Below are 114,577 nucleotides of genomic sequence, written 5' to 3' on the forward strand. Positions count from 1 at the left end.
TATTCGCGTGGTCGACCTGACCCCGGCGGCCATCGGCCCCTACTGCGTGCCCGTGGTTAATTTGGAGGAACATCTGGCCGAGGGCAACGTCAACATGGTCACCTGCGGTGGCCAGGCCACCATTCCCATGGTCGCAGCGGTCTCCCGAGTCGCCAAGGCTCATTACGCGGAAATCGTGGCATCCATTTCCAGTAAATCCGCCGGCCCCGGCACCCGCGCCAACATCGACGAGTTCACCGAAACCACCTCCAAGGCCATCGAAGTGGTCGGTGGTGCCGGCAAGGGCAAGGCCATCATCATCCTCAACCCGGCCGAACCACCCCTGCTGATGCGGGACACCGTCTACGTGCTGTCCGAGGCCGCTGACGAGGCGGAAATCGAAGCCTCCGTGGAAGAAATGGTCCAGGCCGTCAACAGCTACGTGCCCGGCTATCGCCTCAAGCAGAAAGTGCAGTTTGATGTGATTCCTGAAGACCAGCCCATGAACGTCCCGGGCCTGGGTAAGTTCAGCGGCCTGAAGACCTCCATCTTCCTGGAAGTGGAGGGTGCTGCCCATTACCTGCCGGCCTACGCGGGCAACCTGGACATCATGACCTCCGCGGCTCTTGGTACTGCCGAGCGCATCGCCGAATCGCTGGTCAAGTGAGGAGACTGAACCATGACTTATAACCCCGGCAAGAAACTCTACATCTCCGACGTGACCCTGCGGGACGGCAGCCACGCCATTCGTCACCAGTACTCCATCAAGAACGTGCAGGACATTGCACGGGCCCTGGACAAGGCAAAAGTCGACAGTATTGAAGTAGCCCACGGCGACGGCCTGCAGGGCTCCAGCTTCAACTACGGCTTCGGCGCCCACACGGACCTGGAGTGGATCGAAGCGGTGGCGGACGTAGTCACCCACTCGAAAATTGCCACCCTGCTCCTGCCCGGCATCGGCACCGTCCACGACCTGGACAACGCCTACAGCGCCGGCGCAAGAATCGTCAGAGTGGCCACCCACTGCACCGAAGCGGATGTGTCGAAGCAGCACATCGAGCACGCCCGCAAACTGGGCATGGACACCGTCGGCTTTCTGATGATGAGCCACATGCAGACCCCGCAAGGATTGGCGGAACAGGCCAAGCTGATGGAAGACTACGGGGCTACCTGCCTCTATGTCGTCGACTCCGGCGGTGCCATGAACATGAACGACATCCGCGACCGCTTCCGGGCCCTGAAGGATGTTCTGAAACCCGAAACCCAGACCGGCATCCATGCCCACCACAACCTGGCCCTGGGTGTGGCCAACTCCATCGTGGCGGTCGAGGAAGGCTGTGACCGTGTCGATGCCAGCCTCGCCGGCATGGGCGCAGGCGCGGGTAACGCCCCGCTGGAAGTGTGCATCGCCGCCTTCGACAAGATGGGCTGGGAGCACGGCACCGATGTGTACGCCCTGATGGATGCCGCTGATGACATTGTACGCCCGCTGCAGGACCGTCCCGTCAGAGTTGACCGCGAAACCCTGGCCCTGGGCTACGCCGGAGTCTATTCCAGCTTCCTGCGCCATTCCGAAGTGGCGGCGCAGAAGTACGGACTGAAAACCGTGGACATTCTGGTGGAGCTGGGCAAACGCCGCATGGTGGGTGGCCAGGAAGACATGATCGTGGACGTGGCGCTGGATCTGCTGGCGGCACAAAAGGAGCAGAACACATGAGCAAGACACTGAGCCGTGAACAGGTGCTGGCCCTGGCCGAACACGTGGAAAACGCCGAGTTGCAGGCCCACGACATCACCAAGGTCACCAATGACTACCCGGACATGACCTTCGAGGATGCCTACGACGTGCAGTGGGAAATACGCAGCCGCAAGGAAGAGCGTGGCAACAAGATCGTTGGCATGAAAATGGGCCTCACCTCCTGGGCAAAGATGGCCCAGATGGGTGTGGAGACTCCGATCTATGGCTTCCTGGCAGACTATTTCAGTGTGCCGGACGGCGGCGTGGTCAACACCAAGGAATTGATCCATCCGAAAATCGAAGCCGAGATTGCCTTCGTCACCAAGGCACCCCTGAAAGGCCCCGGCTGCCATATCGGCCAAGTGCTGGCGGCGACGGACTTTGTGATTCCCGCCGTGGAAGTTATTGACTCCCGCTATGAGAACTTCAAGTTCGACCTGGTGAGTGTCGTGGCGGATAACGCCTCATCAACCCGGTTTATCACTGGCGGCCAGATGGCCGATGTGGCGGATGTGGATTTGAAAACCCTGGGCGTGGTGGTCGAGAAGAACGGTGAAGTTGTCGATGTAGGCGCGGGTGCCGCCGTGCTCGGCCATCCGGCCTCCAGCGTGGCGATGCTGGCGAATCTGCTGGCAGAGCGGGGTGAGCACATTCCCGCGGGCACCTTCATCATGACCGGTGGCATAACCGCTGCCATCACCGTGGAGCCTGGGGATAATATCACCGTGCGTTATCAGGGGCTGGGGACCGTAACCGGAAGGTTTATCTAAGCCTCAAAGACACTGCCAACGGAGCAGGGAATTATGAGCGATACCATTGATCTGCGTTTATATTTCAACTTTCGCAGCCCGTACTGCTATCTGGCCAGCGAGTGCATGTTCGAGCTGTTTGACCAGTACCAAGTCAATCTGCTCTGGAGGCCTTTGGGGGGATGGCGCGGTCGCTCGGATCCGGACCGTGCGAAGGTCAAGATGCCTATCGCAAGGCAGGACGTGGCACGCTGGGCACGTCGATTTGGCATGCCTCTGACTCCACCTCCGAAGAGTACGGATCCTACCCGTGCCGGGGCTGGCTCACTGTTGGCGGAGAAGGAAGGACTGCTCAAACCCTACGTGGTGGCAGTGATGCGCGCCGAATGGGCGGACGGCCTGGACATAGGGGATGCAGCGGTCCTTTCCTCAGTTGCCGAAAGCGTTGGACTGAACAGAGAGGCGTTCGCCAGGGCGGTCGATGATCCCGAACTCCATGCCCAACTTGACCGGAACTGGCAGGAAGCACAGGAAAAAGGTGCCCTGGGTGTTCCCACGTTTGTTATCGGCGACCAGATTTTCTGGGGTCAGGACAGGCTGGATTTTGTGGGGGAGCACCTGAGGGATTTGGGAGCGGCACGCCAATGAGCAGGATACGACTGATTGATAAGCCTGAATGTCCGTTTTGCTGGCGAGTCCGAATTGCCGCAGCTATGCAGGGGCGGGTGATGCACAGTATGGACAGGTCAGATCCGGATGTTCTCGCCGAGTGGCAGCGATTATCGCCGAGTCAAACGGTGCCGGTGTTGATTGAGGATGACCTGGTACTGACGGACTCTGGCCCGATGCTTGAGTACCTGGCCGAAACCGGGCCGGCCTTGCTGCCGGATTCTCCACGCCGAAGGGCGGAAGCACGAAGCTGGGTCGTGTACGGGGATAGAATTTTGGGGCAATCCCTGCGGGAAGTGGTCTTTGAGAAACGCGATAAACCGGAGAACGAATGGGATCAAGACAGGATTCGTAAGGGTACACACGGATTTCTGGGCGGGCTAGCCGCACTCGAGATGGCGTTGCAAGACGAAAGCTTCCTTCTCGGGAACCAGCCAACCCTGGCCGAGTGCGCCTTGTTTCCAAGGTTTGCTCTGGCCCTGCTCTACGGCGTGGATATCCCTGCCGATTTTCCCCGAACTCGCCAATGGTTTGGTCGCCTGGCCACCTACCCGGCCTTCTTGTCGTCGAGCCCGGAGCGTGTCAGGAACGTTCTTGTTGATTTTGCGTGAGGAACCGTCATGCCAATAGCCCAACTGTATATCCTTGAAGGTCGCACGGACGAACAGAAAGAGCGACTTATTCGTGAGGTGTCGGAAGCCATGTCACGCTCAATTGATTCGCCGATTGAACGCGTACGGGTAATCATTACCGAAATGCCTAAAAGCCATTTCGGGATAGCAGGGGAGCCGGCCAGTAAAGTCCGTCCTTAAAGTTGTCTTCAAACCAACGTGTCTTGCGGGTGAGTAATGTGACCAAGCTGCCTGTGCTGTATTTGTCCTGTGAAACCGAAGCGCTGATAGGGCCCAAAGGGCAGGCAAGCCTGCGCCGCTTGATACGGCCGGATCTCGTGATTGCCAACGTAGCATTTATTACCTCGGCAAAAGGGGGCGTACAGCCGGAAATTTTTTACCAGTGTGGCGAGGGAGTTCTTGCCAGGCGTCTGCAATCTGAAATGGCGGAACGGGGGTTTGATGCCGCCGTTCGCGGATCTCGGGAACAGGGTTTGAAGGAATTGGCTGAGAGCATGACGCACCTCGCGCCTGATGAGGTGATTGAATTGAAGCTCAACACGGGCATGACCAGTGAACACTACAGGGCCATTGGTCATTGCCTGGAAGCCTTGAGAAACCAGGGCGTGTTGCTGATATGTCTGGACCGGCTGGAAAACGTCGGCAACAATGTGGATCATCCTCAGCCAATTGACAGTTATATCCGTAACCTGATTCGTCAGTGGGAAGATGAACACCGATGGGCAAAAGCCATGTCGAAATCTGACCTTGGTGCCTCTAATTCCAGTCCGGGAGCCAAAGCCCCCGTTGCCGACCCGACGTTATGTGTGCTCAATACCGCCTTCAGTCTGGGTGGAATGCAGGCACCTCAGCGCCTGTTTGGCTTTTCGCTGAACGAGACCAGTCAATCCCTCGCAGGTTATGGATGGATGCAATAATCTGTTGGAAATACAGAGGGTTCCATAAATGCTGAAACTATTGATGGTTGGGGCCGGTGGTATTGGAGGTTACTATGCTGCCAGGCTTCTGGAGTCGGGGCACCGGGTGATACTCACTGCTCGAGGGGACCATCTGCATGCCCTTGCCAGCCATGGCCTGAAAGTTTACTACGAGGGGCGGGAGCTGATTCATCGTCCAGAGGCGCTCAGCCACCAGCAACTGGCGGCCGGATTCCACCCTGACGACTTTGACGTAATCATCATTGCCCTGAAGTCGACAGCCACCGTATTGGTTACGGAAGAGCTCGGAACCTGGCTCAGACAGGGCCGGGTTCCCGTGTTGTCCTTACAGAATGGCGTTGACAATGAGCCGTTGCTGGCCGATGTCATAGGTACGGAGCGAATAATTGGCGGGCTTGCGGTGCGGATCGGTGGGCATATTGCCCGGCCAGGGGTTGTTGAAGCAGAAGGCGTTGCCGAGATCGTCATGGGCGAATGGCCTGCGGTGGGTAAACCCGGAAGCGCGCGCTCGTTGCTGCTGAAGAAACTCGCGGCGGTATTCGATGACTCGGGTATTCCCACCACGCTTTCCGACAACATTCGCTACGAGCTATGGCGTAAGCTGGTGATCAACAATGGTGTAAACCCGCTCTCGGCACTGACAGGACTAGACACCTGCAGCCTTACTCATCATCCTGAGCTCAGCAGGATTGTGTATGGCATGATGGCGGAAACCGTTGAAGCATCAAGGGCCGATGATGTGAATCTCACTCAGAAAGACCTCCACGAAATGTTCGAGCTGATCAGTTCCTTCAATGCGATCAAAACGTCCATGCTGATAGACAGAGAGAAGGGGCGCCCCCTTGAGTTGGACAGTATTGCCGGTGCTGTACTCAAACGTTGCACCAGTCTTGGCATCGATGCCCCATACACCTCGACCATCGCCACTTTGTTGAAGCAACAGGCCTCCTGACCTTCCTGAAGTGAGTTGGCGCACTTGCCGCTCTCGTATACCCCGTTGTATCTCATGTTCGCGTTCTTCTTTGATGACCTGACGTATGCTGTTTAGGTGGTGCCATCATTGGTTGTTGATTGACCATCTAAATTTATATAAAGTGAACTCATTAACAATAAGTAAATGAGGCGAGAGATGTTTGGTCAATCACTTGCGGGCGCTACCGTCCTTCAGGGGGCACATCCGGAAGAGGTGTCTTCGTTCGTTAATCAGCATATCGGGCAGCATCGCCTGGAAATGCTGGGAGAGCAGAAACGGAAGTCCAGTCTCAGCTTCAGGGAATTTGCCGGGTTTGGGATGTCCCAGCTCAGCTACGGTAACCATGTACGGGTAAAAAGCCCCGAACTTGAGTCCATCTACCACTTTCAGGTGGTCACCCGGGGTGAGTGTGTCTGGCATCAGGCGGGCGAGCGTATGAAGGTTCGCAGTGGTCAGGCGGTTATGGTGAACCCCTATGAAAAGATTGATCTGGAGTATTCGGATGATTGCGAAAAGCTGATCATCAAGGTTCCGGAGCATGTGCTCAATAATGCCCGTGAGTTGTCACACGGTCGGTTGCCGGAGGATGGCATTCGCTTTACTCGGGCGCCTGTGGAGCTACGGCTGTGTCCGGCACTGATCAATATTATGGAGGCCGTGCTCTCCGAGCTTGAAGATGCCGAAGACGAGGATATCAACCCGGTTTGCGGCGCCTATCGTGAAATCATCCTCAAGAAGCTGCTGAAGGTGTTTCCCAGCAACTGGTCATCTCAGGAAAAGGGGCCGGCCTGTACGCCTACCCTCGGTAAAATGCTCCGTTACATTGAACAGAACGTGCATCGCAACATTGATATTGAAGAGCTTTCCAGTGTCTCCAACATGAGTGTTCGATCCATCTACAATGCGTTTTCGAAGGCCTTCGCAACAACCCCGAAGTGTTACATCAAGCAGTTTAAACTTCAGAAGTTGCGGGAAGATCTCCTGCAGGGAAAATGCAGGAACGTCACCGAGATCGCGTTGGACTATGGCTTCAGCCACCTGGGCCGGTTTTCATCGGACTATCGAAAATCCTTTGGCGAATTGCCCTCCGAAACCATGCGAATGGCCGGTTAACCCCGGCCATTGCCTTCCCGCTGTTGCCCGCAGATCTGCCGTGTCACCCGGTCACTGCATTCCCGGACCTGTTCGAACAGGAATGAGCCTTCGCTGATGTCGGTGTCCCGATCAAGACCCAACAGGGTGATGACGGTGACGATGCTGCCGTTGATGTCGAAGACCGGACGGCTCAGCACATTGATTTCGGGTAGATAGTCACTGAAAAACGCGCAGTAGTTATCCCGCTTGATAGTTTCCAGATGGGGTTGCAGTTCTTCCCGGGTAATGGGTTTGCCCCGATGTTTCGGGAGTGACTTGGAGCTCTTGTAATACTGGTCCACCAATTCCTTTCGTCGTTTTGCCGGCAGGTGAGCCAGGTAAATCCTTCCTGACGCTGAATTCAGTGGCGACAGTTCGGCGCCCAGTCGGACGTTGACCGAGATCGGCTGGCTTGAATCCAGCCACTTGATGATCAGCGGGCCGTTCCCGTTCCAGACGGTGACCGACACGGTTTTGTCGGTTTCCTCGTTGAGCCGGTCAACGGCTTCATAGCTCAGTTGAATGGGATTGATGCGACGGAGCGCGGAAATACCGAGGGTCAGGCTGGAGTTACCCAGGGTGTATTGGGTCTGGTTTACCTGATTGATGTAGCCCTCTCTCAGCAAACTGACGAGGTATTTGTGGGCACGACTGGGTGAGAGATCCAGGGCCCCCGACAGCTCTTTGAGGGTGGGTGGCCTGGAAGCCGCGGAGATGTAGTTGAGGATATGCAATCCGATTTCCAGCGAACCGATTCCCTGCCGCTTTGGGCTTTCTTCTGCCATGGACGTTACCGTTTGCAATTGACTGGTGCTGCCTTGTACCAGCGGAAAACAGGTGCCCTGGAGACGGCGGGCACCTGTTTTGCGGGTTGTTGGCAAGGATACCAATTCTGAAGGTCCGGATCAGAATTTGTACTTGGCCATGACCTCAACCTGCTGGCCTTCCGGCAACAGTGGGCCGAAGGCGAGATTGTACTTTCGCCACTCTATCCCGGCTTCCAGATCCTGGGTGATGTTGTGGATCAGGTTAACGCGATGGGCTTCGTAGTTGGTGTCGGCGTCGTCATCCACTTCGACGGCTGTATAGGCGACGTTTGCCCGCCACTCATTGTTGATGACGTAGCGAAAGCCAACGTCAAACCCTGCCTGGCTGACAGCGTCGTCGTTTTCGACATCCGGTGACGACAGGCTGTTGTTTACGCCAACACCGGTGAATGCACCAAGTCCTTCACCGTAGTGAGCATTCACGTTCAGGCTGTGAGGCCCGATCATGAACTTCGAGCCGATGGCGCCGCCACCCACGAAGTCGCCATTTTCAACTTCGCGACCTGATGCGGTGAGGATAACACGGTGACCACCGTCGAGACTCAGGTTGTAGTTAACCGCAAGATCAGGCGTGTCGGCGTCGTTGTTGACCGGGTCCTGTGCAGTAAAACGGAAGCCGGCAACCTCGTGACTAATCAGGTTTGTGCGGAAGTTGAACCCGCCCAGGGTGCCTCGCGGCCCGCCCAGGAAATCCAGGTAATCGTGATAGGCAACGGCCCAGAACTGGCCGGTCCAGGTCTGCCCCACGGTGGTCTGATCCACCTTGATGAAGGCGTGGCGAAGCCGTAGGTCGTTATTCTCGCCAGGAAAGGTGCCGCCGTAAAAGTCGCCTTCCACAAAGCCGACAATCGTATGGCCTTCCTTCTGGGTGACTGTTTTAAGGTTAACGCGGGACTGGTTGGAACGGCCGAAGATGCGGGAATCCCCATCATCGACTTTTTCATAGATGGCTTCGGCTTTGAAATAGCCACCGATGCTGAATTTGGTGTCGTTGAACTCGCCGAGTTCGAGAGCGTGAACGGCGGGGGCCGCGCTGAGACCGGATGCAATAGCGAGCGCTAGTAATGAATGTCGATAGTTCATTTGCCTTCTCCTTGTTGTTTGGCATTTGAACTATCGGTTATTCAGGCGTGGGCAAATATCCGGTTAATGAACATCCCTATCCGTTTTTTGTACTTATCTCCGGCACGGTGCAGGGTTCCGTCACCGTTCCAGATGACGACCATGGAATCGCAGATGGTCCTCAATGAAGCTGGCAATGAAGTAGTAGCTGTGGTCGTAGCCCTCGCGCAGATTCAGTTCCAGCGGATAACCGCTGATATGGGCTGACGCCTCAAGGGCTTCGGGGCGAAGCTGTTCGGCCAGGAAATTGTCAGCGTCACCCTGATCCACCAGGGCCGGCACGAATTTCTGTGCCTTGCGCATTAACAAGCTGGCATCGTAGGCAGCCCAGCGCCCGGTATCGTTGCCGAGATAGGCGGCAAAGGCTTTTTTGCCCCACGGGCAGCTGACCGGATTGCTGATCGGGCTGAAGGCAGACACCGACTGGTATGTCTGTGGATTGCGCAATGCCAGCACCAGGGCGCCATGCCCGCCCATGGAATGTCCCGCGACAGAGCGTTGGCCGGTCACTGGGAACACCGACTCCACCAGTGCCGGTAGTTCATTCAGCACGTAATCGTACATGCGGTAATGCGTGTTCCAGGGGCTCTCGGTAGCATTCACATAGAACCCCGCCCCCTGGCCAAGATCGTAACCGTCATCGTTGGCGACGTCGTCGCCTCTGGGGCTTGTGTCCGGGGCCACAATGGCAATGCCCAGTTCGGCGGCTACGCGGTGGGCGCCCGCTTTCTGCATGAAGTTTTCGTCGGTGCAGGTCAGGCCCGATAGCCAGTAAACGACGGGTACCTTTTGCCCACTAGCCACCTGTGGTGGCAGGTAAATCGCGAAACGCATGACACAACCAAGGGTGTCGGACCGATGGCTGTACTGCTTGTGCCAGCCACCGAAACTTTTGTTGCTGCTCAGGTTTTCGATGCTCATCAAGAACTCCGTGGGTGAGTCGCCTGCCATGGGCGGCAGGCGACCGCGCCGGTCACTTATCGAAATGGATCACGCTACGAATGCTCTTTCCTTCGTGCATCAGTTCGAACGCCTCATTAATGTCTTCAAGCCCCATGGTGTGGGTGATGAAATCGTTGAGTTTGAACTCGCCCTGCAGATACCGCTCGACAATTCCAGGGAGCTCGGAGCGGCCTTTGACGCCGCCGAACGCGGAGCCTTTCCAGACTCGACCGGTCACCAGTTGGAATGGGCGGGTGGAAATCTCCTGGCCAGCACCTGCGACACCGATGACGACGGATTCGCCCCAGCCCTTGTGGCAGCATTCCAGGGCAGAACGCATCACGTCGACGTTGCCAATGCACTCAAAGGAGTAGTCCACGCCGCCATCTGTCAGTTCGACAATGACTTCCTGAATGGGTTTGTCATAGTTTTTCGGATTGATGCAGTCGGTCGCGCCCAACTGCTTTGCCAGGTCAAATTTGCTGTCGTTGATATCAATAGCAATGATGCGGCTGGCCTTGGCCATGGTAGCGCCAATAATGGCAGACAGGCCGATGCCGCCCAGGCCGAAGATCGCCACGGTGGCACCTTCTTCCACCTTGGCAGTGTTCATGACGGCGCCCATGCCGGTGGTTACTCCGCAGCCCAGCAGGCACACTTCTTCCAGTGGCGCTTCTTTGTTCACTTTGGCCAGAGAGATTTCCGGCAGCACGGTGTACTCGGAGAAGGTGGAGCAGCCCATGTAGTGATAGATTGGCTGGCCATCCTTGTAGAAACGGCTGGTGCCATCGGGCATCAGGCCCTTGCCCTGGGTTTCCCGGATCTTCCCGCACAGGTTGGTTTTACCGGAGAGGCAGAATTTACATTCTCCACACTCTGGCGTGTACAGGGGAATAACGTGATCTCCAATCTCGACACTCGTGACACCTTCGCCGATGGCCTCAACGATGCCGCCGCCTTCATGGCCCAGAATCGCGGGGAAATTACCTTCTGGATCGTCTCCGGAAAGCGTAAACGCGTCGGTGTGACAGACGCCGGTAGCGATCACCCGCACCAGAACCTCACCGGCTTTCGGCGGCATTACATCCACTTCTTCAATGGAGAGTGGTTGCCCCGGTCCCCAGGCAATGGCTGCTTTTGATTTGATCATCTCGCTCATAATTCTCTCCGTTTGTGATGCATCTGTATTTGGACACTGCCCGAATGATCTGGTCATTATATTTGCTGCACATATGTTGATAATGACCGTGTTCGTGAAATCACTTTTACTCATGTGTAATAATCAGAATTGCTGAAGCAAAAGTAGGGTGGTGACATGCAGCGCTGGGAAGGTGTAAACGAATTCGTGGCGGTGGCTGAAACGGAGAGCTTCACCCGGGCGGCAAAACGCCTGGACGTCTCGACCGCTCACGTCAGCCGACAGATCAGCGCGCTCGAAGACAGGTTATCCACCCGTCTGTTCTATCGAACGACCCGTCGCGTCTCCACTACCGAGGCCGGGCAGATCTACTATCAGCATTGTCGCCAGATACTGGACGCCCTTGAACAGGCGGAGCGCTCTATGACCAATATGCAGCTGGTGCCCCAGGGCCGGCTGCGACTGACGGCGCCGGTAACCTACGGAGAGAAGTCGATCGCACCGCTGGTCAACGATTTTGTACTGCGGTATCCCGAACTCGACGTTGAAATGAAACTGACCAATCAGCAACTGGACCTGGTGGCGGAAGGTTACGACCTTGCGGTACGGCTTGGTAAACTGGACGATTCGAGCCTGATGGCCAGGCGTCTTGCTTCCCGGACTCTGTATGTATGCGCCTCGCCAGCTTATCTCGCTGTCCATGGCACCCCGCACTCTCTGTCTGAGCTGGAACACCATAATTGCCTTCAGGGGAATCTGGGTTACTGGCGATTTCAGGATGCGGGTCATCCCCGCAATGTCCGGATTCGTGGAAATGTGCGTTGTGACAGCGGCAGAGCCTTGTTGGATGCAGCGCTGAAGGGGGTTGGTATTGTCCAGCTGCCGGATTATTACGTTGGGCCGGCACTCGACGCGGGTACACTGATACCTCTTCTGACTCATTACCAGGAAGACGATGACGGTATCTGGGCGGTGTATCCCCATAACCGTCACCTGTCGCCAAAGGTGAGAATGCTGCTGGACTACTTTGTGGATTCACTGGGCGTGCCAAACGCCTGATTGGGGCTAAGCCCAATCAGGGTATTCAGACACTGAGCGCGGTTTCGACCTTTTCCAGATTCTGGTCCAGCTCTTCGGAGCTGCCATCAAAGTGAACCTGTCCTTTCACCACCACCACATGACGGTCACAGAGCTTTTTCAGTGCCTTGATGTTCTTGTCCACGATCAGTGTGGAAATGCCCGACTCACGGATGGTGGCAATCACGTTCCAGATGTCCTGGCGGATCAGCGGCGCCAGACCTTCGGTCGCCTCGTCCAGAATCATCAGTCGGGGATTGGTGACCAACGCGCGGCCGATCGCTAGCATCTGCTGCTCGCCCCCAGACAACTCCGTACCCAGGTTTGACAGGCGTTCCTGAAGGCGCGGAAAGGTATCCATGACCCGATCGAAATTCCAGCCGGTGTTGCCGTTGCTGTCGGGGCGGGCGGCCATTTGCAGGTGTTCCTTCACCGTCAGATTGTGGAACATGCCCCGGCCTTCGGGAACATAGGCTATGTCGCGGCGCATCCGCTTCCAGGTCGGCAGGTTGCTGATGTCCTGTCCGTCGAAATACACATGACCACTGCGGGGCGGCACGATGCCAAGAATGGACTTGAGCGTGGTGGTCTTGCCCATGCCATTACGCCCCATCAGGCTCATGGACTGCCCCTTATCCAGCCGGAACGACAGATCGTGAAGGATGTGGCTTCGGCCATACAGGGTGTTGAGGTTTTTAACTTCCAGAAGACTGTTGCTCATGCCGCTTCCTCCTCGTCTTCCTTGCCCAGGTAGGCTTCTTTCACCCGGGGCTCGTTACGTACTTCATCCACGGTGCCGGTGATCAGATGGGTGCCGTTGTCCAGTACGGTCAACTGGTCGGAGAGCTCGAAGATGGCATCCATATCGTGTTCCACCAGCACAATGCTGTAGGTCTGCTTGAGTTCGTTCAGCAGTTCGATAATGCGCTGGGACTCCTCGTGACCCATCCCCGCCATAGGCTCATCCAGCAGCAGGATGCAGGGGTCGGTTGCCAGCACCATCGCCAACTCAAGCTGGCGTTGCTCACCGTAGGATATTTCCGCTGCGACGGTGTGGATGCGGCTTTCGAGCCCCACCTGGCACAGCGCTTTTTCAGCCGCTTCCCGAACCAGCTTGTTGGAATGACGCGACGCGAACAGATTGAAGCTGCCGGTGAAGCGGCGTTGAGCGGCCACGGCGCAGTTTTCCAGGCAGGTGACATCGGCGTAGATGTTGGTTTTCTGGAAGCTGCGGCCAATGCCCCGGCGCACAAACTTCCAGGGTTTCATGCCCTCAATCTGATCGCCCTTGTGGAAAATGCAGCCGCTGGTCGGTTTCAGTGTGCCGCACAGCATATTCAGCAGCGTACTTTTGCCCGCGCCGTTGGGACCGACCACGCCGTGCAGTTGTCGGTCATGAAACTGCAGGGAAATGTCGTTGAGTGCCTTGATGCCGCCCCAGTGTTTGCTGAGGGATTCGGTTTCCAGAATGATGTCGTTGGCCATGATTATTTCTCCAGCAGCTTTTCAAGGTAACCGGCCAGGCCTTTGCGCAGCAGCAGGACCATCAGGATGATCGCGCCGCCCATGAACAGCATCCAGTCTTCGCTCATGTGCTCGAAGAAATACTGCAGACCTTCATAGGTAATGGTGCCGAGAATGGCGCCGTAGATGGTGCCCATACCACCGAGGATGGACATCACCAGGGCGGTACCGGACATTTCCCAGGTCATGAATTGCGGATTGACGTAGCCATACTGCAGGGCGAACAACAGTCCGGCGTAAGCCGCCAGGGTGCTGCCGATGATGTAGCTGATCAGACGGAACGCGAAAATGTTATAGCCCAGGGCCTCGGTGCGTTCCGGATTCAGGCGGCTGGCTTCCACAATGCGGCCAAAGCGCGAACGCAGGATGATCTTGATGGCCAGCAGGGTGACCAACACCGCCAGCAGCGACAGGTAATAGAAGTGCGTGGGGTTATCCAGGTTCAGGAAGTTCAGGCCAAAGATGCTGGTTTCCGGCTTCATGAAAATGAACAGACCGTCGTTACCCCCGAACTCCAGGGAGTCGAAGAAGAAGTAGTACACCATCTGCGATATCGCCAGGGTGATCATGATGAAATAGATGCCAGAGGTTCGCAGCACCACAACACCGACAACCAGAGCGACCACAGCGCTGATACCCATGATGTACAGGGCGTAGAGCCAGAAATTGACGGCTTCGTATTCCGGCGTAACGATCACGAACAAGTAACCGCCCAAGCCGTAGAAGAGTGCGTGCCCCAAGGTCACCAGGCCAACACGCCCTACCAGAAAATCCAGTGACATCACGAACACCGCCAGGATCAGGATGGTGGTGGCTTTGCCGACGAAGAACGAATTGTCCTCAAGGAACAGAGGAATACAGAGGGCGATCACAAAGAAGATCGCCAGAAAGATGCGCTCGGTGCGTTTCTCGAAAATCATGTTCGGCTCCCGCTTACTTGGCGAACAGGCCCTGGGGCTTCACCAGCAGCACCAGGATCATAAAGATGTAGATAATCATGTTGGACATGGTGGGCATCAGTACCGCAGCAAATGTGCTGATAACCCCCACCAGGAGGGCTCCCACAAAGGCGCCTTTGATCGAACCCATGCCGCCGATGACCACCACCACGAAGCAGGTAATCAGGACGCTTTCGCCCATACCCGGAACAATGGAGCGCATGGGAGCGGCGATAATGCCAGACACCGCGGCCAGCATGACGCCAATCGCAAACACGATGGTGTAGAGGCTTTTGATATTGACGCCCAGGGCTTCCACCATTTCCCGGTTGGATTCTCCGGCACGGATCAGCATGCCCAGGCGGGTCTTGCTCACCACGAAATAAAGCGCGGCGGCGATGGCGATACAGATGAATGCCGCAAAGATGCGGTAAACCGGGTAACTGGAGTTGTCGGTGAAGGGTACGGAACCGCTCAGCGCGTCAGGAACTGCGACGCCATAAGGGTCGTTGCCCCAGAGAATGCTTTGCAGCGAGTTGAACACGAAGATCATGCCGATGGTCAGCAGTACCTGATCCAGGTGGTTGCGGTTGTACAACCGCTGTATCAATACCCGTTCGATCAGTATGCCCAGGCCGAGGGCGATGACAGCCGAGAGAATGGCGGATACCGTAAAGCTGCCGGTTACCGCAACGAAGTACCACACCAGATAGGCACCGACCATGTACATGGAGCCATGGGCCAGGTTAAGGATGCCCATGACACCAAACACCAGGGTCAGGCCGGAGGCGATCAAAAACAGAAGCAACCCATACTGGAGACCATTAATAAGTTGCACGAAGAAAAGTTCGGTAGACATAGTGATACCCAACGGTTTTACGGATAAGTCAGTTCAGGTGTGGGCAAGGGAGCTTCAGATGAGCCCCCGGCTTTTGCCGGGGGATTCAGAACCCGTGCTTAGAGCTTGCAGCCACGGGCAGGGTCTTCCAGCGCTTCGGCGGCGATGCTCTGCACCACGTTCACGCCGTCCTTCACTTTCCTCAGATAGACGTTCTGGATCGGGTTGTGGGCCTTGGAGAAGGTGAATTCTCCACGCGGGCTGTCGATGGTCAGCTTTTCCATGGTGCTGATCACGGCCTGCTTGTCCGAAATGTCACCCTTGAGCTGGTCGATGGTGTTAGCGATAGCCTGCCCCGCGTCATAGCCCTGTACGGCGTAGATGTCCGGGTAGTGGCCGTATTCGGTATTGAAGGCTTCGCGGAATTCCCGGTTCTTGGGAACATCCAGTTGCTCTGCATAGTGCAGACCGGTCATCACGCCTTCGGCAGCGTCGCCCTGCGCCTGCAGAGTGCCTTCGGTGAGGAAGCCGGACCCCAGCAGCGGAATCTTGCCGCGCAGGCCCATGGCATCGTAGTCCTTCACGAACTTGATGGCGCCGCCGCCAGCGAAGAAGGTGAATACAGCATCGGGATTTGTATCCGCGATGGAGCTCACGTGGGACTGGAAGTTGGTAGATGGGAAGGGCAGGAGCACTTTCTCGACAATCTCGCCACCACCGGCAGTGAACGACTCTTCAAAAGCGTCCAGGCTCTCGCGGCCCATGCCGTAGTTCCAGCTGATGGCATAAACCTTCTTGTACCCCTTTTCCAGAGCGACTTTGCCCATGGGGTAGGATGGCTGCCAGGATGAGAAGGACGTCCGGAACATGTTGGGCGAGCACAATGGGCCTGTGGCCGCTGCCGCACCTGCGTTCGGAATGATCATCACGGTGTCCTTGCCACGAAGCATCTTGATCATGCCCATGGCAACACCGGAATGAACCGGGCCAATTATAAAGTCCGCTTCGTGTTGGTTCAGCAGAGACGACGCCAGTTCCGGAGCCCGTGATGGTTTGGCTTCGGTATCCAGCTCAATAAATTCAATGTCCGCGCCGTGCAGGTTGGCGGCGTTTTCCTTCAGCGCCAGCTTCAGGCCGTCGCGCCCGGCTTCACCCAGTTGTGCGTAGATGCCACTGAACGGCAGCATCACGCCAATTTTTACCGGGTCACCGGCGGCTGCATGGGCGCCCAGGCTCATGCCTGCGGTTAGAGTCGTTGCCAGTACTGCGCTGGCAAGGGATTTGGTCCTGTTCATTTCAACACCTCGAAATTTTTGTTTTGCGGTTCTGTCATTAGAGGCGTCACGGCGCTGCAGAAATATCCGTTTTCTGCACAGGGGTGTCCGGTGATTGCACAGGCATTGTTGGAACTTTATATTTCAGACAGTTGGCCGACGAAAAAATGAAGACTCGGTGTACAACGATGCCTGAAAATCAGTCGTTCGGGCTGAGATCGGTATAAAGCTGGTGGGTCAGTTCACGCTGAACCCGTAGACGGTCAGTAATTCCCTGCACCACTTCCATTCGGGCCACGGCCCCGGCCTGAATATCCTTCATTGCCTGTAAGGCTTCACCGGACTGGTCCAGGCACTGGTTGCACGACTCGCGGATTCTCTCCATGCCATTGCCCGCGTCCACCGACGTGGTTGTCAGGCTGTTGGCGATGGCGCGAATGCCTTCGCTGGATTCGTTGGCACGAACCGCAAGATGGCGCACTTCGTCTGCCACCACGGCGAACCCTCTGCCATGTTCCCCCGCCCGGGCGGCTTCAATGGAAGCGTTCAGGGCCAGCAGATTGGTCTGTTTGGCAATATCCTGAATGTTGCCGACGATGGTGCCAATTTCCTCGGACTGTGTACCCAGTTGGGTGAAGACCTCGTCAATGCGTCCCATGAAATCGGCCAGTTCCCGGATGGAGGCTTCGGAGTCGGAAATGCAGCTGGCGCTGTGGGTGACTTTGGCGCCCGATGCCTTGGCGAGTTTGCCGGCCTCGCCCATTTCTTCCAGGATGACCTCGACATTATTGCGCAAATCGTCGAGGTGGCTGATGAGCATGGGGTCGGGGGCTAACGGTTGTTCTTGCAGGTTGGTTTCCGGCACCGGCTCTGCGACAGGTTCCGGTACGGGCACCGGTATTTCCTCACGGACGGTGATAACCTCTGGCTGCCATTTCACGCAGAGGGCGAGAGCGGCGGCAACAAGGCCCAGGGTCAGAGTTGCGGCAACAACCTGAAGGAGGCTGCCTGCCGTGGCAAGCAACAATACGATGCCCACTAACGCCAGGATCAGTGCGCCGTAGATGGGGGTTTTGGAAGTTCCGGAGTGTGTCGGTTCCTGTTCGAACGCGAGGGTGTCGGCCATAGTGGTGTTTCCGCAGGGCAATAGTTCTGATTGTGCTGAAACGCTAAGGCTTTTTTGGCGGCGCCACTATCCGCTGAGTGCAGAGGTGTGTCCGTATAATGAAGTTGGGTGCTGGCGAGAGTAAAAGCCAGGCCGGGAGACGAACGGGCCTGGCTTGTATGTCGATCAGGCCAGGTTGTTGACCAGGATCTGGGTTAGCTTGTCCGGGCACTCAACGGAAGGCACATGGCCAACCTGCTCCAGAATGACCGGCTCCGCCGCGCCGCTGGCGTCGGCCAGCGCCCTCAGGGTGTCTGGCGGTGTGGCCACGTCGTCGGACCCTCCCACTAACCGGAGTGGTACGCGTTGCTCGCTGAGCATTTCGCGGAAGTCGACCCGCCCCAGCATTTCGCACAGCAGGGCATAACTACGGTTATCGCCGCGCCCCATGATCACGCGCCAGCCTTCCACCAGCGCTGGTTGCTGTTCGCAGACGCTGGGGCCGAACCAGCGCGGCACAATATCCACCGCCATGGTGCTCAGGCCCAGTTCCAGAACGCTCGCAGAACGGGTGTTCCAGGCGTCGGGGGTGCCGATGACGGCTCCGGTGTTGGTGAGTGTGGCGGACAGCAATCGGTCTGCATGCTTGCTGACGAGTTGTTGGCCAATCACTCCCCCGATGGACGTGCCCGCGAAGTGGAAACGCTGTGCCTCGGCGGCAGTGGCGAGTACGAGGGCCTCCTGTGCCAGGTCTTCAGGGGCGATCTGGTCACTGGCCTCTGGCCAGGCCGCGCTGGCGCCATGTCCTGGCAGGTCCCAGGTGAGTACCCGGAAGCTGTTCAGCAGTGCGGGGATCATGTCGTCCCACACGGCCTGCGTCATGCCCAGGGGGTGTGCCAGCATCAGCAGCGGTTTTGCGCTATCACCGAGCAGGCGGTAACAGACAGTGCGGCCGTTGTGTTTCAGAAAAGCCATGGTAGCTCCTTGCCTCAGACGCGTTCGATAAGTGTTGCAATACCCTGGCCGACGCCCACACACATGGTGCAAAGCGCGTATCGGCCGCCGGTGTGCTGCAGCTGGTGGGCTGCCGTTTGCAGCAGTCGTGCGCCAGACATGCCCAGTGGATGCCCAAGGGCGATGGCGCCGCCGTTCGGGTTGACCCGGGGATCGTCGTCGGTAACGCCCAGTTCCCGTAGTACGGCCAGTCCCTGCGCGGCAAAGGCTTCGTTCAGTTCGATCACGTCGATGTCGTCAATGCCGATGCCTTGCTTCTCCAGCAGTTTTCGAACGGCGGGGACCGGGCCAATGCCCATAATACGCGGTTCCACGCCGGCCGTGGCCATGCCCAGGATGCGGGCCATGGGTTTCAGGCCGTGGGCTTTTACCGCGTTTTCACTGGCAACCAGCATAGCCGCGGCACCATCGTTGACGCCGGAAGCATTGCCGGCGGTCACGCTTCCGCCTTCCCGGAAAGGGGTTGGCAAGGAGGCGAGTTTCTCCAGGGTGCTTGCACGGGGATGTTCGTCGGTATCGAATACCAGCGGGTCCTGTTTTCGGCGCGGAATGGATACCGGCACGATTTCTTCTGCGAAGCGGCCTTCCTTCTGTGCCCGGGCGGTTTTTTCCTGGGAACGGAAGGCAAACAGGTCCTGATCTTCCCGCGACACCTGGTACTGCTCGGCGACGTTTTCCGCGGTTTCCGGCATGGAGTCGATGCCGTATTGCTTCTTCATCAGCGGGTTCACGAAGCGCCAGCCGATGGTGGTGTCTTCGATCTTCTGACCCCGTGAAAAAGCCGAGTCAGCCTTGCCCATCACATAGGGCGCGCGGGACATGGATTCCACGCCGCCGGCCAGTACCAGCTCCATTTCGCCGGCGCGTATGGCGCGAAAGGCGGTGCCCACTGCGTCCATGCCGGAGCCACACAGGCGGTTGAGGGTCGTGCCGGGCACGGAGGTGGGCAGGCCTGCGAGCAGGGCAGACATCCGGGCAATATTGCGGTTGTCTTCACCGGCCTGGTTGGCAGACCCCATCATCACCTCGTCGATGGCGGCGGGGTCGAGTTCCGGGGCCTGTTCCAGTACAGCCTTGAAGATATGTGCCGCGAGGTCATCGGGGCGAACGCTGGCCAGGGTGCCGCCGAAACGGCCAATGGCCGAACGGCGGGGGTGGCAGAGATAAACGTCAGTCATGATAGTCCTCACTGTTGGCCGGCATGATGCGCGTTGGTGCGCGCTTTCAGGTCACGCAGGATGTCCAGCTCTTTGGCACTGGGTTCCGGCGTTGTTTCCAGCTGTTCCGCAAACCGGATCTCCCAGCCAGTCGCTTCGATCACTTCTTCCCGGGTTACGTTCGGGTGTAAGGATGTGACCACCAGTTCTTTGGTGTCCGGATCGGGCTTGAGAATGCACAGATCGGTAATCACCACCGTGGGGCCGCGACCGATATTAGGGACATTATCCCGTGCGGTGCCGTCACGTCCAAAGCCAACGGTGGTGACGAAGTCCACGTCCTTCACGAAGGTGCGTTTGGAATGCTTCACGGTAATGAACACTTCCTTCGCGTTGGTGGCAATCTCAGGGGCACCGCCACCGCCTGGCAGCCGCACTTTCGGTTCGCGGTAGTCTCCAATCAGGGTGGTGTTGAGGTTGGCGAAACGGTCGATCTGGGCGGTGCCCAGGAAGCCGACACTGATGTGGCCGCCCTGGAGCCAGTAGCGGAACATCTCCGGAACGCCGACGGTGGTCAACGCCGATTCGCACAGTTCGCCATCACCGATGGACAGTGGAAGAACGTCCGGCTTGGTCTGCAGGGTGCCGGATTCGTAAATCAGGGTGACGTCGGGCGCGTGGGTCAGGCGTGCCAGATTGGCGGCTTCACTGGGCAGGCCGATGCCGACGAAACAGGTCATGTCGTTGGTCAGTGCGCGGGCGGCAGTGACGCTCATCATTTCCGAAGAGGTAAATTCAAGGCTCATCACGCAGCTCCTTTTTCAAATACGTTGTCTTTCAGCCAGCTCTGGAAGGTTTCCCGGTCCCGGGCAATGCCGTCCCACTCTTTGTAGAAAGCGTTGTCGCGGTCGTAGTAGCCCAGCGCATAGGACGGGCTGGCGCCTTTCGGGGCCTCGGCAATGGCCGTAACCGCCCAGGACGGCAACACGCAGGCGTTCACCGAAGCGCCCAGATCGTCCACCACTTCTTCAACGGTCACGATGCTGCGCTTGGCGGCCAGAACCACTTCTTTCTGGATACCCACAATGCCTTCTATCAGTACATTGCCTTTGCGGTCGGCCCGCTGGGCATGAATCACAGCAACGTCCGGACGTACCGATGGCACGGCGGCCAGGCGCTCTCCGGTGAACGGGCACTCGATGAATTTGATCTGGTCATTCACCTTTGGCAGATCGCTGCCCACGTAGCCACGGAGCACTGCCAGTGGCAGGCCGGCAGCACCGGCTTCATAGGCGCAGGCCATGGCAGCGTGGCTGTGCTCCAGGATCTCCAGTTTATTCGGCCAGCCTTTCTCGACGGCATCTCGCAGGCGATGCAGTGAGCCCACGCCTGGGTTTCCGCCCCAGGAGAAGATCAGTTTCCGGGCGCAACCCGCACCGATCATCTGGTCGTACACCAGGTCCGGTGTCATGCGGATGAGCGTCAGGTCGCGCTTTTCCTGGCGGATGATTTCGTGGCCCGCAGCGAAGGGGATCAGGTGCGTAAAGCCTTCCATACAGACCGTATCGCCATTGCTGATATAGCGGCTCACGGCTTCCTTGAGAGAGAGAAATTCAGCCATCACGGAATCTCCAGTGCAGTGCATTGTTGAAAAGTTCGATATACGAACATAAGTTTAATATGCGAACATAATGACTCGAAGGTTTTGGCGTCGTCAAGTACAAATTTTCACCAGTTGCCAAAAATGCACGGATGTTCGGATACCGAACGAGCTGTTACCATTTGCGGAGGCTGTGTTCAGGCGAGTAAGGAGCAGGAATGGACGATCAGGTTCTCAGGCCCGGAGACCGGGACTATGTAGGTGCACTGGCGTCAGGGCTGGAGGTGTTGCAGGCGTTTGACGCTGAGCATCCACGGATGACCCTGAGCGAGGTGGCGACACGGACGGATATGGACCGGGCCAAGGCGCGTCGTTTCATGCTTACTCTTCACGCGCTGGGATTCGTGAAGCGCAACGGCCGGCAGTTCGAACTGACGCCCCGGGTTTTACAGCTGGGTTATGCCTACCAGGCCTCGAACCAATACCGGGCGGTCATCCAGCAATACCTGGAGGACATCACGGCGGAACTCGGGGAGTCGTCCTCGCTGGCGGTGCTGGATGGTGACGATGTGGTGTACGTGGTGCGTTCCTCGGCAAGGCACCGGTTGATGGCCATTACCCTGTCCGTGGGCACACGCCTGCCGGCGGCCTATACCTCCATGGGACGGGTGTTGCTGGCGCAATTGCCGGAAGAGCAGCTGGAGGCGTTTCTTGCCCGGGTGAAGCTGGAAGCGTTCACCGCTTTTTCGATCACGGATACCAAAGCTCTAAACAAGGACATCGCGAAGGTACGTAATCAAGGCTATTCGATTGTGGATCAGGAGCTGGATTCTGGGCTTCGGTCAGCGGCTGTGCCCGTGTTTGCTGGCAATGGCGAGCTGCTGGGGGCGATCAATATCAGTACCAATGCCGCGCGGGTGGATATGGAGACACTGGTGGGGGTGTATTTGCCCCGATTGCAGCAAGCGGCCGAGGCGGTACGGCGAACGACCCGCTGAAATCATGGATACCGGCCCGTCAGCCGGTTTTCCACCAGCTCATCCAGAATCGTGTTCGCCAGTCGCATCACCGCATTGGGGTTTTCTCCCCGTCGCCGTGACGCAATGACCGGTACGCTGATGTTGTCATCTTCCAAAGGCATGTAGTCCACACCTTCCCGGTTCAGCCGTCGGACCTGCTCCGGCACCAGGGTAAACCCCATATCCGAAGCCACCAGTGACAGCGCCGTCTGCAGGTCATTGACCTGTTGCATCACGTTGATACGCAACCCGCGACGATGGAACAGGCCCTGGGTCAGATCGGCGAAGTTCGGGCCCGGGCCGGACGGGAAGGTGATCATCGGCCATTCCGACAGCTCCTTCATGGACGGCGGGTGCCGGGTCAGGGGGTTGCCGGCGGGAATGGCCGCGATAATGGGTTCGTCGAACAACAGTTCCTGATCAACATCCGGGTCTTCGATGCGCACCCGGCCAAAACCGATATCAATCTTCCCCGATTTCAGCGCATCTACCTGCTCCCGTGTTTTCAGTTCGTGCAGGATGATTTCCAGGTTCTTGTTGCGCCGCAGACGCCGGACCATCAGTGGCAGTTGCCCGTAGAACACGGAGGGTACGAAGCCGATGGAAAAAACGGTTTTGCGGTGTTGGGCGATCCGGCGGGTGTCGCTGACGGTTGCGGCCATCTTGTCGAGAATCTGCCGTGCCTGCTCAAGAAAGTATTCACCGCCGGTCGTTAATACCAGCCCCCGGGGCTTCCGAATGAACAGCGCAACCCCCACTTCTTCTTCCAGCTGTTTGATGGCACGGGTCAGAGGTGGCTGGGCGATAAACAGCTTTTCCGCAGCACGAGTGAGGTTCAGTTCCTCTGCCACTGCCACGAAGTAGCGCAAGTGTCTCAGCTCCATCCATACCTCCAGGGTATCGCTTCGTACTTAATCAATATTGGTTCCCATACGTGAAACTTCGTACTGTCCGAATGACAGGCATTTTAACTTGCGATTCGGAGAGCACATGTCCGCCACCATTCAGTCCATTGAAGCCATCCTGGTCGATATCCCGACCATCCGGCCGCACAAACTATCCATGACAACCATGGGGGTTCAGACCATGGTGATCGTGCGGATGAAGGATTCCGATGGCCTGGAAGGTTTGGGTGAAGCCACCACGATTGGCGGCCTGGCCTACGGCCCGGAAAGCCCCGAAAGCGTGAAACTCACCATCGACACCTATTTCAAGCCACTGCTGATCGATCAACCAGCGGATGCCATCAATACTCTTAGAGTAAGGCTAAACCGTGCGACCCGCGGAAACAACCTGGCCAAGTCCGCCATTGAAACCGCGCTGCTGGATCTGCAGGGAAAGCGCCTGAATCGTCCGGTTTCCGATCTGCTCGGCGGCGCTCTGCATCAGCACATTCCGGTGCTCTGGACGTTGGCCAGTGGTGATACCGCCAAAGATATCGATGAGGCGCACAGTCTGATCGCGCAACAACGCCATTGCGATTTCAAGCTGAAAATTGGTTCTCGCGCGGTGATGGATGATGTGCGCCATGTGGCGGCTATCAAGGAAGCCGTGGGTGAGCGGGCCAGTGTGCGTGTTGACGTCAATCAGGCCTGGGATGAAGCCACGGCAGCCAAGGGTATGGCTGAGTTGCAGGCCGCCGGCATTGATCTGGTGGAGCAGCCTACCCCGATGAAGGATTTTGGCGCCCTGGTACGCCTGTCTGAAAAATTCCATATCCCGATTCTGGCCGATGAATCCGTAGCCGACGCCAAGGACCTGTTTGCCCTGGCGGCCGGAGGATTTGCCGGTGCGGTGGCGATGAAAATTGCCAAGGCAGGCGGTCCGATCCGAGCGTTGGAACAGGCGACGGTTGCCCAGTCTGCGGGGCTTGGACTGTACGGCGGCACCCTGCTGGAAGGCACCATCGGTACCGCCGCGTCCCTGCACGCCTGGTCCACGCTGGAAACCCTTCACTGGGGAACAGAGATGTTCGGCCCGCTACTGATGAAAGACGACATCGTGGTGCGCCCGCTGAACTTCCACTCCAACGGCGTGGACCTGCCGCAGGGCCCGGGCCTGGGTGTCGAGATTGATGAAGACAAGCTGGCGGTCTATCGCAGAGACGCATAGGGCGCCGGCCGTATGTACGCCGCAAGAATGGATAACGGAGGAAAGCACATGCTGTTCAAAGTCGAGATGAAAGTGAACATCCCCCACGACATGCCCGCCGATGTGGTAGCGGACATCAAGGCCCGGGAAAAAGCTTACGCCCAGGACCTGCAGGAAAAGGGCAAATGGCGCCACCTGTGGCGTGTGGCGGGTAGCTACGCCAACGTCAGTATTTTTGATGTGGAGGACAACGCCGAGCTGCAGGACCTGGTCGGCAACCTTCCGCTGTTCCCGTACATGGATATCACCGTTGCGCCCCTGTGCCGTCACCCGTCATCCATTCGCGAGGATGACCGCTAACGGGCGTAATCAGCCAATACCGGCGCCCAATGTTTTCAGGCGCCACACAGAACTTGTTGCCAATTGATTGGGATGTCTGGAGCAACAACAACAAAAGACCGAGGAGACCAACAATGACCGTTAAGACCATGCAATCCGCAGATGTGAAGGAACTGCTGGAGAAAGTAGCCGGCTTCGACAAGGACGGTGGCAATGAGCGTATGAAGAAGATCGTTCATCGCGTCATGCACGATATTTTCCAGATCGTGGAAGATTTCGATGTCACGCCCGAGGAGTTCTGGAGCGCCGTCTATTACGTGGGCGAACTGGGCGCAAATGGTGAGGCAGCCCTGCTGGCGCCGGGCCTGGGTATGGACCGTTACCTGGACATTCGCCAGGACGCCGAAGACGAGCAGGCCGGCCTGACCGGCGGTACGCCGCGCACCATCGAAGGCCCGCTGTACGTTGCCGGCGCCCCCATGAGCGAAGGCTTTGATCGCATGGACGACGGCTCCGACAAGGACGCCGAAGCCATCCTGATCAAGGGCCGGATCACCGATGAAAACGGTGAGCCGCTGGCGAACGCGGTCGTGGATATCTGGCACGCGGATACCAAGGGTGCCTACTCCTATTTCGACCAATCGCAGAGCGAGTACAACCTGCGCCGTCGTATCAAAACCGACGCCGAAGGCCGGTACGCCGCCCAGAGCATCATGCCGTCCGGTTACGGTTGCCCGCCGGAAGGCTCCACTCAGCAGTTGCTGAATCATCTGGGCCGTCACGGTCAACGCCCCGCGCACATTCATTATTTTGTGTCGAAGCCGGGTTACAAGCACCTGACGACGCAGATCAACATTGCCGGTGACGAGTACACCTACGACGACTTTGCATTTGCCACCCGCGAAGAACTGGTGGTTGCCGCCAATCGTGTTGAGCAGTCGGAAACAGGTGCACAGCATGGCGTGAACGGACCGATTACCGAGGTTGAGTTCAACGTCACTCTGGTTGCGACAGACAAGCCCGAGCTCCAGGAACGCCACGCACGCCGTCGCGCCCTGGAAACCGACGTTGCCTAAGCGCCACCCAAGAACAAGACGGAGTGAACGACATGACTAGCAAACTCGACAAGCTTGCAGACAAAGTACGCGACGCGGTGATCGCGGATCCGGAAACCGGCCGTTATCAGTGTGATCGGGGTATCTTCACCGACCAGGAACTGTTTGACCTGGAGATGAAGTACATCTTTGAAGGCAACTGGGTGTACCTCGCCCATGAAAGCCAGATTCCGGAGCCGGGCGACTACTTCACGGTGACCGTGGGTCGCCAGCCGGTAGTAATCACCCGCACCAAGGATGGCGAGCTCAAAGCCATACTGAACACCTGCTCGCACCGTGGCGCCACCCTCTGCCGCAAGAAGCGTGGCAACAAGACCTCCTTTACCTGCCCGTTCCACGGTTGGACCTTCCGGAACGACGGCCAGTTGCTGAAGGCGAAAGACCAGAAGAAGGGCGGTTACCCGGAGCAGTTCAATACCGACGGCTCCCACGATCTGAAGCAGATGCCGAAGTTCGGCAATTACCGTGGCTTCCTGTTTGGCAGCCTCAATGCCGATGTGCTTCCGCTCGAGGAACATCTGGGTGAAACCACCAAGATCATCGACAACATCGTGGATCAGTCGGAAGACGGCCTGGAAATTCTGCGGGGCAGTTCGACCTACACCTATGAAGGTAACTGGAAGCTGACCGCCGAAAACGGTGCGGACGGCTACCACGTGGGCACCGTGCACTGGAACTATCTCTCCACCATGGGTCAGCGTAATTACGACAAGGGCGGCACCGAAGCGGTGGATGCCAAGAGCTGGTCCGCCGAGGGTGGTTTTTACTCGTTCGAGAACGGCCACATGATGTTGTGGACCCGCTTGCTGAACCCGGAAGTGCGCCCGATCTTCAGCCAGCTGGAACGCCTGGAGAAGACCTACGGCGAGGCCCGTGCCGATTCCATCGTTCGTACCACCAAGAATCTGTGCCTGTACCCGAACGTTTACCTGATGGATCAGTTCTCGACTCAGATCCGTGTGACCCGGCCGATCGATGTCAACAAGACGGAAGTCACCATTTACGCCTTTGGCCCGAAGAATGAGCCGGCAGAGCTGCGCGCCAAGCGCATCCGTCAGTACGAGGACTTCTTCAACGTGACCGGTATGGGCACTCCGGACGATCTGGAGGAATTCCGTGCCTGCCAGAACGGCTACGAAGCCCGTGACATGCGTTGGAACGACATGAGCCGCGGTGCCGCTCACTGGATCGACGGCCCGGATGAGCACGCCAACCAGATCGACATGAAGCCGACCATGAGCGGCGCCCGCCCGGACGACGAAGGCCTGTATGTGAACCACCACAAACACTGGCAGGTAGAAATGACTCGCGCCATCGAGGCCGAGCGTGCCCGTTTCATTCCTTTGGCTTCGAGTTCAACAGATTCAGAGGAGGCTTCCGCATGAGCCTGAGCTATCACGATATCGAACAGTTCATCATCCGTGAGGCCCGTTTTCTGGACGACCGGGAGTGGGACAAGTGGCTGGAGTGCTACCACGAGGACGTCACCTACTGGATGCCGGCCTGGGACGATGACGATGAGCTGACAGAAGATCCGCAAAGCGAGATCTCGCTCATCTACTACCCCAACAAGGAAGGCCTGGAAGACCGGATCTACCGGATCAAAACCGAGCGTTCCGGCGCCAGCTCCATGCCCGAGCCGCGCACGACCCATTTCACCAGCAATCTGGAGATTCTGTCCCAGAACGAGAGTGAAGTGACATTGCGGTTTAACTGGCTGACCAAGTCCTATCGCTACAAGAAAACAGCGGAATTCTTTGGAACGTCTTTCTACACCCTGGATGTCACCGGCGACCAGCCGCTGATCCGGGAGAAGAGGATGGTCCTGAACAACGATTGCATCAATCAGGTGCTGGACGTTTATCACCTGTAATTGATGGGGAGAGCATCATCATGAGTTATAACATCGCGCTTAACTTTGAAGACGGCGTTACCCGTTTTGTGTCCTGCAACGAAGGCGAGACGGTATTGGACGCCGCCTACCGTTCGCAGATCAATCTGCCCATGGACTGCTCCGATGGCGTCTGCGGCACCTGCAAGGGTGCCTGCCGTCAGGGCGAGTTCGACATGGGTGATGAATACATTGACGAAGCGCTGTCTGACGAGGAAGCCGAGCAGGGCATGGTGCTGACCTGCCAGATGGTGCCCTCCAGTGATTGTGTGGTGGAAGTGCCTGTCGCTTCCACCATGTGCAAGACCGGCAATGCGGAAGTGGCGGGGACGGTGGCCGAGGTGAACCTGATCTCGCCCACGTCGATCGAGCTGAAAATCACGGCCGATGAAGACATTGCCTTTCTGCCGGGACAGTACGTGAATATTCAGGTTCCGGGCTCCGAAGAGACCCGGGCCTACTCCTTCAGCTCGCCACCTGGCAGCCGCGATCTCAGTTTCCTGATTCGCAACGTGCCGGGCGGGCTGATGAGTTCGTGGCTCGTGGGCGAGGCCCGCACCGGCGACAAGGTCACCCTGACCGGCCCGATGGGCAGCTTCTACCTGCGTCCCGTTGAACGGTCGATACTGATGCTGGCAGGTGGCACCGGCCTGGCGCCGATGCTGGCAAAGCTGGAGTATCTGAAAGCCAATGGCTGTGATCAGCCTACTCACCTGGTGTATGGCGTCAGCAATGACGATGACCTGGTGTGCCTGGATATTCTGGACCGTTTTGCCGCGGAGCTGGACAACTTCAGCTACGTGACGGTTGTTTCCGGCGAAGAAAGTGACCATCCGCGCAAGGGGTATGTCACCCAGCATATGGACGAAGCGCCGGTGAACGACGGCGATGTGGATGTCTACCTCTGTGGTCCCCCTCCCATGGTGGATTCCGTGCTCGGGTTCTTCCGTGAGAAGGGCATTGAACCGAACTCCTTCCACTACGAGAAGTTCACACCCAGTGCACCGTCGGCCAGGGAGAAGGTCGCATGAAAGACCGCTTCACCGACAAGGTCATGGTGATTACCGGCGCCGCCCAGGGGATTGGCAAGCGCGTGGCCGAACTGGCCGCCGCCGAGGGCGCCAGGCTGCTTCTGGTTGATGTTGCGGATTACGTTCAGGGCGTTGCCGCCGAGTTGCGTGACCAGGGTGCTGATGCCGTGGCTGTCCAGGCCAACCTGGAAACCTGGGACGGTGCTGAAAGCGTTATGGCAGAAGCGCAGAAGCAGTACGGTCGCATCGATATTTTGATCAACAATGTCGGCGGTACGATCTGGGCGCAGCCGTTTGAACACTACACCCCGGAGCAGATCGAGAAGGAGATCCAGCGTTCCCTGTTTACCACGTTGTGGTGCTGCCGGGCGGTTCTGCCTCATATGCTTCAGCAGAAGGGTGGTGTCATCGTGAACGTATCGTCGGTGGCAACGCGCGGGCTGATGCGTGTGCCCTATGGCGCGGCCAAGGGCGGCGTGAATGCGATGACGGTGAACCTGGCCTATGAATACGCGCCGCACAATATTCGGGTAAATGCCGCCGCCCCCGGAGGCACAGAAGCGCCCCCGCGCCTGACGCCGCGCAATGCAAAAGAGCAGAGTGAGCAGGAGAAGGCCTGGTATCAGACGCTGATTGACCAGACCACGGAAAACAGCTTCATGAATCGTTATGGAACCCTGGACGAACAGGCCGAACCTATCCTGTTCCTGGCATCGGATGCGTCTTCCTATATGACCGGTACCGTGCTGCCTGTGGCAGGTGGTGACCTGGGATAACCCATTACACAGCTCCGCACAAGAACAAGAGCGGAAGTGAGAGATCATGAGAAACATCGACGTAAACGACGTTATTGATAACGCCACATTCAACAAATTCCACTGGAAAGTTCTTTTTTGGTGCACTCTGATTATCATCTTCGACGGCTATGATCTGGTGATCTACGGGGTGGTGCTTCCCATCCTGATGGACCAGTGGGGCCTGAACCCCTACGTAGCCGGTTTGCTCGGCAGCAGCGCTCTGTTTGGCATGATGTTCGGGGCCATGGGGTTCGGCATGCTGTCGGACCGGCTCGGGCGCAAGAAAGTCATCATCACCTGTGTGGTGCTGTTCAGTGTGACCACGGTTATTAACGGTTTTGCCACCACGCCCTGGCAGTTCGGTATCCTGCGATTTATTGCCGGCCTCGGTATTGGCGGTGTTATGCCGAATGTGGTGTCCCTGATGAGTGAATACTCACCCAAGAAGAGTCGCAGCACTCTGGTGGCGCTGATGTTCAGTGGTTATGCGGTAGGCGGCATGATGTCTGCCGGCCTGGGCATCTGGATCGTGCCCAACTACGGGTGGGAAATCATGTTCTATCTGGCGGTGGTGCCGATGCTGATGCTGCCGTTCATGCTGAAATTCCTGCCGGAATCGGTGGCCTTCCTGATGGCACAGAAACGCGAGGGTGAAGCCCGCGATATCCTGACCCAGGTAGCTCCGCTCAAGCACATCAACGAACAGGACGTGTTGACGGTGCCGCCAACCACCGACAGCAAGGCCCCGGTGCTCGAGCTGTTTCGCGATGGGCGGGCAATGAGCACGATGATGTTTTGGGTGGCGTTCTTCTGCTGTCTGCTGATGGTGTACGCGCTGGGTTCCTGGTTGCCGAAGCTGATGTCCAATGCCGGTTATGCTCTGAGCTCCAGCCTGATGTTCCTGATGGTATTGAACGTCGGGGCGATCATAGGTGCCGTCGGTGGTGGCTGGTTGGCCGACCGACTGTCGCTGCGCTCGGTGCTGGTGTCTTTCTTTATTCTGGGCTCCGGGTCACTGGTGCTGTTGGGGTACGAAAGCCCGATGTGGTTCCTGTATATCCTGGTGGGCATTGCCGGTGCGACAACCATCGGCTCCCAGATCCTGCTTTACGCCTATGTTGCCCAGTACTACCCGACCAGTATCCGTTCCACCGGGCTGGGCTGGGCATCCGGCATTGGTCGCAATGGTGCTATTGTCGGGCCACTGTTAGGTGGCGCGCTGCTGGCCATGGCGCTGCCGCACCAGATGAACTTCCTCGCATTGGCGGTGCCGGGTGCCATTGCCACGGTGGCCATTGCTCTGGTCGGTAGTCGTGGATTTGGCTTCCGGCGTGAGCCGGTGGCTCCGAGCGACGGTATGGCTGTTAGCGGTAGCTAAAGCGTTGGAGTGTTGATGTGACCCCAGGGTAGACAGTCAGTCTGACCCTCCTTGGCCCCGGCGTGTAAGCGCCTGGGGCCCTTTTTCGTTAAGCAGAATCATAAAACCAACAATGGATTGCGCTTATGTCGAGATTTCTGAAAGACCTTTCGCTGCCGGCCATTGTGGCCGGGTTTCTGGCCGTTCTGGTGTCCTACTCCGGTCCGCTGGCCATTCTCTTCCAGGCCGGAGCAAGTGCTGGTATTTCCGACCAGATGATGACGTCCTGGGTCTGGGCAATCTCCATGGGGGCGGCGATCTCCGGCATCATTCTGTCGATCTGGCTCAAGGCGCCGGTCGTCACTGCCTGGTCGGCGCCCGGCACCGCGTTGTTGGTGGCGCTGTTTCCGGAACTGTCGCTGAACGAGGCCGTAGGCGCCTATATTACGGCGGCGGTCATCATTTTTATCATTGGTGTCTCAGGCACCTTTGACACGTTCGTTCGTGCCATTCCCAAGGGCATTGCGGCGGGCATGATGGCGGGCATCCTGTTCCAGTTCGGCGTGGGGGCGTTTACCGCGATTGAAACAACCCCGGCGCTGGCGATTGGCATGCTGCTTTCCTACGTGGTGTTCCGTCGTCTGTTTCCCAAGTACACCCTGGTTTTGCTGTTGATTGCCGGTGTGATTCTGGCGGTGGTATTGGAAGGGGCATCACTGTCTGGCGTGCGCTGGAGTATCGCAGTCCCACAGTTCATTGAGCCGGAGTGGAACCTGGGATCAACGTTGAGCTTGGCGATTCCGCTGGTACTGGTAAGCCTGACCGGGCAATTCCTCCCAGGCATGGCAATCCTTCAGGGGGCAGGGTACTCCGTCAGGGCCAAACCGATCATCGGGGTGACCAGCCTGGTATCGCTGCCGATGGCGTTCTTTGGCGGTATCACCACGGTGGTGGCGGCAATCACCGCCGCCATCTGCACGGGTAAGGATGCCCACGAAGACCCCTCTCGTCGATACGTTGCCGGTGTGTTTAACGGGGTGTTCTATCTGGTGGGTGGCCTGTTTGCCGGTACCATCGTCAGTCTGTTCACCTCACTGCCTGCGGCCTTTGTTGCGGTACTTGCGGGGCTGGCGTTGCTGGGGGCTATTGCGGGCAACCTGTTTGCCGCGCTGGAAGATGCCAGCCATCGTGAAGCGTCATTGATCACCTTTATTGTGACGGCCTCTGGCATGTCGGTGTTCGGGCTGTCGTCTGCGTTCTGGGGTGTTGTGATCGGCTATGGTTGCTACCTGGTGCTGAATGGCAGTACCGGCAGAAAATGATTTCTGGATGGGGTAGGCTGGGGGCTTCTCGGGTTTTGGGGCTGAGTGACCATGACTGAATCGACCGACCTGCCATTCCGGTTTCGGTTTCGCGTCCGCTACGGTGAATGCGATGCCCAGAGTGTGGTGTTCAATGCACGCTACGCGGATTACGTGGACATTTCCGTTAATGAATATATCCGCGTTCTGTTCGGGGATTACCAGAATCTGCTGGATCAGGATCTGGACATTCAGGTAGTGAGTCTCACCGTGAACTATCGGGCACCTGCGCGATTTGATGATGTGTTGGAAGCCAGGATACGAGCTGGCCGTATCGGTAACACCTCATTCACGGTGCACCTTGAATTCTATCGGTACGGGGATGGATTGCTGGTGGCAGAGGCTGATATCACCTACGTGTTGATCCAGCCGTCGACAATGACGAAGACACCAGTGCCGGATGCGATCCGGAAAACGCTGGAGGAAGGCGCTCCCGGCGTGTTGATCAGTCACGCCGGGGAGCAGGTTCAGGATCGCTGATCAGCCCTGCTGCAAGGCCTGCATCACCGCCTTGGCGGTGCCTTCCGAGGAGGGCGGGTTTTGCCCGGTAATCAGCTTGCCGTCCACCACGATGTGCGGTGTGAAGTCATCCCCGCAGGTGTAGGTGGCGGTTTTCTCCTTCAGCATGTCTTCCAGCAGGAATGGCACAACGTTGGTCAGGCCAACGGTCTCTTCCTCACTGTTGCTGAAGCCGGTCACGTTGCGACCGCCGACCAGGTTCTGCCCTGGTTTGATCTCGACGTCTCTGAAGACCGCCGGGGCATGGCATACGGCGCCAATGACCTTGTCCTGTTCGTAGGCTGCCTTGATCAGAGCGACGGACTTGTCATCGTTGACCAGGTCCCACAATGGGCCATGGCCTCCGGGGTAAAACAGGGCGTCGTAGTCGTTCATATCCACATCCGCCAGTTTCTTCGTGCTGGCGAGCGCTTCCTTGGCATGGGCGTCCTGCTGGAAGCGACGGGTGGTTTCCGTCAGTGCATCCTCAGTTTCACTGTTGGGGTCGATGGGTGGCTGCCCGCCCTTGGGAGAGGCAATGGTGATGTCTGCGCCGGCATTCCTGAAAACGTAATAGGGGGCGGTGAACTCTTCCAGCCAAAAGCCGGTCTTGTGGCCGGTATCTCCCATCTGATCGTGCGAGGTGAGAACCATCAGTACTTTCATGTAACCTGTCCTTTTTGATCAAGGGATGTATTCTGACAACTGCCTTATAACCTTCTTACTTGCGGTGATCCGGCTGGAATTCAACCGTGTGGACGAGCGATCGCACCAGAACACTCATGGCGGAATGATGTTGAAAAAACTGTTTGAACCAACGTTGCGACTGTTCTGTGCGCTGTGTGTCTTGACTGCGGTGCTGACCGTGCCAGTTGCTGTCCAGGCGTCTGAGGACACCGACTGCAAGACTCTGACGGTGAGTGGTAACCCCGAATACCCACCCCTGCTGTGGCGAAGCACAGAGAAGGAGGGGGTTCTGGTTGGTGCCGTATCGGCGCTGTTACGGGAAATCGTCGAGCCCATGGGGCTGGAGGTTGTGGTCCGGGACCTGGGGTCCTGGGCCCGGGTTCAGCATATGGCTCGCAAGGGTGATATCGATATGGTCGCGGGCGCGTTCATTACCTCAGAGCGTATCGGCTACATGGATTACCTGCTCCCCCCGATCACACATCTCCCCACGGCTGTCTGGGTTCCCAAGGGTGGTGAATTCATCTACCGCCACTGGCCGGACTTGCTGGGGAAGCGCGGCAGCACGCTGATCAACAACAGCTTTGGGCAGAACTTTGATCGTTACGCAGACAACAACCTTCAAATCGAAGGGGTGAGAAGCATCGAGCAATCTTTCAAAATGGCACTTGCCGGCAGGGTGGATTATGTTCTCTACGAGGTGCTGCAGGGGCAGGTGAAGCTGGACAGCCTGGGTGTTGCGGACCGGTTTGAGGCGCTGGAGCCTCCTGTCAGCAGGGAGGGCCTATTCTTTACGTTCTCAAAGGCATCACTGTGTAACACGTTTGAGTTGCGGGAAGCCATAGCCGACCGATTGTACAAACTGGTGAGTGCGGGCCGGGCCAGGCAGTTGATTCATGACTACACCCGGCTATATAGAGGAACGGAGTGAAGGGAGCTTTTGGGTAGCGATCGCTCCGAACAGACTGCAGGCAATAATAGAAACCACGATTGCAGGCCCCGCCGGGATATCCTGGCTGGCGGATAGCCAAAGCCCGACGCTGTGTCCTGAAAAACAGTATGCTGCGGCTGCGAAAAGGCCATGTCCACGAAGAAAACAAAGCATCAGCGGCGCGACAATCAGGGTTGCAAACACGACGTAGATTCCCGCCATGTTGACGGTCGTGGTCACGGCGACCGCAAACAAAGGTAGAAAGCTCAACGAGCGTGTGCGTTCCGACGCTGTACTCTGCCACAACAACACGGCACCGGTGATGGTGACCAGCGGTATCAGCGCCGGGCCGGTGACCCACAGTAGATCCCCATTCAATGTCCTGGCCAGTTGCTGCGCCCCATGGGGATCGTTGCTGACCACCAGAGTGGCGAAGCTTGCCCCGGCGACATAGAGAATGCCAATCATGGCCTCGCGATGTTCGGGCACCCATTTGAGGATCAGGTGCACCATCGCGACGGCTACAAGTGCAAATAACAGCCCGCTGACAGGAAGACCTGCAACGGTGTGGTCTGGTAACAGGGACATCCCGGCCAGCGACCCGAGGGCCGCCCACTGGGCAATCGCCAGGTCTGCAAACACTACGCCCCGCGCCAGTACCCGGTAGCCCAGAGGGACCAGGCTCAGGGCCATCAGCATGCTTGCCCCCAGGGGTGTCAGTAGCCACAACCAGTTAGTCATTGCTGGCACTCTCGTTCGGGCGCTGCGAACGATAATGTTCCAGGCGACCAATGATGTGGCTGATCAGCGCCGCAAGGTGATCGGTGTCCGCGTCATTGGTGACGGTGCTGGGGAGCACTTCAACCGGAAGATTGACCTTCTCGGCTAGCCAGTGTGCGGGACGCTCGTCCTGGTAAGTGGCAATCAGGATCAACGCCAGTTCTGGAATCACCGGGTCTGAAAGCACATTGCTCAGGTGGGATGCGCTTGGAGGCAGCCCCGGTTTGGGTTCCAGGTCAACGGCAGTGTCAATGCCAAGCCAACGCAGAAGGTATCCGAAAGTGGAGTGTTGAACCACCACAGACATGCCTTCCAAATGCCGCGCTGCGTCACGCCATTGTGCGGCTTTCAGATGCCAGTGAACGTTCCATTGTTGCTGGCGCAAACGGATACCATTGGTTTGTTTGGGCGCAAGATCAACGATTCTGTCTGCCAGTGCATTCAGGATCACTGGCACACGTTGTGGGTCCAGATGGATGTGTGGATCGCCTTCCGGATGGACGTCGCCCATGCTGCGGTCTACATGTTGGTGAGGCTGATGCAGGTGGACCTGTTCTGCCGCAAAGAACAATCCCGGTTTCCCGGGTTGTACGTCCTGGTTGGATGCCCTGCTGATCAGGGCTGGTAGCCAGCCGGCCTCCAGCGACGCGCCGGTACAGACGGCAAGGTCGGCACGTCGCATGGCTGCAATCAGGCTTGGCCTGGCTTCAATATAGTGGGGATCCTGCATAGCCGTGGTCGCCGTGTGAATGTCCGCATCCGGAACCAGGGCCCGTACAAGGCTTTCCCACTCCGGCTCGCAGGCAAACACGTTGAGAGTTGCCTGGGCTGGCGTTATGACCAGCCCCAGCAGGACGCCCGATAGTAACCGCTTAAAATCCATGGGCACCATGTGCTCCGAAGCTCATTACGTATTGCAGCATGACGGTATTGTCGGCTTGCTCAAATCCTTCTGCCTCCTGGTGCGTGTACTGCAGCCGTACCGTTGAGAAGTGCGAGCGTGACCAGGCCAGCATGACGTCCGTTTCCTTCAGTTCCTGATGATGAAAGTGGTCGCCGTGAGCGTCCTGGAGTTCCACCTGTCCGTAGCGGGCACCCGTGGACCACTGGGGGGCGAACTGGTATACCGCCGACGCATACCACCCTTCATGAACATCGTCCGAGGTGGCATGCTCATTCAGGTTGTCGGCGTACAGGTATTCACCACTCAGGGTCAGTTGCTGCTGGCGGTTGTTGCCTCCGGGGGCCCATTTCCACACCAGATCGGTGATGTAGAGGTTTTCGCCAGTGTAGCCGGCACCATGAGAGTGCCCACTGTGGTCTCCCTCATGATCATGGTCATCGTGCTCCTCGTGGGCTTCGCTGTGAGTCTGACGGTTGTTCAGATACGAGAAGCCCGCCTGCCAACTCTGTGACCGGGAGAGGTCGCCCCCGACTCGTGTATTGACGGTATACACGCCAATGTCTTCGTCACCTTCGGAGAGTCTGCCGCCATCAAAGGCCTCAGCGCCAATCTGCCAATAGAAAGGCGTGGGAAGTAACAGGTTGAGGCGCAGGCCATCGTCGAAATAATGGCTTCCCAGCAGGGCTCGATACACGGCAGGGCGTTCGACGAAGTCGTCCTCGTGGAGGTGGCGACTGTTCAGGTAACCCACCTGAGACAGAAACCGCCCGCCGCGAACACTAAGGTTGTAGGGCATGCCGGTGGTCTGCAGGAAGGCTTCTTCAAGCTCCAGTTCGGTTTCACCTTCGTGATCTTCCAGAACCGCTGTCAGACGGCCCTCGAACAGATCATCGATGGGCGAAGACAGGGACAGTTCGGTATGACCAAGACCAAAACCCTGATCACGGTGTGACAGGGCCGTCTGGTTCTGTTTGTAATAGCCGTCCAGGATCACGCTGACGTCAGGGTTCAGTTCGTTGGCCTGGTTGGCTTGGATGGTGGCGAGCGGGAACAGAGCCAGCGCGAGAGCGCTGGCACCAATGTATCGGTGTGTCATAGAGGTCCTCTGACTGCAGGATTGTGTGCGGATGGAGCGTTCTCTGGTGTCATTCTTCGTGATCGTGATCGTGATCGTGATCGTGGTCTGGCAAGCCAAGCCAGACCAGTCCGGATGCGGCGAAGTCCAGAGTGATCGTGCGAACGATGTCACCGTCGTGTGTGTCTATCTCGATGATGGTCTGATCGTTGGGGTTCAGCACGAACAAGCGGTCTTCCGACGCGGACTGTGCGATGGCTGGAGCCGCATCCGTCTCCGCCAGAGGGGGCGTGATATCAAGGGTTGCGGCCAGGGCCCATTCGTCGGACGGATGGAAAATCCGCAGCTTGCCGTCGTCGCCCATGACATAGAAAACCTCGCCGTGGGCATCAAAGCCCTGGGCGATACGGCCAACGCCGTCTTCAAGCGCGAGTTCGCTGTAGTTATCTGTGGCCGCTTCGGCATCGATCACAAACAGTTGATCACCGGCAATGCCGACCATTTCCTCAACGTTGTGGTGGCTCGCCAGTGTGCCGATCCGGCTGCCGTCTTCCAGGGTGTCAGGGTTGCCAAGCTTGGTCGCCGGATAAGAGACGCCGTGCAGATCAATGACCAGGACGCCATCGCTGCACCCAAAGGCGACAACGTGATCGTTGGCCGCTGCACCGTGGAGCCGGGGGCAGGTTTCGCTGTAGCGTTCCTCGAACGCGAATGCGCCGTTGGCGAAATCGTAGCGCTCGACCTGGCTGGGCAAGGTGGTGTCGGTGACAGAGGCATCGCGGTATGTAACGAACAGTTTGCTATCAGCAAGTTTGGCAACGCCGTGCATGTTGTTGTCCAGATCCAGGGAGGCTTCGGCGGTTCCTCCACCCAGCGACTCGTCGGTGAACACGGTGACTTTGGAGCTGGCGGCGTCTGAGCCATCAAAGAAAACGATGCCCCGATCGTCGCCCAGCGAGTAGTGAGTGGGGCGGTTATCGTTCAACGTCAGGTTGAGCTTGGTTGGCGTTTCCGCGTAATCATGCATGTGGTCGCCGTGGTCCTCGGTATACAGACCACTGTCGAAAAAAGAAACCAGATCGTCGCCACGCTGAATAACGACCCCATAGCGGCTATCGGGGCTGCTGAACAGTCTGGGGGCTTCCCCCGTCAGTTCAAACGTGGCCAGGGTTTGACCGTTGTCGTCGATGTCCAACACCTTTACGGCATTAGCGTCAGTATCGAACAGCGCTAGACGGCCGGCGGTATCGATGTCGGTATGCTCATGGGAATCATCGTCATCCGAACTGCTGCCGCCACACCCTGCGATCAGGATGGCGGAAAAGGCGATGGCCATGGATGAACGGCCTGAAAGAGCCCAATTCCGTTCGGCTTTCGAATTGTCTTGAATTGTCATTCCAAACTCCTTGTTGTGTTAAATGTTATAACATTTCGTTTCAGAGGTAGCTCAAAGCCAGTCCAGCGCCAGAACCAACCGTGGATGGCGGCCAGGTGAAGGCGACCTGTGGACCAGCCCTTTCCCTTCATTACCCATTCAATTGCCGATTTCGACATTAATGTTATGTTATAACATAACGAATTCGAAAGCCAAGCTTTTGCCTTTTGTGCTCAACCCAGAGATAGACCTTGGGGGAAGAAGAAAAGCGAAGTGTGACTGACCTACTGGTGGATCAGGAGCAGTTGTTGGCAGGGAAGGCGTTTTGGCAAACGCTCAACGATCCGTTCCCGGCCTGGGAAGAGCTCTGACGCCGGTCGAGTGACTGGCCTGGGTGGCTGGGCGCTTCGTGTCGTGGCGGGACTGCTGTTTCAGATCCAGCCACGCCTGAAAAATGCTGCTGGCGTTGCCGGCCAGTTGAGTTGCTGCTCGGCTCATCACACCGTCTCCTGTTTGCATCGACTCACTGAAAGACTAGCAGTAATAATCTTTAATGCAAACGATTATCAATAACAATTTGGAGTGTGGTTGATCTTGCCTGATGGCATACGTTTATTGGATACCCACCCTATGGTCGTTCGCTACCTATCTGTATACACTAAAGAGCTTTGGGGCCCCTCAGCTTACAGGGCCCACAACACTAGGAGGTAGCAGTCGATGGCAATCTGGACCCGCAGTATCCCCACCCTCGAACAAATGGCCGAAGCCAGTAAAAACACCGCTGTCGAGACCATGGGTATTGAATACGTGGAGATTGGTGATGACTACGTGATTGGCCGGATTCCGGTCGATGAACGCACGGTTCAGCCGTTTGGCATTCTCCATGGTGGATCGTCAGTGGTGTTGGCGGAGACCCTGGGGAGCATGGCGGCCAATTATTGCTTGCGCAAGGAGAACCAGATTGCTGTGGGGCTGGACATCAACGCCAACCACATCCGCTCCGTTACCAAGGGCTGGGTATACGGAACCGCACGCCCGGTTCATATCGGCGGCACAACGCAGGTCTGGGAAATAAAGCTGGAAAACGAGGAAGGCAAGCTGACCTGTATCTCAAGACTCACCATGGCCGTCATCGACCGAAGCTGACACGTCCGGTGCTTTACGGTTGAGAATGCCCTGTTCGATGAAGTCCTTCATTACGATGCCGAAGCTCTCGTCCGGCACTTCCCGGGCAATCTTGTAGGGTTGTCCGGAGCTGTCCTGCGTTTCTTTTAACAGGTTTGCTTCGCGAAAGATGGCCAGCGGCTGCTTGTTTGCGTCTCGCACAAGCAGCACCCGCGGTTTGAGTTTACTGGTGGGATGGGTGGCCACTACGATGCCTACCTCACCGTTGGTCATTTCCACGATGGAACCGGGCGGGTAAACGCCAACCATGCGGATAAACTCCACCGCCAGCTCCGCATCGAACTGGGCGCCCTTGTTGCGGTGGATAATCTGCAACGCTTCCATGGACGCCCGCCCCTTGTCGTAAACCCGGGAGCTGGTGATGGCGTCGTAGGTGTCGACCAGCCCCACGATTTTCGCGAACAGTGGAATCTGCTGCCCGGACAGGCCTCGTGGATAGCCCTTGCCATCCATTCGTTCGTGATGGGAATAAGCAACATCAACGGCCGCGTGTGCCAGTCGGGGGAGTGCCGCAAGCACATCGCGACCAAAAGTGGTGTGGTTTTTCATCACCGCGAACTCTTCGGGCGTGAGGGCCCCGGGCTTGTTCAGGATCTCGTCATCAATGCGCATCTTGCCGACATCGTGAAGCAGGCCACACAGTGCCACAGTGCGAATCTCGCCTTCCAGCAGCCCCAGGTGCTTGGCAAACGCAGCTGACAGGATTGATACGTTGATGCAGTGTTCGGCCGTGTATTCGTCCTTGTTTTTGATCTTGGTGAGCAGTAGCAGAGCATTGTCGTTGCGCAGTACGCTATCCACGCAATCATCCACCACCTGGTGGATCTGGTTCATTTCCAGGGTCCGCCCGAGCCGCAGGCTGGACATGATGTTTTTAGCCGTGGCTTTGGCATCGGCATAGTTCATCCGTGCCGTTGCCATTTCCCGGCTGGCGTCCACTTTATTGACGTAGGTGACTTTCCGCTTGGGGATGGCCGAAGGCTGTTGAGAAACGTTGGGCTTGCTGGTTTTAGCCGATGTTTTACGTCGGCTCACCGGCGCGTGTCTCTCGGCAGTTGGAGCGACTTGTACACGTCCTTCCACGATGACCGTTTCGCACTGTTGCTGCACGGCAAGCACATCTTCCTCAGTCTGAAGAATGAAGCCCTGCAGCAGGAAATCGGTATCTTCCCACGGCCGGTCCAGACGAATCACATGCATCCCTATTGCCAGTTGGGATACCGGGATTTCAGTCTCTATGATGTCTTCGCGGCCCATTGGCATAGTAGATTTTCTCGAAGCCAGGATTGGCGCGATCGCCCGATCAAACTCCGGGTTTGTGCGCCTCAACCAAAGTATGAGTGAACGCTACGCCCGTGTATCGCTTGAATCCTAAAATAGTGTCAAATGCTGTAACCAAAAGAAAACGTGCCGGTCATTTCAGCCTAGCATGCGCTACCGTCCCTGCAACATGAAGGTTTCGTACTCCAGCTTGTCGAACTTGCGCGACAGCAGCCACAGGCCGGTCAGCGCTGCGAGCAGGGCGGCGGCGGCAAAACCATAGCCGTAGAAAGACGCTCCCAGTTCGATGGTGATGAACGTAAACGCAATATTGCCGAAGAAAAACAGTGCACAAAGAGTGACGTTAATGCCTCGTGCGTCGAGGTAGAACAGCACGTTCTGGATCGCCAGCAACAGTAACTGGATGCCAACGGCGACCAGGTCAATGTGGAATAGCGGCAGGTACAGAGGGGATATTCCGATGGCCGCCAGGATTTCCTCGCTCCAGAGGAAGATTACGATGACCGTCAGCCCCTGCACCTTGAAGATCTCGTAGATTCCGTTGCGGGCCACGATGACCATCTGGTCCCGGAAGCGATTGATCCGTTCCAGGGTGTCGCCCTCCCGTACCGCGTTGTAGAAACGCTCGTAGGCCTCGGCAAAGTCGGTTTCCATGCGAACCAGAAAGACCGCCATACCGGGGATAATCGAGAGGTAAGCCAGGAAGATGGGCAAGTCGTAGATCACCGACGCGCGCAGGCTGGCGATAATAGGCTGTGAGGTGTCCGGGTGAAACCAGAAGATGAATTTGTCGGCCCACACCGCCGCATTGAACAGCAGGCCGGTGAGGATCAGCGCCGGAAAAATCTGCCGCCGCCGGGTAAAATCAAATCGGATGAAGTGGTCACCCGGATACTGCCGGATAATGGTGTAGAAGAAGCTGAAGAAAAGCAGGCTGTGGCCCAGAAGAAGGCCGGCCAGCAACCCCTCAAGGCCAAATTGTGACAGCACCATGGAGCTGACTACGGCGGTGGCGTAACCCAGCGCAAACACCACCACAATGCGACGATAGGACTTCATGCTGGACAGGAAGATTGTCACCGGCCACAGGTTACACAGCACGACAAAGTTGGCCAGCATCAGCAGGCGGTACAGCACCGAAGTGTCGCTGAAGAACAGCACCATGGCCATCAACCCCAGCCCCAATGACAGTACCGTAGTGACCCAGATCAGCCCCATCAAATTGGGCAGGATCAGGTCATTGCGCTTGGCGTACAGCCGGTCTGCCACCCAGCGGGTGAAGACGTGCTGGAACAGGCCCGACAGGGTCAGGGAGACGGCCATCAGGTAGGTCACCGATACCAGGAACTGAACCACCTCGGTATCAGATACCGCCAGTGTGAAACTGATCACCCCGATCATCATGACGCCGAGCACCGACAGCACCCAGGGGCCGGAGCTGATGATACCGGCCAGGCCGTAGGCCTCGAACAGGTTCAGGAAACTGTCGCGCTTGAGGATGCGGCGTATCTCGAAACCGATGCCTGCCATTAGCCGTTCAGCCCCTTGTTGTAAATGGAGCGGTAGGCCCCGAACATGCTTTCCAGGGTATAGAACTTCTGTACCCGCTCCAGCCCCGCTTTCTGAGCCTGTTGCCATTGCTCGGGGTTCGACAGCAGCCGCACCGCTTCCCGCGCGGTCGCTTCAGGATCTGCGATGGGCACCACAGCACCGCTGGCGCCCAGTGCACGGTCTTCGTCGCTGGCGCCTTCCAGTAATTCGCGGCAAGCGCCCACATCGGTAGCCAGGCAGGGCAGGCCCGCAGCGTGGGCCTCCAGGATTACCAGCGGCAACGCTTCGGAAATAGACGTCAGTACCATCAGCCCAAGCTGAGGAAGAATGTCGTTGACGTTCTGGAATCCCAGGAATTTCACTCGTTGGTTGAGGCCCAGGCTATCCACCAGTTCCTTGCACTCGCGTACGTAGGTTTCGTCCTCGTCTTCCGGACCGACGATCCAGCCCTCCACGTCGGGAATGGTTTCGCTGACCGAGCGCATGGCACGGATAAAGGTTTTTATATCCTTGATGGGAACGACCCGCCCGACCAGTCCCAGCACTTTCGGGATGTGGTCGGGGCGGGCCTTCCTTGCGGCGTCGAAGCGGGTGGGCTCAATGCCGTTGGGAATGATACAGGTACGTTCAGGCGGTGCACCGTCCTGAAACTGCCGTTGCTGATTGCCCTGGTATAGCGACACGATCGGGTCCGCCTGCTGGTAGGCCAGTCGTCCAAGGGCCTCGAAAAAACGGATCCAGAGCCGGCGAATGTATCCCAACTGCTCATTCAGCGTACCGCTGACCTGGTCCGTGGGGTCGTGAATCCACTGGGCCTGGGAGAGGTCAATCTTGCGTTCCTTGGTGTAGATGCCATGTTCACTGAGCGCGAAGGGAATGCCCCGCTGCTCGCTGGCGATGGCGCCGAGCAAGCCCGCGTAACCGGTGGAAATGGAATGCAGCATGCGCACGGCCGGCATCTTTCGCGCCACTTCGGCGAGCTGGAACAATGGCGCGTGCATGATACGGATCGACCAGAAATAGTCGACAAAGGACGGCTCCGTACAGTATTTACGGTAGTTCTCGTCAATCATCTCCCAGCTTTCTTCACTGTAGAGGAAGTCGTCACGGCTGATACCCTGCTTCTGGCCCAGGTCGGCAAACACCTTGTGGAGGATGTCTGGCGGTACTGACTTTTCGGACTTGAACTGCTCGTGCAGGCACTTCTGGGCCTCGAAGGCGGCCTTGTTACCCCGACGTGGCCGGGGTTTGCCAGCAGCTTCGGTGTCCATCAGGTAGTGGCATTCCAGGTGAGTGACATTGTCTGGCAGGACATACTGTTGCTCGCCGTAATGTGCGCGGTCGCCGCCCAGAAAGATCAGGGCGAAGGTGTATTCCGGCAAGCCGGTAATGACCTGGTGCACCCAGGAGGACACCCCGCCCCGGATGAACGGATAGGTGCCTTCCAGCAACAGGGCGATGTCAGCTTTGGGGGTTACGCTGGTTTTGGGTAATGTCATAACCATGACTCGATAACCGGTCGGTTGGCGGGGTGGAAACGCTCAAGAGGGCAGGCCGAAAGATGTTGGCGCACCTGAGCAAAGTCCCGGCGCAGGTACGCGACTTCCCCCAGGTAGGGCATGATCAATTCCGGTGACGAGCCGCCGGCAAGCGCCGAACGGAAGGCCTCTTCCGCGTTGTCGATGTTACCCAGGGCGAGTTCCACACGGCCGAGCAGGCGCCAGTCGTTGTGTTGGGAGCGTCGGGCCACCAGTCGTCGTAGCAGTTTCCCCGCACTGTCCAGGTAGTAGTGTCGCAGGCCGCCCTGGGCCAGGCCCAGATAAGCCATTTCCCACCAAACCTGTGCCAGCCTCCGCTGAAGGGAAACACTGGTCAGGTCGTCGGCGTTCTGCAGTGACTGCTGGAGAGTGCCGGCCCGTTGGGCCAGGGTTTTCTCTTTTTGCTCAAGCATGGAATAGGCCAGCAATCGCACATCGTCAGACGGGTCTTTCAGAGCTTCACGCAGAATTTCAATGGCGTCCCGGTCGTTCATCTGGCGAGTGGCCATCAGTGCTTTCAGGCGTTTGTCGGTGCTAATGGCTTCGCGCAGTACCTGGCGAAGGCCGCCCTGGCTGTAAACCACCTGTAGATCCATATCGATCGGCTGGAATGGCAGTTCGGGGATGTCCACTTCCTGCCAGGGTATGTCGCGACTGGACCGCGGTAGATACAGTGCCAGCAACATGCCCAGTACCAGGCCCACGCTGCCAATGAAAGGGATGGCAAACTGCAGGGTGAACAGGAAGACACCTGTGGTAATGGGCTGCCCGCGATAGCGCGACGGCATCAATGGCAGCAGGATCAGGGTGAGCAGCGCACAGGCCATGGCATGGGCGATCAGGTAAGCGGCCAGCTCAAGGTTGCCGGCGGTGGGTGATAGCAGTCCGGTGACGCCGCCGGTTTCCAGCGCCAGGGCGAGCAGTGCAAACCAGCTATTGGCCATGGCTGTTCTTTCCCTGGTTGTGCTCTCCCTGGTTGTCGAACAGGAAGGCCTGCACCCACTCATCGGCCTGGGCCCGATTACGGACTTGCAGGGTTTGCGGTGTCACCAGGTCACTGGCATGCAACCCCAGCTGTTCCCTCAGTCCGTCGTCCAGCCGTTGTAGATAGCCGGCCAGGCCCAGTTCATCGGTGAGCGGCATCAAAACAACGATGTAGCGCTGATTGCCGGCCCGATGCTCGGCAATCACATCAAGGCCCCGGCGGACTTTTTGAATATGGTCGGCAATCAACTGGCCATTGCGGCTGTCGGCCAGCGGCAAGCCCACCATCGCTGCGGGTAGGTTGAAGAATTCCGCGTCGCGGCCTGCACGGGCCAGATGGCGCCGGAAGTAACGCCATTCCGGTGATCCGCCGGCCTGTATTTCCGAGTGTTCATGGGCGATGTCTGCCATGTGCCCGGCCAGGATCGCCAGCAGTCGCAACGAGCGAGCCTCGAAGCTGAAAAAGGGCATGGCCTCGATAACACACAGGCCGATAAAGCGATCTTCGGAGTCAATCAGGGGAATGGCTGCCAGCAGATCGGTGTCGAGGTCGCCCATACGCTGGCGGAACTCAGTCTGCACCGACACCAGTTTCCGTTCCGCCAGTGCGTGCAGCAGCAGTGGATCTTTCAGGTCCACCTTGCGGAAGCGACCGACCGTTGCCAGTGGTTCCGGTTCGGGTACGCCATTATTGACGGCGTAGATGCCGGCAATCTGCAGTTGTCCGTAACGCCCCAGTAGCTGGAGCATCAATGAGGCCGTCTCCTGATTCAGGCCGGCCTGATCGGCTTCGCCAATCTGTGCGTACAGGCGTCTAAGCGCCTCTCTCAGGCTGCTGGAACTGCCGGCCAGTTGTTGCTCGAGTCGGTCATGGGACACCTTGAGCAGATAGTAGTTGCGGGTGAACTCTTCCAGGCGGGAACCGCGGTAGTCGTTGCTCGCTTCCAGTTTTTGCTGCTGGCGGCCCCAGTAGTCCCGAAACTCACCCGCCAACAGGCTGATGCCGAGTACCCCGGTGGTCCACACGTAGGGAAAATCACGGGTGCCGCTGGTGATCTCAAACCGCAAGTGAAAACCCAGGGCGGCGATGATGATCAGGGCTGAAATCAGCGCCATGAAAAAGCCGTACCTCAGGCCTACCAGTAGCGGTCCCAGCACGGGCCAGGGAAAGTTTCCCGTCAGATAGAACGGATCATCCGGCCGGTGCCAAACGCTAAAGGCCAGGAAAAACGCGGTAATCAGCAGGGTTTCCAGCCACTTCAGTGCAATGGGTACCCGTACCTTCTCGCCCGTTATCTGCTCTGCTTCGTCCATAGTGAACCCTGTTGCTCAGGCGGTATTATTGGCTTTCGATCAGTGGCATGGCGTTGGCCAGCTCGTCCAGAACCTTATGGGCCGCCACGCTCAGGCTTTCACGACCCCATCCCGTGCGGGCCGAGGTGCCGGACCACACTACGCGATTGTCGTCTGCGTTGCGTATTTCCAGGGTAATGCCTACGGCGGGCTCGCCATCCAGCCCACTTTTGTAGCGCCATTCTTCCACGGTGCCCGTGAACAGGTAGTCCGCGCCATCGTTGCGGGCCGTGGCGAGAGCTGTTTGCTGTCGTTCACTGCTTTCGTACAGCAGGGGGTTGCGGTCATCGGGCAGGTAGAGGGTCACGTTTTCGCTGCCCTTGGCTCTCAGGATCGCGGACAGCACACTGGCGGCTTGGTCTCCGGCCTGGGGTGTCTGTGACAGGTTGATCAGCGGCAGCACCGCAAACTGTCCATCCTTCGGAATCGGCGAGCCCTCCTGGCTCTGGATAACCGAACAGCCAGCCAGAAGTAACAGGGTGAGCCAGAGGCTATGGCGTAGTGTTTTCATAACAGTCTCCTTCAGCGACCAGGGTAAATCGTGTACGTAAGATTGAATTCGGTTCGGCCGTTGCCGTCCAGCCCTTCCGACGACCAGCGTCCAGACAGGGCCAGTTCATCATCCCCCAGCACCCGCCAACCCAGGCCCACTTCCACACCGATTTCCGCCGTTGAAGTGGATAATACATAACCGGCGTCCAAACCGAGAAATGCGCGGGGTGAGGGTGTCGAGCGATACAGAGCGTGGGGTGAGCCATGGAACCAACGTGTGCCCACACCGATACGTTCATACTCCTCGGTCAGCAGGCTGGCGGTTTCCAGTGGCTGATCCAGTGCCGCAAGGGTGGATGAGGGCAGGGTTTCGGCCAGGGATAGCTGCTGGTTTCGATAACCGGCGCTGATAATCCAGGCCGGGTCATTGCGAAAAATGGTGTAGGTGGCATTCAGGTCCAGCCCGTAGCCGTCCGCCAGTTGATCGTTCTCCAGGCTGTTGACCGTCAGTTGCTCAAGTTGGGCATTCAGGTTAAGCCGGGAGAAAGGGGTGTAGCTGGCGCTGGCGTAGGCGCGGTCGCGGCGGGTCAGCCACCAGGCTTCGGCGCTGTCCGGTGTGCGTTCCTGGAAATGGTAGCCGGCGCCGAAGGCGATGCGGTCAGACCATTGCTGGTCGAAGGCAGCGCTGATGGCCAGGTCATCCTGCTGGTAGCGTGGCAACTGGCTGACCGATAGCGACCAGGCGCTATTGCCTGAGCGCCTGTCCACCTCGAAAGAAGTCTCGCTGCTGCGACCGGGGGTGCTTATCAGTCGCCCGGAATCGCTCGCCTTGAGAGTGCTGGCAGACAATTTCCAGCGAAACTCGTCTTCGCTGAACTGCCCGGTTATCCCGCTGCGCTGAACGGTAAAGTTACCCAGGTTCTGCCAGCGGCTGCCCACTTGAATGGCACGGTTGAACGTCTGGTGTAGATTTACCGTGTCCTGCATCGTCACCCTCTGTTGTTCCGCCGTCATCGGACTGTTGAGTCGATCAAGCTGCCGAACATAGCGGCCTGTCTGTTGTTCGCGGTTTTCCGGCGCAGACCGTAGGGTTTGTCCGATGCGTTGGCGCACCGCTGCGTTTCGGCCGTCCGGTGCCGGTAGCAGGGCCTCCGCGACCAGCGTGTCACCCTGATTGGACGCAAAGTACGCCAGGGTTTCGCGTAATCCCCTCTGGTCAGGGTCGTCGCCTTCGCCGCTGCGAGGAAAGGTCGCCAAGGTTTGCCAGGCCAGTTTGAGCAGCCCTTCCTCACTGTACACCGCAAAGCGGCTGGAGCGGGTGGATGGGTCTTCCTGTAATCTTTTCGCGGCCTTTTGGCGAAGATCGGTTGCGGTGCCGGGTGCACCGGTCTGATCCAGCAGTCTTGCCGTCGCCAGAAGCCACTCAATGTCATCACTGCGGGTATCCATACCCTGACGAAACCAGTTCAGAGCCCGTCTCGGCTGGCCCAGGGCACTGTAACCGTACGCCAGGACCGGATAGGCGGCGGGAGAAGGTGTATCACCGATTCGGGCCAGCAGGGCCGGAAGGGTGTCGGCGAACTGTTCCGTATTGGCAAGTTGCAGCCAGGCCCAACTGATCATCAGGTTCTCATCGTCGGGTGCCAACTCCCACGCGGCGCGGTAGGCATCGTTTGCTGCCAGGACCTCGTCGTTGCGCTGGTGAATCAATGCCCGAAGTGACCAGTAGCGCGGGTTGTTGCGGGCAGTGGGAACGTCCGTTTGCCAGCGTTCGAGGGTTTGCTCCAGTTCCTGCCATTGCCCGAGCGCCAACTGGTATTCAGCGATAGCGGCCAGGAACCGGGGTTCCCCGGTTTCAAGGAAAAGATGTTCGCTCAACGACAGGGCCCTTGGGTAGTCCTCGAAAAGGGCTGCCAGGTTGAGCAGGCGCTCCTTTAAATTCGGCGTAAGCTCAGAGTCGCTTCTGGCCAGGAGACTTTCATAATCCCGCTTCAGGATGTCGGTTCTACCCAGGCTGTTGGCCAGGTCCATCCGCATGATTTGAACTGTCTCGGCCAGTTGCCGGTCTTGCGGCTCGAAATTCAACAGCGCCAGGGCGCGTTCAGGTTGCCGTGTGCGCCAGTAAAGAGAGGCCAGTTGTATGCGGTCGGCGTCGGATAACCGTGGCTCGTTTTCCAGCAGTTCAATGGCGGCGGGGAAATCACGCAGGTTAACCAGCAGCGTCAGTAGTCGTTCCCTAAGCGTGTCGGACCGGGGAAATCGTGATCGGCCTTCCGTTAGCCATTCCCTTGCATCATTGAAACGCCCGGAACCCACCAATGCGTCGGCCAGGGTGATATAGCCTTCCGGTTGCAAACGCTCCTGCCTGGCCCCCTCGGTTAACAGCATTCGCAGTGTGTCCCACTGGAAGAGTCCGCGCGCCAGATCCACCGATCGTTGGAAGGCTTGCGCGGAACCGGTTTGTTGATAGAGGGACACCCATACAGGCAGCGCTTCCTGCGGCAGGCCGTTCCACTCCAGCACTTGAGCAATGGTTTGCCGATCTTCGCGAGTGAGTCTGTCCGGTGTCTTCTGTAGCCTCCGGATAGCATTGAGCGCTGCTTTCAGATTCCCGGCGGCGAGTTGAAAGGCCAGCAATTCTCGCTGGAACTCTGTGTTGTCGGGATGCCGGTCCGCCCGTTGCCGAATCCAGGTGGCTTCGTCCGTAGCCGAACCAGCCAGTCTTGCCAGCCGGATACCTTCGGTCTGTGCTGGTTCCGACATCCGGGTGTCCGGGAGCTTTTGCTTGAAGAGTGCCAGCGCCGCTTTTGGATTGCCGCCGGCAAGCTCCAGGCGAATGATGTTGTCGATGAACTCATCGCGGGCCTCGGGGCGGACGGTGTCAATATAAGGGCGCAAGGTCGCTGCAGCCATTCCAGGCCGACCCTCTGCTTCCTCCAGCCGAGCGATTTCACGGGCCAGTTGAAGCCGTTGGCCGGGGCTGGTCATCCGGTCCTCGACGCCTTGCAGCAGTGTCAGGTAACGGGGCTGGCTCAGCCAGCTGGAGGCTGGCCTTAAGAGCTCCAGAATGCGTTCCGGTTCATAGGATTGGCGGACCAGCGCCTGGGCGTCGGCAAAGAGTTGGTCTTTCCGGGCCTCCCTCCGGGGGCCTTCTGGGATTGCAAACAGGCGTTGAGCCTGCAGTTCCAGGTAAAACTCAAAGGCCTCCTCCGGCACCGTCTGTTGTGCCATCAAGGGGGCCAGTACCTGGTCTGCGCGTTCCAGTTGGCCGGTTGTGCTCAGGGCCCGGGCCAGGCTGAGGCGTAAGGGAACGTTGTCTGAATCCGAACGCAGTAGCACTTCCAGATAGGCGATGGAAAGGGCGTCTGGCGTTTCAAGGTACTCCGGGTTCTCGAACACTGCCTGTCGCGGAAACAGCAGATACAACGCCAGCGCGATAAGCGCTCCCATAAGGACCAGCGCGGGCAAGCTGAAAAAGGACTCCCTGTTCCGACGCATAACGCTATTGGCACTCCAGCATCAGGGATTCTGTTTGCCGGTTGCTGAGAACAATCCGCACCTGTTCACCCGACCGTGACATCCGTGCCGAACCGCCGCTGGTTGTACATCGGCGGGTTCCGGCAAGGGTGAATTCCACGTTCCGATGGCTTTGCAAACCCAGCGTTATCCGCCATTTCCCGGCTACCTGCTCGCGCTGCCATTGGGTAAGTACCCCATTGGCGTGGGCCAGCCAGGGGCCTTTGGGGGCGGTGTCGGTCAGGAACAGGCGGGGCGAATCACCGGTCAGATGCACGTAGCGGTGGCCGGCAACATCGTGGAAACCGGCGACGCCAGTGCTTCTCTCCAGGTCGGGAAACCGGTCCTGCTCAATGGTGACGGTATGGGGTTGGCCAATACCGCGCCAGTGCCAGCCACCGTTGTCGTCCCTGAGCAACGCCGAGTAATAGAGGGTCTGCACGCGCTTGGCGTAGTCGCTGAGATAGAGCGGCGTGACGGGTTGATCAAGGGCGTATTGATAGATCTCGTGTAAGGCGCCCAGGGCCTCGGGTTTGGTGCCCGAGTAGAAGTGGTAGTAAATGCCCATGGGCTTTAGCCGGCCTTTGTCTTCGAGAATGCGGAAAGTGTCCGTCACATTGCGGAACCCATAGTAAGGGCCTGTCCAGTCGTTGGTATAGACGTTTTCGTTCATCACCGGTGCGTACACCTGTAGCTCATCGCCCACTGGGCGAGCGTCAGGCCAGGTTTCTGCCAGCTCGGAAGCGTAGGGCAATGGCTTGGTGTTGCCGCCATTGACGTTGACCAGGCCGGCTTCCCGAACCCGTTTCAGGGCATTGGCGCCGGGCCGGGCGTCGCCTGTCCAGAGGAACACCGATACGGGCTTGTTCGCCGGGGCCAAGCGTTGATTAATGTATCCCACCGAGCCTTCGATTTCGCGTTCAAGGGAAGCCTGGTAATCCGGGATGTTCATGAAATAGCCATACAGCGTGTTTTCAAGCCTCGGGGCGGGGCCACCTTCTATCGACTGCCAGAAGAACGGATGACTGTAGGTATGAGATGCAACTTCCACCGAATTTAATCTGAATATGGCCCTGGCGATGCGTTCCGCCTCTTTACTGGCGCGCGGGTATAGGCCCTCGGGTGAAACTTCCGCTTCGATGACCGAAACGGTATGGGGCACCTCATACCGTGACAGAATCTCATCCTGGATGACCTGGGCGCCCAACGGGCTACCGGGGAATTCCCCCCGCGAGACGAAGCCATCGCCGTCAATGTGGGCGGTGAGTATGCGGCGGCCATTCTCCGTGGTGGTATCAATTACCGGCATGGCAGGTGCACTGAAGGCCTGCTGGATAAACTCGAAGGGATTGAACAGCCAGTAGGCTTCGTCGTCGGGGCCGGTTTCGAACAGGAAGGGCGCTGAGGCCACGCCGCCTTTGTCATGGGTGTAGATGGCCGAAAATTGCTGGCCCTGCGCGTCGGTGATGGTCAGCCAGGGCGTGTGTCCTTCTACTTTCGGCATGGCCTGTGTGGTCAGGGAAGGAAGCCGCCTACCTTCGTAGTTGGCCACCGATGGGTGTACGCGCTCATGACTCAGAGGCGCAGCGGGCACAGTGGTGCTGCTGGCGGCCATCACGCCGCTGCACGCCGGGTTGCCGGGAATCAGTCCCATCAGCACCACGGGTACGCCCTTGTCCTGCTGCCGGGCAAGCCATGAACAAAGGCCGCTGTGGCGATCCCCGGTTTCCCACCACACCAGAATACCCGCATACCGGTCTTCGGTGGGCTCCGTCGGTAGGGGCTCTAGCGCGGAATGGTACTGTGGGATGAATCCGGAACGCTCCAGGATAATGCCACCAAAACGATGGGCAGCGCTTCTGTCCATGTTGAATTCCGGCAAGTCATGAATCACCAGAACGTGGCGTTTCACCTGGACGGGTTTGGACGGGCTGAGGCGATCAAGGGCCGGGTTGGCCACCCAGGGCACGAAACCGTCGCGACGTAGCTGGCCTGCTAGTTCCTCGGCCTGGGAGGCGTCCGCGACGTAATCGATGGCAATCATGGGCATGTCAGGTCGTGCCTCACGCCAGCGCTGTAGCTGTTTGTCCAGCCACTGGCGATCTGTTTCAGAGACTTTGTAATAACGCTTGTCCTTGGCGTTGTAGCCATTACGCCAGGACTCCAGGGCAAGCCCGTCGACTTGGCCGATAACGCTGTCCGGCAGGTGGAAGCCGCGGTTGAGGATGATCTTGCCGTTCGGGTGCCTGGCGCGGATGTCTGAAATCAGTTTTGTCTGGGCTTCTGCGAAGGCTTGCATTTGCGCTTCGCCACTGGCGGCAAGCGTGAAGCTGTCCAGAGTATCGAGAAACACCCCCTGAAAGCCGCGTTCGAAGGCCGGGTCAATGAGGTTGTCCAGCAGAAAGGCGCGGACTTCGGGGTTGCGCAGGTCCAGCACTGTGCTCGACCAGGCCGGGTTCTTGCCGATCAGCCAGCTGTTCTGCAGGCTTGCGAACAGGCGGTGGCTGCGGGCCATCTCTCCGACACTGACGTAGGCAATGGGCGTTGTGCTGGCTTCGGTCAGCAGGTCGATACGTGCGTCGCTGGCCTGATCCTGTTGCAGTACCACCCAGTCGTAGGCCATCAAGCTGCCTATTGGGGCTTCGTTACCGTAATAGAACGCGATGTTAGGCGGCTGACCCACAGCATTGGCAAAACCGAAGGGTAAAAGTAGGGCGACTGCAAGCAGTTGAAGCAGAGGGTGTCGTCTTATCATGTGGAACCGAAATCAGGTAGAGAAGCGACTGAATGATGCGCACAAAGTCATCGCGAATGAGTAATACGTTGCTAATCTATTATAGATGACAGTCTGCAAGCACTCGATTTTCCAACTATTTTGTAATGAGAGAATAACGTTATGACCTCCGTGAGGAATGGCATCCCCCTGTGGTGGCTGGCGCTCGCCGCCACGCTGACGCCGCTGGTCACCATTCACGCAACCTTCGCGGTGTCGGTGCTGGAGGGGCATATTTCCTGGTGTATTCCCTATTGGGACAGTTGCACGAGCATTAGCCGCACCGGCCGATACGGTACCAGCTATTTCATTTTCAAGGGCACCATGTTGCCGGCGGCGATTCTCGGCATTCTGTTCTGGGCCCTCAACGGTCGTTGGCTACAGCAATTGGGTGCCACCAGCCGCGGTCGGCCCTGGATTCCCAGGCTGGGCTTCGTCGCGTGTACGTCGCTGGCTGCATACACACTGGCTTTGGGGCACGAAGGAGACGGTTTCAATCTGATTCGCCGGATAGGTGTCGTGCTGTATTTTTCGCTGACGTTCATTGCACAGTTGCTGATCAGCTCGGCCCTGAAGGGACACCCGCGATGGTATGCCAATGGCCGGCGACTGTTGTGGCTGTGTGAGCTGATACTGGCGGTGGGTATTCTATCGGTTATCCTCACGGCCGTTGTGCCAGGGGTGTACAGCCAGATAGACGACGCCTTCGAGTGGATTTTGGCGTTTTTGATCAATCTTCACGCGATATGGGTCGCGGTATTGTGGAAACAGAGCCATTTCCGGGCGAGACTGTGGGCCGAGTAGTCCCGGGGTCAGAGCGACATCAGCCCGCGAACCAGTGCCGCCACACCCGCAACGGCGGCGATGCCAAGAATGACCGGCCTCAGTCCGTCAAAAGGCATGCGGTTGACCAGCTTGCCGGAAAGCCAGAAGCCGATGAGAACCCCTGGAAAGGTGACCGCAAACAACTGTAGCTCTCGCTGCCCCAGGTAGCCGGAAACCACCAGGGCGGCAATACTGAAAAAACTCGCCACCAGGAAGAAGGCCGACATATTGGCCCGCACCAGCGGCCCCTTTTGATTCTGGTAGATCAGTGCAATCGGTGGGCCGCCAACGGCGGTAATGGTTCCCATGTAGGTCGAGGCAGCGCCGGCCAGGATACTGTTGCGAGCGTTCAGGGCAGGTCGCAAACCCCCTGCGCTCAGTAATACGCCAATCAGGATCAGAACGCCGAACGCCAGCTCGAACCCCGTGGGTGAAATCAGCATCAGCGTGATCCCGGCCAGGATCATGCCGCCAACTCCCCCGCCAATGGCAAAACGCACCTCGCGGACCTGTAACGCGCCCCGGTTCCTCAGTAGCATGAGAATCGTCAGCACCACGGCGTTCAGAACCAGCGGCGCCGGTATCAGTATGGGGCTGATCAGGAACAGCAATGGTGCCGCCAGCGTACCGATGCCATAACCTGCCACGCCTTGCAAACAGGCGCCGGCCAGCAAAGCCAGGTTAGCAAGGAGTATCTGCAGCAGGGAGAGGTCAGTCACAATCGGGCTACTCGATCAGGTCAGTTGATGATTGTTGATAGCACAGCCGCAGGGCAACTAAAACTGTTAAAATGAATCATTTACGTGTCCTGGGTCTGCCGGGTCCGTGAACAGCACTAACCGGCGATAAGGACGACCCGATGGCGCCAGAGATTACCCCGGACGACTGCCCCTGTGGCAGCCGCCAACCGTACAGTACTTGTTGCGAGCCATGCCATCAGGGCAAACCGGCATCCTCACCGGAAGCCCTTATGCGATCTCGCTACAGCGCGTTTGTACTGAATCTGACGGACTATCTGAAAGCCACATGGCACACCAGCACCCGGCCTCAAGACCTTGATTTGACCGAGGCGCCGAAGTGGGTGTCGCTGCAGGTACTGTCGTCAGATGAAGGTGAACACGAAGGCACGGTGCACTTTCGCGCCCTTTACCGGGCAGGCGGCGGCTGGGGGTATCTGGATGAGAACTCCCGCTTCGTCCGCGACGATGAGCGCTGGTACTACGTGTCCGGCGATACCCGCGAAGGGACCCTCAAGCCTGGCCGGAACGAATCCTGCCCCTGCGGAAGTGGCAGAAAATACAAGGCCTGTTGTCTGTGAAACATGCTACGCCTGATGCAGCAAAAGGCGTGGGTTTCGGCCTGGCCGCCTATACCTTGTGGGGCTGTTTCCCCATTTACTTCGCGCTTTTCGAGGGTGTGCCCTCTTACGAGGTGCTGGTTCACCGGATCGTCTGGTCCTGTGTTTTTCTCGCCATCGTGGTGAGCTTCCTGGGGCGCTGGAAACCCATCACTGCTGCGTTGGCACGCCCTAAAAAGCTTGGTTTCGTATTCGGCTGTGCGGTATTCATTGCGCTGAACTGGGGGGTCTATATCTATGCCGTGGAAACCCGTCATGTGCTCCAGGCGAGCCTGGGGTATTTCCTCACGCCCCTGGTGAATGTCGGTCTGGGCATGCTGGTGCTGCGTGAGAGCATTACCCGACTGCAAATTGTGGCGGTTGCATTGGCGACCATCGCCATCCTTTATCAGCTTTTTCTGTTGGGCGTGGTGCCTTGGATCACCCTGGTACTTGCGTTCAGCTTCGGCACCTACGGCCTGCTTCGAAAGCAGGTGGAGCTGGATGGTCTTTCGGGCCTGTTTGTTGAGACGCTGCTTCTGCTACCGGTCGGCCTGCTGGCTCTCGGGGTTCTGGGCTCGGCCGGAGAATCCCACTTCAATGACAACATCACCATTGCCTTGCTTTTGATGTCCAGCGGTATCGTCACCGCCATCCCCCTGTTGTTCTTCGCCGGTGCGGCCCGCCGGCTGCGCCTGGCAACCGTGGGCTTCCTGATGTACATCAACCCCACGCTGCAGTTCTTCATCGCGCTGTTTGTGTTTGATGAACCCATGAGTGGGGAGAAGCTGGCGAGCTTCGTGATGATCTGGGTGGCGCTGGGGCTTTATTCCTGGTCGGCCTGGATGGGGCGTGGGATGAATCCCACCCCCAAATAGTGGGTTGTCTAGTGGGTTGTCAGGCAATACCGCCGAGGGACAGTATGTCAGCCCGTACGCGATGTTTCTCCACGGCAAGGTCTGAAATCAGCGTGTTCAGGCCCGCCACGGGCGCCAGCATGTCCGGCTCCGTGGCAATGCTGTTGCGAAAGGCCAGCAGCATGTCAATCTGCACGTGCAGGTCCTGAAAGTCACCGAACCGCTGTTGTCGATGTTTTAATGGCCTGAGCCTGTCGTGAAACGCCGGTTTGTTCAACTCGGCCAGGTAGCGTATGCGTTTCAGCCGTTTGCGCAGGTCGTGAAAGTGATCGTCCGGGGACTGTTCGTTCAGTTGCCGCGCCACGGCGTCGTGCTTGTGTATGTGCTTTTTCAGGGCTTTGTGGATGTCTTCGATGGCCAGTTTCCGGGTTATCTTCTTCAAGTGGCGGGAGGTGATAAGCTGGTACCACTCATCCATGTCTTTGCGGTATTGGCCGCTGCTCAGGCGTTTGGTCAGCTCCTGGTGTTCAATGTCTGCCAGGTTGGCAAAATAGCTGCGGGCGCCGGAGCTCACCAGGGCCAACCGGGTATCTTCCTCCAGTGGCCATTGCGCCAGGTCACCCAGTAACACGTGAAGGTCTCTGAGCCGGCTGGTGGCTTGGCCATGCCGTTTCAGACTCTTGACGGCCTTGCGTAAATCGCTGTCACCACTGATGTCGACAACTGCTTCGGCGATGGCCCGGCTGCGGCGAATGGCAATACGGTACTGATGCAGAAACTCGTCGTCGTACCCCTGCAATACGCCCGGTTCCAGATCCCTGATGCGTTGATACTGGTGTAACAGCGATTCCGGGATGTGCCATGCCAGCGGAGAGTGCTCGTCGATACGGATTTTCGTCCGTTTGCGATGAAACTGCTCATAGCTGACGTCTTTGGGTGTCAGGAACCGTTCAAGCCGGCCCCTGTTCTTGCCGATCTCGCACCAGTGCTCCATGGGCAGGGTGATGTGCATGTAGCTGCACGTGGGGAAGGTGTCGGGTGCGTGCTTCAGCAGTAAGCCTGCCAGATCCTCCAGCGCAGGGTTGTGGCCAATCAGGGTAATGCTGTCTTCGTCCCGGTCACGCAGCCAGTCGAGCACGACCTCATGGTTAAACGTGTATAGAACAGGCGCCAGTTTGACGGCGTGTTGATGGTTGCTCGGGATCAGGCCTTCCAGGGTTTGTTGTGCGCGGGTGGCATTGCTGCAGTAGACCGTTCCATCGAACGCCCCATCCGCACGGATTGCCCTGCTCATGGGAGCCAGCTGTTTCAGACCCCGGTTGTTGAGGGGGCGCTGGTGATCACGAAGGCCATCATCGGCCCAGCTGGATTTGGCGTGGCGAATCAGATAGAGGTGTTTCATCCGTGCCCCTGAAACTGGTTTTATTGGGCCAGGTTTGATGAATCGGACGTTTGGGGCTAGACCTTTAGTCTAACGCTGGTTCAAGTCCATCCGCTACCGGCCGTTAAGACTTTTAACAATAAAAGCAAATGCATGAATGAGTTGTGGCAGTGTCGCAGCTTTACACCCCGAAGTCGCACACACCGGTATTACAAACTGGAACACACCCTGGGTGCCCGGTTGTGGATAATTACGCTGAACATTTGATCTCATACGGAGAACTTCTTGATGACATTGCTGAGCCGGTTACGCATTCGTTCCCGTCTTCTGCTGGGCGTTCTGATCCCGGTAGTAATAACGGCGGCAACCCTTGCCTGGATTACGGTCGCCCAGATCAAAAGCGGTGGTGAGGCTGAGCTTGAGCGCCTTGAAGCAAGTTTGCTCAGTGCCCGCAAGGAAGGGTTGAAGAATCTGGTGGATACCGCCCGTTCCGTGGTGCTGGACGCGAAGAACGATCCGGACCTTTCGGATGCCGAGGCCCGTGAAGCGGCAAGGGATCGTCTACGCTCCATCCGATTTGGGGGCGGCAACTATATTTTTGCGTATGCCAAAGATCTGGAAAACCTGGCCTACGCGCCGGATCCTTCCCGGGAAGGACCTACGACCAATCCAGATGTTCAGAAGCTGATACGATCACTGTTCGAAGCGGCACGGAAGGATGGCTTTTTTGGTTATGACTGGCCCAACCCCGCCTCCGGCGAGGTTGAGCCCAAGGTGTCATTTACCACAATTGTTCCCGATTGGGGCTGGATGATCGGGACCGGTGTGTATGTCACCGATATCGCGGAAGTGGTTTCTGCCGCACGCGCGGATATTGAAGCGGAGATAGCCGAAACCCTCGGTTTTATCGTTCTGGTTACTGTGATTGTGGTCGTCATCGCATTGCTCATCGGTGTGTTTGTCGGTCGTACGGTGACGAAACCGTTGAACACCGTTACTGCGATGATGAAGGACATCGCCGAGGGTGAGGGCGACCTCCGCCACCGTCTGCCGGACGAAGGAAACGACGAACTCGCCGAGCTTGGGCGTCGCTTCAACGCCTTCGTGGTGAAAATCCAGGACACCATCCGCGATGTCGGCGCGACCACTGACCAGGTTGCCTCGGCCGCGGAAGAGCTCAGCCGTGTTGCCAATGAAACCCGTGCTTCGGTACAGGAGCAGGGTTCGGAAACCGATCAGATTGCCTCCGCCATTAATGAGATGGCGGCCACGATCCAGCAGATTTCCGGCAATGCCAACTCGGTGGAAAGCGCCGCCTCTGACGCCGACAGGCTTGCACGGGATGGCGGCGAGACCATTGCCAACGCACAGGCGTCCGTCAATCAGTTGTCGGAGGAGATTGAATCCAGCTCTGGCCGTATCAGTAATCTGGCTGAGAAAACCGACGAGATTACCCAGGTGCTGGACGTCATCCACGCCGTCACTGACCAGACCAACCTGCTGGCCCTCAACGCAGCCATTGAGGCCGCCCGGGCCGGTGAGCATGGCCGTGGTTTCTCGGTGGTTGCCGATGAAGTCCGCCAGCTTGCCAAACGCAGTGCGGAATCCGCTGATCAGATTCGCGGTATGATTGACGGCTTCGTGACCGAGTCCCGCGCAGCGGTGGAGCGGATGGACGCGTCCCGCCAACGCTCCAGCGAAACGGTTGAGCGCATTAACCACGCCACTGACGCCCTGCGCACCATTGAGAAGTCTGTGGGCCATATTCATGATCAGGTGACCCAGATTGCCACCGCGGCGGAACAGCAAAGCCAGGTGGCCGAGGAAATCAACCAGAACGTGGTGCGCATCGTGGACGCGGCGCAGCGTAGCGATACTGGTGTGAACCAGACCAACGAGGCAAGCCACGAGTTGGCGCGGCTTGGTGAGAGTCTGCGTGAGCTGGTAGGCCAGTTCAAGGTATAGAACCGTTGCTTCTGGTCGGTCGACGATTGGCGTCAGCCGGCCAGCAAGCTATGATGTGGGCGATCTGATCCGACCACTACAAAAAACGGAACCTGACCTCGCTATGACTATTCGCAAATCTTTCATGACCGTCCTGGCATTGGTGTTCGCGCTGGCAAGCGCGTCGCTGTCGGCCCAGGAAACCTATACGCTTCGCCTCGCAGAAACCTGGGGGCCCAACTCTCCGATTCTGGGTGAAACAACGCGCCACATGGCCTCGATGGCTGAAAAGATGTCGGGCGGCCGCCTGCAGTTCCGCATTGATTCATCCAACAAGCACAAGGCGCCATTCGGTATTTTCGATATGGTGAAGGCGGGCCAGTACGATATGGGGCATACCGCCTCGTATTACTACAAAGGCTCGATTCCCAATGCCATGTATTTCACCACCGTTCCCTTCGGGATGATTGCACCTGAACAATACGCCTGGTTTTACTACGGTGGCGGCATGGAATTGATGGAAAAGGTATATCGTCCCCATGGCTTGCTGTCGTTTCCCGGTGGCAATACCGGCAACCAGATGGGTGGCTGGTTCCGCGAGGAAATCAACAGTGTTGAGGACCTCCAGGGTTTGAAAATGCGCACACCCGGGTTCGCCGGCGAAGTGATGTCCGAAGTGGGCGTTGCGGTGACCAACATCCCCCCTGGGGAGCTCTACAGCGCGCTGGAGCGAGGCACGATTGACGCTCTGGAGTGGGTCGGCCCGGCACTGGATTTTCAGATGGGCTTCCATCAGATCGCAAAGTACTACTACTCCGGCTGGCAGGAGCCTGGCGCTGAAGTTCAGTTCCTGATTAACGAGAAAACCTGGAACAAGCTTCCCGAAGAGCTCCAGGAAGTACTGCGGGTGGCTATGCGGACCGCCGCCTACGACATGTACATCCAGAGCATGCATGAAAGTGGCGTGGCCTGGGATCGTATGAAGGAAGACTATCCGGATGTCACCCATAAAACCTTCCCGCCAGAGGTCATTGAAGCGCTTCGTGATGCCACAGAGAAGCTGTTGGCCGAAGAGGCGGAGAAGGATGAACTGGCACGGGAAATCATCACTTCCCAGCAGGATTATCTGAAGCAGGTTCGTCAGTGGACCAACATTTCCGATAAGGCCTATCTGAACAGCGTTTCGGGTGAATGAAAGAGACGCTTCTCTCGTTGAAAAACGTCTCCAAGGCGTTTGACGACAAAACCGTGTTGAACTCGCTGGACCTGGACATCCTGGACGGCGAGTTCATCACCCTTCTGGGGCCGTCGGGTTGCGGCAAAACCACCCTGCTGCGCCTGATGGCGGGTTTTGAGCAGCCAGACACCGGGGCAGTCAGCCTGTCTGGCCATGACATTACCCATGCCGCCCCCGAACACCGCCCCCTGAATACCGTGTTCCAGAACTACGCGTTGTTTCCCCATATGTCGGTGTACGACAACGTCGCCTATGGCCTGAAGATGGAGAAACGGCCCAGGGACGAAATTCGCCAGCGCGTGGATGAAGTGCTTGCCATGGTGCAACTGCAGGATTTCGCCCGCCGCAAACCGCATCAACTCTCTGGTGGACAGCAGCAACGGGTGGCCATTGCCCGTGCCGTGGTCAAGCGTCCGCAACTTCTGTTGCTGGATGAGCCTCTGTCTGCGCTTGACTACAAGTTGCGCCGGACCATGCAGGTGGAGTTGAAGCGACTGCAACGGGAACTGGGCATCACGTTTGTATTCGTGACCCACGATCAGGAAGAAGCCCTGTCGATGTCGGATCGGGTGGTGGTCCTGAAAGACGGCGCGATTCAACAGCTGGGTACGCCCCGGGAAATCTATGAGCGGCCCGCCAATCTCTTTACGGCGCGCTTCGTTGGGGAGACCAACCTCTTTCCGGGATATCTGACCTCGGTTGAAGATACTGGCATTACCCTGGATATCCTGGGCCTGAGCCGTACCCTTCAGAAGCCCGGGTTTACGCTGCGCAAAGGTGAGCAGGTGAATGTCCTGCTGCGTCCGGAGGATATTCGTGTGCTGGCTCCTGAAGACGAAAAGGGTCTGGCCGGCAGGATTGTGGAGCGAAACTACAAGGGCAGCACGCTGGACTCAGTGATTCATCTTGAGGACGGTACTGAAGTGCTGGCCAGTGAGTTTTTTGATGAGGACGATCCTGCCTTTGACTATAAACTGGGCGAGCCCGTGCGGGTCAGTTGGGTCGACGGCTGGGAATGGTTGTTGCCGGTTGAACTGGAGCCCGTCAACAACGACGCAGAAGAAGGGCTGAGTACGAATGCATAGGGTGTTACAGCAGCCCTTCAAAACCGCAGTGCTGATTCTGGTCTGGGGCTGGTTGTTGCTTCTTGTGCTCACCCCGAACCTACTGGTGGTGGGTGCCAGTGTGATGACACGAGACCCCGGCACCTTCCTCTCGTTGCCGCTGAACCTGGACAGTTACCGGCAGTTGTTCGACCCGCTGTACCTGGACGTGTTCCTGAACTCCCTCTACATGGCCGGCATGACGACCGTCTTCTGCCTGCTGATAGGATATCCCTTTGCCTGGGCATTATCGGGCCTGGGCAAACAGCGCCAGATGCTGCTGATTTTCCTGTTGATTGTGCCTTTCTGGACCAATTCCCTGGTGCGCACCTACGCCCTGAAACTGCTGCTGGCCACCAACGGCCTGATCAACAATGCACTCATGGGGTTGGGGCTGATCGACGAGCCGCTGAGAATGCTCTACACCGAAGGTGCTGTGATCATCGGGCTGGTATACCTGCTGCTGCCGTTCATGATCCTGCCTCTGTACTCCGTGTTCGATGACCTGAGGAAAGAGCTGCTGATGGCCTCGCACGACCTGGGAGCGGGCAAGCTTTCGACGTTCCTGCACGTGACGATACCTCTGACCTTGCCGGGCGTGCTGGCGGGCGTGATGCTGGTGCTGTTGCCCGCCATGGGCCTGTTCTTCGTGGCGGACATACTGGGTGGTTCCCGCAATCTGCTGGTCGGCAATGTCATCAAGAACCAGTTCCTGGACGCCCGTGACTGGCCCTTCGGTGCCGCCGCCAGCATTCTGTTGACGGTTGCCATGGCTGTCCTGCTGTTTGCGCACCGGCTCAGCCAGCGGCGGCTCGGTGAGGAGGCCAGGGCATGAATCGCTGGCTGCCGAAAACCTATCTCACCCTGGTGTATGTGTTGCTCTACCTGCCGATCCTGGTGCTGGTGGTGTTTTCGTTTAACAGTTCCCGCACCGGGTACCGCTGGGGCGGGCTCAGTCTGCAATGGTACGAGTCGCTGTTCAATAACCACGCCATGGTCCAGGCCATGTGGAATTCCCTCTGGCTGGCACTGGCGGCGGCCACGGTATCGACCATTATTGGCGCGCTGACAGCGTTGGCTCTTCACCGGTATCGCTTTCGTGGCAAGCGTGTGCTGCGAGGGATGCTGTTTGTGGTGATGATGTCGCCCGAGATTGTATTGGCCATCTCTTTGCTGGCGTTGTTCCTGTTGGTGGGCCTGCAACTGGGGTTTGTCTCTCTTCTGCTGGCCCACGTTACCTTCTGCCTGCCATTTGTGGTGATCACCGTAATGGCACGATTGAGCGGGTTCGATGAAAGCCTGCCCGAAGCGGCGCGGGATTTGGGCGCCAATGATTTCACCATGACCCGCACGGTACTGATTCCGGTAATCATGCCAGCATTGCTGGCTGGATGGCTGTTGGGCTTCACCCTGTCACTGGACGATGTGGTGGTGAGCACCTTTGTGAGTGGTCCCAGCTATGAAATTCTGCCACTTCGCATCTACTCTATGGTGCGTGTGGGCCTTAAGCCGGAAGTGAATGCCCTGGGCACCCTGCTGCTGGTGTTTTCCCTGGCAATGTTGATGCTGTCCCAATGGATACTGACAAGGAGCAAACGATGAAGAAACTGGCGCTCGCGGGCCTGATGGCTGCAATCCTGACCGGATGCAGCTCGCAGGAAGAGCCGCAGGTACTGAACCTCTACAACTGGTCTGAATACATGCCCCAGGAGGTATTGGACCGCTTTGAGGAGGAAACCGGTATCCAGGTGGTCTACACCACCTATGACAGCAATGAGGCCATGTACGCACGCCTGAAGCTGCTCGATGAAAGTGGCCAGTACGATCTGGCGCTGCCGTCCACCTATTACGTCAACAAAATGCGTAAGGAAGGGCTGCTGGAAAAGATCAACCACGAGAAACTGGAAGGCTTCGAAAAGCTCGACCCCGAGCTGACGAACCTGGATATCGACCCTGAAAACCAATACAGCGTTCCCTACCTCTGGGGCACCACAGGGCTGGCCTACGATGCCAATGATGTTGAGGGCGAAGAGGTAACGGCCTGGTCGGATCTGTGGGACGAGAAATACGAAGGCCGCGTGATGCTCACCAACGACATGCGCGAGGTGTTCCACATCGGGCTGAGAGTGCTCGGATACTCTGGCAACAGCACCGATCCCGAAGAGATCGAGGCGGCTTATGACAAGCTGACCGAACTGATGCCTGCGGTGCGTACCTTCAACTCGGATGCACCGCGAATGCCCTATCTTGAAGGCGAGACCGACATCGGCATGATCTGGAATGGTGAAGCCGTGATGGGTGAGGAGGACATGCCGTCCCTTGAATACGTCTATCCGGAAGAGGGCATCATTGTCTGGCTCGACAGCTTTGTGATTCCCAAGAACGCCGAGAATGCAGACGCTGCCCATCAATTCATCAGTTTTGTCATGCGGCCGGAAATCTCCGCGCTGATCAGTGAAGACATCGGCTATGCCACGCCCAACCTTGCGGCCCGCGAATTGTTGAGCGATGAAGTGGCCAACGACCGCACCAGCTACCCGACACCGGAAGACCTGACCAACGCCGAGTTCCAGAAGGACGTGGGTGACGATGCCATGCAGGTCTATACCAAGTACTGGGAAATGCTGAAGTCCGGGCAGTAAACCCGCAAACGGCTTGATCCGCCCCGGAAATCAGATCTCCGGGGCGATAAAGTCAGGCGCGATACCAGACTGCGCGATGCAGCGCGGTATATCCATACCCTGCAGGGAGCCCTCGGCCGTCACCAGCAGGGTTTTCATGCCGGCGTTCTGCCCGCCCAGGATGTCCGTATGAAGGGTGTCGCCCACCATGAGTATCTGCCCCGGCGGCACGTCCGCGAAGCGCTCAAGCACAGCCTGGAAAGCAGGTGCATAGGGCTTGCCGTAGAACTGCGGTTGGACACCGCTGGCCTCACGGGCCCGGTGGGCGAAGAATCCGGGTTCCAGCGTCAGGCAGTCGCCGCGGGGGGCCACCAGATCTGGATTGGCGATTTCCAGTGGCCTCGGCCGTTCTGTCAGTGTGGCCTCCAGTGCCGCCTGCATCTCCTCGTTCCAATCCTCGCTGCTGAGCATGATCAGGCCGTCATAGCTATCCAGTTTTCGTTTCAGTTGCTCCGTGACGGGGGGGCGCACCGGTTGCCAGTCTAGCGGCAGCGTGTCCGGTTCGGAATTCTCCGGGGCAATGACACCCCATAGGCCTTCGCGTCCCCGGTCGGACAGAGACTGCTCCAACAACCAGCGGCTGGAGATCAACTGTTCCGGCGTGATGTCGAACCCCATGCGCCGATACTTCTCCACCAGTTTGGCGTGGCTGGCGGTAGCCGCGTTGGAGAGAATCTGGACGTGTTTGCCCATTCGTTGCAGCTCGCGAAACCGTTGAATGGCTGCGGGGAAGGCCCTGGGTCCGGCATTCAGCACCCCAAAGGCATCGAACACGTATACCTGGAACCGGTCCGCCAGCGACGCCATATTCTCCAGCGTGACTGGTCGAGGCTGTTCTGAGGTCGGCAGGCCCGCAGGCAGCCAGCGACGGATCTGCTCATACTGGTGGAAAGCCCAGGCTGGAGTGGGTGTTATGCCATTAAACGAGGTGGGGTGGGTATCGATCATTGGCCTAGAGTACCGCTTGGCGTACCCTCGCGGAAACCCATTCCGAGGCCACCACCGTGACCAGTATCACCACGAAAATCATGGTGACCTGATTCCACGCCAGGGTGCTCAGGGATGCTTGCAGCTGCAGGCCGAGCCCGCCCGCGCCCACCAGCCCAAGGATGGTGGATTCGCGGATGTTGATGTCCCAGCGAAAAACACTGATGCCCCAGAAGGCGGGCAGGATCTGCGGCACAATCGCATAATCAATGACCTGTGCTCCGGAGGCTCCGGTGGCGCGCACCGCCTCAACCTGTTTGACGTCGATTTCCTCAATGGCTTCGTACAGAAGCTTTGCGACGAACCCGATGGAGCGCAGCCCGATAGCGACAATACCCGACAATAGACCAGGACCGATTATGGCTACCAGCAACAGCGCCCATATCAGCGAGTTGATGGAGCGGGAGGAGACGATGATGAGCAGTGCCACTGGCCGCACGAAACGACGGCTGGGCGTGGTGTTGCTGGCGGCCAGAAAGGCTACTGGGATGGCGATAATCACACCGATAATCGTGCCCAGGGTTGCGATATTGAGAGTGTCCCACAGTGGCGTCCAGAGTTGGTTCACGTAGCTCCATGCGGGTGGAAACATCCGTTCACCAATATCGGCGGCCTGGTCCGGTGCGTCCGATACGAAAGCCCAAATGGTATTCCGGTTCATCAACTCCCAGCAGAATACCGTCAGGGCCACCAGCCAAAACCATCCGACCCATCGCGCCAGTTGCTGTTTACCGGAACGGAACTGCCAGTCTGCGTGGTGTCGTGCGCTCACGTCTATCACTGGACCCACCTGCGGATATGTGAAGAGGAATACTCAACCGCCAGTACAATGGCGATGATGATAATCAGGATGGCGCCAGCGGAGTCGTATTCGTAACGATCGATGGCGGTGTTGAGGGTGGCGCCTATACCTCCGGCCCCGACAATGCCGATCACCGCTGACTCTCGGAAGTTGATATCCAGACGATACAGGGACAAACCCACAAGGCGGGGCATCACCTGGGGCTGCACCGCGTAGTTAACCACTTGCCACCAGCCTGCGCCGGTAGCGCGGATCGCCTCAATCTGGTTGCGATCGCAGGCCTCGATATCTTCGGCCAACAGCTTCGATAGAAAGCCGATGGTGGCAAACGCCAGGGTGAGGAAGCCGGCAAAGGGGCCAAATCCGAACATTGCCACCAGCAGGATGGCGATGATCACCTCCTGGAAGGAGCGGGATAGGGTAATAATGGCCCGGCAGGCGAGGTAAACGGGTGCAGGCGCCAGGTTGCGGGCAGCGCCTATGCCGATGGGCACCGAGATCAGGATGCCTGCGACTGTAGAAGTAACCGTCATGGTCAGGCTTTCGATCAGCCCTGCCCGGATATCGGTCCAACGAGACGTGAAATCGGGTACAAGGAAGCCTTCCACAAATCGCCAGCCGCGTTCAAGGCCATCGTACACCCGCATCCAGTTGACCTCGACGCTTTGCAGGGCCAGTGCCAGATAGACAATCGCGCCAAGGTAGAATGCCCGTCGCCAGAGCGGGTTTTTCAGCAGAACGGGCGGGCGTCTCCAGGTAGAGGGCGTGGCGTTGGACAAAACTAGACACCCTCCGCCAGATCAACGGCTGGGGATGCCCTGTCGTTGTCTTCATCTGTTTGGTCCTTGCGTACCTGGGCCCAGTCTTCCTCACCATAGATGCGTGTTAGCACGTCGTCCGTCAGCTCTTCCGGTTTGCCGTCAAACACCACCTCGCCTGCGCGCAGGCCGATGATACGGTCGGAGAACTGCTGGGCCAGAATGACATCGTGGATATTGATGATCGCGGGCAGGTTGCGTTCCCGGCAAACCGTCTGGATCAAGCGCATGATCTGACGGGAGGTTTTGGGGTCCAGGGAGGCGGTGGGTTCATCCACCAGAAGCAGCTCCGGGTTCTGCTCCAGCGCCCGTGCGATTCCCACACGCTGTCGCTGGCCGCCCGACAGGGCATCCGCGCGCTTATTGTAGTGCTCTGCCAGGCCGACTTTTTCCAGCAACGAAAAGGCCAGGGCAATGTCCTCGCGATTGAAACGGCGCAAAAACGACCGCCATCCGGCCACGTAGCCCAGTCTCCCCGACAGGACGTTCTCCATCACGGTCAGTCGTTCCACCAGGGCGTACTCCTGGAAAATCATACCGATACGCCGTCTGGCTTTGCGCAACGCCCGGCCGCGGAGGGTTGTCAGTTCGGTATCGCCCAGGACGACTGAGCCCCGGGACGGTTCAACCAGCCGGTTGATGCAGCGGATCAGTGTGGATTTTCCCGCACCGGACGGGCCGATCAGGCCAACGACCTGCCCTGCCGGCACGGTAAAGCCGATGTCGGTCAAGGCCTGGTCGCCGGTGCGGTAGGTTTTCGAAAGGTGTTTGAGTTCGAGCACAGTAACCTGCCGTGGCCGGATTAACGGCAGTTGTATTCAACGCCGTTGGCATCGTCGATCTTGCGGATCACTTCCCAGTGTTCCTTGAAGGTGATGGGAATGAACTGTGCCTCGCCGGATTTGGAGAACTCTTCTTCCAGTTCGGAGCCTTTCCAGTCGAAGGTAAAGAAGGCTTCCTGGATCTGTTCCTGGAGTTCCGGTTTCAGGTTATGGGCAATGCCGTAGCCGGTGGTCGGGAAGGTTTGTGATTTGTAGACGCTGACGATCTGTTCGTCACTCACGACATCCCGTTGCAACATTCGGTTGAGTACCGAATTGGCAATCGCCGCGGCCTGGTAGTCCTTATTGGCGACGCCAAGAATGGAGTTGTCGTGTTTGCCTGAGAACACTGGCTCAAAGTCCTGGTCAGGAACCATGTTGTAGTCGGCCTTGAGAATGGCTGACGGCGCTTTGAAGCCGGAGTTGGAGGTCTGGGAGGTGAACGCCAGCTCTCCCCCGCGAATGTCTTCCACCTTTTCAACACCAGAGCCCGGGTAGGTGATGATTTCCATCTCGTATCCGAAGGAGCCATCGGCGGCAGCCATCATGGTGAATGGACGGAATCCAGCGCAGGCAACGGCCAGGGGGTTGGAGCCGGTGTTGAAGCCGGCAATGTGAAGGCGACCCGCACGCATCGCTTCAATCTGGGCGGCGTTGGACTGAACCGGGAAGAACTGCACCTGCTTGCCGGTGATGTCCGACAGATGGTCCAGGAAACCGGACCACACCTCACGATAGACCGCTGGATCTTCAACCGGTGTATAGGCAAATACGAGGGTGGACGGGTCGGTCTGCTTTTCGGTCTGTTCCGGGATGTCGGCAACAAGGTCGCCATCACGATCCTGGTATCGTGAATCCAGCTTGAAGGCGCTGTGGGCAGCGGCGGGCAGGAGTATTGAGGCAATGGTGATAGCAGCAATGGTACGGTTCATGAGGCAGTTCCTTGTGTCCTGTTGATGACGTGAATATGACACTACGGAAACTGTGTGATGGTTTTGTGACAGGTGGAACGGGCAAAAACGCGAAAGCGTTGCTATGGCTTCAGTTAGCACTTGTTTTTATGGCGCGCCTGAGCGAGTTTAACTCCATAGATGTTGTATAATTGCACTACTGTACTATTTGGCGACAGGCAAGCCCACTGTATGCAGATGTTGTACTCCCTAAACGCCGTAAGGCTGATGCTCCTGATCGCTTTGAGCTTTTTGGTGCCTTCGGCGGCGTATGCGGCAGTGGACCTGGACGAGGGATGGGAATATCGGTGGGGCGATTCTCCATTGACCGAGGAGGGGGTGCCGGAGTGGGCTCTGGGTCAGGCCCCCTGGCAATGGAACGCTATCAGCTTTCCATCCAACCCGCCTGGTCGCAACGGACAAGAACATGTGTGGTATCGCATCACCCTTCCGGAGGGCGAGTGGCAGGAGCCGGTTCTGTATATCTACAGTGTCGATCTGATTGTCCAGGTCTGGCTCGACGGCGAGAACATCTACCAGTACGGCACGTTTGATGATCAGGGCCGGGGGCGTTTTGAAGGTTGGCCCTGGCACGCGATTCCGCTGCCCGAGGAGTTTGCGGGTACGCCGATCTACTTTCGCATTTTCTCTGATTACACCGACATTGGTCTGTGGGGTGAAGTCTCCATTATGGAGCGGCCGGCCCTGACCCTGTTTATCGTGAAAAACTCCCTCGAAGCCCTGGTCATTTCCGGCTTTTCAGCCCTGATTGCCCTGCTAGCGATGATCTTTGCCCTGTTGCAAACGGAAAAGAAGAGTTTCGGCAGCATTGCCCTGTTCTCTTTGTCGTCCGCTGTTCTGCTTCTGTCCGACAGCCAGGCCAGTCAGTTGATCTGGAACCTGCCGATGATGTGGGACTATCTGGCCGCTGGTTCTTACTACATGCTGCCGGTGGCCATGGCATTGTTGCTGGAGCAGTGGTTCAGTGATCGCCGGCCCTGGTTGATTAATCTGGTCTGGAAGATTCACCTTGTCTACGCGGTGGTGGCGATAGGGCTGGCATTAATGGGTGTGGTTGACCTGTCATCAACGTACCCGCCGTTTGATGCGCTGCTGTTAGCGTCCCTAGCAACCGTCACGGTCGTTGTCGTAAAGCGGTTCAGACAACTGAAGATTGAACAGCAGATCATCCTCGCCGCTTATGGCGTGTTCTGCAGCCTGTTGGTGGTGGATATGGCCGTTGCCCACGGCGTCCTGCCCTGGGGGCGGGTACCGGTCAGTTGGGGAACGCTGGTCTTCTCGCTGGCCGTAGTGATGATTTCCCTCTGGCATTATGCACGAACCCAACAGGCGCTCCATCGGTTGAACCTGTCGCTGGAGCAGCAGGTAACAGAGCGAACCCAGAAGGCGGAATCGTTGGCTCGCCGTGAGCAGGCCAGGGTGAGGCTGCTCACGTTCGAGAATGAAAAAACCCGTGTTCTGAACGACATCAACGGGGAGCTGCAGGATTGCATCAGCCTCAACCAGACGTTCCATATCCTGGCGCGACGACTTCCTGACCTGTGCAGCCCTCTGCGGGGAAGGCTATATCAGCGTGTGGAAAACGGCAGCGCCTATGAACTGTTGACTCGCTGGGGGTATGCCGGGGAACCGGAATCACCATTGCGCATCGAAACTCCTGAGGGCCCGCCGCCCCATAGCCAGATACCGGCCCGCCATGTTCAGGACCTGGATCAGTCCTGGTCCGGGTGGCAGAAGGGCGAGGATGAGTCATTGTGCCTGTGGATTAACTTGCAATCGGCAACCGAGGGGGCGGTGACAATGGCGCTGTTGTTTGTGGAAGTGCCGGACGAGTTTGCGGCTGACGGCACGGATTACGGCGTGGCCCGCTTGTTCCAGACGTTAAGTCAGGGGGTGCAGAAAATCGGTATCGCGCTCTCAAGCATCAGCTTGCGGGAGGAACTGCAGAAATATTCGTATGAGGATGCGCTCACCGGCCTGAAGAATCGCCGTTATTTTGATCAGCTTCTGGAGCACGAGTCGGCGGTGGCCTTGCGTGGTGACCAGCCGCTGTCACTGCTGATGGTGGATATCGATCATTTCAAACGCTTTAACGACACTCATGGCCACGAAGCCGGCGATTCCGCTCTGAAAGCCGTGGCCGGTGTGTTGGCGCGGCATTTCCGCGACAGCGATGTGGTCTGTCGTTTTGGAGGCGAGGAGTTTGTCATCATCATGGCCGGCTCCACCGCAAAAGCCGCTTACGATAAGGCGCGAGAACTGGCCCATGCCGTCCGTGCCATGCCGGTGGAACATGGTGGCTTTGAGTTGGGCCACGTAACCATATCGGTGGGGGTGTCCAGCTGGCCCGAGTGCAGCGACTCCCCAGACAGCTTGCTGGGACTTGCCGACCGGGCCCTTTACCGCGCCAAGGAGGCGGGCAGGGACCGGGTAGAAATTTCATAGGCGCCGGAACGGGTACTAATGCCAGATGTTGCCGTCGATCTTTTCGTGCAGCTCAGGGTAGTCTTTTGATTTGAAGTGGGGTACCTCGCCCTGTTTGCGCTGGGCAAGATAGTCTTTTGTCAGCTTCACCACCGTACCTGAAAGCATGACAATGGCAATCAGGTTGATGGTTGCCATCAGACCCATGGATGCGTCAGCGGCGTTGAAAACAGTCACCACCGCCTCGTAACTGCCCCATACAACCATCCCCAGGACGGCAGAGCGAAGCAGTGTAATGGCGATGGTACTGTCACCGCCAAGGTGAATCAGGGCATTCTCTGCGTAGGTGTAGTTGGCGACAATGGACGTGAATGCAAAGAACAGGATGGCAATGGCGATGAAATAGGCGCCAGACTCGCCAATGTGGCTTTGCATGGCATCCTGGGTAAGCTGGGTTCCGGTAATGCCGGAGCCCGGTTCCATGACGCCGGAGAGCAAAATCATCACTGCTGTTGCGGTGCAGATAATGATGGTGTCGACAAACACGCCAAACGCCTGCACCAATCCCTGGGATGACGGGTGGTGGGGCGCTGGTGTGGCCGTTGCCGCAATGTTGGGCGCCGAGCCCATGCCGGCCTCGTTGGAGAACAGCCCGCGCTTGATACCATTGAGCATGGCGGCGGTAATGGAACCCGCTGCGCCGCCGGCGGCTTCTTCCAGCCCGAAGGCGCTCTTTACGATGGTCATCAGCACGCCCGGCACTTCAGTGATGTTAATGGCCATAATCACCAGAGCAATAAGCACATAGAGACCCGCCATCAGCGGCACTACCAGTTCTGCGAACCGGACGATGGAGCGCAGGCCACCAAAGATGACAATGCCCGCGAGAACAGCGATCACAATGCCAACCCAAATCTTGGGCACTCCAAAGGCACCCTGCATGGCATCGGCAATGGAATTTGCCTGAACAGCGTTGAAGACCAGTCCGAAGGACAGGATCAGGCAGACGGCAAAAATACTGCCCGCCCACGGCGCCTTCAGGCCCTTGGTTATGTAGACCGCAGGCCCACCCCGATACTGGCCTTTGCCATCACGTACCTTGTAGAGCTGTGCCAGCGTGCTCTCCGCGTAGCCGGTTGCCATGCCGACCAGGGCGACCATCCACATCCAGAAGATGGCGCCAGCACCGCCAAGATACAGGGCCACCGCGACACCGGCGAGGTTGCCGGTGCCCACGCGAGAGGCAAGGCTGGTGCATAGGGCCTGGAACGGCGATATACCGTGGACATCGCTGTCACGGGAGCCACGAATGGCGCGGATCATTTCCCCAAAATTGAGGAATTGCAGAAAACCCAGACGGATGGTGAAAAAGACACCAACGCCCAGCAGGCCGTAGACCAGAACGTAGCCCCACAGAATGGAGTTCAGCGAATCTACGATAGTGGTCATAGTTCTTCCTTAAACAGTTGTCGTTAAACTACCAGCACTGGACATTTCGCCTTGGAAGCGACGCGGTGGGACACGCTGCCAAGCAGCATACCCTCTTTATCGCTGTGAGTGCCCCGGGTACCGACCACAATCAGGTCTACTTCCTTGTCCTTGGCAAACTTGACGATCACGCTGGAAGGACGGCCGGCTTTAACAAAGCCCCGAACCTTTACCGCCCCCTTTTCCTTGGCCTTTTCCTTGGCATGGTTGACGATCTCCTTGGCGTATTCCGATAGCACCTTGTCAGGGATATCCATGCTATCCGGCCGGCCAATCGACAGAGATGCCTCAAACAGGCTGTGATGCTTGTAAACACAGATCAGATAGATCTCGGTGTCCATGAGTTTTTGTAGCTCAATGGCCTTGTCCATGGCCTTGAAGGATGACTTGGAACCGTCAACGGCCACCAGAATTTTCTTGAACATTTCACTCTCCCTGAAGTCCGGTCTCTATATCCCTCAGCGGAACGCAACGTCACGAAGGAACAGCGCAATTTGCGGGAAGGCGATGATCAGCCCGGCCGCTGCCACCAGCATAAAGACGAACGGTGGCGTACCACGGATTACTTCCCAGTATGGGCGCTTGAATATGGCGATGGCGGTGAATATGTCACAACCAAAGGGTGGCGTTGCAGAGCCTATGGCGACCTGCAGTGTAATCAGAACCCCGACGAGCACTGGGTCCAGACCGGTGGCTTCGATCGCCGGTGCAAAGATCGGCGTCAGCACCAGTATCACCACGATCGGGTCAACAAACATGCAGGCAACAAAGAAGGCGATACAGATCGCAATCAGGACACCTACCGGGCCGGCTTCATTGACGCCAACTGCTTCCAGTATTGTTTGTGGAATCTGTGCAAACGAGATAATCCAGGAAAAGCCGTTGCCCACGGCAACCAGTATGAAAACCACAGCGGTAATCAGGCCGGTGGACTTGGCAATCCGATAGATATCCGGCAATTTCAGCGAGCGGAACACCACGAATTCGAGTAAGAAGGCGTACAGCACGCACACAGCGGCGGCCTCCGTAGGGCTGAAAATACCGCCGTAGATACCACCAACAATGATGACCGGGAAGAAAAGAGGCCATAGTGCTTCGCGGACGGCGACCCCCCGTTCTCTCCAGCCGGCCCTTTCCTCGGTGGGGACCTTGTTAATGTATGCATAGATCAGGCAGTAGATTGAAAACATCATCAGAATCATGACGCCCGGGCCGATGCCTGCAATGAACAGTTCGGCAATGGAGGTTCCGGAAATAACCCCGTAGATAATGAAGCCGATACTGGGGGGGATCAAAAAGGCAATGTCACTGGAATTGATGATCAGCGCCAGGGAGAACGAGTCGGAATAGCCCGCTTTAAGCAGTTTGGGACGCAAGGGAGAACCAACAGCCACAACCGTCGCCTGGGTGGAGCCGGATACCGCACCAAAGAGGGTACACGAGGTGGCTGTACTGATCGCCAGCCCGCCTTTGATGTGCCCGATAAAGGCCATCACCATATGGATAAGGCGGTCGGCGGACTGCCCGCGAGTCATGATATCAGCCGCCAGAATGAACATGGGCACAGCAATCAAAGAGGCTGGACGGATACCTCCCATCATTTGCTGGACGAACGTGCCCATCTGGCCGAAGCCATCAAACATCATTACAAAACCGACCACCGCACCGGTAATCAGCGGAACCATCATCGGGAAGCCCAGGAGCAGCAGCCCGATCATGATTACCATCATTATAGTCGCCATGAGTTTCTATCCTTTGTTAAAGCAGCTGCAGGTTCAGACTTCCGACTCACTATCAGAGTAGCCGTCGATCACACCAGTGGAGAGATAAACATCCTTGCTGGTGAGATTCTTGATCGCTGTGAGGAAATACTGAATGCCGGTAATCGCAAAGCCCACTGGCGCCCAAACGTAAATCCACCAGATCTCAAAGCCCAACGCAGGGAGAATTCGCCCACGGCTGTAAAGGGTCTCGACGTATCCATAGGAGTGGTAGCAGAGGAAGAACATTACCAAAGAGGTAAACAGGGCGATGAAAATCATCAGTACTTTGCGCCCTTTTGGCGGGATCGCATCATAAACCGCAGACATGCGGATATGGCGGCCATGGCGGGCCGCGTAGCCGATGCCGGCAAACGTAATCAGGATAATAAGAATCCGGTTAATCTCGCCGGAGAAAAACAGGCCTTCTCCAAAGACAAAGCGTGCAATAACGTTGATGCATGTGTTGACGGCCATAAGGATGACGCCAACCGCGAGCATCACGGCCTCAGTTTTAGCAATAACTTCATCAATGGTTCCCAGAAACCCGGGCAGGCCGGACTCGTAGGTGCCGGTATCGTCTTCTAGATCCGGGGAGTTCTCGGACATGGGGGGTTGCTCCAGAACATATCGCTCCCAGCCGGCAGGAGGTCCCCGGCGGGGCGGGGTTAAAACAGATTCCCGCCGGGCAGGGCCGGCGGGAATGGTTCCTTCAGGATCAGTTGCTCTGAACTTCCTTGAGGTCTTCCTTGAACTGGTTCAGCAGTTCTTTACCGCTTTCGCCAGTCATCTCGATGAACTTCTCTTCAACCTGCGGCGCGCGGGCCTTGAAGGCTTCGATCTGTTCGTCGTTCAGGCGAGTGACGGTGACTTCGTCGCTGGCTTTCTGGATCTTCTCAAGGGCTTCTTCAGCGAGACCATCGATGTGAACGATGATTTTCTCGAACGCGTAATCCGCAGCGTCCTCAACAAGCTTCTTGTCTTCGTCGGACAGGCCGTCGTAGAAGTTCTTGTTGGCCATCATGGCAGTGGTGAACCAGCCGTGACTGGTGAAGACCAGGTTCGGGGAAACTTCATAAAGACCGCCGGATTCGATCCAGAAAATCGGGTTCTCCTGACCCTGGATCATGTTGGTCTGCAGGGCACCGTAAACTTCACCCCAGGGCAGCGGCGTGGGGGTTGCACCAAACGCTGAATAGGTTTCCGACAGCAGCGGGTTGGTCATGACACGGATCTTCTTGTTGTTGAAGTCTTCCGGTTTGCTGACGGGCTCGTCCACCGTTACAACCATTTCGCCTTCCGGGTACATCTGCAGAAGCTCCAGACCATTCTGGGCATACAGCTCCGGGAAGTCCTCGTTGATCGCCTCACTTTCACGGAAGAACTTGATCACCGTGTCCATGTCGGTCGGCATCAGGTAAGGAATGAAGAAAATTTGCGCTTCCGGAATCAGCGAGCCGGTGAAGCCGGGAGACTGGTTGACGAAGTTAAGGATGCCAGCCTGGGTCTGCTCCATGATGTCGTCGGATTCGCCGAGCTCACCAAAACGATAAATCTGCAAGGTGTGGTCGGAGTTGTCTTCGATGTATTCCTTGAAGTCGTAAGCGAATACGTCCTGGACATCACCTTCATATTCTTCGTGCGCATAGCGCCAGTTGGCAGCATTCACCGAATTCGCCGCTGTCATTGCGGCAAAGGCAAACGCAGAAAATCCGGCCAGTTTCTTGAACTTGCTCATGGTGCTCATCGCGTTGTCTCCGCTTATTTTTTTGCTGAAATGATCTGTTACATTTATTTAGACTGGCAAAACAATCCCGATTTCGCAAGAAATTGGCGAATTTACCTGGGGCCGAAAGCGACGCGTTCCGGTCGCCCATGCAAGTTGTGGTAGGCTTTTGTTTCTTACCGGAAACAACACACAGGGCAGGTATGCCAGTAACGCCATCCATCGAGCCCGGCTTTCACGCCATCCACGCGAATCATCTGGAAGACCTGCGCCGGGCTGTGGTCTGGATCTGCCGGCAAAGCCCCCTGCCACCGCTGGAAAGTGAAACCTTTCTTGTGCAGAGCAATGGTATTGCCCAATGGCTCAAGCTGGCACTGGCTGAAGACCCGTCCGAGGAGGGTGCTGATGTCGGGGTCGGCGGCCTGGGGATTGCGGCCGGCATGGATTTTCTGTTTCCCGCCCGCTTTATCTGGCAGGCCTACCGTGCGGTACTGACCTCGGAGGGCGTACCGGAACAGTCCCCGTTTGATAAGTCCCGACTGGTCTGGCGCCTGTTCCGACTACTGCCGGAGTTGATCGCGGACGACGACGTGTTTGCGCCGTTGCGACGATTCATGGCCGGAACGGATACTGAAACCCGACGCTACCAGCTCGCCGGCAAGATTGCGGACCTGTTCGACCAGTATCAGGTTTTCCGCGCCGATTGGCTGGCGGATTGGGAAGCCGGCCATGACCGGCTGCGGATGGCGCGCGGCGAATACCGTGAGCTGGGCGATGAGCTGCGCTGGCAGGCGGTACTGTGGCGCAGGCTGGTGGCCGATGTGGGCGAACTCGCGGGTACCAGCCGTTCACGCATTCACACCCGGTTCATGGCGCAAGGGCAGGCACTGACAGCCGCAGACCGGCCTCCAAACCTGCCCCGTCGTATTGTGGTCTTCGGTGTGTCATCCCTGCCGAAGCAGGCGCTGGAAGCCCTGTCCGTTCTCAGCCGGGTCAGCCAGGTGGTGCTCTGTGTCCATAATCCCAGCGAATTTTACTGGGCCGACATCATCAGCGACCGTGACCTGCTGACGGCGGACCGCAAGCGCGGCAAGACCCACCCGGAACTGGCGGCACTGACCGACCCTGATGCCCTCCACCAGCACGCCAACCCCCTGCTGGCGGCCTGGGGCAAACAGGGGCGGGACTACATTCGCCTGCTGGACGAGTTCGACAACCCCGAGGCGTACCAGGGCCGCGTGGCAACTCCGGAGGGCCGGATCGATATTTTCACGCCCCACGGAGATCCGGATAAGCCTGCGCTGTTGCACCAGATCCAGAACGACATTCGTTCGCTCACTTCCCAGGCAGAGATGCTGGGGCAGGCACGGACCCTCGATCCGTTCCAGGACGATTCCGTGGTGTTTCACAATGCCCACAGCCCGCAACGGGAAGTGGAGATTCTTCACGACCAGTTGCTGGCGGCATTCAACAGCAACCCGCAGCTTCGGCCCCGCGACGTGATCGTCATGGTGCCAGACGTCGACACCTACGCACCTCACATCCAGGCGGTGTTTGGCCGTTACCCGTCGTCGTCCCGGCGCTACATCCCGTTCACCATTTCCGACCAGGGCCAGCGGCATCGTCAGCCGGTGCTGATTGCACTGGACACGTTGATGGCGCTGCCCGAAAGCCGTTTTGGCGTCAGCGAGATCATCAGCCTGCTGGAAGTGCCGGCCGTACGCAGCCGGTTCGGTATCGCCGAGGGCGACCTTCCATTGGTACGCCAATGGGTGGACGGCGCCAACATCCGCTGGGGCCTGCACAGTGAACATCGCAGCAGTCTCGACTTGCCTGAGGGACTGGAACGCAACACCTGGCAGGCGGGGCTGCGGCGGATGCTGTTGGGCTATGGCGCTGGCCGCGACGATCCCTGGCAGGGCATCGAACCGTTCGAGGAAATCGGCGGCCTGCAGGCGGGGGTGGCGGGCAATCTCTACCGCTTTGTGGATCGGCTGGAAGAGCTCTGGCACGAACTCAGGTCCACTGCAACGCCTGCCGGCTGGCTCGATCGGCTGCAGTCCATCCTCGAACGCTTCTTCGCTGAACTGTCTGACGACGATCTGCTGCTGGTGAACCGGCTACGCCGACAGGCAGAGCAGTGGCTCCAGGACTGCAACAGTGCCGGCATGGAAGACGTGGAACTGCCTCTGAGCATCGTGCGGGAAATTCTGCTGGAAGGGTTGGAAGAAGGCGGCCTCAATCAGCGCTTCCTGGCCGGCAAGGTCAATTTTGCAACCCTGATGCCCATGCGCGCCATCCCCTTTCGGCGGGTGTGCCTGTTGGGCATGAACGACGGTGACTACCCGCGCTCGCGACCGCCGGTGGATTTTGACCTGATGGCCGTGGATTACCGGCCGGGCGACCGTTCCCGCCGGGAGGACGACCGCTACCTGTTTCTGGAGGCATTGCTCTCCGCGCGGGAGCAGCTTTACATCAGTTGGGTAGGGCGCAGCATCCGTGATGACTCGGAACGGCCACCCTCCGTACTGGTCAGCCAGCTCTGTGACCATCTTGATGCGGTGTGGCAGGTGGAGGAGTCGGACCGAAAAGCCTCTCCGGCCCTGACGATCAAACACCCGCTGCAGCCGTTCAGCCGTGAGTATTTTCCCGCCGGAAATCGCGGAGCCGGGCACAATGGCTCGCCCGACGTGAACGCAGTGCTGGCAACGCGGCGCCTGTTCACCTATGACAGTGAATGGCTCAGTGCGCACCAGCAACGGGAAACCGATGTGGTGGGCGTCGAACTGCCTTTCCTGCCTCCGGCGGAGCCACTGACGATTGCTGATATTGGCGCTTTCCTCAAGCGACCAGTGGACACCTTTTACCAGCGCCGGCTGCAGGTCCGGTTTACCGATGTGGAGAGCCTGGACACCGACAACGAGGCATTCGCCATGGACGGCTTGCACCACTGGCGCCTGGAGGACGAACTGATCCGTCATGCGGTGATGAAATCGGGCACCGAGGACGAGCTGCGTCAGCGGCTGGAGGCTGCCCTGGCGAGCATGACCCGGCGAGGTGAGTTGGGCATGGGAGTGACCGAAACCGCCCTGACCCGGCAGTTGGAAAGCCGCATGCCAGACCTGTACCGGCGTTATCAGGAGGCCGTGGCGCTCTGGCCTGAGCCGGTGGAAGATATCTCAGGCTTTGAGTACCGCCATGAGCATGGCGACGCGGCGGTCACTGTTAACGACAGGCTGGGCAACCTGCGTACCCGCCCGGGCGGTGACCTCTGCCGGGTGGTGATCGCCAGTAGCAATTTGCTGGAAGGGTCCGGAAGCGCTCGCCAGCTAAAGTTCCCGGCCCTCTTGGAACACTGGGTGGCACACCTGGCAGGTAATATTCGCTACGACGCTTTCCACACCCTGATGATCGCCAAAGAGGAAAAGCGTGTCGTCAACCTGTTGCCTCTGGACACCGACCAGGCCAGGGAATACCTGGCCGGCATCCTGGGCTATTGGATTCAGGGCCAGACGCGGCCGCTGCCGATAGAGTCGGGTGCGGCCTTCGGCTATTTGCGGGGCCTTTATCCCGCCAGGGGCGAGGGCAGTGAGGACAAAGCGCTGCTGAAGGCGACAGACGCCTACGCAAAGGCTCTGGAACGCGACAGTGGTTACCTGCGCCGGGCCTGTCCGGAAATAGAACAACTGCTGGCGGATGACGAATTTCCGCTGTTGGTGTCGGCACTGTATGAGCCACTCTGGCACGCCGAACAGGCCGGTCGGGCCAAGCCTGGCGGTGCGGGAAAGGAGTCGACAAAATGACGGAAGAGATCCGCAAGCTGGATCCCCTCACACTGTCGTTGCGTGGCAGCCAGCTGATCGAGGCCAGTGCCGGCACCGGCAAGACCTTTACCCTGGCGCTGCTGTACGTGCGCCTGGTACTGGGCCATCGCACCGTGGAAGAACCCCTCGGTGAGGGCATCATGCCGCCCAACCTGCTGGTGGTGACCTTTACCGAGGCCGCCACCAAGGAACTCCGGGACCGGATTCGCGCCCGTCTGACCGAAGCCGCGGCGTTATTCGCGGCTGAACCGGACACCGTCGACACCACGGTGATGTCAAAAGACCCACTGGTGAATCTGCGCAACGCCTGCCCAGCGGCCGACTGGCCAGCCTGCCGCCGCAAGCTGCTGTTGGCCGCGGAATGGATGGACGAGGCTGCCGTGTCCACCATCCACGGCTGGTGCAATCGCATGCTCAGCGAGCATGCCTTCGACAGCGGCAGCCTGTTCCGTCAGACCCTGGAGACCAGTCAGACGGACCTGCTGGATGACGTTGTGAGGGATTACTGGCGCACCTTTATCTACCCCATGCCACCGGAGTTGATGGGGGAGGTGCTGGACACCTGGAAAACCCCGGAAAGCCTGCGCCAGTCAGTGCGCAACCTGTTGCCACACGTTGATGCCCTGCCAGTGCCGGAACGTGACCCACTGGCCGCTGCGGAGGAGGCGAAACGCCTGCGGGAGGTGGAACTGCAGGCTCTGAAAGCCCCCTGGCCGGCCTGGTGCGACGAACTGGACGAGCTGTTGGCGGAAACCACGAAGCGAAAGCCGAAACCGCTGCATGGCACCACCAAAAACTCCCTTCAAAAAGCCGTGGAACACCTTCGGGAATGGGCCACAACCGATGCGGCTGAACCGCATGAGTTCCTGTCGAGCAAACGCACCAAGGGTTTCGATACCCTGGAGGCGGACGCGTTTGCCGAAAAATGGACCGGCGAGGATGAGCCTCCGCATCATCCTGCCATGGACGCCATCACCGAACTCAAACCGGCATTGAAAACCATGCCGGTGGCGAAAGCGGACATTCTCAATCATGCCGCCTGCTGGATCGCCCGTCGCCTGGACAGCGAAAAACAGCGCCTGGCCAGTATGGGCTTTGACGACCTGCTCACACGACTGGATGCCGCGTTGGGCGGCCCCCAGGGCGAACGCCTGGCAGGCACTATTCGTCGGCAGTTTCCGGTGGCGATGATCGATGAATTCCAGGATACCGACCCGGTGCAGTACCGGATTTTTGACCGTATATACCGGGTGGCCAGCAACGACCAGGACACCAGCCTGTTGATGATTGGCGACCCCAAACAAGCGATTTACGGTTTCCGTGGCGCTGATATCTACACCTATCTGGATGCCCGTCGGGCGGTCAGCAGCCGAACCTACACGCTGGGGACCAACTACCGCTCAGCTGTCGCCATGGTAGACGGCGTCAACCGGGTATTCGCCCAAGCCGACCAGTCCCTGCCCGAAGGGGCCTTCCTGTTTCGAGCCGGGGACGACAACCCGTTGCCCTTCAGCCCCGTGGAGGCCAAAGGTACCAGCCAGCAATGGCTTGTTAACGGGCAGCCGCGACCACCACTGACGTTCTGGACCCTGACCGATGAGCGCCCTATCGCCAAGGAAACCGGCAGGGAGGCCATGGCCGAGGCCTGTGCGGCGGAGATTGCCCGCCTGTTGAATCTGGGGCAGAGCGGCGAGGCGGGCTTTGGGGCCGAGGGCACGTCGTTTGAGCCCGTGCGACCGGAGCACATTGCTGTGCTGGTCAACAAACGTGACGAGGCGAATGCCGTCCGGCGAGCATTGGGCGCCCGGGGCGTTCGCAGTGTGTACCTCTCAGACCGTAATTCCGTGCTGCAGTCGGTCCAGTCATTGGAGATGTTGCAGTGGCTGCAGGCCTGCGCCGAACCGGGCCAGCTTCCGCTGATTCGCGCGGCACTCGCCACGCCCACCATGGGCCTGGCTTATCAGGAGCTGGACCGTCTGTTCAGTGACGAAAATGCGCTGGACCGCGAGATCAACCGCTTTCAGGGCTACCGTGAACTCTGGCAGCAACAGGGCGTACTGCCGATGCTGCGGCGCCTGCTGATGGACTATGACGTGCCGGCGAAGCTGCTGTCCGGGCCTGACGGCGAACGCGGCCTGACTGACATTCTGCATATTGCCGAACTGCTTCAGCAGGACAGCCAGCAGCTGGACGGCGAACATGCGCTCATTCACCACTACACCGAGATGTTGCAGGATTCCGACGATGAGGACGAACACCGCACCATGCGCCTGGAAAGTGATGCCGGGCTGGTCAAGGTGGTTACTGTCCACAAGTCCAAAGGCCTGGAGTACCCGTTGGTGTTCCTGCCGTTTGCCACCGAATTCCGCGAGGAAAAGCCGAACCAGGCGTTTATCAAGTACCACGATGACGAAGGCCGACTGCAGATTTCCCTTGAGCCGGATGAAGACACCCTGGCCAGGGCCGACCGCGAACGACTGGGTGAGGATATTCGCAAACTCTACGTTGCCCTGACCCGATCCCGTCACGCCACCTGGGTTGGCGCCAGCGGCATCAAAGGCTGGCGGCAGAGTGGTCTGGGGCACCTGATTGGCCGCTCTGCCAGCGATGAAGACACGGACCTGATGCCCTTCCTGCAGTCCGTGGCCACCGGCGAGCCCGCAATCGATGTGGCGCCCATGCCTGAACCAGGAGACGACGTTTACGCGGGCGACGAGGAGCCGGAGCTTGGCAACGCCCTGGAGCCAGTGCGGGAAGCCCGGGAAAACTGGTGGATCGCAAGCTATTCCGCGATCACCTATGGCGCCCGCGGTGGCTACGGGAACGACTTCGCACCGGCCAGTGAGGATGCGGAGCAGGAGAACCTGCGTGACGAGGACGAGCCCGTTGTGGCCGATACCCTGGCCGCAATGATTCCCGACTGGCAAGGGCCGCAACCGGTCAACCAGCATGCTTTCCCGAAAGGCTCCGGCCCCGGCACCTTCCTGCATGATATTCTGGAGTGGTGCGCTGGAGAGGGGTTCCATAAGGTGGCTGATGCGCCGGAGGATCTCCACGAGCTGCTGGAGCGACGCTGCCAGTTACGCAACTGGAGTGATTGGACTGACACCCTGAAAACCTGGATCTACACCCTGATCACCATGGACATCCCGCTTCCGGGCAGCAGCAGGACATGCTCCCTGGCGGGCCTTGAAACCTTTCGGCCGGAACTGGAGTTCTGGTTTGAAAGCCATGAGGTGAACACCCTCGCCATGGACAGACTGGTCCGCCGGCATACGCTGGGTGGTGATCCGCGTCCCGAGGCTCAGCAAGCCACCTTCAATGGCATGCTGAAAGGGTTTATCGACCTGGTGTTTGAACACGAAGGCCGCTACTACGTGCTGGACTACAAGTCGAACTTCCTGGGGGAGGACGATCAGGCCTATATCCCTGACGTGATGAAAGACAAAATCCTTGAGAAACGGTATGACCTGCAGTACGTCATCTACCTGCTGGCGTTGCACCGCCTGTTGAAAGCGCGCCTGCCGGACTACGATTACGACAGCCACATGGGAGGTGCCGTCTACCTGTTCCTGCGTGGCTGCGATGCACCGGGCGCCGGCGCTTTTACCGAACGACCGGACAGGGCCCTGATTGAGGAACTGGACCGGCTGTTCAGCGGCCAGGGGGAGAAAGCAGCATGATCGGAGAAAGCGGAACCATTGCGGACCTGTTCGACGCCGTTGAGCCCGAACCGGCACCACGGTTGCCCCAAACCGCTGCCGACGCTCTGGCCCTGCTGGATGAGTGGGTGGAGCGCGACTGGATTCGTGCCCTCGATCATGCCTTCGCGACGTTTGTTTGCACGATGGTCCGTGAACAGGGAGAGCAGCCGGTGGCCATGCTTGCGCTGCTGTCAGCGATGGTGTCACACCAGGTGGGGCGGGGGCACGTTTGCCTGGATGTGCGTCATCTCTGTCGTGCCACGGAACCAACGCTGGTGCTGCCGCCGGAAGGCGTCGGTTCTCTACCTGAAAACAGCCCTAGGCCGTCGGATCTGTTTGCCAGTGTCGGCGCTGACCAACTGATTGGGATGCTGGGGCAAAGCTGCGCTGTCAGCAACGGCGAGCAGGCAGCACCGCTGGTATTGGATGGCTCGCGGCTGTACCTGCGTCGATTCTGGCGCTATGAGCAGGCTATTGCCGCCGGTATTCGGACACGTCTCGACAACCGTGTGGCGTTGACGGATACCGCGCCGTTGAAAACGGCACTGGATACCCTGTTCGGCACGGAAAACGATTCCGATGGCCCGCCGGATTATCAAAAAGTGGCCTGTGCCCTGGCAGCACGGAACCGCTTCAGTGTCATTACCGGCGGTCCCGGCACCGGTAAAACCACCACGGTAGTCAACCTGCTGGCGGCTTTGCAGTCGATGGCCTGTGAATCGGCTGAGACCGCCGGTGCCAACCCTTACCTGCGCATCCGCCTGTCGGCGCCAACAGGAAAAGCGGCCGCAAGGCTCAGTGAGTCCATCGGGGGTGCCGTTGACCGTCTGCCGCTGGAAAGCCTGCCGGGTGCACCGGATAAATCCGCCATTCCAACTCAGGTCACTACATTACACCGGCTGTTGGGCAGTCGCCCGGGTTCACGGAGTTTTCGTCACAACGAGGACAATCCGTTGCCATTGGATATCCTGGTGATTGATGAAGCGTCCATGGTGGATGTGGACCTGATGGCGTCGGTCTTTGCCGCCCTGCCCGACAAGGCCAGGCTGATTATGCTGGGGGACAAGGATCAACTGGCGTCGGTGGACGCTGGTGCGGTGTTGGGGGAACTCTGCCAGCGCGCCGAAGGCGCACACTACCTGCCGCAAACGGCGCAATGGCTGCAAGCGGTGACCGGATGTCAATTGCCATCAGAGCTGCTGGACTCCGAAGGCCTGGCCCTGGACCAGGCGGTTGCCATGCTGCGAAAGAGCTATCGGTTTGACGAGCATAGCGGTATCGGCGTGCTGGCGTCGGCCACCAATGCGGGCCAGCTCAGCAGGGAATTGATCGGCCAATGCCGCAACCAGGGCTTTGAGGATGTGGCCTGGCTGACTGGTGAGAACGACATGGGGTGGTTGGCAAATCACGCCCTGACCGGCAGCCCGGAACGCTTCCACAACCAGGGCATGCAGCGCGTGGTTGGCACTGCGCCGGTTGATCCTCCGGTTGGCTACGGCCACTATCTAAAGCTGATTCGTGACCGCAAACCTGTCATCGACGTCGAGGCGGATGGGCGTGAATCATGGGACGCCTGGGCAACCGAAGTGCTCACGGCGTTCAATCGCTTCAAGGTGCTTTGCGCGTTGCGTCAGGGACCGTTCGGAGTGGAAGGGCTGAACCATGACATTGCCGGGCGTTTACATAGTGCCGGGTTGATCGAGCGCACCGACGGTTGGTACGCCGGTCGTCCGGTACTGATCACCGGAAACGACTATAATCTGGGCCTGATGAATGGCGATATCGGTATTACCCTGAGCGTGCCCTGGGATCGTAACGACGCGGGTGAGCCGGTTGAGACCCTGAGGGTCGCCTTTCCGTCCAGTGACGGTAGCGGAGGTGTCCGATGGATATCGCCCAGCCGCTTGCAATCGATGGAAACGGTCTACGCCATGACCGTGCACAAGTCCCAGGGCTCGGAATTCACCCACGCCTGCTTGGTGATTCCGGACCGCCTGACCCCGGTGTTGACCCGGGAGCTGGTGTACACCGGTATCACCCGTGCACGCCACTGGCTCAGCCTGGCGGTATGTCAGGAAGGTGTACTCAAAGAGGCAGTGGGGCGTAGCGTGATCAGGGCGTCGGGGCTGGCTGGGTTGTTGGCTTGAAGCGCCTATTGTTAACCCTTAGAGGGAGAAAACACATGAGAGGAGTCGTGTCGGTACCCGGGCATGAGGCAATTCTGTTTGCTCTGCTTTTCCTGGCCGGTTGCGTCGGGTCACCTGCTACCAGCCGTTCAGCCGATGACATCGTGGCGATGCCGTTGACCAACACCTATTGGCAGCTGTTGAGCATCGGGGGTGAACCGGTGTCAGAAACCAACGCCGACCAGAAACCCCACATTCTGTTTCTGGACGACGGCCGGGTAAGTGGCTTCAGTGGCTGCAATCAATACATGGGTAACTATCAGGTCACGGGTGAGAACCTGCTGTTTGATTCCATGAGCAGCACTCGCAGGGCCTGCCCGGATAATCAGACGGAACAGTTGCTGTTCGCGGCCCTGGCGAAGACCGTTGGTGTCAATCTCGAAGGCATCGAGCTTCGGTTGTTGGGTGAAGCCGGCGAAGAGTTGGCAGTGTTCGAAGCCTCACGGATGAAATAAGGCGCCGGTCGTCAGGCGTCAGACAGACAGTCGGTCATGAAGCCCCTGAACTCGATCACCAGCCGCGCCAGGCTGTTTTCCAGGCGATGTCCGTCCGGAAGTACCAGCAACGGCAACTTCTGCTCCCGCGCCAGCTCAATCACCGGCATTGGCAGTACCACATCGTCGTCCCAGCCGTGAATGATCTGGGTGTGCCGAGCCTGAATCCGGGGGCTGGATTGCGGATAGGCCGACATCGCCAAAGCCGGCGCCAGAAGGAAGCACCCCAGTACCGGTGTTTCTGCACAGGTGCGGGCACACACCCAGCCTCCCATGCTGGATCCGGCCAGGATGGTTCTTTCCGGGTCGGCACCCGCCTCGGAGATGGCTGCTCTCATCTGTGTGAGGCGTTCGGCGGGATCTTTCGTGCTGCGATGATCCACGGCAATCGCGGTGACACCGGAAAAGGTTTCCGCTTCGGCTTTCAGCGCCTGTACTTTGGTGCCTCCAGGGCCACTTTCCAGGCCGTGGGACAGGAAAACATGAAATTCGGGCGTGGCCATGGTTATCTCCGGTAAGAGGTCAGTGTCGGGTGGCGGCCAGGATATCCAGCGCGTGCCGCCGTTTCTCGGGGTCGTACAGATCCACGGTAAACATCAGTTCGTCCACGTCCACAGTCTGCAATAGTCGCTCCAGCTGCTCCCGGAGAGTGTCCTCACTGCCCAGCAACTGCAGCGACAGGAAGTCCTTCACGCCTGCCTGCTCACCGCTGTTCCATAAACCTTCCATGGACTTGACCGGGGGCCGCATCCACAGTGGTTGGCCCCGGAACAGGGAAAGAATGCGCTGGTAACTGGTGGTGGCCAGGAACTGGGCCTCCTCGTCAGTGTCCGCAGGCACGGCCGGAACGGCCAGAATCACATAGGGTTTGTCCAGTTGGTCCGAAGGCTGGAAGTTGTCCCGGTAAGTCTGGATCGCCTCACGGTAAAGCCGGGGCGCGAAGTGGCCGGCAAAGGCGTAGGGTAGCCCCCGCATCGCGGCAAGCTGCGCGCTGTAAAGGCTGGAGCCCAGCAGCCAGATGGGCACATTGGTGCCGGCGCCGGGAATGGCCTTGACCGGCTGCCCCGGCTGGAGTGGCCCCAGCAAAGACTGCAGACGCGCGACATCCTCAGGGAACTGTTCTGCCCCGAGGCCGTCCCGGCGCAGCGCCCGGCTGGTTATGGGGTCGGTGCCCGGAGCTCGGCCCAGGCCAAGGTCAATTCGGCCGGGATAGAGGCTTTCCAGGGTGCCGAACTGCTCGGCGATCACCAGCGGCGGATGGTTGGGCAGCATGATACCCCCGGACCCTACCCGGAGAGTGCTGGTAGCACCGGCAATGTGCCCGACCAGTACGGCCGTTGCGGAGCTGCTTATGCCTTCCATGTTGTGATGCTCGGCCAGCCAGAAGCGGTTAAAGCCCAGGTTTTCCGCATGGCGGGCGTAGGCGACGCTGTTGGCCAGGGTCTGCCCCACGGAATCGCCTTCGCGAACGGAGGCCAGCTCAAGAAGGGAATAGGCAGGGAATTGGGCGCTGGAATTCTGCGACATTGAATGCTCCGGGTTTGAACTATCCGGCAGCATAACAAAAACCGGCCCGCTATGAAGCGGGCCAGGGGATGGTTGCCGTTACGGTGCCGGTGGCGTGTAGGACTGGGTCGAGTAGTCATCCATCGCGGGTTTGCTGATGGTGCCCTGCTCGCTGACGTAGTCCACGAAGGACTGGGCGTAGTCGAGGAAGGTGTCCTCCGAGCGGCCGTCGTCGGTGACGGTGCCGAAGGTCACATAACCGTCCCGTCCGCCACCGGTGAAACTGTTGGTGACCACGTTCAGGGTTTCACCATCGGTGAGGGCGCGCCATTGGGTCTCGTCGCGGCCTTTCACTTCGATGTTGTACAGTTGGTCACCCTCGGCGCGGCTCATGTCCACGTTCCAGCGTAAGCCGGCGGCGTAAGGGTAGGCACCGGTGGAGCCATCGGGCGCATGGGCAAAGGCGACAGCTTCGTTCAGCACCTGGCGGATTTCGGCGCCTGTCATGGTCAGATCGACCAGGGTATTGGCAAACGGCAACAGGGTATAGCCGTCGCCGATGGTGATGTCGCCGGCCTCAATGTCCGTGCGTACGCCGCCAGCGTTCTGGATCGACACATCGGCATTCTTGCTCTGGAACAGGAAGGCCTGGGCTACCACATTGGGGATGTCACCCCCACGCGCTCCTGTCGTGCCTGCACAGCTGGGCAGACTGCTGGTGCCCTGGCCGGGAATGCGCTCCAGGCAGAGGTCTTCGGTTGCGGTACCCACCACCTCATTGCGGAAAGTGTCCAGTTGCTGGGTGTAATTGGCCAGGGCGTTTGCCACGGTAGCGTCTTCGGTGACGATGCTCAACTGCGGAGCAGATTCGACGGCGTCCATGATCGCCTGTAATTCCGCACCTTCGGGTGTGTATTCGTTACCACCGCCGTCTTCACGGACAATGTCGTCGCCCAATAGCAGGTGAGGCACACCGACACAGGATTCCACCACGCCGTCTGCGTTCCATTGAACATTGAGTTCACCCACCACCTGGGAATACTGCCAGGCCTGCGCGACACAAACCTTGTCACCGTCGGCGTTGGTCAACTCGGTGGGATAGGCTCCGGAGGACGTCAGGCCGAAGTCGTCGAAGTCACCCAGCAGGGAGTGGGAATCGCCGCCAATGATCACGTCCACACCGGACAGGGCTCCGGCCAGTACCAGATCATTTTCGTACTGGTAGTGAGTTAGCAGGATGATCTTGTTGACGCCATCGGCCTCCAATTCGTTAATGGCTTCCTGGGCGCTCTCGGTTTCGTCCAGAAATTGTGTGGTGTCCAGCGGGCTGGAGCTGTTCTGGGTCTTGTTGGCGATGTCGATGCCGACAATACCTACTTTCTGGCCGGCGACTTCCTTCACCACATAGGGTTTGATGTAATCGTCAACAGCGGTCGGGGCCAGGGGAGTGCCAACCTGGGGCACTACGTTGGCTGCCAGAACCGGCGTCTGGCAACTGCCGCTGGCGAGGAAATTCAGGAACTTCTTCAGGCCTTCATCGCCACGGTCGAACTCGTGGTTGCCCAGCGCAAAGGCGTCGAAACACACCAGGTTCATCAGCTCGGCATCGGCTTCACCCTCGTAGGAGGTGAAGTACAAGGTGCCGGTGATGGCATCGCCGGCATGCAGTTTCAGCACATTATCCAGGGCCATCTCACGCTCGGCGATCTTGGCTGCAACTCGGGGGAAGCCCCCGGCGGAGAACTCGGTTTCCTGCCCAGCGATGGTCAGGGACTGCGAGCCGCTTTCAAGGTGTGAGTGGTGATCGTTGATGTGTAGAACGTTCAGGCTCAGCGGGCTGGCTGTGTTGTCGTTGCTGCCGTTGTCGTCATCGTCGCTGTTACAGCCGACCAGTGCGATTAAGGGGAGTAATACCCAGGCTGACTTGCGGATCATTTCCTTGCTCCTGCTTTTTGATTTATTCCCCGCATGTTCCATGTCCTGGATGTCAGTGATGTGATGCTTTTGTTGCCGAAATAAGAAACGCCCGCACGAAGGCGGGCGTTTGTGAGTATCAATGACTGTCAGCGCTGGTGTTTCGACTCCAGAATCGCCAGCAGATCGCGGTAGTTAACGCGACCGTCGCCATTGACGTCGTAATGCTCAACGGAGGCCCGGCCAAACAGCCTTGCCAGGATGAATCGTGCGACGTCCCGGCCGTCAACGCGACCATCCCCGTTCAGGTCCGCCCGGTCTGCCATCGACGCGGTTTCCATCTCAAGGGCGATGATCACCGGATCATGGTCAGAGGCGCGGTAGCTGTCCGGCGCGTAGAAGCTGGCCTGCTGTTCAGGCGATTTGAAGTCGGTGTTGTAGTCCAACGCGCGGGGCTCGTCGGCGTTAATGTGCCACACCGTGGTGTCGGTCACTTTCGGTGCCAGTGAGTTGTTCGCAAGGCCGTGGTCTAGGTAGCCGGCCTGGCCGAAGAACACGTAGGAGTAGGCGCTTTCCCCGTCCGCTTGTGCGGCCAGATCGGTATAGCCGTTGTTGATCAGTGCGCGGATCGGGTCTTCCTTGGCGTAGGCATTCAGGTCACCGATGATCAGTACGTCTTCCTCGGCGGTACCGGTGGGGTCCGAGGCCAGCCAGCTCGCCAGCGCGTTTGACGCCTGGGTGCGAACCGGGTTCCAGCAGCCCTGGCCGTCACCCTGTTCGGCATTGGTCCCCTCAGCGCTGCCGCAGCCCTTGGACTTGAAGTGGTTAACGGCAATGGTCAACGCATCATCGCTGTCGATGGCACGGAAGGTCTGGGCCAGAGGCTGGCGGTTCAGGTCGTCGAACGGTGCGGTGGCCAGTGTTGCCGCGTCGCCAACGGTTTCCACCCGGTCGGCGTTGTAGAGAAAGCCCACTGCGATGGCGTCGCCACCGAGTTGTGGCAGGCCGGGGTCGACGTAGGACCAATTACCACCGAGGCTGTCCGCCAGTTGTGCAATCGCACTGCTGTCGCCATAACCGTCGTTTTCAATTTCCATCACGCCCACGATGTCTGCGTTCAGTGCCGTAATGGCACTGACGAGTTTGGCGGTCTGGCGGCTCAGCTCTTCAGCATCGTCGGCGCCGCGAGCGGTGGGGAAGCCACCGCCCATGCCATCACCGTTGAAATAGTTCAGTACGTTGAAGGAGGCAACGATCAGGTTGCCGCTGTCTTCCAGTTCGGGGCTGGGGTTGCGCGGGTTGCTCTGAGTGAAGCTGGGGGCCGACAGCGGCTGCAGGCGCCATTCGGAGAACCGATAGTCAAGTATACCGACGAGGTCGTTCACAGTGTCACCGGCGCGAACGGTGGCGGTTGCGCTCAGTTCCGGGGATGGGTAGGGGACCACCGCCGGGTTCTGGCGATTGCTGCCGTCGTCCAGGATCAGGCGATCCAGGGTGTTGAGTTCTTCCACAATGGCGGCGTCTTCCCCGGGCTCGGCGATGCTGGTCGGAATGAAGTGCCGGCCACTGCCGAGTGTCAGGCTGCCATAGCGGGCCAGGTCGTAGTTGTCATTGACGGTCAACGGCTCGTCAAACTGGACACGCATGGACTCGAAGGCTTCCGGGGCACCAGCGGAGGCCCAGGGCAGTGTGATGCTGACGGGTGCCGGAAGTGTTGCGGTGCCACAGTCGGCCAGGTTCGTCACATTGGTGAGTTCGGTCAGGTTGCCGAACTCGGTCACTTCGCCAGCGATCCTCAGGCGCTGGCCGACCGTGACGCTCTCGCCCGGCGCATAGACAAACAGACCTTCCGAGGTGTTTGGGTTGCTGTCGCGCTGGTCGGCCTCAGCTTCAATATAGAAACCGCCAAGGCCATCGTCGCCGTTAAATGCGGCGGTCACGACGGCTTCCACAACCAGATTTTCACCAGCAAGCGGGCTGACATCACCGGCGCCCTGAATGTCCGAGATCAGGCTCGCGGGATTACCGCACGCCATATCGGGAAGGCCGGGATCTGTCGGTTCTTCGCCACCGTCGCCCGCACCGTTGCCGAGGTCATCGAAGCTGTCCACTGCAAAACTGTCAAAGACGACAGCGGGATCGTACGCATCGTCGGGGTTGTTGTCTGCGTTGGTGCCGTCACGACGTCGCAGGGTCTGGTTCTGGGTGCGCACCGTGTCGCCCCAGTAGCTGCCGGGATCGACACCGACCTGTCCGATGCTGTCGGCAACCACGCCACCGTTCAGCAACAGCACCGCGTCGTCGCCATTGAAAAGCCCGGCACCGGTGGTCTGGTCGGCGACCGCGAGGATGGCGGGGTCGGACTGGCTGTGGGCGAAAACGAAAGTGCCATCGGGGGCAACCGTGCCGTCGAGGTTGATGGTCAGGCCAGTTGCGTTGCTGCCGTTGTAGAAAACCTGCAGTTCCCAGGCGGTGAGATCAACGGCGCTGGTGCCGGTGTTGAGCAGTTCAATGGCTTTGTTGTTGCTGGAACCTTCCACGTATTCACTGATCACCAGCTCCGCAAAGGCGGGGGCGGTGAGGGTACTGGCAATGGCTGCAGCCAGTACGGATTGTTTTATCGTCATGGTTCTTTCCCTGAGTGGTCATTGAAGTTGTCGGGGGCGATCGGCGCCGCCTGTTCCAGTCTGGGAACGGACTGTGACGAGGGGATGTTGGTTTTATGAATCAGTTATTAATGATATCGATATCCATTTGCATTTGAGGCACAATGATCCGCTTTCGGAAAAGCCTCATCGCAGCATCAAGGAACACGTGTGACGACATCCACGCTTGCCAAACGCCAGCTACCAACAGGCATCTGGATACTCGGATTTGTCAGTCTTCTGATGGATATTTCTTCGGAGATCATTCACAGCCTGTTGCCGATCTATTTGGTTTCCGTCCTCGGCGCGAGCGCGCTAATGGTCGGGCTGATTGAGGGCGCGGCGGAAGCGACCGCGCCGATCGTCAAGGTGTTTTCGGGCGCACTGAGTGACTATCTGGGTAAGCGCAAGGGGCTGGCGGTTTTGGGGTATGGTCTGGGCGCACTGACCAAACCGGTGTTTGCCCTCGCACCGGGGTTGGGGTGGATTCTGGCGGCCCGGCTTACCGATCGTGTCGGAAAAGGCATCAGAGGTGCGCCGCGCGACGCCTTGGTGGCGGATCTCGCACCCCCTGAAATGCGAGGCGCTGCCTACGGTCTGCGTCAGTCCCTGGATACCGTGGGGGCGTTTATCGGTCCCCTGCTGGCGATCGGCTTGATGCTGCTTTGGCAAAACGACTATCAGGCGGTGTTCTGGGTGGCGGTGGTGCCCGCAGCTCTGGCCGTGTTGCTATTGATCGTTGGAATTCGCGAGCCGGAACAGCCGCTTACTGAGCGGCGGGCCAATCCCATAAGCCGTGAGAGTCTGAAGCAACTGAGCCGAGCCTATTGGGCAGTGGTGGCCACCGGCGCCTTGTTCACCCTGGCCCGATTCAGCGAAGCCTTCCTACTGTTGCGAGCGGAAGACGGAGGGCTGGGTGTTGCCTGGCTGCCGGTCGTTCTGGTCGTTATGAACATTGCCTATTCCCTATCGGCCTACCCGTTCGGCAAGTTGTCTGATCGTATGGACCATCGCCAGCTACTGGTTACGGGCCTGGTGGTCTTGCTCATCGCGGACCTGGTCCTGGCGCTGGGCAACCACTGGCTGTGGACGCTCGTTGGTTCCGTTATCTGGGGGCTGCACATGGGAATGACTCAGGGACTGCTGGCTACCATGGTTGCCCATACCGCACCCAAAGCCCTGCGTGGTACCGCGTTTGGCTTTTTCAATCTGGTTGGCGGTGTTGCTCTGTTTCTGGCCAGTGCGGTTGCGGGAATGTTATGGACCTGGGCCGGCCCTGCGCTGACGTTTTATGCCGGTGCCGCATTTTGCCTGCTGACCATTGCCTTGATGATGTGCCAGAAGAAGATCTCCGTGGAACCGACCTAAGCCCACCAGGCCGGTAGCAGGTTGCGGATCTGCGGTTGTAGGAAGCGGTCATCGATCAGCCAGATCACGCCGGTGTCCTCCGGCGTTCGGATAACCCGGCCGGCGGCCTGGGCGACTTTCTGCAGGCCGGGAATCAGGTAGGTATAGGCGTGGCCGGCACCGAAGCGTTGCTCGAGCCGCTGGCGCAGAATTTCATGCCAATTGTCGAAGGGCGGCAGGCCGAGCGTTGCCACGAAAGCGCCGATGAGGCGATCGCCGGGCAGGTCGATGCCTTCACTGAACACACCTCCGAGTACGGCCAGGGCGACGCCGGTATTGTTCTCATGGAAGGCCTTGAGGAACGCCGTGCGCTCCTCGGTGGACATGCCGGGGCGCTGGGCTCGAAGCGGCAGGTCGGGCGCCTGTTGCAGAAGAGTCTCTTGTACCCGGTTGAGATAGGAAAAGCTGCTGAAAAACGCCAGGTAGTTGCCGGGCCGCTGCTGGTATTGCCGGTGGATCAGTTCCGCGATGGGCGTCAGCGAGCGTTCCCGGTCCGGCCGCCGGGTGCTGATGTCCGGGGTGAAATTCACCTCAAGCTGGTCGCGGGTAAAGGGGCCTGGCAGGGAGCGGAAGCAGGTGTCCTCCGGCATGCCCAGCAGGTCCCGGTAATAGACACCAGGCGACAGGGTCGCGGAAAACATCAGCGTACTGTCGGCGGCTTCGAAGCGCGGGGCCAGGAAGTCCGCCGGGATCAGGTTCTGGATGGTGAGTCTGGCCTTTCCTCTCGCCGGCCTGATCAGCTCGCACAGGGAATGATCGCCAAACACCTCCGCCAGCTTGGTAAAGGCCAGGCTTTCGAACATCAGTTCCTGCAGGATAAGGTCCGGCGGATGGTCCGCCAGGTAGTCGGTAATGGCGGAGACCAGTCGATTCAGAGCGCCGGTCAGTGAACCTGGAAGATTGTCCAGTATCACCGGCTCACGGCTGATGTCGGGGCAATGGTCGCGGATCACCGATTGCCACGCCCGGGACACGCCATCGAGTTTTGATTTCAAAGCCTTGGGCGACTGTTTCCGAACCCGCAGCAGATGTGCCTGGCTCAGCTCCACGGAGTACATGCCGCGGGCGCGGTCCACCAGGTTGTGAGCCTCGTCGACCAGCAGGCTGGCTTTCCAGTCGTTCTGCCGAACCAGGGCATGGAGCAGGGCGGACTGGTCGAACATCCGGTTTACATCGGCCACCACCACATCGCACCAGCGGGCCATTTCCTGCGCCAGAAAATAGGGGCAGATACCGTGCTGGCGGGCAATGTCCGCCAGTACCACCTGGGTCAGGGCGCCGCTGTGATTGGCGGCGTCCTTACGGGCCGCCGGCAACCGGTCGAAGAAGCCCTTCGCCAGCGGGCAGGCGTCCCCATGGCACGCCTTGTCCGGGTGCTCGCAGGCATGATCCTTGGCCACCAGTTCCAGGGTTCGCAGGGGCAACGGGCCGGGTTGCTTTTCCCGCAACAGGTGAACGGCATCGACGGCCAGTTGCCGGGCGGTATTGCGGCTGGTCAGGTAGAACAGGCGGTCCTGTCTGGCCGTGGGCATCGCCATCAGGGCCGGGAAAAGGGTGCCAAGCGTCTTGCCTAGGCCGGTGGGTGCTTCCAGCAACAATGTCTGTTGACGGACGCTGTTCCTGTAGACGGTTTCCGCCAGGGCGCGCTGCTGAGGTCGGAAGTCCGGGAAGGGAAAGGTCAAGTTTTTCAGCGCCAGATCCCGCTCATGCCGGTGATTGGCTTCCTGTTCAGCCCAGTCGCTGTAGTGTTCACAGAGCTGTTCCAGCTCCTGCCACAGTTCCTCTGCGAGGGCGGTTTCGGTGATGGGGGTTTCCTTGTCCTTGCCGACATCGTAGTAGATCAGGGCGAGATCGATCTGGCTCAACTTTTCCTGTCGGCACAGTAGTGCTCCATAGGCCCGCAATTGTGCACGGTGTAGATTGCGCTGGGCTTCCCGTACCCGGGACAGGTCACCGCGGTGGGTCTTGATTTCCTCCAGGCGGCCGGCGATCGGGTCATAACCGTCGGCCCGCCCGCTGACCATCAGTTTGCCGCATTGGCCGGCCAGCGCCACTTCGCTTTGATACCTCGGCCCGCGACGGGCCTGCACCGCACCGTGGCCGGCAATGCCTTCTTCCGACGTGGGCGCCGGGGTGTAGCGCAGGTCCAGATCGCCCTTGCGGGCGGCGAATTCACACAGCGTTCGTACCGCGACGTTGAGGTCGGTCATCGGTCGGTCCAGCGCACATAGCAGACGGAGACGGGAATGCCGTGGCCAACGCAGAACTCAAGCCATCGGGTCTGATGATCCTGCAGGCGGTCGCCAGGGCCTTTGACCTCGATCATTTCATAGCGCCGGTTTGGATCGTTGTGGTCGGGCCGAAAGCGGATCAGGTCAGGAAAGCCGCTGCGGTGTTCGCGCAGGTTGCCCAGCAGGCGCCGGAACATCCGCTCCAGGTGTTGGGCCGGGATGCACGTCAGCGCCATTTCAAGCAATTCCTCCGAGAGTATTGGCCAGATCACAAACGGCGACGCGATGCCCTGTTTTTCCTGCCAGGTATCGCGGATTCGGGTTTTGTAATTGTCAGAGGCCAGCGTGCCGAGGCAGTCGTCAAACAGTGCCTGACGACGTTCTACAAAATCCTCCCGGTACAGGTCCACCGGCCCGGTGTGAAAGGGATGGAAGAATGCGCCGGGCAATGGTTCGAACAGGGCGGGCCAGCAGAGCAGGCCAAACAGGCCATTGATGAGGGTGTTTTCCACATAGGCAACGGGGGTGTCGGGTTCGCTCAGGTGTTGCATGGCCGCCCACTCCACCGAGTGGCCGTCCGGATTGTCCAGTTCCAGGGTGAACGCCGTCAGTTGCGGGCGTTCGCTTTGCTGGGGTAGCGCCTCTCCCAGTTTCTTCGCCAACCGCGTCAGGATGCGTTCGAGTCCGCGTTCCTCGGCGCCAAACCTGGGTTCGTCGGTGGCGGCCTGGGCAATCTTCCAGGCCTCGTGGTGTTGCTTCAGCCGTTCCAGAAGGCGTAGCTGGCGCAGCCGTGATTCGCGGTGCCCACTGAGGCGATAGGCCTTCAACGCCAGCTCGGTGTTACCGCCGCGCTCAGCCAGCTTGCCCAGTTCGAACAGCAAGCGGCCGCGCCGGCTTTCCAACCAGGCATTCTCATTGGCCGTGGGGATGTCCTGCCATACCGTTTCTGGCGCCTCGCCCTGATCCAGGCGTTCCCGGCAGTGGTGCACCACCAGATAACGATCCACGTCGTCACGTTCGTCAAAAGCCCGGGACTCGGCAGAAAGCGGTACCTGTTCATACTGCTGGTGGCCCAGCTCCACCAGTACGAAATCGGACCAGCTCTGGCGCAGGTTGCCGAAAAACATCAGCCGCAGTCGGTCAAACAGGGCCATGTGGTTCAGGCGGATTACCTGTGTGGAGACGTCTGGTAGCCAGAGGTCCACAGGAGCGATGTCGGGATGCAGTGGAATCAGGGTGTCTTTCAGAAGACCCTTGGCGGCCGTCGCTGGCAGGCCGGCCGCGGAGATCTGGTTAGCGAGGGCAGTGCGAAGCTCGCCGAGCGTGAACAGGCGAAACAGCTCGGCAAGGGGAGCGCTCGGATTGTCTTCAATCCAGCCCTTGGTGGCGAGCGCGCTCACGGCGTCATTCACCGGTACACCGATCTCCGGGTAGTTGAACTTCTCCACCCGGAACAGGTCGCCGGTGCGCATGACCATACGAGCCAGCAGTGCCCTTGCCGGCTGATCCAGGCTCAGCAGGCCATCTACCTTTCCGATTTCATCGGCGGTCAGCAGATCGCTGTGAAAACGCCGGACCCAGCGCACCACTGTCTCGAAGTTCTCGAGATAGTACAGCGGATTGTCCAGGTCCGCGGTGCCGGGAATGTGAGTCTGCTGGTCTGATGCGAGGGGCATGGCTGGGCGTCAGATATCCACGACAATCGGTGGGTTCAGCGGCTTGAACTGGCCGGTGCAGGTGCTGGCGTTGACATGCAGGCAGTCATTCAGCATTTGCTGGCCATAGCTTTCGTGGATATGCCCGAAGATGTGGAGTTTGAGCGTGAGCCGTTCCAGCTCCCTGGCCAGATCGTTACAGCCTACCGCCAGAGACTCGTTCACCTTATCGAGGATGCCTGCTGGCGGACCATGGGTGATAAGAACGTCAGTGTCTGACGGTATCTGTGCCCAGCGCTCGGCAATGGGCGCTCCACGCTCGAGGTTGAATGCCCAGTCGAAAAAGATCGGTGTCCAGGGGCTGCCCCAGAATTTCAGTCCTTCGATGTCGATACTTCTGTCCCGAAGGTAAACGGCGTTCCTGATCAGTGCTTCGGCGTCCGCAGGCTCATCCTGCAAGCACCAGTCGTGGTTGCCGGCAATCAGGATCTTGTGGCGGTGGGGCTGTTCGGAAAACCAGTTGTCCAGGTCCTCGAGTTCCTCAAGGGTGCCCACTCCCAGGCAGTCGCCGGCGTGGATCAGCACGTCGCCATCGGGCACCACCACCTGGCGGTGCATGCTGTGGGTATCGGATATGCAGACCAGTCTCATGATGGCTCGCCGGGTTCGTCGGGACTATAAAAAACACCATGGCGTCCGGCACCAGCGGAAAACCGGCCGGCGCCCTCGATGGCTTCCTCGAACACCACAGGATAGCCGCCAGCGCCTTCCGCCGCCAAGGCTTCGGACAGTTCCAGGTCCCACTGGTGAATGGCGGAGTGTCGGTCGGCGCGCAGGCACTTCTGCGGGAACGCTGCAATGTCGGCGGCAAGAGCTTCTGCTGCGGATCGCGCCTGTCCATCAGGCACCACCCGATTTGCAAGCCCCATCGCCTTGGCTTCTTCCGCATTAACCGGTCGACCGGTCAGAATCATATCCATGGCGTTGCCGTGGCCAACAATGCGTGGCAGGCGCACGGTGCCTCCATCGATCAGCGGTACCCCCCAGCGGCGGCAGAACACGCCGAAGGTGGCGGATTCCTCTATGACTCGCAGGTCACACATCAGTGCCAGCTCCAGCCCCCCGGCCACGGCGTAGCCGGATACGGCAGCGATCACCGGCTTCGACAATGACATGCGGGAAGGGCCCATTGGGCCGTGGGCTGTTCCGGTTGCCTCGATCTCGTTGCGGCGCTCCGGATCGCCGACGGCTTCCAGATCGGCGCCGGCGCAAAAGTTGCCACCCTCGCCCCAGAGCACAGCCACCTTGAGGGTGTCATCAGCCTCAAAGTCGCTGAACGCCTGGCGCAGGGCGTTGGCAGTTTCGCGGTCGACGGCGTTTCGTTTCTCCGGGCGGGCGAGAACAATGGTCAGCACATGACCGCTGGCTTGAGTGTATACGGGTGGGGGTGTCACATGGCCTCCAACGAATTACTGTTGTCGGGCCGTTTCAGCTAACGCTGGTCTCCGGCGTCAGTCTTCCGAATTCTGCCCGGTTCCGGCCCTTGTCCTTGGCATTGTATAGCGCCGCGTCGGCTTCGATCATCATATCTGCGAAGGTTTTGTGATGGCCGGCTTTTTCAACACCCCCTATGCTGGCGGAGATGTACAGTGGCAACCCGTCTATTTCCTGGCCGTTGGTGGCGATGGTGTCCAGCAGACGGCGGGTGATGATGCGCACGTCGTCATCACCGGTGATGCGAAGCACCATCGCAAACTCTTCTCCCCCGACACGGCCAATGATGTCGTCATCCCTGAGTTCGTTTTTCAGCGTGCGTGCGACCAGGCGGAGGGCGTCATCTCCGGCTGCATGTCCCCAGCGGTCGTTGACTTGTTTGAAGTGATCCAGGTCCAACATCAGTACCGCCAACTGCGTCTGGGACTGTGTCGCCTGGTCAAAGGCCCGGATGCCTTCCCGGAACAGGGAGCGGCGGTTGTATAGCCCGGTCAGGCCGTCGCGCTCCGCCATCACTCTCAGGCGCTGTTCGGAATGGGTAAAGGCCAGCAATGGCAGTGCCAGGGTCGTCGCGGTAGCCAGCAGAATATGGTTGACGAGGATTAACTGCAGCACGAAACCGGTATTGGCCTGGTTCAGGCCAAGCCAGTCCATGCCGATCACCAGTGCCTGGGACATCATCAGTACCCCATGCATGGTAAACAGCACTTTCAGAATCCTGACGGGCAGTGACGGTGTGGTATCCAGTTTCGACAGGGTGTAGACCGCAAAAATGAAAATGGCGGCCGAGAACAGGGCTGTTAGCAGGCGGGCATTCAGCGGATCGCCTTGGAAGGTGAGCAGCAGGATCAGCAGATAACAGGCCGCGGATAAGCGCAGAGCATGGCGGGAGCGGCGGGTTTTACGCGATGCACTGCCGGAGAAGCGCTGCAGGCCCGCCAATACCAGCAACGGGGAAAGGCCGAGAAACAGGTGAGCCAGGAACACGGTGATCCAGGGCGTATCGATAAAGGCGCGTGTGCCTGCGAACAGGGTACCCACCGCGAAGGCCATACACGCCAGTGCCCACAACCGGAAACAATGCTGGCGGGAACGCAGCCGGAAAATGGCCCACAATAACCCACCGATCAATAGATTGATCGCGACAGAAAGCAGCAGCAAAGTCGGCAGGTGAACGGTAAATCCCATAGTCATCCCTGGTGACGGATTTTCGCAGTTTCACAGAGTACGCCCCCAGGGACGTTACGATCAGTAAGCTTTGTGTGTCGTTTCTTAGTGCATAAGCTAACAGGGGGCAGCCGCAGCCGCCAGCGCCGGCAGAGCGTGGCTGGCGGCTGGCCGTTTGGTTATGCGGCTTTCAGTGTCTTCATGTCGATCACGAAACGGTACTTCACATCGCCTTTCTTCATGCGCTCGTAGGCTTCGTTGATGTTTTTGATGTCGAGCATTTCCACGTCACAGGTGATGCCGTGATCGGCGCAGAAATCCAGCACTTCCTGGGTTTCGGGCATACCGCCGATGAGAGAGCCTGCCAGCACGCGGCGCTTGAATACCAGGCCGCCGGCTTCCAGGGGCGGATCGACCGGTTCCAGTAAGCCCACGAGGATGTGGGTGCCGTCGAACGTCAGGCAGTTCAGGTACGGATTCAGGTCATGCTGTACCGGCACGGTATCCAGCATGAAATCGAAGGATTCGGCGGCCGCTTCCATCTGGCTGTCGTCGGTGGAGACGACAACATGGTCGGCGCCCTGTTTCTTCGCCTCGGCCACCTTGCTTTCGGAGCGAGTGAAGATGGTGACCTCCGCGCCCAGGGCCTTGGCGAATTTCACGCCCATATGGCCGAGGCCGCCCATGCCGATAACGCCCACTTTGTCGCCAGGTCGCACGCCGTAGTGGCGTAGTGGGGAGTAGGTGGTAATGCCTGCGCAGAGAATGGGGGCGGCGGAGGCTGGGTCCAGCTTTTCCGGGACTTTCACCACAAAGCGCTCGCTGACCACAACCCGGTCGGAATAACCGCCGTAGGTGATGGAGCCGTCATAACGGTCCTCGCCATTGTAGGTGGCGGTCATGCCTTCCAGGCAATACTGTTCGAGGCCGGATTCGCAGGCGGAACAGCTACGGCAGGAATCCACCATGCAGCCTACGCCGACCGTATCGCCCACCTTATAGTCTGTCACGTCGGAGCCAACAGCAGTGACACGGCCAATGATCTCGTGGCCGGGAATTACCGGAAACTGCGTGACGCCCCAATCGTTCTGGGCGAAGTGGATATCGGTGTGGCAGACCCCGCAGTAGTCAATCTCAATGGAGACATCGTCCGGGCGCGGTTCGCGCCGTTCGAAGCTGATGGGGGCCAGCTTTGAGTCGGCTGATTCAGCTGCGTAGCCTTTTGCAGTCGCCATGGTCCGTGTTCCTTCTTTGTCGGTAAATGTTCAAACCTATACGCAGTAACTCCGGGTGTGAGTCAGTTTTTCAACCGCAAGTTCCTTTTATGAAAGGAATATCATCAAGGGTTAATGACGATGGGTGTGGCGGTAGTCGGTGGGGGACTGGCCCATGACCTTCTTGAACAGTCGCGAAAAATAATAGTTGTCGTCATAGCCCAGAAGGCTACTGATCTGGGTAAAGGAGTGGTCCGTGGTGTCCAGTAACTGGCAGGCCTGTTCCACTTTCAGGTGCAGGAAATGCTGGATCGGGGAGACGCCGGTCAGGGCCCGGTAGCGGGTGGCAAAGTGTGCGGGTGAGAGCCCCGTCAGGTCCGCCAGTTGATTGAGCGTGATGCGCTCATCCAGATGCTCGCGCATGAAGTTATGAATGATGTCCAGGTCTGGCTGCTGCGCCTGGCCGGCCTCGCCGACGCTCAGCGGAACGGCCGCCAGCAACTGGCGTAGCCGGTTGGCCACATGCACCAGGCCGGGGGTGCGGAAACCGGTCTGCCGTACCGAAAGCAGGCCGTTGAAGTCCACCAGCAATCGGGGTTGCCGACCGATGTGCTGAACGCGGATGCCGTCGGTAAATCCCATGTGTTCCCGAAAGTGTTCCGCCAATGGGCCTGCATAGTGCACCCAATGAATTGTCCATGGGTTCTCCGGTGCGGCGGTGTATCGGTGGGCGGCGCCGGCCGGTATCAGCACCAGGTCGCCCGCCCGTATCAGGCAGGGTTCGTCTTCGACATTCAGGTAGGCTTCCCCCTCCGTGCAATGGATCAAAAGATCGTCATTGTGGTGCTCCCGGTGCATGTGGTGGCCTGCGGCGCGGCGATAGTGACCGAAGGCGAGCGGGTACAGGTCGCGGGTCAGCGGATGTCGTGACAGGCCGCGTATGACCGGGTCAGGGATGACATAACGAATGCTGTCCGGTGGTACGGGCCACTGTGATGTTTTGGTCATCGTAGGCGCCTGTTTCATGATGGATTCGAAAGATAGTCCATCATGGTCGAAACTTAGTCAATCATTAAGCGGCAGAAGGCTGTGCTAGGATCGATGACAACCATAGGGCACAGGCCCAAAGACCTACAACAATGACAGGGAATATTGCTATGAAAAACGTACCCCTTTATATCGGTGGTGAGTTCGTCCAAAGCCAGACTGAGCAGTGGATTGACGTTACTGACCCAGCTACCAATGAAGTGATTGCCCGTGCACCCTGCACCACCGACGCCGAGATGCGTCGCGCTATCGACAACGCAGGCGAAGTGTTCAAGACCTGGAAAGAGGTCCCGGTCTCCGAGCGCGCCCGGGTGATGATGCGTTACCAGGCCCTGCTGAAAGAACACCATGATGAAATCGCCGAGATCCTGTCCAGCGAAACCGGCAAAACCTTCGAGGATGCCAAAGGCGACGTATGGCGTGGTATCGAGGTTGTGGAACACGCAGCCAACATCCCCTCACTGATGATGGGTGAAACCGTTGAGAACGTGGCCCGCGAGATCGACACCTATTCCTACACCCAGCCGCTGGGTGTCTGTGCCGGTATCACGCCGTTCAACTTCCCGGCCATGATCCCGCTGTGGATGTTCCCGATGGCCATTGCCTCCGGTAACACCTTCATTCTCAAGCCGTCCGAGCAGGACCCGCTGACCCCGATGCGTCTGGCGGAGCTGTTTGAAGAAGCAGGCGCCCCCAAGGGTGTGTTGCAGGTTGTCCACGGCGGTAAAGAACAGGTAGACGTGCTGCTGACCGATCCGGCCATCAAGGCTGTGTCCTTCGTTGGCTCCGTACCGGTGGGCCGTTACATCTACGAAACCGGCACCCGTAACATGAAGCGTGTACAGAGTTTCGCCGGTGCCAAGAACCACATGGTGATCCTGCCGGACGCGGACAAGAATCAGGTGGTCAAAGCTCTGGTAGGCGCATCGGTTGGTGCTGCCGGCCAGCGTTGCATGGCGATTTCCGTGGCCGTGTTCGTGGGCGAGGCCCAGGAGTGGATTCCGGAAGTGAAGGAAGCCCTGGCTGCGGTCAGACCCGGTGCCTGGAACGACAAGGGAGCCAATTATGGGCCGATTATCAGCAAGCAGGCGAAGCAGCGCGTGGAATCGCTGATTACCCGCGGTGAGGAAGAAGGCGCCAAGCTGCTGCTGGATGGCCGCAACTGCACCGTTGATGGTCTGCCTGACGGCAACTGGGTAGGGCCGACGCTGTTCGCCGGGGTCAAGCCGGAGATGGATGTCTACAAGGAAGAGATCTTTGGCCCGGTTCTGGCCTGCATGGAAGTGGACACCCTGGAAGATGCCATCAACCTGGTCAACGACAGTCCTTACGGTAACGGTACTTCCATCTTCACTAGCTCCGGTGGTGCAGCACGTCGCTATCAGCATGAGATCGAAGTGGGTCAGGTGGGTATCAACGTGCCCATTCCGGTGCCCCTGCCGTTCTTCTCCTTCACTGGCTGGAAAGGCTCCTTCTACGGTGACCAGCACGCCTACGGCAAGCAGGCGGTGAAGTTCTACACCGAGACCAAGACCATTACCTGTCGCTGGTTCAGCAGCGATGCGGTGGCTGAAACCAACTTCTCCATCCGCATGCGGTAAGGGGAGCCCATGAACTTTGATCTAACTGAAGATCAGCTGGCCTTCCGCGAGGCCGCCAGGGCCTTCGCGGAGAAGGCCATGGCGCCTCACGCTGCCAAATGGGATGCCGAGCATGTGTTCCCGGTGGAAGTGATTCGCGAGGCCGGTGAGATGGGCTTTTGCGGTATTTACACGCCGGAAGCCCAGGGCGGCATGGGGCTGTCGCGGCTGGATACCAGCGTGATCGTGGAAGAGCTGGCTGCTGCCTGTCCTTCCACGGCCGCCTACATCACCATCCACAACATGGCGACCTGGATGGTGGCGCAGTTTGGCAATGCCGATATCCAGAAACAGATCGCCCCGAAAATGGCCAGTGGTGAATGGTTGGGTTCCTACTGCCTGACGGAACCGGGTGCCGGCTCTGACGCCGGTAACCTGCGCACCAAGGCCACACGGGACGGCGACAGTTACGTACTGAACGGCAGCAAGGTGTTTATTTCCGGCGCCGGCGCCACCCAGATGCTGGTGGTGATGGCTCGTACCGGCGAACCCGGCAGTGGCCCAAAAGGGATCAGTGCCTTTGTGGTGCCCGCTGACAGCGACGGTATCCACTACGGCAAGGCCGAGGAAAAAATGGGTTGGAACAGCCAGCCCACTCGCCAGATTACCTTCGAGAACGTGCGCGTGCCAGCCAATAACCGGCTGGGCGAAGAAGGTCAGGGCTTCATGATCGCCATGAAAGGCCTGGACGGCGGGCGCCTGAACATTGCCACCTGCTCCATGGGTGGTGCCCAGGCGGCGCTGCTGCGCGCGCGCAATTACATGCACGAACGCGAGCAGTTCGGCCAGGCCCTGGCGGGCTTCCAGGCGCTGCAGTTCAAGCTGGCGGACATGGCAACCAACCTGGTAGCCGCACGGCAGATGGTTCGCCTGGCAGCCTACCGGCTGGATCAGGGCGATACCGAAGCCACGCTGCATTGCGCCATGGCCAAACGCTTCGCCACCGATGCGTGTTTCGAGGTGTGCAACGAAGCACTTCAGCTCCACGGTGGTTACGGCTATATCCGCGAGTATCCGCTGGAGCGCTACGTACGCGACCTGCGGGTGCATCAGATTCTGGAAGGCACCAACGAAATCATGCGGCTGATCGTAGCCCGCCGGCTACTGGAGCCTGGTGTCGCTGAAGCTATCCAATAAACGCTTCTGCCAACTAACAAAAGGCGAGAATTCACATGAGCGAACTGATTCAGCTGGAAAAGCGCGGCCACACCGCGATCATCACCATTAACAACCCCCCGGCCAATACCTGGACCAAGGCGTCTTTGAAGGCGCTGGAAGAGACGATTGAGGCGCTCAACGCTGATCGCAATATCTTTGCGCTGGTGGTCACTGGCCAGGGCGAGAAGTTTTTCTCTGCCGGTGCCGACCTCAAGGCCTTCGCCGATGGCGACATTGGTAACGCCAGTGTCATGGCGCAGGCGTTTGGCCAGGCTTTCGATGCCCTGGTTCGCTTCCGTGGCGTGTCAATTGCGGCCGTGAACGGCTATGCCATGGGGGGTGGCCTGGAGTGTGCCCTGGCCTGTGACATCCGCATTGCCGAGGAGCATGCCCAGATGGCATTGCCAGAGGCCACCGTTGGCCTGTTGCCCTGTGCCGGTGGCACCCAGAACCTGCCATGGCTGGTCGGCGAAGGCTGGGCCAAGCGCATGATCCTGTGTGGTGAGCGTATCAAGGCCGACAAGGCCCTGAGCATCGGGCTGGTGGAAGAAGTGGTGCCTCAGGGCGCAGCCCTCGACAAGGCGCTGGAGCTGGCGGAGATGGCCGGCAAGCAGAGCCCGTCGTCTGTTGCCCGCTGCAAGACCCTGGTGATGAGCGCCCGTGACGGTCGCAGCCACGACGATGGCTGGAGAATGGAGCGGGAACTGTTTATCGAACTGTTCAGCACCGAAGACCAGCGCGAAGGCGTGAATGCGTTCCTTGAAAAGCGCACGCCGGAATGGAAAAACCGTTAAAAGCATCGATAAATCGGGCCGGATTACTGAGTGAATGGTATGAGCGATCAAGTAGTCATTTTTGAGGAACTGGAAGCCGCTGGCGGTAGCCGCATTGGTGTGGCACGGCTGAACGCTCCGCGCGCCATGAACGCATTGTCGCTGGAGATGATCCACCTGTTGAGGGCAAAGCTGGACCAGTGGGCCGCGGACGACACCATCGGCGCCGTGTGGCTGGAAGGCGAGGGCGACAAGGCCCTGTGCGCCGGCGGGGACATCGTGGCGCTGTATCGCGACATGACAGAGCCGCGCTCTGACAGTCGTGCCGTCAGTGAAGGGGATAGATTCTTCACCGACGAATACGAACTGGACTACCAGATTCACACCTATCCCAAGCCTTTTATTGTCTGGGGCAATGGCGTGGTGATGGGCGGCGGCATCGGCCTGATGTCTGGCGGCTCCCATCGCGTGGTGACGGAGCATTCACGTGTGGCGATGCCGGAAGTGAGTATCGGCCTGTACCCGGATGTCGGCGCTGGCTGGTTCCTCAACAAAATGCCGGGCCGGATCGGTTTGTTCCTGGGGCTGACCGGGGCGCGGATGAACGGCGCTGATGCGCTGTTTACCGGGTTGGCCGATCGGTTTATTCGCCACGACATGCGCGAGGAGGTCAAGCAGGCCTTGCAGCAGTCGGGCTTTGCCGGCCTTGAGGGTGGCGCCCATGCCGCTGTCAGCAAAGTGTTGCGCAGATTCGAGGAGGGCTCCCGCGAGGCAATGCCACAGGCCGTGGTACGCGAGCACTTTGATGTGATCCAGGCCCTTACCGACGGCGATTCGCTGGTAGACGTGGTGGATAACCTGAGCCAGTACGCCGGCGAAGATCCCTGGCTGATCAAGGCGGTCAAGACGGTCGCGGCGGCGTCGCCGGCGTCCCTGACTCTGACCTGGCAACACTATCACGACACCTTGCACGACAGCCTGTCCCAGGTTTTCGACAAGGAGCTTCAAATATCGAAACGCTGCCTGAAGATGGGTGAGTTTGCCGAGGGCGTCCGGGCACTGTTGATCGACAAGGACCTGAAGCCACGCTGGCATTTCCCGACACTGAAGAGCGTGGACCCGGAATGGATCGACCGATTCTTTATCGAGCCCTGAAAAAACCGAACAGACCAACACTGATCAAAAATGGAGAACAACAATATGGCGACTATCACATTTATCGGTCTTGGCAACATGGGTGGCCCCATGGCCACCAACCTCGTTAAGGCGGGACACGACCTGACGGTGTTTGATCTGTCTTCCGAGGCGGTCAAGGCACTCACCAGCGAAGGTGCGAAATCTGCGGCGACGATTCAGGAAGCAGTGGAGGGTGCCGAGGTGGTGATTTCCATGCTGCCTGCGGGCCAGCACGTGGAAGCGGTTTATCTGGGCGACAACGGCCTGCTGAAAAACCTGCCGTCCACCACATTGGTGATCGACTCCTCCACCATCGCACCGGAAACCGCGAAAGGTGTGGCCGAAGCAGCTGTGGCGGCCGGTATCACCTTTATGGATGCGCCGGTCTCCGGCGGTGTTGGTGGCGCCAAGGCGGGCACGCTGACCTTTATCTGTGGTGGTGAGGCGGACGCGTTCGAGCGCGCCAAACCCATTCTTGAAGGTATGGGCAAGAATATCTTCCACGCTGGCCCCCACGGTTCCGGGCAGGTTGCCAAGATCTGCAACAACATGCTGCTGGCCATCCTGATGAGCGGTACCAGCGAAGCATTGGCACTGGGCGTGAAGAACGGCCTGGACCCTGCGGTACTGTCGGAAATCATGAAACAGAGTTCCGGTGGTAACTGGGCGCTGAACGTCTACAACCCCTGGCCGGGTGTCATGGAGGGTGTTCCGGCGTCCCGTGACTACGAAGGCGGTTTCCTGGTGAACCTGATGAACAAGGACCTGGGGCTGGCCTTCGACAATGCGGTCAAGAATCAGGCACCCATCCCCATGGGGTCGTTGGCCCGTAACCTGTTTGCGCTCCATGCCAACGAGGGTAATGGCGGGCTGGATTTCTCCAGCATACAGAAGTTCTATTACCGCGAGCAGGGCTGAACAGGCAGCGCCTTCAGAACCATCTGGGTCGAGCTTTTCGTTCATGCTGATGGGTTTTGAAGGCGCTTATTTTTAGCTTGAAGTTTACCTTTACGTAAACTATAGCCTGTGATACACATTGAGTTAAGAATTTGCCACAACAATAAAAGGACTGGATTATGAGCCTCCCGGATTACCAATCGGTCTATGACAATTTCGACCCCGCCAGCCTCGAAGCCGAGATTCTGGAGGGTAACCTGAACGATGGCCTGAACGTCTGTACGGAAATCTGTGACAAATGGGCAGACGACCCCCAACGGATTGCGCTTTATTACGAAAAAGCTGACGGCGGTTCCGGCAAGCTGACCTTCGCCGAGCTGAAAGAACAATCCGCCCGTTTTGCGAACTACCTGACCTCCCGCGGTATCGGCAAGGGCGACCGGGTTGCCGCCCTGCTGCCTCGCAGCCCTGAGTTGTTGATTGTCATCGCGGGCGCCCTTCGCGCTGGCGCCGTTTACCAGCCGCTGTTCACCGCCTTTGGCCCTGGTGCCATCGAGTATCGTTTCGAGCGCGCCAGCACCAAGCTGGTGGTCACTGACCCCGTCAACTACCCGAAACTTACCGAGGTCAAGGACTGCGCACCTGTGGTGTGCGTGAGCGCGGCCGAAGTCAGTGGCGATATCCCGGACTTTGAAAAGACACTGGCAGAGCAGTCTGGCCAGTTTGAACCGGTACTGATCAAGGGTGGTGATCCGTTCCTGCAGATGTTTACCTCGGGTACGGTTGGTAAGTCCAAGGGTGTTGCGGTTCCTGCCAAGGCGTTGCTGGCGTTTTACGTGTACATGAAATATGCCATCGACCTGCGGGACGACGACGTGTTCTGGAACGTGGCTGATCCGGGCTGGGCCTACGGTCTTTACTACGCCGTGGTGGGCCCGTTGCTGATGGGGCATGCCACCCATTTCAACCCGGGCGCGTTTACCCCGGAAACCACCTACGACATGATCCGCAAGTACAAGATCACCAACCTGGCGGCGGCCCCGACTGCTTATCGGTTGCTGAAAGCCAATGACCACGTTCTTCCGGAAGGAGAGAATCTTGGCCTTCGGGTGGCCAGCAGTGCCGGTGAGCCGCTGAACCCGGAGGTGGTGAGCTGGATTGAGCGGCGTCATTTCTGCCCGGTCAAGGACCACTATGGCCAGACCGAAACCGGCATGACCTGCTGTAACTTCCATGGCCTTGATCATCCGGTGCGCCAGGGCTCCATGGGCTATTCCTCTCCTGGCCACAAAGTCGTTGCCCTCAATGAAAAGAATGAAGTTGTGGGCGAAGGTGAGATCGGCCAGTTGGCAGTGGATGTGAACGCCTCGCCATTGTTCCATTTCGACGGCTACACCTGGGGCGAAAAAGACCCGTTCGTGAATGGCTACTACCTCACCGGCGATATGGTGGTGAATCATGGCGGTGGCTGCTTCTCATTCAGCGGCCGTGACGATGACATTATCACCACTGCTGGTTACCGTGTGGGCCCGGCCGATGTGGAAAGCACCCTGCTGGAGCACAAGGCGGTGGCCGAGTCTGGTGTGGTGGCGAAGCCCGACGAAAAGCGGGGCTCTATTATCAAGGCTTATGTGGTTATCAAGGGTGATCAGGAGCCTGAAAGCGAAGAGGCCCTGAAGGACGAGCTGCAGGAGCTGGTTCGCCATCGCCTTTCCGCTCACGCCTATCCCCGTGAAATTGAATTCGTGGATGAGCTGCCGAAAACCCCCAGTGGCAAGATCCAGCGCTTTGTTCTGCGTAACCAGGCGAAGGAAGAGAAGCAGGGATGATTGTCACCTTCGAGGAGCTGCAGGCCTTCCTCGCCGAGCAGTTTCCCCAGGGTGCCCGCTACGGTACCTTGCAGGAACTGGGCGACGGTTGGGCCGAAATGAAGCTGGAGGTTGCTGAAGAGCATCTGCGCCCCGGCGGCACGGTGTCCGGCCCCGCCATGATGGCGTTGGCGGATGTGGCCCTGTATGCCGCCCTGCTGGGAAAAATCGGCCTGGTGCCGCTGGCGGTGACCAGTAACCTCAACATCAACTTCCTGCGCAAGCCCGTGGCCCACAGCCCGATCCGGGCGCGGGCCAGCATGCTGAGAATCGGCAAGACCAGTGGGGTGGGTGAAGTCTATATTCTCTCCGATGGCCTGGAAGACCCGGTTGCCCATGCCACCATCACCTACGCGATTCCGGCGCAGCGGTGACGGCATGAACCTCAGCAATCTTTCGGTTTCCCTGGGGGAGGGCGTCAGGGTTCAGGCCCAGCGCCTGAGCCACGGTGACCGTACCGGGCCTGTGTTGGTGTTCCTGCATGAATCCCTGGGCAACATTGCCTTGTGGAAGCAGTTCCCGCGCCAGTTGGCGGAGGTCACGGGCCTCGATGCGCTGATTTATGAACGCCGTGGTTACGGTGCCTCCAGTGACGAGCCGTTGCCCCGTCCCTACGATTATCTGGAGCAGGAAGGCACCGTGTGGTTGCCCCGGCTGCTGGATGCGCTGGCGATTGATGAGGTGATTCTGGTGGGCCACAGCGATGGCGGCTCCATTGCCCTGATTGCCGCAGCAGCGTTGGAAGGGCGGGTAAAAGGGTTGGTCACCATGGCCGCCCATACCTGGGCCGATCACCTCACCCTGGCTGGTATCCGCGACATGCGCCGTCGCTACCTGGAAGAAGGTATTCGCGAGAAGTTACTGCGCCATCACGGCGAACGCACTGATGCGTTGTTCTACGCCTGGCAGGACGTCTGGCTGGATGAGGGATTTCAAGAGTCCATGGACTTTGGCCCTTGGCTGGACGCCATTCGTTGCCCGGCTATGATCATTCAAGGGGACGATGATGAATATGGCGTTCCAGAGCAGGTGACCCGGATTGTGGAGGGTATCGGGCATCGGGCTGAACCGGTGTTCATGGCTGGCACGGGGCATTCGCCCCACTTGCAGCAGCCTGCCCAGGCGCTGACGTTGGTCAGTGATTTTTTGCGAATGGCGATTGGCCAAAAAAGTACGATTTTCGGTTGACGTTTACGTAGACGTCAATCTACTCTGTACACAGTATAAACGCACAACAATAACAAAGGTAGAATGGCTCATGAGTGACCCGTTCGTTCTGGAGACCCAAAGCCTCGTCAAAGAGTTCAAGGGCTTTGTGGCGGTCGATGACGTTAACCTGAAGGTGCAGCGTGGCCACATACATGCCCTGATCGGCCCTAATGGCGCGGGCAAGACCACGGTATTCAACCTGCTCACCAAATTCCTGATTCCTACCCGAGGCAAAATCCTGTTCAAGGGTGAGGACATCACTTCAATGAAATCGGCGGCCATTGCCCGCAAAGGGGTGGTCCGTTCCTTTCAGATTTCTGCGGTTTTCCCCCATATGACGGCGCTTGAGAACATTCGCGTCGCTCTGCAGAGCTTTGAAGGAAACTCCTTCCGCTTCTGGAAATCCGGCGAGTCCCTGAACAAGCTCAATGAGCGTTGCATGGAACTGCTGGACAGTGTGGGGCTGACTGAATTCGCCAATACCACCACCGTCGAACTCGCCTACGGTCGTAAACGCGCCCTGGAACTGGCCACCACTCTGGCCATGGAGCCGGAGCTGCTGTTGCTGGATGAGCCCACACAGGGAATGGGCAGTGAAGACGTGGAGCGGGTCGTTGAACTGGTGCGCAAGGCCGCTCAAGGCCGCACAGTGCTGATGGTGGAACACAACCTGGGTGTGGTCAGCAAATTGTGCGACCGGGTCACCGTGCTGGCACAGGGGGCCGTGCTCACCGAAGGCGACTACCAACAGGTGTCCGATGACCCCCGTGTGCGTGAGGTGTATATGGGTGGCACGGCCACCAAGAAGCAGGAGGCGGCGGAATGACCCAGGCCCACTCGAAAGATTACGAACAGCTACGAATCTCCGGGCTTCACGCGTTCTATGGCGAGTCCCACATTCTCCATGGCATTGATCTGGAGGTTCAGCGCGGGGAACTGGTCACCCTTCTGGGCCGCAACGGGGCCGGGCGTAGCACAACCCTGAAAGCGATTATGAATATGGTGGGCCGCCGCACCGGCTCGATCATGATTAACGGTGAGGAGACCATGACGTGTGCGCCTCACCACATTGCAAGGTTGGGAGTAGGGTATTGCCCCGAACACCGGGGCATTTTTTCCGGACTCAATGTCATGGAAAACCTGACGCTTCCGCCGGTCGTCCGAAGTGGCGGCATGGGGTTGGAGGAAATTTTCTCCATGTTCCCCAACCTGTACGAACGCCGTACCAGCCCTGGCACCAAACTATCGGGTGGTGAGCAGCAGATGCTGGCCATGGCCCGGATTCTGAGAACGGGCGCCAACATGCTGTTGCTGGATGAAATCACCGAAGGCCTGGCTCCGGTCATCGTTGAAACACTGGGCGAGGTGTTGGTCAAGCTGAAGGAAAAAGGCCTGACCATTGTCCTGGTTGAGCAAAATTTCCATTTCGCCGCACCCCTGGCGGACCGTCACTATGTGATGGAACACGGCCAGATTGTGGAGGAGATCAGCGCCGACGAGCTTGAGGCCAAGCAGTCGATGCTGGACAAGTACCTGGGTGTGTAAGGCCTGGGGATGAGAGTGAAATAAAGAGTGCAACAAGAGCAATAAGAACGAAACCCGAAAACCAACGCAAAGACAGTAGCGGAGAAACAACAATGACAATCACCAAAAAGCTTCTGACATCAGCGATTGCATCAGCCATGTTTGTGGGTGCTGCCCAGGCTGAGATATCCGACAACACCGTTAAAATCGGTTACCTGGCCGACATGTCCGGCACCTATCGTGACCTGGCCGGCCCCAATGGCCAGACAGCCCTGGAAATGGCCATCGCGGACTTCGGTGGCACGGTCAATGGCGCCAAGATCGAAGTGGTCAGCGCGGATGATCGTAACAGCCCGGATTCCGCCTCCAGTACTGCCCGGCGCTGGGTGGAGAACGAGAACGTTGATTTGATCGCCGGCCTGGTTGCTTCCTCGGTCACCATTGCCGTCAGCAACATCCTGGAAGAAAACGACAAACTGGGTATCGTCTCCGGTTCTGCCGCGTCCAGTATTACCAACGAGCACTGCACGCCGAACCACATCCACTACGTGTATGACACCTATCCGCTGGCCAACGGTACGGCAAGCGCGGTGGTTAAAGAAGGTGGCAAGAGCTGGTTTATCCTGACCGCTGACTATGCCTTCGGTCACGCCCTGGAAGGCGACGTAACCCGTGTGGTGGAAGAGAATGGCGGCGAAGTGATGCAGGCAGTGCGTCATCCCTTCCCAACCTCTGACTTCTCGTCCTTTATCCTGCAGGCGCAGTCCTCAGGCGCTGACGTGGTGGCCCTGGCAAACGCCGGTGCAGACACCACCAATGCCATCACTACCGCCGGTGAATTCGGCCTGACCCAGTCCGGCCAGACCCTGGCGGCGCTGTTGTTGTTCCTGACCGACGTTCACGCACTGGGTGCTCAGTCTGCCCAGGGCATCCAGCTCACCACCGGCTGGTACTGGGACATGAACGACGAAACCCGTGCCTGGTCTGACCGTTTCATGGAAAAAACAGGCGTTCGTCCCACCATGGTTCACGCCGGTATCTACTCCAGCACCATGCAGTACCTGAACGCCGTGAAGGCCACCGGTTCGGATGCCGCCCAAACGGTACGCAAGCAGATGATGGATACGCCGATCAACGACATGTTTGCCAAGAACGGCATCATTCGTGAGGACGGCCGTATGGTTCACGACATGTACCTGGCGGAAGTGAAAACGCCCGAGGAGTCCAAGAGCGAGTGGGACCTGTACGACATCGTACGCACCATCCCAGGGGACGAGGCCTATCGCCCGCTGTCTGAGAGCAAGTGCAAGCTCGTAACCAAAAACTGATGTTCTGACCGACTGGGCCGTCCCGCGCTATCCAGCAGTGCTGGCGGGGCGGCCACTGACCTG

The 114,577-nt window shown here is 58.6% G+C and carries 102 protein-coding genes; 49 read left to right on the plus strand and 53 right to left on the minus strand.

Annotation, left to right across the window (positions count from 1 at the left end; genetic code table 11):
- The 9 genes from ACTRWH_RS04370 to ACTRWH_RS04410 all read left to right on the plus strand — a co-directional run.
- Positions 1–646, plus strand: a 646-nt coding sequence (locus ACTRWH_RS04370) for an acetaldehyde dehydrogenase (acetylating) (protein ID WP_462825969.1), incomplete at its 5' end; no start/stop codon positions are given.
- A 12-nt stretch (positions 647–658) separates the two neighbouring features.
- Positions 659–1,696, plus strand: coding sequence for a 4-hydroxy-2-oxovalerate aldolase (gene dmpG / locus ACTRWH_RS04375; RefSeq protein ID WP_136633700.1), 1,038 nt, complete (start codon positions 659–661; stop codon positions 1,694–1,696).
- Complete coding sequence (dmpH, locus tag ACTRWH_RS04380; RefSeq protein WP_136633699.1) at positions 1,693–2,487, plus strand: 2-oxo-3-hexenedioate decarboxylase; 795 nt, start codon at positions 1,693–1,695, stop codon at positions 2,485–2,487. Before dmpG ends, dmpH begins: the two co-directional genes overlap by 4 nt.
- A 33-nt stretch (positions 2,488–2,520) precedes the next feature.
- Entirely contained in the window at positions 2,521–3,114 is a 594-nt protein-coding gene (locus ACTRWH_RS04385) for a DsbA family protein (protein WP_462825970.1), read from the plus strand.
- Positions 3,111–3,746: a glutathione S-transferase family protein gene (locus ACTRWH_RS04390; RefSeq protein ID WP_228210239.1), complete on the plus strand. Its 636-nt coding sequence runs from the start codon at positions 3,111–3,113 to the stop codon at positions 3,744–3,746. Before ACTRWH_RS04385 ends, ACTRWH_RS04390 begins: the two co-directional genes overlap by 4 nt.
- Before the next feature lie 9 nt (positions 3,747–3,755).
- On the plus strand, positions 3,756–3,947 hold the full coding sequence (locus ACTRWH_RS04395) for a 2-hydroxymuconate tautomerase (protein ID WP_007152856.1): 192 nt from the start codon (positions 3,756–3,758) through the stop codon (positions 3,945–3,947).
- 38 nt (positions 3,948–3,985) lie between these two features.
- Complete coding sequence (locus ACTRWH_RS04400) at positions 3,986–4,684, plus strand: class III extradiol ring-cleavage dioxygenase family protein (RefSeq protein WP_228210240.1); 699 nt, start codon at positions 3,986–3,988, stop codon at positions 4,682–4,684.
- Between the two features lie 28 nt (positions 4,685–4,712).
- Positions 4,713–5,657, plus strand: coding sequence for a 2-dehydropantoate 2-reductase (locus ACTRWH_RS04405; RefSeq protein ID WP_462825972.1), 945 nt, complete (start codon positions 4,713–4,715; stop codon positions 5,655–5,657).
- 177 nt (positions 5,658–5,834) lie between these two features.
- Complete coding sequence (locus ACTRWH_RS04410) at positions 5,835–6,791, plus strand: AraC family transcriptional regulator (RefSeq protein ID WP_199480274.1); 957 nt, start codon at positions 5,835–5,837, stop codon at positions 6,789–6,791.
- On the opposite strand, the gene ACTRWH_RS04415 is transcribed toward ACTRWH_RS04410, so the two are convergent.
- The 4 genes from ACTRWH_RS04415 to ACTRWH_RS04430 all read right to left on the minus strand — a co-directional run bounded on the left by ACTRWH_RS04415 (position 6,788) and on the right by ACTRWH_RS04430 (position 10,853).
- Positions 6,788–7,597 carry an IclR family transcriptional regulator domain-containing protein gene (locus ACTRWH_RS04415; protein WP_462825973.1) on the minus strand — a complete coding sequence of 270 codons (810 nt, stop codon included), beginning with the start codon at positions 7,595–7,597 and terminating at the stop codon, positions 6,788–6,790. The genes ACTRWH_RS04410 and ACTRWH_RS04415 overlap by 4 nt on opposite strands.
- A 120-nt stretch (positions 7,598–7,717) precedes the next feature.
- Entirely contained in the window at positions 7,718–8,722 is a 1,005-nt protein-coding gene (locus ACTRWH_RS04420) for a porin (protein WP_075195479.1), read from the minus strand.
- A 120-nt stretch (positions 8,723–8,842) separates the two neighbouring features.
- Positions 8,843–9,682, minus strand: coding sequence for an S-formylglutathione hydrolase (fghA, locus tag ACTRWH_RS04425; RefSeq protein ID WP_036202357.1), 840 nt, complete (start codon positions 9,680–9,682; stop codon positions 8,843–8,845).
- A gap of 52 nt (positions 9,683–9,734) precedes the next feature.
- A complete protein-coding gene (locus tag ACTRWH_RS04430) occupies positions 9,735–10,853 on the minus strand; it encodes an S-(hydroxymethyl)glutathione dehydrogenase/class III alcohol dehydrogenase (protein WP_227662382.1) in 1,119 nt (372 codons plus the stop codon).
- Between the two features lie 165 nt (positions 10,854–11,018).
- Here ACTRWH_RS04430 and ACTRWH_RS04435 point away from each other — a divergent pair, with 165 nt between their 5' ends.
- Positions 11,019–11,900 carry a LysR substrate-binding domain-containing protein gene (locus tag ACTRWH_RS04435; protein ID WP_075195477.1) on the plus strand — a complete coding sequence of 294 codons (882 nt, stop codon included), beginning with the start codon at positions 11,019–11,021 and terminating at the stop codon, positions 11,898–11,900.
- 25 nt (positions 11,901–11,925) lie between these two features.
- Here ACTRWH_RS04435 and ACTRWH_RS04440 read toward each other — a convergent pair whose 3' ends face one another.
- The 10 genes from ACTRWH_RS04440 to ACTRWH_RS04485 form a co-directional block, all read right to left on the minus strand.
- The gene (locus ACTRWH_RS04440; protein ID WP_075195476.1) at positions 11,926–12,639 is read right to left on the minus strand and encodes an ABC transporter ATP-binding protein; all 714 of its coding nucleotides are present in this window, start codon (positions 12,637–12,639) and stop codon (positions 11,926–11,928) included.
- Positions 12,636–13,403 carry an ABC transporter ATP-binding protein gene (locus tag ACTRWH_RS04445; protein ID WP_075195475.1) on the minus strand — a complete coding sequence of 256 codons (768 nt, stop codon included), beginning with the start codon at positions 13,401–13,403 and terminating at the stop codon, positions 12,636–12,638. The genes ACTRWH_RS04440 and ACTRWH_RS04445 overlap by 4 nt, the downstream gene beginning before the upstream one ends.
- A 2-nt stretch (positions 13,404–13,405) precedes the next feature.
- Complete coding sequence (locus tag ACTRWH_RS04450) at positions 13,406–14,362, minus strand: branched-chain amino acid ABC transporter permease (protein WP_075195474.1); 957 nt, start codon at positions 14,360–14,362, stop codon at positions 13,406–13,408.
- A gap of 13 nt (positions 14,363–14,375) precedes the next feature.
- Positions 14,376–15,239, minus strand: coding sequence for a branched-chain amino acid ABC transporter permease (locus ACTRWH_RS04455; RefSeq protein ID WP_075195473.1), 864 nt, complete (start codon positions 15,237–15,239; stop codon positions 14,376–14,378).
- Positions 15,240–15,337: 98 nt separating this feature from the next.
- Positions 15,338–16,513, minus strand: coding sequence for an ABC transporter substrate-binding protein (locus ACTRWH_RS04460; protein WP_462825975.1), 1,176 nt, complete (start codon positions 16,511–16,513; stop codon positions 15,338–15,340).
- A gap of 178 nt (positions 16,514–16,691) precedes the next feature.
- Positions 16,692–17,618, minus strand: a complete 927-nt coding sequence (locus tag ACTRWH_RS04465; protein ID WP_273622779.1) for a methyl-accepting chemotaxis protein — start codon at positions 17,616–17,618, stop codon at positions 16,692–16,694.
- 165 nt (positions 17,619–17,783) lie between these two features.
- Positions 17,784–18,572 carry an alpha/beta fold hydrolase gene (locus tag ACTRWH_RS04470; RefSeq protein WP_462825977.1) on the minus strand — a complete coding sequence of 263 codons (789 nt, stop codon included), beginning with the start codon at positions 18,570–18,572 and terminating at the stop codon, positions 17,784–17,786.
- A 14-nt stretch (positions 18,573–18,586) separates the two neighbouring features.
- Positions 18,587–19,789, minus strand: coding sequence for a 3-oxoadipyl-CoA thiolase (gene pcaF / locus ACTRWH_RS04475; protein ID WP_369810868.1), 1,203 nt, complete (start codon positions 19,787–19,789; stop codon positions 18,587–18,589).
- An 8-nt stretch (positions 19,790–19,797) separates the two neighbouring features.
- Entirely contained in the window at positions 19,798–20,574 is a 777-nt protein-coding gene (locus tag ACTRWH_RS04480; RefSeq protein ID WP_075195463.1) for a CoA-transferase subunit beta, read from the minus strand.
- Positions 20,574–21,389: a CoA transferase subunit A gene (locus tag ACTRWH_RS04485; protein WP_136633519.1), complete on the minus strand. Its 816-nt coding sequence runs from the start codon at positions 21,387–21,389 to the stop codon at positions 20,574–20,576. Before ACTRWH_RS04485 ends, ACTRWH_RS04480 begins: the two co-directional genes overlap by 1 nt.
- A 197-nt stretch (positions 21,390–21,586) precedes the next feature.
- On the opposite strand from ACTRWH_RS04485, the gene ACTRWH_RS04490 reads away from it, so the two are divergent.
- The gene (locus tag ACTRWH_RS04490; protein WP_462825979.1) at positions 21,587–22,366 is read left to right on the plus strand and encodes an IclR family transcriptional regulator domain-containing protein; all 780 of its coding nucleotides are present in this window, start codon (positions 21,587–21,589) and stop codon (positions 22,364–22,366) included.
- Between the two features lie 2 nt (positions 22,367–22,368).
- Here the strand turns inward: ACTRWH_RS04490 and ACTRWH_RS04495 are convergent, their stop codons facing one another.
- Positions 22,369–23,271 carry a LysR family transcriptional regulator gene (locus ACTRWH_RS04495; protein ID WP_075195460.1) on the minus strand — a complete coding sequence of 301 codons (903 nt, stop codon included), beginning with the start codon at positions 23,269–23,271 and terminating at the stop codon, positions 22,369–22,371.
- A gap of 106 nt (positions 23,272–23,377) precedes the next feature.
- Here ACTRWH_RS04495 and ACTRWH_RS04500 point away from each other — a divergent pair, with 106 nt between their 5' ends.
- The 10 genes from ACTRWH_RS04500 to ACTRWH_RS04545 all read left to right on the plus strand — a co-directional run bounded on the left by ACTRWH_RS04500 (position 23,378) and on the right by ACTRWH_RS04545 (position 32,849).
- Positions 23,378–24,499 (plus strand): muconate/chloromuconate family cycloisomerase, encoded by a 1,122-nt coding sequence (locus ACTRWH_RS04500; protein ID WP_379866309.1) that lies wholly within the window; start codon positions 23,378–23,380, stop codon positions 24,497–24,499.
- Positions 24,500–24,547: 48 nt separating this feature from the next.
- Entirely contained in the window at positions 24,548–24,838 is a 291-nt protein-coding gene (gene catC, locus ACTRWH_RS04505; protein ID WP_075195458.1) for a muconolactone Delta-isomerase, read from the plus strand.
- A gap of 113 nt (positions 24,839–24,951) precedes the next feature.
- Positions 24,952–25,893 carry a catechol 1,2-dioxygenase gene (catA, locus tag ACTRWH_RS04510; RefSeq protein WP_075195457.1) on the plus strand — a complete coding sequence of 314 codons (942 nt, stop codon included), beginning with the start codon at positions 24,952–24,954 and terminating at the stop codon, positions 25,891–25,893.
- Positions 25,894–25,925: 32 nt separating this feature from the next.
- Positions 25,926–27,317, plus strand: a complete 1,392-nt coding sequence (locus ACTRWH_RS04515; protein WP_127402335.1) for a Rieske 2Fe-2S domain-containing protein — start codon at positions 25,926–25,928, stop codon at positions 27,315–27,317.
- On the plus strand, positions 27,314–27,805 hold the full coding sequence (benB, locus tag ACTRWH_RS04520; RefSeq protein WP_075195455.1) for a benzoate 1,2-dioxygenase small subunit: 492 nt from the start codon (positions 27,314–27,316) through the stop codon (positions 27,803–27,805). Before ACTRWH_RS04515 ends, benB begins: the two co-directional genes overlap by 4 nt.
- A 20-nt stretch (positions 27,806–27,825) precedes the next feature.
- Entirely contained in the window at positions 27,826–28,854 is a 1,029-nt protein-coding gene (gene benC, locus ACTRWH_RS04525; RefSeq protein ID WP_075195454.1) for a benzoate 1,2-dioxygenase electron transfer component BenC, read from the plus strand.
- Complete coding sequence (gene benD / locus ACTRWH_RS04530; protein WP_336146337.1) at positions 28,851–29,630, plus strand: benzoate diol dehydrogenase BenD; 780 nt, start codon at positions 28,851–28,853, stop codon at positions 29,628–29,630. Before benC ends, benD begins: the two co-directional genes overlap by 4 nt.
- A gap of 46 nt (positions 29,631–29,676) precedes the next feature.
- The gene (locus ACTRWH_RS04535) at positions 29,677–31,029 is read left to right on the plus strand and encodes an MFS transporter (RefSeq protein WP_379866312.1); all 1,353 of its coding nucleotides are present in this window, start codon (positions 29,677–29,679) and stop codon (positions 31,027–31,029) included.
- A gap of 125 nt (positions 31,030–31,154) precedes the next feature.
- Positions 31,155–32,330 carry a benzoate/H(+) symporter BenE family transporter gene (locus tag ACTRWH_RS04540; protein ID WP_379866313.1) on the plus strand — a complete coding sequence of 392 codons (1,176 nt, stop codon included), beginning with the start codon at positions 31,155–31,157 and terminating at the stop codon, positions 32,328–32,330.
- Between the two features lie 51 nt (positions 32,331–32,381).
- Positions 32,382–32,849 (plus strand): acyl-CoA thioesterase, encoded by a 468-nt coding sequence (locus tag ACTRWH_RS04545; RefSeq protein WP_075195450.1) that lies wholly within the window; start codon positions 32,382–32,384, stop codon positions 32,847–32,849.
- Here the strand turns inward: ACTRWH_RS04545 and ACTRWH_RS04550 are convergent, their stop codons facing one another.
- A complete protein-coding gene (locus ACTRWH_RS04550; RefSeq protein ID WP_379866314.1) occupies positions 32,850–33,533 on the minus strand; it encodes a type 1 glutamine amidotransferase domain-containing protein in 684 nt (227 codons plus the stop codon).
- An 88-nt stretch (positions 33,534–33,621) separates the two neighbouring features.
- Between ACTRWH_RS04550 and ACTRWH_RS04555 the strand changes: the two genes are divergently transcribed.
- Positions 33,622–34,485 (plus strand): substrate-binding periplasmic protein, encoded by an 864-nt coding sequence (locus ACTRWH_RS04555; protein WP_379866315.1) that lies wholly within the window; start codon positions 33,622–33,624, stop codon positions 34,483–34,485.
- On the opposite strand, the gene ACTRWH_RS04560 is transcribed toward ACTRWH_RS04555, so the two are convergent.
- The 6 genes from ACTRWH_RS04560 to ACTRWH_RS04585 form a co-directional block, all read right to left on the minus strand.
- On the minus strand, positions 34,465–35,226 hold the full coding sequence (locus ACTRWH_RS04560; protein WP_127402328.1) for an ABC transporter permease family protein: 762 nt from the start codon (positions 35,224–35,226) through the stop codon (positions 34,465–34,467). The two genes, ACTRWH_RS04555 and ACTRWH_RS04560, sit on opposite strands and share 21 nt — an antisense overlap.
- Positions 35,219–36,148, minus strand: a complete 930-nt coding sequence (locus tag ACTRWH_RS04565; protein ID WP_462825981.1) for a metal ABC transporter solute-binding protein, Zn/Mn family — start codon at positions 36,146–36,148, stop codon at positions 35,219–35,221. The genes ACTRWH_RS04560 and ACTRWH_RS04565 overlap by 8 nt, the downstream gene beginning before the upstream one ends.
- On the minus strand, positions 36,138–37,265 hold the full coding sequence (locus ACTRWH_RS04570; protein WP_127402326.1) for a hypothetical protein: 1,128 nt from the start codon (positions 37,263–37,265) through the stop codon (positions 36,138–36,140). The genes ACTRWH_RS04565 and ACTRWH_RS04570 overlap by 11 nt, the downstream gene beginning before the upstream one ends.
- A 49-nt stretch (positions 37,266–37,314) precedes the next feature.
- Positions 37,315–38,640: a hypothetical protein gene (locus tag ACTRWH_RS04575; RefSeq protein ID WP_462825982.1), complete on the minus strand. Its 1,326-nt coding sequence runs from the start codon at positions 38,638–38,640 to the stop codon at positions 37,315–37,317.
- A gap of 51 nt (positions 38,641–38,691) precedes the next feature.
- Positions 38,692–38,778 carry a DUF1826 domain-containing protein gene (locus ACTRWH_RS04580; RefSeq protein ID WP_199480295.1) on the minus strand — a complete coding sequence of 29 codons (87 nt, stop codon included), beginning with the start codon at positions 38,776–38,778 and terminating at the stop codon, positions 38,692–38,694.
- A gap of 177 nt (positions 38,779–38,955) precedes the next feature.
- Positions 38,956–39,117 carry a hypothetical protein gene (locus ACTRWH_RS04585; protein ID WP_159265582.1) on the minus strand — a complete coding sequence of 54 codons (162 nt, stop codon included), beginning with the start codon at positions 39,115–39,117 and terminating at the stop codon, positions 38,956–38,958.
- A gap of 219 nt (positions 39,118–39,336) precedes the next feature.
- Here ACTRWH_RS04585 and ACTRWH_RS04590 point away from each other — a divergent pair, with 219 nt between their 5' ends.
- Positions 39,337–39,765: a hotdog fold thioesterase gene (locus ACTRWH_RS04590; RefSeq protein ID WP_036202370.1), complete on the plus strand. Its 429-nt coding sequence runs from the start codon at positions 39,337–39,339 to the stop codon at positions 39,763–39,765.
- Here the strand turns inward: ACTRWH_RS04590 and ACTRWH_RS04595 are convergent.
- From ACTRWH_RS04595 to ACTRWH_RS04630, 8 genes are all read right to left on the minus strand, one after another.
- Positions 39,730–41,067: an HD-GYP domain-containing protein gene (locus tag ACTRWH_RS04595; RefSeq protein WP_286810073.1), complete on the minus strand. Its 1,338-nt coding sequence runs from the start codon at positions 41,065–41,067 to the stop codon at positions 39,730–39,732. The genes ACTRWH_RS04590 and ACTRWH_RS04595 overlap by 36 nt on opposite strands.
- Positions 41,068–41,238: 171 nt before the next feature.
- Positions 41,239–42,615, minus strand: coding sequence for an exopolysaccharide Pel transporter PelG (gene pelG / locus ACTRWH_RS04600; RefSeq protein ID WP_036202374.1), 1,377 nt, complete (start codon positions 42,613–42,615; stop codon positions 41,239–41,241).
- Positions 42,615–44,135 (minus strand): GT4 family glycosyltransferase PelF, encoded by a 1,521-nt coding sequence (pelF, locus tag ACTRWH_RS04605; protein WP_036205546.1) that lies wholly within the window; start codon positions 44,133–44,135, stop codon positions 42,615–42,617. The genes pelG and pelF overlap by 1 nt, the downstream gene beginning before the upstream one ends.
- Complete coding sequence (locus ACTRWH_RS04610) at positions 44,132–45,118, minus strand: tetratricopeptide repeat protein (protein WP_036202376.1); 987 nt, start codon at positions 45,116–45,118, stop codon at positions 44,132–44,134. The genes pelF and ACTRWH_RS04610 overlap by 4 nt, the downstream gene beginning before the upstream one ends.
- Positions 45,108–46,472 (minus strand): PelD GGDEF domain-containing protein, encoded by a 1,365-nt coding sequence (locus ACTRWH_RS04615; RefSeq protein WP_127402323.1) that lies wholly within the window; start codon positions 46,470–46,472, stop codon positions 45,108–45,110. Before ACTRWH_RS04615 ends, ACTRWH_RS04610 begins: the two co-directional genes overlap by 11 nt.
- 25 nt (positions 46,473–46,497) lie before the next feature.
- Positions 46,498–47,022, minus strand: a complete 525-nt coding sequence (locus ACTRWH_RS04620; RefSeq protein ID WP_379866322.1) for a hypothetical protein — start codon at positions 47,020–47,022, stop codon at positions 46,498–46,500.
- A gap of 11 nt (positions 47,023–47,033) precedes the next feature.
- On the minus strand, positions 47,034–50,501 hold the full coding sequence (locus ACTRWH_RS04625) for a tetratricopeptide repeat protein (protein WP_228210246.1): 3,468 nt from the start codon (positions 50,499–50,501) through the stop codon (positions 47,034–47,036).
- 4 nt (positions 50,502–50,505) lie between these two features.
- Positions 50,506–53,142, minus strand: coding sequence for an endo alpha-1,4 polygalactosaminidase (locus ACTRWH_RS04630; RefSeq protein WP_462825983.1), 2,637 nt, complete (start codon positions 53,140–53,142; stop codon positions 50,506–50,508).
- 273 nt (positions 53,143–53,415) lie between these two features.
- Here ACTRWH_RS04630 and ACTRWH_RS04635 point away from each other — a divergent pair, with 273 nt between their 5' ends.
- Positions 53,416–54,096, plus strand: coding sequence for a Frag1/DRAM/Sfk1 family protein (locus ACTRWH_RS04635; RefSeq protein ID WP_036202385.1), 681 nt, complete (start codon positions 53,416–53,418; stop codon positions 54,094–54,096).
- Between the two features lie 8 nt (positions 54,097–54,104).
- Here the strand turns inward: ACTRWH_RS04635 and ACTRWH_RS04640 are convergent, their stop codons facing one another.
- The gene (locus ACTRWH_RS04640) at positions 54,105–54,836 is read right to left on the minus strand and encodes a sulfite exporter TauE/SafE family protein (RefSeq protein WP_036202386.1); all 732 of its coding nucleotides are present in this window, start codon (positions 54,834–54,836) and stop codon (positions 54,105–54,107) included.
- A gap of 140 nt (positions 54,837–54,976) precedes the next feature.
- Here ACTRWH_RS04640 and ACTRWH_RS04645 point away from each other — a divergent pair, with 140 nt between their 5' ends.
- Positions 54,977–55,435: a YchJ family metal-binding protein gene (locus ACTRWH_RS04645; protein WP_462825984.1), complete on the plus strand. Its 459-nt coding sequence runs from the start codon at positions 54,977–54,979 to the stop codon at positions 55,433–55,435.
- Entirely contained in the window at positions 55,432–56,331 is a 900-nt protein-coding gene (gene rarD, locus ACTRWH_RS04650) for an EamA family transporter RarD (RefSeq protein ID WP_462825985.1), read from the plus strand. Before ACTRWH_RS04645 ends, rarD begins: the two co-directional genes overlap by 4 nt.
- Positions 56,332–56,350: 19 nt before the next feature.
- Here rarD and ACTRWH_RS04655 read toward each other — a convergent pair whose 3' ends face one another.
- Positions 56,351–57,712, minus strand: coding sequence for a CHAD domain-containing protein (locus ACTRWH_RS04655; protein ID WP_462825986.1), 1,362 nt, complete (start codon positions 57,710–57,712; stop codon positions 56,351–56,353).
- 267 nt (positions 57,713–57,979) lie between these two features.
- On the opposite strand from ACTRWH_RS04655, the gene ACTRWH_RS04660 reads away from it, so the two are divergent.
- The 6 genes from ACTRWH_RS04660 to ACTRWH_RS04685 all read left to right on the plus strand — a co-directional run bounded on the left by ACTRWH_RS04660 (position 57,980) and on the right by ACTRWH_RS04685 (position 64,617).
- Positions 57,980–59,656: a methyl-accepting chemotaxis protein gene (locus tag ACTRWH_RS04660; protein ID WP_462825987.1), complete on the plus strand. Its 1,677-nt coding sequence runs from the start codon at positions 57,980–57,982 to the stop codon at positions 59,654–59,656.
- A gap of 103 nt (positions 59,657–59,759) precedes the next feature.
- Positions 59,760–60,830 carry a TRAP transporter substrate-binding protein gene (locus ACTRWH_RS04665; protein WP_075195438.1) on the plus strand — a complete coding sequence of 357 codons (1,071 nt, stop codon included), beginning with the start codon at positions 59,760–59,762 and terminating at the stop codon, positions 60,828–60,830.
- Positions 60,827–61,957: a spermidine/putrescine ABC transporter ATP-binding protein PotA gene (gene potA, locus ACTRWH_RS04670; protein WP_041333602.1), complete on the plus strand. Its 1,131-nt coding sequence runs from the start codon at positions 60,827–60,829 to the stop codon at positions 61,955–61,957. Before ACTRWH_RS04665 ends, potA begins: the two co-directional genes overlap by 4 nt.
- A complete protein-coding gene (potB, locus tag ACTRWH_RS04675; RefSeq protein ID WP_075195436.1) occupies positions 61,950–62,810 on the plus strand; it encodes a spermidine/putrescine ABC transporter permease PotB in 861 nt (286 codons plus the stop codon). Before potA ends, potB begins: the two co-directional genes overlap by 8 nt.
- Complete coding sequence (potC, locus tag ACTRWH_RS04680; RefSeq protein WP_041333605.1) at positions 62,807–63,577, plus strand: spermidine/putrescine ABC transporter permease PotC; 771 nt, start codon at positions 62,807–62,809, stop codon at positions 63,575–63,577. The genes potB and potC overlap by 4 nt, the downstream gene beginning before the upstream one ends.
- Positions 63,574–64,617 (plus strand): extracellular solute-binding protein, encoded by a 1,044-nt coding sequence (locus ACTRWH_RS04685; RefSeq protein ID WP_462825988.1) that lies wholly within the window; start codon positions 63,574–63,576, stop codon positions 64,615–64,617. Before potC ends, ACTRWH_RS04685 begins: the two co-directional genes overlap by 4 nt.
- A gap of 30 nt (positions 64,618–64,647) precedes the next feature.
- Here ACTRWH_RS04685 and ACTRWH_RS04690 read toward each other — a convergent pair whose 3' ends face one another.
- The 5 genes from ACTRWH_RS04690 to phnD are packed head-to-tail and all read right to left on the minus strand — an operon-like array spanning position 64,648 to position 69,016.
- Positions 64,648–65,604 carry an HAD-IIA family hydrolase gene (locus ACTRWH_RS04690; protein ID WP_136633655.1) on the minus strand — a complete coding sequence of 319 codons (957 nt, stop codon included), beginning with the start codon at positions 65,602–65,604 and terminating at the stop codon, positions 64,648–64,650.
- A 4-nt stretch (positions 65,605–65,608) separates the two neighbouring features.
- The gene (phnE, locus tag ACTRWH_RS04695; protein ID WP_228210253.1) at positions 65,609–66,424 is read right to left on the minus strand and encodes a phosphonate ABC transporter, permease protein PhnE; all 816 of its coding nucleotides are present in this window, start codon (positions 66,422–66,424) and stop codon (positions 65,609–65,611) included.
- A complete protein-coding gene (gene phnE, locus ACTRWH_RS04700) occupies positions 66,421–67,224 on the minus strand; it encodes a phosphonate ABC transporter, permease protein PhnE (protein ID WP_075195432.1) in 804 nt (267 codons plus the stop codon). The genes phnE (ACTRWH_RS04695) and phnE (ACTRWH_RS04700) overlap by 4 nt, the downstream gene beginning before the upstream one ends.
- 2 nt (positions 67,225–67,226) lie before the next feature.
- Positions 67,227–68,045: a phosphonate ABC transporter ATP-binding protein gene (gene phnC, locus ACTRWH_RS04705; protein ID WP_462825989.1), complete on the minus strand. Its 819-nt coding sequence runs from the start codon at positions 68,043–68,045 to the stop codon at positions 67,227–67,229.
- A 20-nt stretch (positions 68,046–68,065) separates the two neighbouring features.
- On the minus strand, positions 68,066–69,016 hold the full coding sequence (gene phnD, locus ACTRWH_RS04710) for a phosphate/phosphite/phosphonate ABC transporter substrate-binding protein (RefSeq protein ID WP_462825990.1): 951 nt from the start codon (positions 69,014–69,016) through the stop codon (positions 68,066–68,068).
- 246 nt (positions 69,017–69,262) lie between these two features.
- On the opposite strand from phnD, the gene ACTRWH_RS04715 reads away from it, so the two are divergent.
- Positions 69,263–71,500, plus strand: coding sequence for a diguanylate cyclase (locus ACTRWH_RS04715; RefSeq protein WP_462825991.1), 2,238 nt, complete (start codon positions 69,263–69,265; stop codon positions 71,498–71,500).
- Positions 71,501–71,515: 15 nt separating this feature from the next.
- Here the strand turns inward: ACTRWH_RS04715 and ACTRWH_RS04720 are convergent, their stop codons facing one another.
- From ACTRWH_RS04720 to ACTRWH_RS04740, 5 genes are all read right to left on the minus strand, one after another.
- On the minus strand, positions 71,516–72,928 hold the full coding sequence (locus ACTRWH_RS04720) for an alanine/glycine:cation symporter family protein (protein ID WP_075195428.1): 1,413 nt from the start codon (positions 72,926–72,928) through the stop codon (positions 71,516–71,518).
- A 23-nt stretch (positions 72,929–72,951) separates the two neighbouring features.
- Positions 72,952–73,392, minus strand: a complete 441-nt coding sequence (locus tag ACTRWH_RS04725) for a universal stress protein (RefSeq protein ID WP_041333611.1) — start codon at positions 73,390–73,392, stop codon at positions 72,952–72,954.
- A gap of 33 nt (positions 73,393–73,425) precedes the next feature.
- The gene (locus ACTRWH_RS04730) at positions 73,426–74,709 is read right to left on the minus strand and encodes a TRAP transporter large permease (RefSeq protein ID WP_075195427.1); all 1,284 of its coding nucleotides are present in this window, start codon (positions 74,707–74,709) and stop codon (positions 73,426–73,428) included.
- A 33-nt stretch (positions 74,710–74,742) separates the two neighbouring features.
- The gene (locus ACTRWH_RS04735) at positions 74,743–75,336 is read right to left on the minus strand and encodes a TRAP transporter small permease (RefSeq protein WP_036202413.1); all 594 of its coding nucleotides are present in this window, start codon (positions 75,334–75,336) and stop codon (positions 74,743–74,745) included.
- 109 nt (positions 75,337–75,445) lie between these two features.
- On the minus strand, positions 75,446–76,474 hold the full coding sequence (locus tag ACTRWH_RS04740; protein WP_075195426.1) for a TRAP transporter substrate-binding protein: 1,029 nt from the start codon (positions 76,472–76,474) through the stop codon (positions 75,446–75,448).
- A gap of 182 nt (positions 76,475–76,656) precedes the next feature.
- On the opposite strand from ACTRWH_RS04740, the gene recC reads away from it, so the two are divergent.
- Genes recC through ACTRWH_RS04760 form a run of 4 tightly spaced genes read left to right on the plus strand, consistent with a single transcriptional unit; the run spans position 76,657 to position 86,622 of the window.
- Entirely contained in the window at positions 76,657–80,256 is a 3,600-nt protein-coding gene (gene recC / locus ACTRWH_RS04745; RefSeq protein WP_462825992.1) for an exodeoxyribonuclease V subunit gamma, read from the plus strand.
- Positions 80,253–83,960 (plus strand): exodeoxyribonuclease V subunit beta, encoded by a 3,708-nt coding sequence (gene recB, locus ACTRWH_RS04750; protein ID WP_136634168.1) that lies wholly within the window; start codon positions 80,253–80,255, stop codon positions 83,958–83,960. Before recC ends, recB begins: the two co-directional genes overlap by 4 nt.
- Positions 83,957–86,128 (plus strand): exodeoxyribonuclease V subunit alpha, encoded by a 2,172-nt coding sequence (gene recD / locus ACTRWH_RS04755; RefSeq protein WP_462825993.1) that lies wholly within the window; start codon positions 83,957–83,959, stop codon positions 86,126–86,128. The genes recB and recD overlap by 4 nt, the downstream gene beginning before the upstream one ends.
- 35 nt (positions 86,129–86,163) lie before the next feature.
- On the plus strand, positions 86,164–86,622 hold the full coding sequence (locus ACTRWH_RS04760; RefSeq protein WP_136634166.1) for an META domain-containing protein: 459 nt from the start codon (positions 86,164–86,166) through the stop codon (positions 86,620–86,622).
- An 11-nt stretch (positions 86,623–86,633) separates the two neighbouring features.
- On the opposite strand, the gene ACTRWH_RS04765 is transcribed toward ACTRWH_RS04760, so the two are convergent.
- From ACTRWH_RS04765 to ACTRWH_RS04780, 4 genes are all read right to left on the minus strand, one after another.
- Positions 86,634–87,164: an alpha/beta fold hydrolase gene (locus tag ACTRWH_RS04765; RefSeq protein WP_136634165.1), complete on the minus strand. Its 531-nt coding sequence runs from the start codon at positions 87,162–87,164 to the stop codon at positions 86,634–86,636.
- Between the two features lie 19 nt (positions 87,165–87,183).
- Entirely contained in the window at positions 87,184–88,188 is a 1,005-nt protein-coding gene (locus tag ACTRWH_RS04770; RefSeq protein ID WP_085681842.1) for an LLM class flavin-dependent oxidoreductase, read from the minus strand.
- A 78-nt stretch (positions 88,189–88,266) separates the two neighbouring features.
- Entirely contained in the window at positions 88,267–90,102 is a 1,836-nt protein-coding gene (gene nadN / locus ACTRWH_RS04775; protein WP_462825994.1) for an NAD nucleotidase, read from the minus strand.
- Positions 90,103–90,230: 128 nt separating this feature from the next.
- Complete coding sequence (locus ACTRWH_RS04780) at positions 90,231–92,708, minus strand: ExeM/NucH family extracellular endonuclease (RefSeq protein ID WP_085681840.1); 2,478 nt, start codon at positions 92,706–92,708, stop codon at positions 90,231–90,233.
- 189 nt (positions 92,709–92,897) lie between these two features.
- Here ACTRWH_RS04780 and ACTRWH_RS04785 point away from each other — a divergent pair, with 189 nt between their 5' ends.
- Positions 92,898–94,094: an MFS transporter gene (locus ACTRWH_RS04785; protein ID WP_198324878.1), complete on the plus strand. Its 1,197-nt coding sequence runs from the start codon at positions 92,898–92,900 to the stop codon at positions 94,092–94,094.
- On the opposite strand, the gene ACTRWH_RS04790 is transcribed toward ACTRWH_RS04785, so the two are convergent.
- The 7 genes from ACTRWH_RS04790 to ACTRWH_RS04820 form a co-directional block, all read right to left on the minus strand.
- On the minus strand, positions 94,091–96,343 hold the full coding sequence (locus tag ACTRWH_RS04790; RefSeq protein WP_462825995.1) for a helicase C-terminal domain-containing protein: 2,253 nt from the start codon (positions 96,341–96,343) through the stop codon (positions 94,091–94,093). The genes ACTRWH_RS04785 and ACTRWH_RS04790 overlap by 4 nt on opposite strands.
- Positions 96,340–98,040 carry a VRR-NUC domain-containing protein gene (locus tag ACTRWH_RS04795; protein WP_462825996.1) on the minus strand — a complete coding sequence of 567 codons (1,701 nt, stop codon included), beginning with the start codon at positions 98,038–98,040 and terminating at the stop codon, positions 96,340–96,342. The genes ACTRWH_RS04790 and ACTRWH_RS04795 overlap by 4 nt, the downstream gene beginning before the upstream one ends.
- Before the next feature lie 9 nt (positions 98,041–98,049).
- Complete coding sequence (locus ACTRWH_RS04800) at positions 98,050–98,670, minus strand: metallophosphatase domain-containing protein (protein ID WP_085681837.1); 621 nt, start codon at positions 98,668–98,670, stop codon at positions 98,050–98,052.
- Complete coding sequence (locus tag ACTRWH_RS04805) at positions 98,667–99,473, minus strand: crotonase/enoyl-CoA hydratase family protein (RefSeq protein WP_085681836.1); 807 nt, start codon at positions 99,471–99,473, stop codon at positions 98,667–98,669. Before ACTRWH_RS04805 ends, ACTRWH_RS04800 begins: the two co-directional genes overlap by 4 nt.
- A gap of 34 nt (positions 99,474–99,507) precedes the next feature.
- The gene (locus ACTRWH_RS04810) at positions 99,508–100,701 is read right to left on the minus strand and encodes a diguanylate cyclase (protein WP_462825997.1); all 1,194 of its coding nucleotides are present in this window, start codon (positions 100,699–100,701) and stop codon (positions 99,508–99,510) included.
- Between the two features lie 158 nt (positions 100,702–100,859).
- Complete coding sequence (locus ACTRWH_RS04815) at positions 100,860–101,915, minus strand: NAD(P)-dependent alcohol dehydrogenase (protein ID WP_075195414.1); 1,056 nt, start codon at positions 101,913–101,915, stop codon at positions 100,860–100,862.
- 111 nt (positions 101,916–102,026) lie between these two features.
- A complete protein-coding gene (locus tag ACTRWH_RS04820) occupies positions 102,027–102,902 on the minus strand; it encodes an AraC family transcriptional regulator (RefSeq protein WP_041333627.1) in 876 nt (291 codons plus the stop codon).
- 149 nt (positions 102,903–103,051) lie between these two features.
- Here ACTRWH_RS04820 and ACTRWH_RS04825 point away from each other — a divergent pair, with 149 nt between their 5' ends.
- From ACTRWH_RS04825 to ACTRWH_RS04875, 11 genes are all read left to right on the plus strand, one after another.
- On the plus strand, positions 103,052–104,542 hold the full coding sequence (locus ACTRWH_RS04825; protein ID WP_075195413.1) for a CoA-acylating methylmalonate-semialdehyde dehydrogenase: 1,491 nt from the start codon (positions 103,052–103,054) through the stop codon (positions 104,540–104,542).
- Between the two features lie 9 nt (positions 104,543–104,551).
- A complete protein-coding gene (locus ACTRWH_RS04830) occupies positions 104,552–105,718 on the plus strand; it encodes an acyl-CoA dehydrogenase family protein (RefSeq protein WP_041333630.1) in 1,167 nt (388 codons plus the stop codon).
- Between the two features lie 35 nt (positions 105,719–105,753).
- Entirely contained in the window at positions 105,754–106,533 is a 780-nt protein-coding gene (locus ACTRWH_RS04835; RefSeq protein WP_036202464.1) for an enoyl-CoA hydratase, read from the plus strand.
- A gap of 39 nt (positions 106,534–106,572) precedes the next feature.
- Positions 106,573–107,667, plus strand: a complete 1,095-nt coding sequence (locus ACTRWH_RS04840; protein ID WP_350034475.1) for an enoyl-CoA hydratase/isomerase family protein — start codon at positions 106,573–106,575, stop codon at positions 107,665–107,667.
- A gap of 45 nt (positions 107,668–107,712) precedes the next feature.
- Positions 107,713–108,606, plus strand: a complete 894-nt coding sequence (mmsB, locus tag ACTRWH_RS04845) for a 3-hydroxyisobutyrate dehydrogenase (protein ID WP_462825998.1) — start codon at positions 107,713–107,715, stop codon at positions 108,604–108,606.
- A 158-nt stretch (positions 108,607–108,764) separates the two neighbouring features.
- Positions 108,765–110,414, plus strand: coding sequence for an AMP-binding protein (locus ACTRWH_RS04850; protein WP_462825999.1), 1,650 nt, complete (start codon positions 108,765–108,767; stop codon positions 110,412–110,414).
- Positions 110,411–110,827, plus strand: coding sequence for a PaaI family thioesterase (locus ACTRWH_RS04855; RefSeq protein ID WP_075195410.1), 417 nt, complete (start codon positions 110,411–110,413; stop codon positions 110,825–110,827). Before ACTRWH_RS04850 ends, ACTRWH_RS04855 begins: the two co-directional genes overlap by 4 nt.
- 4 nt (positions 110,828–110,831) lie before the next feature.
- On the plus strand, positions 110,832–111,641 hold the full coding sequence (locus ACTRWH_RS04860; RefSeq protein WP_421858673.1) for an alpha/beta fold hydrolase: 810 nt from the start codon (positions 110,832–110,834) through the stop codon (positions 111,639–111,641).
- A 70-nt stretch (positions 111,642–111,711) separates the two neighbouring features.
- Positions 111,712–112,488 (plus strand): ABC transporter ATP-binding protein, encoded by a 777-nt coding sequence (locus tag ACTRWH_RS04865; RefSeq protein ID WP_036202477.1) that lies wholly within the window; start codon positions 111,712–111,714, stop codon positions 112,486–112,488.
- The gene (locus ACTRWH_RS04870) at positions 112,485–113,207 is read left to right on the plus strand and encodes an ABC transporter ATP-binding protein (RefSeq protein WP_036202479.1); all 723 of its coding nucleotides are present in this window, start codon (positions 112,485–112,487) and stop codon (positions 113,205–113,207) included. The genes ACTRWH_RS04865 and ACTRWH_RS04870 overlap by 4 nt, the downstream gene beginning before the upstream one ends.
- A 92-nt stretch (positions 113,208–113,299) precedes the next feature.
- Positions 113,300–114,514: an ABC transporter substrate-binding protein gene (locus tag ACTRWH_RS04875; protein ID WP_075195408.1), complete on the plus strand. Its 1,215-nt coding sequence runs from the start codon at positions 113,300–113,302 to the stop codon at positions 114,512–114,514.
- Positions 114,515–114,577: the final 63 nt, after the last annotated feature.

This window comes from Marinobacter sp. G5_S1_61_S3, assembly GCF_054968585.1.

What these genes read in the sequence shown, in the direction of transcription:
- ACTRWH_RS04615 (WP_127402323.1), bottom strand. Translation starts at nt 46,472, where the DNA reads ATGGACGAAGCAGAGCAGATAACGGGCGAGAAGGTACGGGTACCCATT.
- ACTRWH_RS04450 (WP_075195474.1), bottom strand. Translation starts at nt 14,362, where the DNA reads ATGATTTTCGAGAAACGCACCGAGCGCATCTTTCTGGCGATCTTCTTT.
- ACTRWH_RS04690 (WP_136633655.1), bottom strand. Translation starts at nt 65,604, where the DNA reads ATGATCGATACCCACCCCACCTCGTTTAATGGCATAACACCCACTCCA.
- ACTRWH_RS04585 (WP_159265582.1), bottom strand. Translation starts at nt 39,117, where the DNA reads ATGAGCCGAGCAGCAACTCAACTGGCCGGCAACGCCAGCAGCATTTTT.
- ACTRWH_RS04820 (WP_041333627.1), bottom strand. Translation starts at nt 102,902, where the DNA reads ATGACCAAAACATCACAGTGGCCCGTACCACCGGACAGCATTCGTTAT.
- phnD (WP_462825990.1), bottom strand. Translation starts at nt 69,016, where the DNA reads ATGAACCGTACCATTGCTGCTATCACCATTGCCTCAATACTCCTGCCC.
- ACTRWH_RS04535 (WP_379866312.1), top strand. Translation starts at nt 29,677, where the DNA reads ATGAGAAACATCGACGTAAACGACGTTATTGATAACGCCACATTCAAC.
- benC (WP_075195454.1), top strand. Translation starts at nt 27,826, where the DNA reads ATGAGTTATAACATCGCGCTTAACTTTGAAGACGGCGTTACCCGTTTT.
- dmpH (WP_136633699.1), top strand. Translation starts at nt 1,693, where the DNA reads ATGAGCAAGACACTGAGCCGTGAACAGGTGCTGGCCCTGGCCGAACAC.
- recD (WP_462825993.1), top strand. Translation starts at nt 83,957, where the DNA reads ATGATCGGAGAAAGCGGAACCATTGCGGACCTGTTCGACGCCGTTGAG.
- ACTRWH_RS04390 (WP_228210239.1), top strand. Translation starts at nt 3,111, where the DNA reads ATGAGCAGGATACGACTGATTGATAAGCCTGAATGTCCGTTTTGCTGG.
- ACTRWH_RS04830 (WP_041333630.1), top strand. Translation starts at nt 104,552, where the DNA reads ATGAACTTTGATCTAACTGAAGATCAGCTGGCCTTCCGCGAGGCCGCC.
- pcaF (WP_369810868.1), bottom strand. Translation starts at nt 19,789, where the DNA reads ATGACTGACGTTTATCTCTGCCACCCCCGCCGTTCGGCCATTGGCCGT.
- ACTRWH_RS04420 (WP_075195479.1), bottom strand. Translation starts at nt 8,722, where the DNA reads ATGAACTATCGACATTCATTACTAGCGCTCGCTATTGCATCCGGTCTC.
- ACTRWH_RS04815 (WP_075195414.1), bottom strand. Translation starts at nt 101,915, where the DNA reads ATGGCGACTGCAAAAGGCTACGCAGCTGAATCAGCCGACTCAAAGCTG.
- ACTRWH_RS04625 (WP_228210246.1), bottom strand. Translation starts at nt 50,501, where the DNA reads ATGCGTCGGAACAGGGAGTCCTTTTTCAGCTTGCCCGCGCTGGTCCTT.
- ACTRWH_RS04460 (WP_462825975.1), bottom strand. Translation starts at nt 16,513, where the DNA reads ATGAACAGGACCAAATCCCTTGCCAGCGCAGTACTGGCAACGACTCTA.
- mmsB (WP_462825998.1), top strand. Translation starts at nt 107,713, where the DNA reads ATGGCGACTATCACATTTATCGGTCTTGGCAACATGGGTGGCCCCATG.
- ACTRWH_RS04415 (WP_462825973.1), bottom strand. Translation starts at nt 7,597, where the DNA reads ATGGCAGAAGAAAGCCCAAAGCGGCAGGGAATCGGTTCGCTGGAAATC.
- ACTRWH_RS04590 (WP_036202370.1), top strand. Translation starts at nt 39,337, where the DNA reads ATGGCAATCTGGACCCGCAGTATCCCCACCCTCGAACAAATGGCCGAA.
- potC (WP_041333605.1), top strand. Translation starts at nt 62,807, where the DNA reads ATGAATCGCTGGCTGCCGAAAACCTATCTCACCCTGGTGTATGTGTTG.
- ACTRWH_RS04550 (WP_379866314.1), bottom strand. Translation starts at nt 33,533, where the DNA reads ATGAAAGTACTGATGGTTCTCACCTCGCACGATCAGATGGGAGATACC.
- ACTRWH_RS04740 (WP_075195426.1), bottom strand. Translation starts at nt 76,474, where the DNA reads ATGAGCACCATGAGCAAGTTCAAGAAACTGGCCGGATTTTCTGCGTTT.
- ACTRWH_RS04850 (WP_462825999.1), top strand. Translation starts at nt 108,765, where the DNA reads ATGAGCCTCCCGGATTACCAATCGGTCTATGACAATTTCGACCCCGCC.
- ACTRWH_RS04455 (WP_075195473.1), bottom strand. Translation starts at nt 15,239, where the DNA reads ATGTCTACCGAACTTTTCTTCGTGCAACTTATTAATGGTCTCCAGTAT.
- ACTRWH_RS04500 (WP_379866309.1), top strand. Translation starts at nt 23,378, where the DNA reads ATGTCCGCCACCATTCAGTCCATTGAAGCCATCCTGGTCGATATCCCG.
- pelF (WP_036205546.1), bottom strand. Translation starts at nt 44,135, where the DNA reads ATGACATTACCCAAAACCAGCGTAACCCCCAAAGCTGACATCGCCCTG.
- ACTRWH_RS04795 (WP_462825996.1), bottom strand. Translation starts at nt 98,040, where the DNA reads ATGCCCCTCGCATCAGACCAGCAGACTCACATTCCCGGCACCGCGGAC.
- ACTRWH_RS04515 (WP_127402335.1), top strand. Translation starts at nt 25,926, where the DNA reads ATGACTAGCAAACTCGACAAGCTTGCAGACAAAGTACGCGACGCGGTG.
- ACTRWH_RS04725 (WP_041333611.1), bottom strand. Translation starts at nt 73,392, where the DNA reads ATGTTCAAGAAAATTCTGGTGGCCGTTGACGGTTCCAAGTCATCCTTC.
- ACTRWH_RS04665 (WP_075195438.1), top strand. Translation starts at nt 59,760, where the DNA reads ATGACTATTCGCAAATCTTTCATGACCGTCCTGGCATTGGTGTTCGCG.
- ACTRWH_RS04575 (WP_462825982.1), bottom strand. Translation starts at nt 38,640, where the DNA reads ATGACAATTCAAGACAATTCGAAAGCCGAACGGAATTGGGCTCTTTCA.
- ACTRWH_RS04870 (WP_036202479.1), top strand. Translation starts at nt 112,485, where the DNA reads ATGACCCAGGCCCACTCGAAAGATTACGAACAGCTACGAATCTCCGGG.
- ACTRWH_RS04735 (WP_036202413.1), bottom strand. Translation starts at nt 75,336, where the DNA reads ATGTCCGAGAACTCCCCGGATCTAGAAGACGATACCGGCACCTACGAG.
- ACTRWH_RS04435 (WP_075195477.1), top strand. Translation starts at nt 11,019, where the DNA reads ATGCAGCGCTGGGAAGGTGTAAACGAATTCGTGGCGGTGGCTGAAACG.
- ACTRWH_RS04770 (WP_085681842.1), bottom strand. Translation starts at nt 88,188, where the DNA reads ATGTCGCAGAATTCCAGCGCCCAATTCCCTGCCTATTCCCTTCTTGAG.
- ACTRWH_RS04760 (WP_136634166.1), top strand. Translation starts at nt 86,164, where the DNA reads ATGAGAGGAGTCGTGTCGGTACCCGGGCATGAGGCAATTCTGTTTGCT.
- ACTRWH_RS04395 (WP_007152856.1), top strand. Translation starts at nt 3,756, where the DNA reads ATGCCAATAGCCCAACTGTATATCCTTGAAGGTCGCACGGACGAACAG.
- ACTRWH_RS04685 (WP_462825988.1), top strand. Translation starts at nt 63,574, where the DNA reads ATGAAGAAACTGGCGCTCGCGGGCCTGATGGCTGCAATCCTGACCGGA.
- dmpG (WP_136633700.1), top strand. Translation starts at nt 659, where the DNA reads ATGACTTATAACCCCGGCAAGAAACTCTACATCTCCGACGTGACCCTG.
- ACTRWH_RS04445 (WP_075195475.1), bottom strand. Translation starts at nt 13,403, where the DNA reads ATGGCCAACGACATCATTCTGGAAACCGAATCCCTCAGCAAACACTGG.
- ACTRWH_RS04660 (WP_462825987.1), top strand. Translation starts at nt 57,980, where the DNA reads ATGACATTGCTGAGCCGGTTACGCATTCGTTCCCGTCTTCTGCTGGGC.
- ACTRWH_RS04405 (WP_462825972.1), top strand. Translation starts at nt 4,713, where the DNA reads ATGCTGAAACTATTGATGGTTGGGGCCGGTGGTATTGGAGGTTACTAT.
- fghA (WP_036202357.1), bottom strand. Translation starts at nt 9,682, where the DNA reads ATGAGCATCGAAAACCTGAGCAGCAACAAAAGTTTCGGTGGCTGGCAC.
- ACTRWH_RS04610 (WP_036202376.1), bottom strand. Translation starts at nt 45,118, where the DNA reads ATGGCCAATAGCTGGTTTGCACTGCTCGCCCTGGCGCTGGAAACCGGC.
- ACTRWH_RS04635 (WP_036202385.1), top strand. Translation starts at nt 53,416, where the DNA reads ATGACCTCCGTGAGGAATGGCATCCCCCTGTGGTGGCTGGCGCTCGCC.
- ACTRWH_RS04860 (WP_421858673.1), top strand. Translation starts at nt 110,832, where the DNA reads ATGAACCTCAGCAATCTTTCGGTTTCCCTGGGGGAGGGCGTCAGGGTT.
- ACTRWH_RS04720 (WP_075195428.1), bottom strand. Translation starts at nt 72,928, where the DNA reads ATGACCACTATCGTAGATTCGCTGAACTCCATTCTGTGGGGCTACGTT.
- ACTRWH_RS04875 (WP_075195408.1), top strand. Translation starts at nt 113,300, where the DNA reads ATGACAATCACCAAAAAGCTTCTGACATCAGCGATTGCATCAGCCATG.
- ACTRWH_RS04840 (WP_350034475.1), top strand. Translation starts at nt 106,573, where the DNA reads ATGAGCGATCAAGTAGTCATTTTTGAGGAACTGGAAGCCGCTGGCGGT.
- ACTRWH_RS04800 (WP_085681837.1), bottom strand. Translation starts at nt 98,670, where the DNA reads ATGAGACTGGTCTGCATATCCGATACCCACAGCATGCACCGCCAGGTG.
- ACTRWH_RS04855 (WP_075195410.1), top strand. Translation starts at nt 110,411, where the DNA reads ATGATTGTCACCTTCGAGGAGCTGCAGGCCTTCCTCGCCGAGCAGTTT.
- ACTRWH_RS04630 (WP_462825983.1), bottom strand. Translation starts at nt 53,142, where the DNA reads ATGGCCTACGACTGGGTGGTACTGCAACAGGATCAGGCCAGCGACGCA.
- ACTRWH_RS04715 (WP_462825991.1), top strand. Translation starts at nt 69,263, where the DNA reads ATGCTCCTGATCGCTTTGAGCTTTTTGGTGCCTTCGGCGGCGTATGCG.
- ACTRWH_RS04570 (WP_127402326.1), bottom strand. Translation starts at nt 37,265, where the DNA reads ATGACACACCGATACATTGGTGCCAGCGCTCTCGCGCTGGCTCTGTTC.
- ACTRWH_RS04810 (WP_462825997.1), bottom strand. Translation starts at nt 100,701, where the DNA reads ATGGGATTTACCGTTCACCTGCCGACTTTGCTGCTGCTTTCTGTCGCG.
- catC (WP_075195458.1), top strand. Translation starts at nt 24,548, where the DNA reads ATGCTGTTCAAAGTCGAGATGAAAGTGAACATCCCCCACGACATGCCC.
- potA (WP_041333602.1), top strand. Translation starts at nt 60,827, where the DNA reads ATGAAAGAGACGCTTCTCTCGTTGAAAAACGTCTCCAAGGCGTTTGAC.
- ACTRWH_RS04495 (WP_075195460.1), bottom strand. Translation starts at nt 23,271, where the DNA reads ATGGAGCTGAGACACTTGCGCTACTTCGTGGCAGTGGCAGAGGAACTG.
- nadN (WP_462825994.1), bottom strand. Translation starts at nt 90,102, where the DNA reads ATGATCCGCAAGTCAGCCTGGGTATTACTCCCCTTAATCGCACTGGTC.
- recB (WP_136634168.1), top strand. Translation starts at nt 80,253, where the DNA reads ATGACGGAAGAGATCCGCAAGCTGGATCCCCTCACACTGTCGTTGCGT.
- ACTRWH_RS04780 (WP_085681840.1), bottom strand. Translation starts at nt 92,708, where the DNA reads ATGACGATAAAACAATCCGTACTGGCTGCAGCCATTGCCAGTACCCTC.
- ACTRWH_RS04765 (WP_136634165.1), bottom strand. Translation starts at nt 87,164, where the DNA reads ATGGCCACGCCCGAATTTCATGTTTTCCTGTCCCACGGCCTGGAAAGT.
- ACTRWH_RS04790 (WP_462825995.1), bottom strand. Translation starts at nt 96,343, where the DNA reads ATGACCGACCTCAACGTCGCGGTACGAACGCTGTGTGAATTCGCCGCC.
- ACTRWH_RS04545 (WP_075195450.1), top strand. Translation starts at nt 32,382, where the DNA reads ATGACTGAATCGACCGACCTGCCATTCCGGTTTCGGTTTCGCGTCCGC.
- ACTRWH_RS04865 (WP_036202477.1), top strand. Translation starts at nt 111,712, where the DNA reads ATGAGTGACCCGTTCGTTCTGGAGACCCAAAGCCTCGTCAAAGAGTTC.
- benD (WP_336146337.1), top strand. Translation starts at nt 28,851, where the DNA reads ATGAAAGACCGCTTCACCGACAAGGTCATGGTGATTACCGGCGCCGCC.
- ACTRWH_RS04470 (WP_462825977.1), bottom strand. Translation starts at nt 18,572, where the DNA reads ATGGCTTTTCTGAAACACAACGGCCGCACTGTCTGTTACCGCCTGCTC.
- ACTRWH_RS04385 (WP_462825970.1), top strand. Translation starts at nt 2,521, where the DNA reads ATGAGCGATACCATTGATCTGCGTTTATATTTCAACTTTCGCAGCCCG.
- ACTRWH_RS04565 (WP_462825981.1), bottom strand. Translation starts at nt 36,148, where the DNA reads ATGGATTTTAAGCGGTTACTATCGGGCGTCCTGCTGGGGCTGGTCATA.
- ACTRWH_RS04580 (WP_199480295.1), bottom strand. Translation starts at nt 38,778, where the DNA reads ATGGGTAATGAAGGGAAAGGGCTGGTCCACAGGTCGCCTTCACCTGGC.
- ACTRWH_RS04560 (WP_127402328.1), bottom strand. Translation starts at nt 35,226, where the DNA reads ATGACTAACTGGTTGTGGCTACTGACACCCCTGGGGGCAAGCATGCTG.
- recC (WP_462825992.1), top strand. Translation starts at nt 76,657, where the DNA reads ATGCCAGTAACGCCATCCATCGAGCCCGGCTTTCACGCCATCCACGCG.
- ACTRWH_RS04620 (WP_379866322.1), bottom strand. Translation starts at nt 47,022, where the DNA reads ATGAAAACACTACGCCATAGCCTCTGGCTCACCCTGTTACTTCTGGCT.
- ACTRWH_RS04595 (WP_286810073.1), bottom strand. Translation starts at nt 41,067, where the DNA reads ATGCCAATGGGCCGCGAAGACATCATAGAGACTGAAATCCCGGTATCC.
- ACTRWH_RS04485 (WP_136633519.1), bottom strand. Translation starts at nt 21,389, where the DNA reads ATGGCTGAATTTCTCTCTCTCAAGGAAGCCGTGAGCCGCTATATCAGC.
- ACTRWH_RS04730 (WP_075195427.1), bottom strand. Translation starts at nt 74,709, where the DNA reads ATGGCGACTATAATGATGGTAATCATGATCGGGCTGCTGCTCCTGGGC.
- ACTRWH_RS04540 (WP_379866313.1), top strand. Translation starts at nt 31,155, where the DNA reads ATGTCGAGATTTCTGAAAGACCTTTCGCTGCCGGCCATTGTGGCCGGG.
- ACTRWH_RS04465 (WP_273622779.1), bottom strand. Translation starts at nt 17,618, where the DNA reads ATGGCCGACACCCTCGCGTTCGAACAGGAACCGACACACTCCGGAACT.
- ACTRWH_RS04645 (WP_462825984.1), top strand. Translation starts at nt 54,977, where the DNA reads ATGGCGCCAGAGATTACCCCGGACGACTGCCCCTGTGGCAGCCGCCAA.
- ACTRWH_RS04440 (WP_075195476.1), bottom strand. Translation starts at nt 12,639, where the DNA reads ATGAGCAACAGTCTTCTGGAAGTTAAAAACCTCAACACCCTGTATGGC.
- ACTRWH_RS04490 (WP_462825979.1), top strand. Translation starts at nt 21,587, where the DNA reads ATGGACGATCAGGTTCTCAGGCCCGGAGACCGGGACTATGTAGGTGCA.
- ACTRWH_RS04835 (WP_036202464.1), top strand. Translation starts at nt 105,754, where the DNA reads ATGAGCGAACTGATTCAGCTGGAAAAGCGCGGCCACACCGCGATCATC.
- ACTRWH_RS04825 (WP_075195413.1), top strand. Translation starts at nt 103,052, where the DNA reads ATGAAAAACGTACCCCTTTATATCGGTGGTGAGTTCGTCCAAAGCCAG.
- benB (WP_075195455.1), top strand. Translation starts at nt 27,314, where the DNA reads ATGAGCCTGAGCTATCACGATATCGAACAGTTCATCATCCGTGAGGCC.
- ACTRWH_RS04430 (WP_227662382.1), bottom strand. Translation starts at nt 10,853, where the DNA reads ATGATCAAATCAAAAGCAGCCATTGCCTGGGGACCGGGGCAACCACTC.
- pelG (WP_036202374.1), bottom strand. Translation starts at nt 42,615, where the DNA reads ATGGCAGGCATCGGTTTCGAGATACGCCGCATCCTCAAGCGCGACAGT.
- ACTRWH_RS04480 (WP_075195463.1), bottom strand. Translation starts at nt 20,574, where the DNA reads ATGAGCCTTGAATTTACCTCTTCGGAAATGATGAGCGTCACTGCCGCC.
- catA (WP_075195457.1), top strand. Translation starts at nt 24,952, where the DNA reads ATGACCGTTAAGACCATGCAATCCGCAGATGTGAAGGAACTGCTGGAG.
- ACTRWH_RS04655 (WP_462825986.1), bottom strand. Translation starts at nt 57,712, where the DNA reads ATGAAACACCTCTATCTGATTCGCCACGCCAAATCCAGCTGGGCCGAT.
- ACTRWH_RS04410 (WP_199480274.1), top strand. Translation starts at nt 5,835, where the DNA reads ATGTTTGGTCAATCACTTGCGGGCGCTACCGTCCTTCAGGGGGCACAT.
- potB (WP_075195436.1), top strand. Translation starts at nt 61,950, where the DNA reads ATGCATAGGGTGTTACAGCAGCCCTTCAAAACCGCAGTGCTGATTCTG.